At 39.0% G+C, this 112,088-nt stretch carries 138 protein-coding genes, 1 tRNA gene, 2 pseudogenes and 1 riboswitch (2 of these 142 only partly in view); of the genes and pseudogenes, 78 read left to right on the top strand and 63 right to left on the bottom strand.

What is annotated here, in order from left to right; genetic code table 11:
• Positions 1-608: the 5' portion of a flagellar basal body P-ring formation chaperone FlgA gene (gene flgA, locus LG402_RS12725; protein ID WP_166539684.1), read on the bottom strand. 49 nt of this gene lie to the left of the window's left edge; the window shows 608 of its 657 coding nt (coding positions 1-608); its start codon is at positions 606-608; the stop codon falls past the left edge of the window.
• A 209-nt stretch (positions 609-817) separates the two neighbouring features.
• On the opposite strand from flgA, the gene flgB reads away from it, so the two are divergent.
• The 11 genes from flgB to flgL all read left to right on the top strand — a co-directional run bounded on the left by flgB (position 818) and on the right by flgL (position 11,003).
• Positions 818-1,228: a flagellar basal body rod protein FlgB gene (gene flgB / locus LG402_RS12720; RefSeq protein WP_006533174.1), complete on the top strand. Its 411-nt coding sequence runs from the start codon at positions 818-820 to the stop codon at positions 1,226-1,228.
• Between the two features lie 10 nt (positions 1,229-1,238).
• Complete coding sequence (gene flgC, locus LG402_RS12715; protein ID WP_023581815.1) at positions 1,239-1,643, top strand: flagellar basal body rod protein FlgC; 405 nt, start codon at positions 1,239-1,241, stop codon at positions 1,641-1,643.
• Positions 1,644-1,655: 12 nt separating this feature from the next.
• A complete protein-coding gene (locus tag LG402_RS12710) occupies positions 1,656-2,486 on the top strand; it encodes a flagellar hook assembly protein FlgD (protein WP_109407818.1) in 831 nt (276 codons plus the stop codon).
• A 27-nt stretch (positions 2,487-2,513) separates the two neighbouring features.
• The gene (flgE, locus tag LG402_RS12705; protein ID WP_227335691.1) at positions 2,514-3,764 is read left to right on the top strand and encodes a flagellar hook protein FlgE; all 1,251 of its coding nucleotides are present in this window, start codon (positions 2,514-2,516) and stop codon (positions 3,762-3,764) included.
• A gap of 21 nt (positions 3,765-3,785) precedes the next feature.
• Entirely contained in the window at positions 3,786-4,541 is a 756-nt protein-coding gene (locus LG402_RS12700; protein WP_227335690.1) for a flagellar basal body rod protein FlgF, read from the top strand.
• Between the two features lie 19 nt (positions 4,542-4,560).
• Positions 4,561-5,343 (top strand): flagellar basal-body rod protein FlgG, encoded by a 783-nt coding sequence (flgG, locus tag LG402_RS12695; RefSeq protein WP_072068525.1) that lies wholly within the window; start codon positions 4,561-4,563, stop codon positions 5,341-5,343.
• Positions 5,344-5,406: 63 nt separating this feature from the next.
• On the top strand, positions 5,407-6,150 hold the full coding sequence (locus LG402_RS12690) for a flagellar basal body L-ring protein FlgH (RefSeq protein ID WP_166539687.1): 744 nt from the start codon (positions 5,407-5,409) through the stop codon (positions 6,148-6,150).
• 14 nt (positions 6,151-6,164) lie between these two features.
• On the top strand, positions 6,165-7,271 hold the full coding sequence (locus LG402_RS12685) for a flagellar basal body P-ring protein FlgI (RefSeq protein ID WP_109407815.1): 1,107 nt from the start codon (positions 6,165-6,167) through the stop codon (positions 7,269-7,271).
• Positions 7,271-8,257, top strand: a complete 987-nt coding sequence (gene flgJ, locus LG402_RS12680) for a flagellar assembly peptidoglycan hydrolase FlgJ (RefSeq protein ID WP_227335689.1) — start codon at positions 7,271-7,273, stop codon at positions 8,255-8,257. The genes LG402_RS12685 and flgJ overlap by 1 nt, the downstream gene beginning before the upstream one ends.
• Before the next feature lie 117 nt (positions 8,258-8,374).
• Positions 8,375-10,027 carry a flagellar hook-associated protein FlgK gene (flgK, locus tag LG402_RS12675; protein WP_166539688.1) on the top strand — a complete coding sequence of 551 codons (1,653 nt, stop codon included), beginning with the start codon at positions 8,375-8,377 and terminating at the stop codon, positions 10,025-10,027.
• A 31-nt stretch (positions 10,028-10,058) separates the two neighbouring features.
• The gene (flgL, locus tag LG402_RS12670; protein ID WP_166539689.1) at positions 10,059-11,003 is read left to right on the top strand and encodes a flagellar hook-associated protein FlgL; all 945 of its coding nucleotides are present in this window, start codon (positions 10,059-10,061) and stop codon (positions 11,001-11,003) included.
• An 86-nt stretch (positions 11,004-11,089) separates the two neighbouring features.
• Here flgL and LG402_RS12665 read toward each other — a convergent pair whose 3' ends face one another.
• The 15 genes and pseudogenes from LG402_RS12665 to fliF all read right to left on the bottom strand — a co-directional run bounded on the left by LG402_RS12665 (position 11,090) and on the right by fliF (position 23,036).
• Positions 11,090-11,581: a GNAT family N-acetyltransferase gene (locus tag LG402_RS12665; protein ID WP_227335688.1), complete on the bottom strand. Its 492-nt coding sequence runs from the start codon at positions 11,579-11,581 to the stop codon at positions 11,090-11,092.
• Positions 11,569-11,836 (bottom strand): annotated as a pseudogene (locus tag LG402_RS12660) (DUF1778 domain-containing protein). The gene LG402_RS12665 and the pseudogene LG402_RS12660 overlap by 13 nt, the downstream one beginning before the upstream one ends.
• A 123-nt stretch (positions 11,837-11,959) precedes the next feature.
• Positions 11,960-12,742, bottom strand: a complete 783-nt coding sequence (gene fliR, locus LG402_RS12655; protein ID WP_109407809.1) for a flagellar biosynthetic protein FliR — start codon at positions 12,740-12,742, stop codon at positions 11,960-11,962.
• 5 nt (positions 12,743-12,747) lie between these two features.
• Complete coding sequence (fliQ, locus tag LG402_RS12650; protein WP_072068516.1) at positions 12,748-13,017, bottom strand: flagellar biosynthesis protein FliQ; 270 nt, start codon at positions 13,015-13,017, stop codon at positions 12,748-12,750.
• 14 nt (positions 13,018-13,031) lie between these two features.
• Positions 13,032-13,802, bottom strand: coding sequence for a flagellar type III secretion system pore protein FliP (fliP, locus tag LG402_RS12645; protein WP_072068515.1), 771 nt, complete (start codon positions 13,800-13,802; stop codon positions 13,032-13,034).
• Entirely contained in the window at positions 13,802-14,248 is a 447-nt protein-coding gene (fliO, locus tag LG402_RS12640; protein ID WP_227335687.1) for a flagellar biosynthetic protein FliO, read from the bottom strand. The genes fliP and fliO overlap by 1 nt, the downstream gene beginning before the upstream one ends.
• Before the next feature lie 3 nt (positions 14,249-14,251).
• Complete coding sequence (gene fliN / locus LG402_RS12635) at positions 14,252-14,662, bottom strand: flagellar motor switch protein FliN (protein WP_006533153.1); 411 nt, start codon at positions 14,660-14,662, stop codon at positions 14,252-14,254.
• Positions 14,655-15,683, bottom strand: a complete 1,029-nt coding sequence (fliM, locus tag LG402_RS12630; RefSeq protein WP_088495228.1) for a flagellar motor switch protein FliM — start codon at positions 15,681-15,683, stop codon at positions 14,655-14,657. Before fliM ends, fliN begins: the two co-directional genes overlap by 8 nt.
• Positions 15,684-15,688: 5 nt before the next feature.
• Positions 15,689-16,171 carry a flagellar basal body-associated protein FliL gene (fliL, locus tag LG402_RS12625; RefSeq protein ID WP_006533151.1) on the bottom strand — a complete coding sequence of 161 codons (483 nt, stop codon included), beginning with the start codon at positions 16,169-16,171 and terminating at the stop codon, positions 15,689-15,691.
• Between the two features lie 177 nt (positions 16,172-16,348).
• Positions 16,349-17,752: a flagellar hook-length control protein FliK gene (locus tag LG402_RS12620; RefSeq protein WP_227335686.1), complete on the bottom strand. Its 1,404-nt coding sequence runs from the start codon at positions 17,750-17,752 to the stop codon at positions 16,349-16,351.
• A complete protein-coding gene (gene fliJ / locus LG402_RS12615) occupies positions 17,752-18,198 on the bottom strand; it encodes a flagellar export protein FliJ (protein ID WP_006533149.1) in 447 nt (148 codons plus the stop codon). The genes LG402_RS12620 and fliJ overlap by 1 nt, the downstream gene beginning before the upstream one ends.
• Positions 18,199-18,234: 36 nt before the next feature.
• Entirely contained in the window at positions 18,235-19,602 is a 1,368-nt protein-coding gene (gene fliI, locus LG402_RS12610) for a flagellar protein export ATPase FliI (RefSeq protein WP_166539691.1), read from the bottom strand.
• The gene (fliH, locus tag LG402_RS12605) at positions 19,602-20,321 is read right to left on the bottom strand and encodes a flagellar assembly protein FliH (RefSeq protein WP_109407805.1); all 720 of its coding nucleotides are present in this window, start codon (positions 20,319-20,321) and stop codon (positions 19,602-19,604) included. Before fliH ends, fliI begins: the two co-directional genes overlap by 1 nt.
• Positions 20,314-21,312, bottom strand: coding sequence for a flagellar motor switch protein FliG (gene fliG, locus LG402_RS12600; RefSeq protein ID WP_109407804.1), 999 nt, complete (start codon positions 21,310-21,312; stop codon positions 20,314-20,316). The genes fliH and fliG overlap by 8 nt, the downstream gene beginning before the upstream one ends.
• Positions 21,309-23,036 (bottom strand): flagellar basal-body MS-ring/collar protein FliF, encoded by a 1,728-nt coding sequence (gene fliF, locus LG402_RS12595; protein WP_227335685.1) that lies wholly within the window; start codon positions 23,034-23,036, stop codon positions 21,309-21,311. The genes fliG and fliF overlap by 4 nt, the downstream gene beginning before the upstream one ends.
• A 276-nt stretch (positions 23,037-23,312) precedes the next feature.
• Here fliF and fliE point away from each other — a divergent pair, with 276 nt between their 5' ends.
• The gene (gene fliE, locus LG402_RS12590) at positions 23,313-23,624 is read left to right on the top strand and encodes a flagellar hook-basal body complex protein FliE (protein WP_004248328.1); all 312 of its coding nucleotides are present in this window, start codon (positions 23,313-23,315) and stop codon (positions 23,622-23,624) included.
• A 5-nt stretch (positions 23,625-23,629) separates the two neighbouring features.
• Here the strand turns inward: fliE and LG402_RS12585 are convergent, their stop codons facing one another.
• The 23 genes and pseudogenes from LG402_RS12585 to LG402_RS12475 form a co-directional block, all read right to left on the bottom strand.
• Positions 23,630-24,931: an Arm DNA-binding domain-containing protein gene (locus LG402_RS12585; protein ID WP_227335684.1), complete on the bottom strand. Its 1,302-nt coding sequence runs from the start codon at positions 24,929-24,931 to the stop codon at positions 23,630-23,632.
• A gap of 4 nt (positions 24,932-24,935) precedes the next feature.
• Positions 24,936-25,172, bottom strand: a complete 237-nt coding sequence (xisR, locus tag LG402_RS12580; protein ID WP_123822292.1) for an excisionase family protein — start codon at positions 25,170-25,172, stop codon at positions 24,936-24,938.
• A 203-nt stretch (positions 25,173-25,375) separates the two neighbouring features.
• Positions 25,376-25,582 carry a DUF4060 family protein gene (locus LG402_RS12575; protein WP_103004601.1) on the bottom strand — a complete coding sequence of 69 codons (207 nt, stop codon included), beginning with the start codon at positions 25,580-25,582 and terminating at the stop codon, positions 25,376-25,378.
• Positions 25,583-25,589: 7 nt separating this feature from the next.
• Positions 25,590-26,135, bottom strand: coding sequence for a phage N-6-adenine-methyltransferase (locus tag LG402_RS12570; protein ID WP_227335683.1), 546 nt, complete (start codon positions 26,133-26,135; stop codon positions 25,590-25,592).
• A complete protein-coding gene (locus LG402_RS12565; protein ID WP_227335682.1) occupies positions 26,125-26,421 on the bottom strand; it encodes a DUF2591 domain-containing protein in 297 nt (98 codons plus the stop codon). The genes LG402_RS12570 and LG402_RS12565 overlap by 11 nt, the downstream gene beginning before the upstream one ends.
• 3 nt (positions 26,422-26,424) lie before the next feature.
• Positions 26,425-26,601, bottom strand: coding sequence for a hypothetical protein (locus tag LG402_RS12560; protein WP_004916560.1), 177 nt, complete (start codon positions 26,599-26,601; stop codon positions 26,425-26,427).
• Positions 26,602-26,764: 163 nt separating this feature from the next.
• Positions 26,765-26,917: a hypothetical protein gene (locus LG402_RS12555; RefSeq protein ID WP_227335681.1), complete on the bottom strand. Its 153-nt coding sequence runs from the start codon at positions 26,915-26,917 to the stop codon at positions 26,765-26,767.
• The gene (locus LG402_RS12550) at positions 26,917-27,258 is read right to left on the bottom strand and encodes a hypothetical protein (protein WP_227335680.1); all 342 of its coding nucleotides are present in this window, start codon (positions 27,256-27,258) and stop codon (positions 26,917-26,919) included. The genes LG402_RS12555 and LG402_RS12550 overlap by 1 nt, the downstream gene beginning before the upstream one ends.
• Complete coding sequence (locus LG402_RS12545) at positions 27,255-27,542, bottom strand: ClpX C4-type zinc finger protein (RefSeq protein ID WP_227335679.1); 288 nt, start codon at positions 27,540-27,542, stop codon at positions 27,255-27,257. The genes LG402_RS12550 and LG402_RS12545 overlap by 4 nt, the downstream gene beginning before the upstream one ends.
• A gap of 48 nt (positions 27,543-27,590) precedes the next feature.
• Positions 27,591-27,884, bottom strand: coding sequence for a hypothetical protein (locus tag LG402_RS12540; RefSeq protein WP_227335678.1), 294 nt, complete (start codon positions 27,882-27,884; stop codon positions 27,591-27,593).
• 93 nt (positions 27,885-27,977) lie between these two features.
• The gene (locus LG402_RS12535; protein WP_227335677.1) at positions 27,978-28,853 is read right to left on the bottom strand and encodes a RecT family recombinase; all 876 of its coding nucleotides are present in this window, start codon (positions 28,851-28,853) and stop codon (positions 27,978-27,980) included.
• A 1-nt stretch (position 28,854) separates the two neighbouring features.
• On the bottom strand, positions 28,855-29,667 hold the full coding sequence (locus tag LG402_RS12530) for a PD-(D/E)XK nuclease-like domain-containing protein (RefSeq protein WP_227335676.1): 813 nt from the start codon (positions 29,665-29,667) through the stop codon (positions 28,855-28,857).
• Entirely contained in the window at positions 29,664-29,885 is a 222-nt protein-coding gene (locus LG402_RS12525) for a hypothetical protein (RefSeq protein WP_227335675.1), read from the bottom strand. Before LG402_RS12525 ends, LG402_RS12530 begins: the two co-directional genes overlap by 4 nt.
• A gap of 15 nt (positions 29,886-29,900) precedes the next feature.
• Positions 29,901-30,077, bottom strand: coding sequence for a hypothetical protein (locus tag LG402_RS12520; RefSeq protein WP_227335674.1), 177 nt, complete (start codon positions 30,075-30,077; stop codon positions 29,901-29,903).
• A 201-nt stretch (positions 30,078-30,278) separates the two neighbouring features.
• Positions 30,279-31,280 (bottom strand): annotated as a pseudogene (locus LG402_RS12515) (cell envelope biogenesis protein TolA).
• Positions 31,281-31,296: 16 nt separating this feature from the next.
• A complete protein-coding gene (locus tag LG402_RS12510) occupies positions 31,297-31,497 on the bottom strand; it encodes a hypothetical protein (protein ID WP_227335673.1) in 201 nt (66 codons plus the stop codon).
• A gap of 81 nt (positions 31,498-31,578) precedes the next feature.
• Positions 31,579-31,836, bottom strand: a complete 258-nt coding sequence (locus LG402_RS12505) for a hypothetical protein (protein WP_227335672.1) — start codon at positions 31,834-31,836, stop codon at positions 31,579-31,581.
• Between the two features lie 43 nt (positions 31,837-31,879).
• Positions 31,880-32,188, bottom strand: coding sequence for a hypothetical protein (locus tag LG402_RS12500; protein ID WP_227335671.1), 309 nt, complete (start codon positions 32,186-32,188; stop codon positions 31,880-31,882).
• 29 nt (positions 32,189-32,217) lie between these two features.
• A complete protein-coding gene (locus tag LG402_RS12495) occupies positions 32,218-32,490 on the bottom strand; it encodes a hypothetical protein (RefSeq protein ID WP_227335670.1) in 273 nt (90 codons plus the stop codon).
• Positions 32,491-32,549: 59 nt separating this feature from the next.
• The gene (locus LG402_RS12490; RefSeq protein ID WP_227335669.1) at positions 32,550-32,726 is read right to left on the bottom strand and encodes a hypothetical protein; all 177 of its coding nucleotides are present in this window, start codon (positions 32,724-32,726) and stop codon (positions 32,550-32,552) included.
• A 2-nt stretch (positions 32,727-32,728) separates the two neighbouring features.
• Positions 32,729-33,052, bottom strand: a complete 324-nt coding sequence (locus LG402_RS12485; RefSeq protein WP_227335668.1) for a hypothetical protein — start codon at positions 33,050-33,052, stop codon at positions 32,729-32,731.
• A gap of 425 nt (positions 33,053-33,477) precedes the next feature.
• Positions 33,478-33,888, bottom strand: coding sequence for a hypothetical protein (locus LG402_RS12480; protein ID WP_227335667.1), 411 nt, complete (start codon positions 33,886-33,888; stop codon positions 33,478-33,480).
• 179 nt (positions 33,889-34,067) lie between these two features.
• On the bottom strand, positions 34,068-34,793 hold the full coding sequence (locus LG402_RS12475; RefSeq protein WP_123822531.1) for an XRE family transcriptional regulator: 726 nt from the start codon (positions 34,791-34,793) through the stop codon (positions 34,068-34,070).
• 104 nt (positions 34,794-34,897) lie between these two features.
• Between LG402_RS12475 and LG402_RS12470 the strand changes: the two genes are divergently transcribed.
• The 36 genes from LG402_RS12470 to LG402_RS12295 all read left to right on the top strand — a co-directional run bounded on the left by LG402_RS12470 (position 34,898) and on the right by LG402_RS12295 (position 56,963).
• The gene (locus LG402_RS12470) at positions 34,898-35,125 is read left to right on the top strand and encodes a transcriptional regulator (RefSeq protein ID WP_036907955.1); all 228 of its coding nucleotides are present in this window, start codon (positions 34,898-34,900) and stop codon (positions 35,123-35,125) included.
• 142 nt (positions 35,126-35,267) lie between these two features.
• Positions 35,268-35,648, top strand: coding sequence for a hypothetical protein (locus LG402_RS12465; RefSeq protein ID WP_099659429.1), 381 nt, complete (start codon positions 35,268-35,270; stop codon positions 35,646-35,648).
• A gap of 91 nt (positions 35,649-35,739) precedes the next feature.
• Positions 35,740-35,916: a hypothetical protein gene (locus LG402_RS12460; protein WP_164484703.1), complete on the top strand. Its 177-nt coding sequence runs from the start codon at positions 35,740-35,742 to the stop codon at positions 35,914-35,916.
• Positions 35,909-37,393, top strand: a complete 1,485-nt coding sequence (locus LG402_RS22360; RefSeq protein ID WP_227335666.1) for a replication protein — start codon at positions 35,909-35,911, stop codon at positions 37,391-37,393. The genes LG402_RS12460 and LG402_RS22360 overlap by 8 nt, the downstream gene beginning before the upstream one ends.
• Positions 37,393-38,769: a replicative DNA helicase gene (locus tag LG402_RS12450; RefSeq protein ID WP_227335665.1), complete on the top strand. Its 1,377-nt coding sequence runs from the start codon at positions 37,393-37,395 to the stop codon at positions 38,767-38,769. Before LG402_RS22360 ends, LG402_RS12450 begins: the two co-directional genes overlap by 1 nt.
• A 19-nt stretch (positions 38,770-38,788) precedes the next feature.
• Entirely contained in the window at positions 38,789-39,124 is a 336-nt protein-coding gene (locus tag LG402_RS12445; protein WP_227335664.1) for a hypothetical protein, read from the top strand.
• A gap of 13 nt (positions 39,125-39,137) precedes the next feature.
• Positions 39,138-39,368 (top strand): phage protein, encoded by a 231-nt coding sequence (locus LG402_RS12440; RefSeq protein ID WP_004247730.1) that lies wholly within the window; start codon positions 39,138-39,140, stop codon positions 39,366-39,368.
• Positions 39,365-39,592 carry a hypothetical protein gene (locus tag LG402_RS12435; RefSeq protein ID WP_139152538.1) on the top strand — a complete coding sequence of 76 codons (228 nt, stop codon included), beginning with the start codon at positions 39,365-39,367 and terminating at the stop codon, positions 39,590-39,592. The genes LG402_RS12440 and LG402_RS12435 overlap by 4 nt, the downstream gene beginning before the upstream one ends.
• On the top strand, positions 39,589-39,777 hold the full coding sequence (locus LG402_RS12430) for a Lar family restriction alleviation protein (protein ID WP_227335663.1): 189 nt from the start codon (positions 39,589-39,591) through the stop codon (positions 39,775-39,777). Before LG402_RS12435 ends, LG402_RS12430 begins: the two co-directional genes overlap by 4 nt.
• Positions 39,770-40,024 carry a hypothetical protein gene (locus tag LG402_RS12425; RefSeq protein WP_227335662.1) on the top strand — a complete coding sequence of 85 codons (255 nt, stop codon included), beginning with the start codon at positions 39,770-39,772 and terminating at the stop codon, positions 40,022-40,024. The genes LG402_RS12430 and LG402_RS12425 overlap by 8 nt, the downstream gene beginning before the upstream one ends.
• Before the next feature lie 13 nt (positions 40,025-40,037).
• On the top strand, positions 40,038-40,487 hold the full coding sequence (locus tag LG402_RS12420; RefSeq protein WP_227335661.1) for a hypothetical protein: 450 nt from the start codon (positions 40,038-40,040) through the stop codon (positions 40,485-40,487).
• Positions 40,480-40,686: a hypothetical protein gene (locus tag LG402_RS12415; RefSeq protein WP_066747538.1), complete on the top strand. Its 207-nt coding sequence runs from the start codon at positions 40,480-40,482 to the stop codon at positions 40,684-40,686. Before LG402_RS12420 ends, LG402_RS12415 begins: the two co-directional genes overlap by 8 nt.
• A 29-nt stretch (positions 40,687-40,715) precedes the next feature.
• Positions 40,716-41,132: a hypothetical protein gene (locus LG402_RS12410; protein ID WP_227335660.1), complete on the top strand. Its 417-nt coding sequence runs from the start codon at positions 40,716-40,718 to the stop codon at positions 41,130-41,132.
• A gap of 92 nt (positions 41,133-41,224) precedes the next feature.
• Positions 41,225-41,845: a recombination protein NinG gene (locus tag LG402_RS12405; protein WP_227335659.1), complete on the top strand. Its 621-nt coding sequence runs from the start codon at positions 41,225-41,227 to the stop codon at positions 41,843-41,845.
• Positions 41,845-42,060: a hypothetical protein gene (locus LG402_RS12400; protein ID WP_227335658.1), complete on the top strand. Its 216-nt coding sequence runs from the start codon at positions 41,845-41,847 to the stop codon at positions 42,058-42,060. Before LG402_RS12405 ends, LG402_RS12400 begins: the two co-directional genes overlap by 1 nt.
• Entirely contained in the window at positions 42,057-42,812 is a 756-nt protein-coding gene (locus tag LG402_RS12395; RefSeq protein ID WP_227335657.1) for an antitermination protein, read from the top strand. Before LG402_RS12400 ends, LG402_RS12395 begins: the two co-directional genes overlap by 4 nt.
• A gap of 456 nt (positions 42,813-43,268) precedes the next feature.
• The gene (locus tag LG402_RS12390) at positions 43,269-43,574 is read left to right on the top strand and encodes a phage holin family protein (protein WP_049199107.1); all 306 of its coding nucleotides are present in this window, start codon (positions 43,269-43,271) and stop codon (positions 43,572-43,574) included.
• The gene (locus LG402_RS12385; protein ID WP_227335656.1) at positions 43,571-43,963 is read left to right on the top strand and encodes a M15 family metallopeptidase; all 393 of its coding nucleotides are present in this window, start codon (positions 43,571-43,573) and stop codon (positions 43,961-43,963) included. The genes LG402_RS12390 and LG402_RS12385 overlap by 4 nt, the downstream gene beginning before the upstream one ends.
• Positions 43,960-44,412 carry a lysis protein gene (locus LG402_RS12380; RefSeq protein WP_227335654.1) on the top strand — a complete coding sequence of 151 codons (453 nt, stop codon included), beginning with the start codon at positions 43,960-43,962 and terminating at the stop codon, positions 44,410-44,412. The genes LG402_RS12385 and LG402_RS12380 overlap by 4 nt, the downstream gene beginning before the upstream one ends.
• Before the next feature lie 454 nt (positions 44,413-44,866).
• Positions 44,867-45,553, top strand: a complete 687-nt coding sequence (locus LG402_RS12375; protein ID WP_227336962.1) for a Rha family transcriptional regulator — start codon at positions 44,867-44,869, stop codon at positions 45,551-45,553.
• Positions 45,554-45,646: 93 nt separating this feature from the next.
• On the top strand, positions 45,647-45,820 hold the full coding sequence (locus tag LG402_RS12370) for a hypothetical protein (protein WP_227335653.1): 174 nt from the start codon (positions 45,647-45,649) through the stop codon (positions 45,818-45,820).
• 13 nt (positions 45,821-45,833) lie between these two features.
• Entirely contained in the window at positions 45,834-46,076 is a 243-nt protein-coding gene (locus LG402_RS12365) for a hypothetical protein (protein ID WP_227335651.1), read from the top strand.
• A 2-nt stretch (positions 46,077-46,078) separates the two neighbouring features.
• The gene (locus LG402_RS12360) at positions 46,079-46,264 is read left to right on the top strand and encodes a hypothetical protein (RefSeq protein ID WP_063073743.1); all 186 of its coding nucleotides are present in this window, start codon (positions 46,079-46,081) and stop codon (positions 46,262-46,264) included.
• 16 nt (positions 46,265-46,280) lie between these two features.
• Entirely contained in the window at positions 46,281-46,871 is a 591-nt protein-coding gene (locus LG402_RS12355) for a terminase small subunit (protein WP_198623119.1), read from the top strand.
• 1 nt (position 46,872) lies between these two features.
• Entirely contained in the window at positions 46,873-48,372 is a 1,500-nt protein-coding gene (locus LG402_RS12350; RefSeq protein WP_227335649.1) for a terminase, read from the top strand.
• Positions 48,373-48,383: 11 nt separating this feature from the next.
• A complete protein-coding gene (locus LG402_RS12345; RefSeq protein WP_227335647.1) occupies positions 48,384-49,829 on the top strand; it encodes an anti-CBASS protein Acb1 family protein in 1,446 nt (481 codons plus the stop codon).
• The gene (locus LG402_RS12340; protein ID WP_227335645.1) at positions 49,783-50,769 is read left to right on the top strand and encodes a phage minor head protein; all 987 of its coding nucleotides are present in this window, start codon (positions 49,783-49,785) and stop codon (positions 50,767-50,769) included. Before LG402_RS12345 ends, LG402_RS12340 begins: the two co-directional genes overlap by 47 nt.
• Positions 50,770-50,793: 24 nt before the next feature.
• Complete coding sequence (locus LG402_RS12335) at positions 50,794-52,197, top strand: DUF2213 domain-containing protein (protein WP_227335643.1); 1,404 nt, start codon at positions 50,794-50,796, stop codon at positions 52,195-52,197.
• Between the two features lie 6 nt (positions 52,198-52,203).
• The gene (locus LG402_RS12330) at positions 52,204-52,641 is read left to right on the top strand and encodes a hypothetical protein (protein ID WP_108943577.1); all 438 of its coding nucleotides are present in this window, start codon (positions 52,204-52,206) and stop codon (positions 52,639-52,641) included.
• Between the two features lie 10 nt (positions 52,642-52,651).
• Positions 52,652-53,716, top strand: a complete 1,065-nt coding sequence (locus LG402_RS12325) for a major capsid protein (RefSeq protein WP_227336961.1) — start codon at positions 52,652-52,654, stop codon at positions 53,714-53,716.
• Positions 53,717-53,726: 10 nt separating this feature from the next.
• Positions 53,727-53,960 carry a hypothetical protein gene (locus LG402_RS12320; RefSeq protein ID WP_227335641.1) on the top strand — a complete coding sequence of 78 codons (234 nt, stop codon included), beginning with the start codon at positions 53,727-53,729 and terminating at the stop codon, positions 53,958-53,960.
• A 367-nt stretch (positions 53,961-54,327) separates the two neighbouring features.
• On the top strand, positions 54,328-54,666 hold the full coding sequence (locus tag LG402_RS12315) for a hypothetical protein (protein ID WP_227335640.1): 339 nt from the start codon (positions 54,328-54,330) through the stop codon (positions 54,664-54,666).
• A 1-nt stretch (position 54,667) separates the two neighbouring features.
• On the top strand, positions 54,668-55,036 hold the full coding sequence (locus LG402_RS12310) for an HK97 gp10 family phage protein (RefSeq protein ID WP_227335638.1): 369 nt from the start codon (positions 54,668-54,670) through the stop codon (positions 55,034-55,036).
• On the top strand, positions 55,033-55,401 hold the full coding sequence (locus LG402_RS12305; protein WP_227335636.1) for a hypothetical protein: 369 nt from the start codon (positions 55,033-55,035) through the stop codon (positions 55,399-55,401). Before LG402_RS12310 ends, LG402_RS12305 begins: the two co-directional genes overlap by 4 nt.
• Positions 55,402-55,465: 64 nt before the next feature.
• Positions 55,466-56,221, top strand: coding sequence for an Ig-like domain-containing protein (locus tag LG402_RS12300; protein WP_227335634.1), 756 nt, complete (start codon positions 55,466-55,468; stop codon positions 56,219-56,221).
• Between the two features lie 49 nt (positions 56,222-56,270).
• Positions 56,271-56,963 carry a DUF6246 family protein gene (locus tag LG402_RS12295; protein WP_227335626.1) on the top strand — a complete coding sequence of 231 codons (693 nt, stop codon included), beginning with the start codon at positions 56,271-56,273 and terminating at the stop codon, positions 56,961-56,963.
• Between the two features lie 46 nt (positions 56,964-57,009).
• Here the strand turns inward: LG402_RS12295 and LG402_RS12290 are convergent, their stop codons facing one another.
• The gene (locus LG402_RS12290) at positions 57,010-57,777 is read right to left on the bottom strand and encodes a LexA family transcriptional regulator (protein ID WP_227335624.1); all 768 of its coding nucleotides are present in this window, start codon (positions 57,775-57,777) and stop codon (positions 57,010-57,012) included.
• Between the two features lie 102 nt (positions 57,778-57,879).
• On the opposite strand from LG402_RS12290, the gene LG402_RS12285 reads away from it, so the two are divergent.
• The 6 genes from LG402_RS12285 to LG402_RS12260 all read left to right on the top strand — a co-directional run bounded on the left by LG402_RS12285 (position 57,880) and on the right by LG402_RS12260 (position 64,259).
• Positions 57,880-58,050 carry a hypothetical protein gene (locus LG402_RS12285; protein WP_017827422.1) on the top strand — a complete coding sequence of 57 codons (171 nt, stop codon included), beginning with the start codon at positions 57,880-57,882 and terminating at the stop codon, positions 58,048-58,050.
• A gap of 74 nt (positions 58,051-58,124) precedes the next feature.
• Positions 58,125-58,754: an ORF6N domain-containing protein gene (locus LG402_RS12280; protein WP_413685594.1), complete on the top strand. Its 630-nt coding sequence runs from the start codon at positions 58,125-58,127 to the stop codon at positions 58,752-58,754.
• On the top strand, positions 58,729-59,634 hold the full coding sequence (locus LG402_RS12275) for a Rha family transcriptional regulator (RefSeq protein ID WP_227335622.1): 906 nt from the start codon (positions 58,729-58,731) through the stop codon (positions 59,632-59,634). Before LG402_RS12280 ends, LG402_RS12275 begins: the two co-directional genes overlap by 26 nt.
• A 123-nt stretch (positions 59,635-59,757) precedes the next feature.
• Positions 59,758-60,609 (top strand): hypothetical protein, encoded by an 852-nt coding sequence (locus tag LG402_RS12270; RefSeq protein WP_227335620.1) that lies wholly within the window; start codon positions 59,758-59,760, stop codon positions 60,607-60,609.
• Positions 60,610-60,677: 68 nt separating this feature from the next.
• Entirely contained in the window at positions 60,678-64,049 is a 3,372-nt protein-coding gene (locus tag LG402_RS12265) for a tape measure protein (RefSeq protein WP_227335618.1), read from the top strand.
• A 15-nt stretch (positions 64,050-64,064) separates the two neighbouring features.
• Positions 64,065-64,259: a hypothetical protein gene (locus tag LG402_RS12260; protein WP_227335616.1), complete on the top strand. Its 195-nt coding sequence runs from the start codon at positions 64,065-64,067 to the stop codon at positions 64,257-64,259.
• Here the strand turns inward: LG402_RS12260 and LG402_RS12255 are convergent.
• On the bottom strand, positions 64,228-64,506 hold the full coding sequence (locus LG402_RS12255) for a hypothetical protein (RefSeq protein WP_227335614.1): 279 nt from the start codon (positions 64,504-64,506) through the stop codon (positions 64,228-64,230). The genes LG402_RS12260 and LG402_RS12255 overlap by 32 nt on opposite strands.
• 146 nt (positions 64,507-64,652) lie before the next feature.
• On the opposite strand from LG402_RS12255, the gene LG402_RS12250 reads away from it, so the two are divergent.
• The 6 genes from LG402_RS12250 to LG402_RS12225 are packed head-to-tail and all read left to right on the top strand — an operon-like array spanning position 64,653 to position 72,012.
• Complete coding sequence (locus tag LG402_RS12250; protein WP_227335605.1) at positions 64,653-64,982, top strand: phage tail protein; 330 nt, start codon at positions 64,653-64,655, stop codon at positions 64,980-64,982.
• Positions 64,979-65,677: a phage minor tail protein L gene (locus LG402_RS12245; RefSeq protein ID WP_227335603.1), complete on the top strand. Its 699-nt coding sequence runs from the start codon at positions 64,979-64,981 to the stop codon at positions 65,675-65,677. The genes LG402_RS12250 and LG402_RS12245 overlap by 4 nt, the downstream gene beginning before the upstream one ends.
• Before the next feature lie 3 nt (positions 65,678-65,680).
• Positions 65,681-66,400: a C40 family peptidase gene (locus LG402_RS12240; protein WP_227335594.1), complete on the top strand. Its 720-nt coding sequence runs from the start codon at positions 65,681-65,683 to the stop codon at positions 66,398-66,400.
• Positions 66,337-66,903, top strand: coding sequence for a MoaD/ThiS family protein (locus LG402_RS12235; RefSeq protein WP_227335592.1), 567 nt, complete (start codon positions 66,337-66,339; stop codon positions 66,901-66,903). Before LG402_RS12240 ends, LG402_RS12235 begins: the two co-directional genes overlap by 64 nt.
• On the top strand, positions 66,903-70,625 hold the full coding sequence (locus tag LG402_RS12230; RefSeq protein WP_227335590.1) for a host specificity protein J: 3,723 nt from the start codon (positions 66,903-66,905) through the stop codon (positions 70,623-70,625). Before LG402_RS12235 ends, LG402_RS12230 begins: the two co-directional genes overlap by 1 nt.
• 4 nt (positions 70,626-70,629) lie before the next feature.
• On the top strand, positions 70,630-72,012 hold the full coding sequence (locus LG402_RS12225) for a hypothetical protein (RefSeq protein WP_227335588.1): 1,383 nt from the start codon (positions 70,630-70,632) through the stop codon (positions 72,010-72,012).
• Positions 72,013-72,016: 4 nt separating this feature from the next.
• On the opposite strand, the gene LG402_RS12220 is transcribed toward LG402_RS12225, so the two are convergent.
• The 4 genes from LG402_RS12220 to LG402_RS12205 all read right to left on the bottom strand — a co-directional run bounded on the left by LG402_RS12220 (position 72,017) and on the right by LG402_RS12205 (position 75,643).
• Positions 72,017-72,247 carry a DNA polymerase III subunit theta gene (locus tag LG402_RS12220; protein ID WP_227335586.1) on the bottom strand — a complete coding sequence of 77 codons (231 nt, stop codon included), beginning with the start codon at positions 72,245-72,247 and terminating at the stop codon, positions 72,017-72,019.
• Between the two features lie 670 nt (positions 72,248-72,917).
• The gene (locus tag LG402_RS12215) at positions 72,918-73,544 is read right to left on the bottom strand and encodes a hypothetical protein (RefSeq protein WP_166539693.1); all 627 of its coding nucleotides are present in this window, start codon (positions 73,542-73,544) and stop codon (positions 72,918-72,920) included.
• Between the two features lie 164 nt (positions 73,545-73,708).
• Entirely contained in the window at positions 73,709-74,935 is a 1,227-nt protein-coding gene (locus tag LG402_RS12210; protein WP_227335584.1) for a hypothetical protein, read from the bottom strand.
• Positions 74,936-74,992: 57 nt separating this feature from the next.
• Positions 74,993-75,643: a hypothetical protein gene (locus tag LG402_RS12205; protein ID WP_227335583.1), complete on the bottom strand. Its 651-nt coding sequence runs from the start codon at positions 75,641-75,643 to the stop codon at positions 74,993-74,995.
• A gap of 249 nt (positions 75,644-75,892) precedes the next feature.
• On the opposite strand from LG402_RS12205, the gene LG402_RS12200 reads away from it, so the two are divergent.
• Positions 75,893-76,063: a DUF2933 domain-containing protein gene (locus LG402_RS12200; RefSeq protein WP_166539695.1), complete on the top strand. Its 171-nt coding sequence runs from the start codon at positions 75,893-75,895 to the stop codon at positions 76,061-76,063.
• Between the two features lie 70 nt (positions 76,064-76,133).
• Here the strand turns inward: LG402_RS12200 and LG402_RS12195 are convergent, their stop codons facing one another.
• Complete coding sequence (locus LG402_RS12195) at positions 76,134-76,505, bottom strand: DUF4440 domain-containing protein (protein ID WP_227335581.1); 372 nt, start codon at positions 76,503-76,505, stop codon at positions 76,134-76,136.
• Positions 76,506-76,658: 153 nt separating this feature from the next.
• On the opposite strand from LG402_RS12195, the gene LG402_RS12190 reads away from it, so the two are divergent.
• The 5 genes from LG402_RS12190 to LG402_RS12170 all read left to right on the top strand — a co-directional run bounded on the left by LG402_RS12190 (position 76,659) and on the right by LG402_RS12170 (position 79,707).
• Positions 76,659-76,997: a GlpM family protein gene (locus tag LG402_RS12190; RefSeq protein ID WP_208105127.1), complete on the top strand. Its 339-nt coding sequence runs from the start codon at positions 76,659-76,661 to the stop codon at positions 76,995-76,997.
• A gap of 54 nt (positions 76,998-77,051) precedes the next feature.
• The gene (locus LG402_RS12185) at positions 77,052-77,282 is read left to right on the top strand and encodes a DUF6500 family protein (protein ID WP_166539698.1); all 231 of its coding nucleotides are present in this window, start codon (positions 77,052-77,054) and stop codon (positions 77,280-77,282) included.
• A 104-nt stretch (positions 77,283-77,386) separates the two neighbouring features.
• The gene (locus tag LG402_RS12180) at positions 77,387-77,602 is read left to right on the top strand and encodes a hypothetical protein (protein WP_006533140.1); all 216 of its coding nucleotides are present in this window, start codon (positions 77,387-77,389) and stop codon (positions 77,600-77,602) included.
• A 351-nt stretch (positions 77,603-77,953) separates the two neighbouring features.
• Positions 77,954-79,087 (top strand): hypothetical protein, encoded by a 1,134-nt coding sequence (locus LG402_RS12175; RefSeq protein ID WP_227335579.1) that lies wholly within the window; start codon positions 77,954-77,956, stop codon positions 79,085-79,087.
• 164 nt (positions 79,088-79,251) lie between these two features.
• Entirely contained in the window at positions 79,252-79,707 is a 456-nt protein-coding gene (locus tag LG402_RS12170) for a GNAT family N-acetyltransferase (protein WP_227335578.1), read from the top strand.
• A 153-nt stretch (positions 79,708-79,860) separates the two neighbouring features.
• Here LG402_RS12170 and fliT read toward each other — a convergent pair whose 3' ends face one another.
• Genes fliT through fliD form a run of 3 tightly spaced genes read right to left on the bottom strand, consistent with a single transcriptional unit; the run spans position 79,861 to position 82,081 of the window.
• Positions 79,861-80,214: a flagellar protein FliT gene (gene fliT / locus LG402_RS12165; protein ID WP_166539701.1), complete on the bottom strand. Its 354-nt coding sequence runs from the start codon at positions 80,212-80,214 to the stop codon at positions 79,861-79,863.
• A gap of 18 nt (positions 80,215-80,232) precedes the next feature.
• The gene (gene fliS, locus LG402_RS12160) at positions 80,233-80,631 is read right to left on the bottom strand and encodes a flagellar export chaperone FliS (protein WP_023581844.1); all 399 of its coding nucleotides are present in this window, start codon (positions 80,629-80,631) and stop codon (positions 80,233-80,235) included.
• A gap of 19 nt (positions 80,632-80,650) precedes the next feature.
• Positions 80,651-82,081 carry a flagellar filament capping protein FliD gene (gene fliD, locus LG402_RS12155; RefSeq protein WP_166539702.1) on the bottom strand — a complete coding sequence of 477 codons (1,431 nt, stop codon included), beginning with the start codon at positions 82,079-82,081 and terminating at the stop codon, positions 80,651-80,653.
• A 386-nt stretch (positions 82,082-82,467) separates the two neighbouring features.
• Between fliD and LG402_RS12150 the strand changes: the two genes are divergently transcribed.
• The 4 genes from LG402_RS12150 (at position 82,468) to fliZ (ending at position 86,786) form a co-directional block, all read left to right on the top strand.
• On the top strand, positions 82,468-83,604 hold the full coding sequence (locus LG402_RS12150; protein ID WP_227335576.1) for a FliC/FljB family flagellin: 1,137 nt from the start codon (positions 82,468-82,470) through the stop codon (positions 83,602-83,604).
• A gap of 318 nt (positions 83,605-83,922) precedes the next feature.
• Positions 83,923-85,032, top strand: a complete 1,110-nt coding sequence (locus LG402_RS12145; RefSeq protein ID WP_227335574.1) for a FliC/FljB family flagellin — start codon at positions 83,923-83,925, stop codon at positions 85,030-85,032.
• 442 nt (positions 85,033-85,474) lie between these two features.
• Entirely contained in the window at positions 85,475-86,197 is a 723-nt protein-coding gene (locus tag LG402_RS12140; RefSeq protein WP_036912728.1) for an RNA polymerase sigma factor FliA, read from the top strand.
• 58 nt (positions 86,198-86,255) lie between these two features.
• Positions 86,256-86,786 (top strand): flagella biosynthesis regulatory protein FliZ, encoded by a 531-nt coding sequence (gene fliZ / locus LG402_RS12135; protein WP_006533125.1) that lies wholly within the window; start codon positions 86,256-86,258, stop codon positions 86,784-86,786.
• Between the two features lie 466 nt (positions 86,787-87,252).
• Here the strand turns inward: fliZ and putA are convergent, their stop codons facing one another.
• A complete protein-coding gene (putA, locus tag LG402_RS12130) occupies positions 87,253-91,215 on the bottom strand; it encodes a trifunctional transcriptional regulator/proline dehydrogenase/L-glutamate gamma-semialdehyde dehydrogenase (RefSeq protein ID WP_227335572.1) in 3,963 nt (1,320 codons plus the stop codon).
• 467 nt (positions 91,216-91,682) lie between these two features.
• Here putA and putP point away from each other — a divergent pair, with 467 nt between their 5' ends.
• Complete coding sequence (gene putP, locus LG402_RS12125) at positions 91,683-93,167, top strand: sodium/proline symporter PutP (RefSeq protein ID WP_109407791.1); 1,485 nt, start codon at positions 91,683-91,685, stop codon at positions 93,165-93,167.
• A 114-nt stretch (positions 93,168-93,281) separates the two neighbouring features.
• Here the strand turns inward: putP and LG402_RS12120 are convergent, their stop codons facing one another.
• The 3 genes from LG402_RS12120 to LG402_RS12110 all read right to left on the bottom strand — a co-directional run bounded on the left by LG402_RS12120 (position 93,282) and on the right by LG402_RS12110 (position 96,602).
• Complete coding sequence (locus LG402_RS12120) at positions 93,282-94,112, bottom strand: hypothetical protein (protein ID WP_227335571.1); 831 nt, start codon at positions 94,110-94,112, stop codon at positions 93,282-93,284.
• A gap of 602 nt (positions 94,113-94,714) precedes the next feature.
• Positions 94,715-95,545 (bottom strand): hypothetical protein, encoded by an 831-nt coding sequence (locus LG402_RS12115; protein WP_166540595.1) that lies wholly within the window; start codon positions 95,543-95,545, stop codon positions 94,715-94,717.
• Positions 95,546-95,765: 220 nt separating this feature from the next.
• Positions 95,766-96,602, bottom strand: coding sequence for a hypothetical protein (locus LG402_RS12110; RefSeq protein ID WP_166540594.1), 837 nt, complete (start codon positions 96,600-96,602; stop codon positions 95,766-95,768).
• Positions 96,603-96,919: 317 nt separating this feature from the next.
• Here LG402_RS12110 and LG402_RS12105 point away from each other — a divergent pair, with 317 nt between their 5' ends.
• Positions 96,920-97,363 (top strand): DUF6386 family protein, encoded by a 444-nt coding sequence (locus LG402_RS12105; RefSeq protein ID WP_227335568.1) that lies wholly within the window; start codon positions 96,920-96,922, stop codon positions 97,361-97,363.
• Between the two features lie 410 nt (positions 97,364-97,773).
• Here the strand turns inward: LG402_RS12105 and LG402_RS12100 are convergent, their stop codons facing one another.
• The 5 genes from LG402_RS12100 to LG402_RS12080 all read right to left on the bottom strand — a co-directional run bounded on the left by LG402_RS12100 (position 97,774) and on the right by LG402_RS12080 (position 101,289).
• The gene (locus LG402_RS12100; protein WP_227335558.1) at positions 97,774-98,853 is read right to left on the bottom strand and encodes a hypothetical protein; all 1,080 of its coding nucleotides are present in this window, start codon (positions 98,851-98,853) and stop codon (positions 97,774-97,776) included.
• Positions 98,850-99,836 (bottom strand): tyrosine-type recombinase/integrase, encoded by a 987-nt coding sequence (locus tag LG402_RS12095; RefSeq protein ID WP_227335556.1) that lies wholly within the window; start codon positions 99,834-99,836, stop codon positions 98,850-98,852. The genes LG402_RS12100 and LG402_RS12095 overlap by 4 nt, the downstream gene beginning before the upstream one ends.
• Positions 99,823-100,263, bottom strand: a complete 441-nt coding sequence (locus tag LG402_RS12090) for a hypothetical protein (RefSeq protein WP_109407784.1) — start codon at positions 100,261-100,263, stop codon at positions 99,823-99,825. Before LG402_RS12090 ends, LG402_RS12095 begins: the two co-directional genes overlap by 14 nt.
• A 14-nt stretch (positions 100,264-100,277) precedes the next feature.
• Entirely contained in the window at positions 100,278-100,502 is a 225-nt protein-coding gene (locus LG402_RS12085; protein ID WP_227336959.1) for a phage repressor protein CI, read from the bottom strand.
• A 711-nt stretch (positions 100,503-101,213) separates the two neighbouring features.
• Positions 101,214-101,289 (bottom strand) — tRNA-Lys (locus LG402_RS12080).
• Between the two features lie 258 nt (positions 101,290-101,547).
• On the opposite strand from LG402_RS12080, the gene cycA reads away from it, so the two are divergent.
• The 3 genes from cycA (at position 101,548) to LG402_RS12065 (ending at position 104,715) form a co-directional block, all read left to right on the top strand.
• The gene (cycA, locus tag LG402_RS12075) at positions 101,548-102,960 is read left to right on the top strand and encodes a D-serine/D-alanine/glycine transporter (protein ID WP_109407760.1); all 1,413 of its coding nucleotides are present in this window, start codon (positions 101,548-101,550) and stop codon (positions 102,958-102,960) included.
• Between the two features lie 306 nt (positions 102,961-103,266).
• Complete coding sequence (locus LG402_RS12070) at positions 103,267-103,701, top strand: universal stress protein (protein WP_109407759.1); 435 nt, start codon at positions 103,267-103,269, stop codon at positions 103,699-103,701.
• Between the two features lie 195 nt (positions 103,702-103,896).
• The gene (locus tag LG402_RS12065; RefSeq protein ID WP_227335554.1) at positions 103,897-104,715 is read left to right on the top strand and encodes an MBL fold metallo-hydrolase; all 819 of its coding nucleotides are present in this window, start codon (positions 103,897-103,899) and stop codon (positions 104,713-104,715) included.
• 189 nt (positions 104,716-104,904) lie between these two features.
• Here LG402_RS12065 and LG402_RS12060 read toward each other — a convergent pair whose 3' ends face one another.
• A complete protein-coding gene (locus LG402_RS12060; protein ID WP_109407757.1) occupies positions 104,905-105,351 on the bottom strand; it encodes a universal stress protein in 447 nt (148 codons plus the stop codon).
• 237 nt (positions 105,352-105,588) lie between these two features.
• Here LG402_RS12060 and psiE point away from each other — a divergent pair, with 237 nt between their 5' ends.
• Positions 105,589-106,002: a phosphate-starvation-inducible protein PsiE gene (gene psiE / locus LG402_RS12055; protein ID WP_072068485.1), complete on the top strand. Its 414-nt coding sequence runs from the start codon at positions 105,589-105,591 to the stop codon at positions 106,000-106,002.
• A gap of 135 nt (positions 106,003-106,137) precedes the next feature.
• Positions 106,138-106,953: a 23S rRNA (guanine(745)-N(1))-methyltransferase gene (rlmA, locus tag LG402_RS12050; RefSeq protein WP_166540588.1), complete on the top strand. Its 816-nt coding sequence runs from the start codon at positions 106,138-106,140 to the stop codon at positions 106,951-106,953.
• A 94-nt stretch (positions 106,954-107,047) separates the two neighbouring features.
• Here rlmA and mntP read toward each other — a convergent pair whose 3' ends face one another.
• From mntP to pabB, 4 genes are all read right to left on the bottom strand, one after another.
• A complete protein-coding gene (mntP, locus tag LG402_RS12045; protein WP_109407755.1) occupies positions 107,048-107,635 on the bottom strand; it encodes a manganese efflux pump MntP in 588 nt (195 codons plus the stop codon).
• Between the two features lie 85 nt (positions 107,636-107,720).
• A riboswitch (yybP-ykoY riboswitch) is annotated at positions 107,721-107,834 on the bottom strand.
• A gap of 499 nt (positions 107,835-108,333) precedes the next feature.
• Positions 108,334-109,695, bottom strand: coding sequence for an L-serine ammonia-lyase (locus LG402_RS12040; RefSeq protein ID WP_166540587.1), 1,362 nt, complete (start codon positions 109,693-109,695; stop codon positions 108,334-108,336).
• Positions 109,696-109,880: 185 nt separating this feature from the next.
• Positions 109,881-110,444 (bottom strand): CoA pyrophosphatase, encoded by a 564-nt coding sequence (locus tag LG402_RS12035; protein ID WP_166540586.1) that lies wholly within the window; start codon positions 110,442-110,444, stop codon positions 109,881-109,883.
• On the bottom strand, positions 110,431-111,816 hold the full coding sequence (gene pabB / locus LG402_RS12030; protein ID WP_210813937.1) for an aminodeoxychorismate synthase component 1: 1,386 nt from the start codon (positions 111,814-111,816) through the stop codon (positions 110,431-110,433). The genes LG402_RS12035 and pabB overlap by 14 nt, the downstream gene beginning before the upstream one ends.
• 112 nt (positions 111,817-111,928) lie before the next feature.
• Between pabB and LG402_RS12025 the strand changes: the two genes are divergently transcribed.
• A protein-coding gene (locus LG402_RS12025) for a YoaH family protein (RefSeq protein WP_072068479.1) crosses the window boundary here: on the top strand, positions 111,929-112,088 show its 5' portion. Its footprint extends 23 nt past the window's final position; only the first 160 of its 183 coding nucleotides appear in the window; it begins with the start codon at positions 111,929-111,931; its stop codon lies beyond the right edge, outside the window.

Genomic DNA, 112,088 nt, shown 5'->3' with positions numbered 1-112,088 from the left:
ATTTGGCCTGATTTTACTCTTACTCGGATCGTTTCATTGGCCACGGCGTTGTTTACTGCTTTACCTTCATAACGGATCTGAAAGTGAGGGCCTTGTGCAAAAACTGTTACTGTTTGACCCGCCAGTATTGCCCAAGGGCGACGAACCATGGTTGATGTTAAGGGTTTTCCTGCGGATATTTGTCGCATTGCGATCGCATTTTTAATTAATGCTGGATCACGCAATACATCATAGGGTTGTTTTTCTAACTCGCCGGTTGTCATGCTGACAGCCGATGTTTCAATGATGTCATCACGATTAATATCTTTTTTCGCGATTAAGTATTCACCATTAACGCTAACATCAACTTGAATAAAACGACGTTGTTTATCACATTGAATGGGAATCGAAAGACGTCCCCAATTGCGAGATCCAGCGTGGCGTTGGATCTCTTGTGTTTGACACACAGGCCATTTCTCTTCAGGTGTTAAAACTGTCACTGTCACTTTATCGCCTTGCTGATGAAGCGCGACAAAGAAGTCTTGTAGTTCTTCAGGGAGTGATTTAGCAATACTCACATTCACCATAAAGAAAAAAGAAAACAGACCGATAAGAGTTTTAACTAACATAGTTTGTATCACCTTACAGAGTTGATGCTAATTGTGCATTTGTACTTATTTAGCCAGCACAGTGTACATCGTCTTTACACGCCTTAAACGCATAAATAGCAATCCAATTTACGCCTATTCCTCCAATCATCTTTTTTTTGAGCGTTTATTCTGTCAACTGAAATTGTTTTATCAGCTGAGGTAAGTGGCTTAGCCACCAAGGATAGAAGATGCTCGATAAATTAGAAAATACGTTTCATTTTCAACAAGAAGCGCTCTCAATACGCAATAAACGCCAAGAAATTCTCGCTGCGAATATCGCTAACGCAGATACCCCAGGCTTTCAGGCTCGTGATATTGATTTTGCTTCTGAATTGAAAAAAACCATTGAAAACGGACGCACGGGGAGTCATGGCATGCAATTAGCGATGACATCAGAGCGCCATATTCCAATCAAACCCGGTTACCGCTTAGAGGCAGACTTACTCTATCGCGTGCCTCATCAAACTGCGATGGATGGTAATACCGTGGATATGGACATGGAACGTAGTAATTTTGCTGACAATAGCCTTAAGTATCAGGCTGATGTGACATTTATTAATTCGCAAGTTAAAAGCATGATGGCTGTATTGCAACAGTAAGGTAAAGAGCATGTCTTTATTTAGTATTTTCGATATTTCAAGTTCAGCACTTTCAGCGCAATCACAACGTTTAAACGTGAGTGCCAGCAATATGGCAAACGCTGACAGTGTTGCGGGGCCAGATGGCGACCCTTATCGTGCAAAGCAGGTTGTTTTTCAAGTAAATGCACCAGCCGGCCAAGAAATTGGTGGCGTGCGTGTCACTGAGGTGGTGGATGATCCAGCCCCATTTCGTATGGAATATCAGCCAGGGCATCCTTTTGCCGATGAAAAAGGGTATGTACGTATGCCGAATGTTGATGTCGTAGGGGAAATGATTAATACCATCTCCGCTTCTCGTAGCTATCAAGCTAACGTTGAAGTCATGAACACGGCAAAATCACTGATGCAAAAAACACTGATGATAGGTCAATAGGGAGAATAAATTGTGGGTATTTCCTCCTCAATGAATGAACCTTATGATAATACCATTATCGGGGATGCACCTTCTTCATACCATACGAAAAAAAGTGGTAGTGATGATATTAAAGGGAATTTCCTGACACTTCTCATCACTCAGATGAAAAATCAAGACCCAACAAACCCAATGCAAAATAATGAGTTAACGTCTCAGTTGGCTCAAATTTCGACCGTTGAAGGTATCGAAACACTGAATAAAACAGTAAATAACATTGTTGGGCAAATTGATCAAAGTCAGGCGTTGCGAGCATCTTCCTTAGTTGGCCGTGGTGTCATGGTCTCTGGGAATAAAATTGTTGTCTTTCAGCCAACCGACGGTAAAGGTGAGACTGAAAAACCTGGTGACGGGGATGACACAATTCCAACACCTGATACTCAAAATGAGAAAACGCGCCAGCAAATGGGAACGTATAAATCAGAAAGTACTGACCCAACTGCGCCTAGCGACGAACACCTTTTTTCAACACCTTTTGGTTTTGAATTACTCAGTCCAACTGATTCTCTTACGATAAACATCACCAATGCGAGTGGTGTGACCGTTCGTACGATCAATATGGACAAAAAGATGCTACCGGATGTTTATAACTTCTCTTGGGATTGTACGGATGAAGATGATAATCCTGTTCCACCGGGAAGTTATAAATTTACCGTTAACGCCACGCTTAATGATGCTCAGGTCCCTGTTAAGACACTGAATTATGCGCTGGTGAATAGTGTGTCCATGGTGGATGGTGGTGCCCGCCTTGATGTTGGCTTAGGTAATACCGTTTCATTGGATGAAATTCGTCAGGTTCTTTAACTAACACATATTCAACTTGGAGGGCGCATGTCCTTTTCACAAGCAGTAAGTGGTTTAAACGCAGCAGCCGCTAACTTAGATACTATCGGTAACAATATTTCTAACTCCGCAACCTACGGTTTTAAAGGTGCAAACGTTTCTTTTGCAGACGTTTTTGCCGGTTCTGGTGCAGGTCTGGGTGTTAAAGTTGCAGGTATTAGCCAAAACTTTAAAGACGGTAGTATCACTACCACTAACCGTCCAACAGACGTAGCGATTTCTGGCGGTGGTTTTTTCCGTATTGAAGATCAAAACGGTGGTGTTTTCTACTCACGTAACGGTGAATTTGGTAAAGATAAAAATGGTTTCCTGACCAATATGCAAGGTATGCGTGTAACAGGTTATCCAGTACAAAACGTTGCAGGTAAAAACGTAGTACAAAAAGGAGCAACACCAACACCTATCGTTATTCCTACCGATATGATGAACGCCAGCGCAACCAATAAAATTGATATGGCGGTTAACCTGAATTCAGGTGAAGAGAAACCCGCTAAAGCGCCATTTGATTCTAAAGATGGTGATACTTATAACTTTAGTACTAACGTTACCACTTACGATAGCTTAGGTAACGAACATAACCTGAACTTATTCTTTGTAAAAACAAATGACAATAAATGGAAAGTTTATGGGCAAGATACATCCACTAAGGATACAGCTGGTGCACCATCGGCACATCAGGAATTAGGAACGTTAGACTATTCAACAGGTGGTGTTTTAAATAGCTTTACACCTGCTGCTGTGACTCCTCCAGCAACACCAGGCTTTGCTATTGCTTCTTTAAATGGTTCTGCTCCAAGCACGATCACACTGGATTTCAGTGGCAGTACTCAGCAAAAAGTTTCTGAATCAAGTGTATCTAAATTAGCGCAAAACGGTTATCAAGCGGGTGAATTCACCAACTTCCGTATTGAGCAAGATGGCTCAATCATGGCGACCTACTCAAACCAACAAAGCCAAGTTGTTGGTCAAATCGCATTAGCTAACTTTGCAAACGCAGGTGGTTTGAGCTCACAAGGCGACAATATGTGGTCTGAAACTAACGGTTCAGGTTCACCAATTGTCGGTGTTGCAGGCTCTGGTGTATTCGGCAAATTAACTAACAACGCATTAGAAGCATCTAACGTTGATATGAGCCAAGAGTTAGTCAACATGATCGTTGCTCAACGTAACTATCAATCAAACGCACAAACCATCAAGACTCAGGATCAGATCCTGCAGACTCTGGTTAGCTTGCGCTAATAACGCCGGAAATAATCTGTTATGGATCATGTGATTTATACCGCGATGGGCGGCGCCAGACACTCGATGGAAAATCAAGCTGTCGTGGCGAACAACTTAGCAAACGCATCAACGCCTGGATTCAAAGCGCAGCTTAGTGCAATGCGAGCCGTACCTGTCAATGGCGATACCTTACCAACTCGTACATTAACGGTAGCCTCAACGCCAGGTAGCGATCAGAGTCAAGGAACGATGAACTATACCGGCAGATCAATGGACGTTGCATTAAGTGATAACGGCTATTTGGCTGTTCAGCTTGATGATGGCACTGAAGCTTATACCCGAAACGGAAACATCCAACGTAATGCAGATGGCATGTTGATGGTACAAGGACGTTTGTTAATGGGGGATAACGGTGCGATTGAAGTACCTCCTCAGGCAAATGTCAGTATTGCCAATAACGGTATTGTGACTGCGCATGTCCCCACTGATCCACCAAAAATGTTGGGTCAGATTGGTCGTTTAAAAATGGTAAAACCAGAGCAAAACGACTTGGTGCGTGGTGATGATGGATTATTCCATTTATCACCGAAAGACACTGCGCGTGCTGGTGAGGAATTACCTGCGGATGATAGCGTGAAGGTGTTAGCTGGTGTGTTAGAAGGCAGTAATGTTAATCCAGCAGAAGCCATGGTCGATATGATAGCAAACGCACGACGTTTCGAAATGCAAATGAAGGTTATTCATAGCGCTGACGATAATGCGCAACGAGCTAACCAATTGCTATCACTGAGTTAAATAGTGTAAGGGGAAAACCATGATCCGTTCTTTATGGATTGCTAAAACTGGGTTGGATGCACAACAGACAAACATGGATGTGATTTCCAACAACCTCGCGAACGTCAGCACCAATGGCTTTAAACGTCAACGTGCGGTTTTCGAAGATTTACTGTATCAAACAATTCGTCAGCCGGGTGCAATGACATCAGAACAGACGAATGCACCTTCAGGTTTACAAATTGGTACGGGTGTTCGTCCGGTTGCGACCGAACGTTTACATAGCCAAGGTAACTTAGCGCCAACAAACGGAACACGTGATGTGGCGATTAAAGGACAGGGTTTTTTCCATGTTCAGTTACCTGATGGCACAGACGCTTATACCCGTGATGGCGCATTCCAAATGGACCAAAATGGTCAATTGGTCACTACCAGTGGTTTCCAAGTCGTACCAGCCATTATTTTGCCTGATACTGCGAAGAAAGTGATGATTGGTCGTGATGGTACAGTCAGTGTTGAAATGGAAGGTGATCCAGCGCCACAACAAGTGGGTCAATTGACACTAACTACCTTTATTAATGACAGCGGATTAGAAAGTGTGGGTGAAAACTTGTATTTAGAGACCGCAAGTTCTGGCGCACCAACTGAAAATGCCCCCGGTATCAATGGCGCAGGTTTGTTGTATCAGGGATATGTTGAAACCTCTAACGTTAACGTAGCTGAAGAGTTGGTCAATATGATCCAGACTCAACGTGCTTATGAAATTAACAGTAAAGCGATTTCAACATCTGATCAGATGTTACAGAAACTAACGCAACTCTAATTTCGTTTGTTCATTAGCCTGACAGGATTTCCTGTCAGGCGTATTACTAAAAGAGTATCGAAGATGGATACAAAGGTCATTACTGACAATTCTGGGGCAAGAAAGCTTAGTGTCAGATGGCGTCGTCATCAACGTTTAGGTACCGCCCTGTTGGTACTGACACTGTCGGGATGCGCATATATACCCAAAAAACCGTTAGTAGAAGGCAACACAACGGCGGTTCCAACGGCACCAACAGCACCTGCACCTAATGGCTCTATTTTTCAGTCAGCTCAGCCTGTTTATTTTGGCTATCAACCACTATTTGAAGATAGACGCCCTCGAAATATCGGTGACACGTTGACTATTACATTGCAAGAGAATGTGAGTGCAAGCAAAAACTCATCTGCGAATGCCAGCCGTAATGGTAAAGCAGGATTCCTTGCTGCGATTACGCCAGGATTTTTGGAAGGGGTATTTGGTAATAAACGTACCGATATGAGTATGGAAGGAAATAGTGACTTTGGCGGTAAAGGTGGCGCAAACGCGAACAATACCTTTAAAGGCACCATTACTGTGACCGTCGATCAACTTCTCGCCAATGGAAACCTGCACGTTATTGGTGAAAAGCAAATTGCTATCAATCAAGGTACTGAATTTATTCGTTTTTCAGGTGTTGTGAATCCAAGAACTATCAGTGGTGCCAATACCGTAAATTCAACCCAAGTTGCTGATGCTCGAATTGAATATATCGGAGACGGTTATATCAATGAAGCACAATCTATGGGATGGCTACAACGCTTCTTCTTAAATGTATCACCTTTTTAATGAGTAGGGTCCAGATGAAAAAAATAGCGATGAGCCTTTTCTTTATCGTGATGACATGTGTCGGTTTTTCCGCCCATGCCGAACGGATCAGAGATCTCACCTCTGTTGAAGGGGTAAGAGAAAATGCGCTGATTGGTTATGGTTTAGTGGTGGGATTAGATGGAACGGGTGACCAAACAATGCAAACCCCGTTTACCACACAAAGTCTGAATAACATGCTCTCACAATTGGGGATCACCGTACCACCCGGCACCAATATGCAATTGAAAAACGTTGCTGCGGTGATGGTAACAGCAAAATTACCGCCTTTTGGTCGTACTGGGCAATCAATCGACGTCGTTGTTTCATCATTAGGTAATGCAAAAAGCTTACGTGGTGGTACGTTGCTGATGACGCCACTCAAAGGTGTTGATAATCAGGTTTATGCTTTGGCTCAAGGTAATATTGTGGTTGGGGGAGCTGGTGCATCCGCAGGCGGTAATAGCGTTAAAGTTAACCAATTAGCGGGTGGACGTATTAGTAGCGGAGCGATTATTGAGCGCGAACTACCATCACAATTTGGTCAAACTGGTTTGTTGAACTTGCAACTGAATGAAGAAAACTTCACGTTGGCACAACATATCTCTGATACCGTTAATAAATTAAGAGGTGTGGGTACCGCTATTCCTTTAGATGCTCGTACAGTTCAACTACGTGTTCCTATTGGTAAAAGTGAACAAGTCCGTTTCTTGGCTGAAGTTCAAAATCTCGAAATTAAACGAGTTATTGCCGATGCAAAAGTGATCATTAATGCAAGAACGGGTTCTGTTGTTATGAATCGTGATGTGACATTAGGAAGCTGTGCGATTGCACAAGGCAACCTTTCTGTCACGGTTGATAGTCAAGTGAATGTAAGTCAGCCTAATACTCCATTTGCGGGTGGTAGCACTGTTGTAACACGTAATACGAGTGTGAATATGAGTGAACAAGGTGGCTCATTACAGCAAGTGAATGCAAGCGCAAGCCTAAACGAAGTGATCCGTACATTAAATGCATTAGGTGCAACACCGACTGATTTAATGTCGATATTGCAGGCAATGGAAAGCGCGGGTTGCTTACGTGCGAGATTGGAGATTATCTGATGAAAGATTTATCTCTGCTTTCTTCAATGCCGACGATGTCAGCGCCGGCATATGACAGTAATGCATTGAATAAACTTAAATATCAGGTCGGGCAAAATGCTGATCAACAAGGACTGCGCCAAGTGGCGCAGCAACTTGAAGGTGTTTTTGTTCAAATGATGTTAAAGAGCATGCGCGATGCAATACCTCAAGAGAGCATGTTTAATTCAGAAAGTACCAAAATGTACACCTCACTTTATGATCAACAAATCGCTCAAGACTTATCGCAAAAAGGCTTGGGCTTTGCTGACATGATAGAAAAACAGCTTTCTGCAAAAGTTACGATGGACCCGAGCGAAATGGCGGGAAAAACGCCAATGCCATTAGATGGCAGTGATATTTTTCAATCCATGCCAACGCAAGCCTTGGGACAAATGTATCGTGCAGTGCAGCCTTACCAAAATGCAATTGAAAGTACGATTGGCAAGCTTAAAGGGTTATCTGAAAGCAGTGCTTCTTTTGCATCTAAACTGTTAGGGCCTGCTAAACAAGCAACAGAAGGCACCGGTGTACACCATCTTTTAGTTGTTGCTCAAGCGGCGCTCGAATCAGGTTGGGGTAAGCGTGAAATTCTAACGGGTGAAGGTAAACCAAGTTATAACCTATTTGGTATTAAAGCAGGAAATAGTTGGAAAGGGCCTGTCACAAACATTATGACAACCGAAGTGATTGACGGTAAGTCAATTAAAATGCGTGATAATTTCCGCGTTTATGGCTCTTATGTTGAAGCCATTCAAGATTATCTCCGATTGATTACTGAAAGTCCTCGTTACGCAAAAGTGCCTCAAGCTCAAACCCCAGAACAAGCCGCTTATCGCATCCAAGAAGCGGGTTATGCCACCGATCCAGGTTATGCGAAAAAACTGGTTTCAATCATTGGTCAATTAAAAGGAAGCGGTGAGCAAGTTGCTAAAACTTATACTCACGATTTAAGCGATCTATTTTAATGCTTTCCCCTCAAGTTTAGAGGGGAAGTACCGATAATAAAGACCAGAGCATTCATTCCAACTTGCCAGCTATGCTCCGTGCATACGGGTGATGACTAAACGTAAAAGGATAGACAAATGTCCAACAGTTTAATTAATACAGCGATGAGCGGACTTAATGCGGCACAAGCTGCGATGAGCACTGTGAGTAATAACATCGCTAACCAAAATGTAAAATGGTACAACCGTCAAATGACTGTTTTTAATGAAAACAGCGGCACAATGACCGGTAATGGTTATATCGGTAATGGTGTTAATGTTAGCCGTATTCATCGTGAGTATAACGAATTCCTTGCCGGTCAAATGAACCGTGCAATGTCAAAACAAAGCGCACTTAATAGTTATACCCAAAATATCTCACAAATTAATGATTTGTTAGCAGATAAAGGGAATGATGTTTCGAGTGCGATTGACGAATTTTTTACCAGCTTACCAAACGTAACCAATAACGCAGAAGACAACCCTGCGCGTACAACGGTAATTGGTAAAGCGGAAGCAATGGTGAATATGTTTGCTAAAGCAGACCAATCATTGCGTGATCTAGAAAAAGATATTAATAGTCAGGTGACAAACACCTCTAAAAATATCAATGAATATACAAAACAGATCGCAAAACTAAATAACGAAATTAGTCGTTCTAAAGGCTTCAATGGCGCTGATCCTAACGACTTATTAGACCAACGTGATCGTTTAATTCAAGAGCTAAATACACTGGTTGATGTTCAAGTAACTCAACAGGATGGTGGTTTTGTTAACGTCACATTTGCTAATGGTTTGCCATTAGTATCTGGTACTCGCTCTTATGAAGTATCTGCTATCCCATCAAGTAAAAATAGCGAACGCCTTGTTATTGGTTATAGCAATGGCATTGATGAAGTTCGTGAAGTGGATGCAAAACGTATTAAAGGTGGTGAACTTGGCGGTGCTTATCGTAGCCGTGAAGAAGTGTTAGATCCAAGCCGTAACCAATTAAATCAATTAGCATTAGTGTTGGGTGATCAATTTAATAAACAACACGAACAAGGTTTTGATTTAGAAGGTAAAAAAGGTGAGAAATTCTTCGACCTTGGTGGCGCTCATGTTATGCCTAATGGTAAGAACAAAGGTGATGCCTCCTTTAATGTGGAATATACCGATACCAAAGCAGTGAAAGCGGCTGATTATACTGTTAAATATGACGGTAGTAAGTGGGATGTTACGGTAGAGCCGGGCGGTCGTAAAGTTGATGCTAAAGTAAGCGCAACGGGCGAATTAGAATTCGAAGGCATGAGTATCAAAATCAATGGTACAGCACAAAAAGACGATTCTATTATTGTTCAATCTGTAGGTAATGTGATTGCAGATATGAAAGTTGCGGTAACTGATCCAAGTAAAATTGCTGCTGCAGGTTCGTTAAATGCAGATGGTGAAACTGCACCAAGTGATAACGAAAACATGAAAAAATTGTTTGAGTTACCTGATGAAAAAGTTATTGATGGCAAAACAACAATTGCTGGTGGCTATGGTTCACTGATCAGTATGGTTGGTAACAAAGTGAATACGGCACAAGTTGACTTCGATGCTCAGGTTTCTATCACTAAAAGTATTATAGAACAACAACAGTCTGTTTCTGGTGTGAACTTGGACGAAGAGTACGGTGAGATGTATCGCATTCAAGAATACTACATGGCAAATGCAAAAGTTATTCAAACTGCAAACAGTATGTTTGATGCGATTATGCAAGTTTTCTAAGTAACCCTTCATCAGAATAAGGAATATCACTGTGCGTTTAAGTTCAAATCAAATTTTTAGCCAGCGAGTGGACAATATTACCAGTTCACAAAGTAAATGGATGACGGAAGGCAATAAAATCTCCAGCGGTCGTCGTGTTGAAAAACCATCAGATGATCCAATGGCAGCTTCCCAAGCGGTTATGGTGAAACAATCTGAATCTCGTAACCAACAGTATGCGACTGCTCGTGGATTTGCAAAAAACAGCATGTCTTTGCAAATGAGCTTAGCCAGTCAAATGGTTAATATCACAACGAAGATCCAAGAGACTCTGGTTGCCGCGGGTAATGATGCAACATTAAGCGATGAAGACCGTTCATCTTTGGCTGATCAATTACAAGGTTTAAAAGATCAATTAGTGGGTATTGGCAATACAAAAGATGGTGTTGGCCGTTATATCTTTGCAGGTTTCCAATCAGATAAACCACCTTTTGTCGCTGATGCAACAGGCAAAATCACCTATCAAGGTGGTGATAAGCAAATTACCCAAAAAGTAGATAGTAATATTGAAATGGTCACTAACTTCACTGGGATTGAAACATTACAATCTTCAGGGAGTAAAGGAACAGCGCCTGATATTTTTGAAGCATTAGATGGTGCTATTACTGCATTACGTGAACCGTTAACAGGTAAACCACAAGCTGATCGTGATGCAGCATTAGAAAAAATTGATGCAGCGAACCGCGTTAACCGTGCAACCTTAAATAATATTTCAAGTGTAGAAGCAAAATTAGGTTTACAACTTCAAGAAATTGATAATCTAGATGATTTAGGTGCGGATACATCGTTAAGAAATGCAAAACGTTTAAGCGAATTACGCGATTTAGACTGGACTCAAGCAATTTCTGATTATTACCAAGAAGAGTCTGTATTACAGGCTTCTTATAAAGTCTTTAACGACATGAAAGACATGTCGATGTTCAAGATGTATCGCTAATTATTTTAGTTTTGTTTTAAGACATTTTGATATCACCCCTGGTATTTATTTATCAGGGGATTTTTTTATTTATTAAAAGCAATAAACTATATTTTCTTTTTTAATGCTAAGAATAAGATTTTATCTTGAGTCGAAGAAGCTTTGAAACCATGATGAAGGTAAAAATGTTTTGCGTTTTCAGTTAAAGCATGAACCATAATCGCTCTAACACCAATGTTTTCAGCTACATGATGACAACGCAAAACAGCATCTCTTAACAAATCGGCACCAAGATCTTTTCCATGAAAAGTTTTATCAACAGCAAGTCTAGCTAAAATGATCACGGGTATTGGGTCTGGCATATTGTGGCGAATATGACTAATTGCTTCAGTATGGTTAACACTACCTGTTGCTAAAGAATAGTATCCAACAATACGTTTTTTATTTTTTTCACAGACCACAAATGTACGTGATGCACCTAAAAAGTGGTTTTTTAAACCTCTTTGTTTTATCCAGTAATCTAATACATTTTCACTACTATAAAAATCAACCACTTCATGTGAATTTGATAACGGCTCAGGTGCTGTTACTTTTCCCATAATGGTTTTCTTATTAATAACTTTTCAAGAGCAGGGTCAATATCAACCGGCGCATCAATTATTTCTATAAATTCCACATATTGAGCATCATTTAAATTAAAGGTTCTACGGTCTAAAATGACGTCTTCAGCAGCTTGGCATGCTGTCTCAAGAATAAAGTCAGTACGAGATTTATGGAGAATTTCAGCAGCAGTATCAAATAAGTGCGCGTTGTGATTCTTTAGCGCGAATATTGAGTTGTACGTCAGCTTTCATATCACGCCTCCTTGTATAGCAATTGATATACATTGATTGTGGAATAAACAAACAATATTAGCTACAAAAAAGCAGATAAATTTTAATTTGAGGACTGCGATTAAAAATAAGTCGATTTAAATCTCAAGAAACCAGCTGATGTAATATCAAAGTGATGCGATTAAACGTATCGCTAAAGACGCGCTCTGTAAATACAGGCAATGCAGGCATAATCATTGATAATGCTAACATACCAATAGTCAGCGTAAGAGGGAAACCCACCACAAAGACAGAAAGCTGTGGTGTCATACGGTTTAGAATACCTAATGAAAGGTTGAGCACTAAAAGTAGGGTGATTAATGGCATGGCTAGCATCATACCGTTAATAAAGATTGTACCACCACTTTGAACTAAAGTGAGAATGGCTGAAGAGTTAAAAGTTTGATTTCCAATAGGAACCACATAGAATGTATCAACTAATATTGATATTAACCATAAATGCCCATCAAAGACTAAAAATAGCAATATCGTTAACATATTAAAAATACGTGCCAAAATAGGCATGTTAGGGCCACCAGATGGATCGACGAAGGTGGCGAATGAAAGCCCCATCTGTAAACCAATCACTTCACCAGCATGACGAACAGACGCAAAGGCTAATTGCATTGATAACCCTAAAATCGTGCCAATCAAAATTTGTTGTAATAATACCCAAAAGGCAATAATCGAGAATAGAGGCACATTACTTTGTGGTAAACCAGGTGCGACTAATGCGGTTATCAAAAAGGCGAGCGTAATACGGAATTTTTTTGGTGTCTGTTTTTCACTAAATAGCGGTGCAGTACTAAACAGTGCAAGAATACGCACAAATGGCCAGAAAAAATCACTAATGTAGCCGTTAAGCATTTCACTGGTCAGTGTTATCATTGCTATTAACCAATCATCCCTGGAATGCCTGTAAATAAGTTATGCATATAATCGATAAGCAAACTTAACATCCACGGGCCAGCCACTAAAATAGCCGCTAATACCGCAAGAATTTTAGGAATAAACGATAATGTCATTTCGTTTATCTGTGTTGCTGCTTGAAGCATACTGATCACAAGACCGGTCACAAGCGCTGACAATAAAAGAGGGCCTGCGAGTGATAAAGCGATTTTCATCGCTTCTGTGCCCAGTGCTAAGACGGATTCTGGTGTCATGGATTACCTCAGCGCTAATTAAAAAAGCTTTGTGCAAGTGAGCCCAGTATTAATTGCCAACCATCAACTAAAACAAAAAGCATAAGTTTAAAAGGCAATGAGACTGTTGCAGGGGGCACCATCATCATACCGAGCGCCATTAATACACTAGCAACGACTAAGTCGATGATAAGAAAAGGAATGAAAATCATAAAACCAATTTGAAATGCGGTTTTTAGCTCACTGGTGATATAGGCAGGAACTAGAATACGCATAGGTACACTTTCGCGTGTTTCAAATGCTGGGGCATCTGCAAGGCGTGCAAATAGAGCTAAATCTGTTTCGCGCGTTTGTTGCATCATAAATTCACGCAGGGGTTTTGAACCATTGTCTAACGCTTGTTCAAAGGAGATTTTATCTTCACTAAAAGGCATATAGGCATCTTGATAAATTCTATCAAAAACCGGTGCCATAATGAAAAAGGTCATAAACAACGCTAGACCAAGAACAACTTGGTTCGGTGGTGCTGATGGTGTTCCTAATGCATTACGTAATAATCCTAGTACGATGATAATCCGTGTAAAACTGGTCATCATCAGCAAAACAGCAGGAATAAAGCCTAATGCTGTAATGAAGATTAAGGTTTGTACTGGCAGTGACCAACTTTGACCACCTCCCGGTAATGATTGTGTAATAACACTCGGAAACTGAGCAAACGCACTGGTTGGGAACAAGACTAAAACCAGTACACTAGCGAAGAGACGCCAACGCGTTAATGCGTTAAAAAAAGTGACACACTGATGCATTATGAGTTGCCTTTATCTCGCTTTAGCGTTTTTTGTAATATTTGAGTAAACAATGGCGATGTAGCTGATGTTGTCGCTTCCTGCGAGGCTTTTTCAGGGATAGGTAACTTATGCAATAGATTTATTTGCGATGATGTTACCCCTAATACAAGCCATTCCTGTTCAATTTCAACAACAACTACACGTTCTTTTGCACCTAATGAACAACTTGCTTTGACGCTCAGTTGTGCTGTTGTTCCTTTAAATGAACCACGGGTAAAGCCAAAACGGCGAAATAACCACATAGCAACAATAATAAGAACGATAATGCCCGCAAGCGCCGTGCTAACTTGAGCAAGGCTTTGACCTACAGGCAATGGTTGTGTAGGCGTTTGAACTGTTTGTGTTGTAGCGGGCGCGGTAGTATTTACCGCACCTTGGCTGGAAAAGGAAGGAAGCTGTTCCATAAATTAACGGCTCAGACGACGCATACGTTCTGATGGCGTAATAATATCGGTAATACGAATACCGTATTTATCAGAAACAACAACAACTTCGCCTTGAGCAATTAAATAGCCATTGATAAGAATATCAAGGGGCTCACCAGCTAAACCATCCAGTGAAACGACAGAACCTTGAGACAGGCTGAGTAATTTTTTAATGGTCATTTTGGTGCGGCCTAACTCTACCGTTAATTTGACAGGAATATCCATGATCAAATTAATATCGGATAGATGATTAAGCGTATCGTCTTCAGGTAAAAGATGTTCAAATAAATCGGAACTATTATCCTGGCTTTTCCCAGTTTGCTGTTCCATTGCATCAGCCCACATATCCTCAGCCGATTGTGAATTATCAGTTGGGCGATTTGCATCACTCATTGGTTTGTTCCTCATCCAGAGCGTTTAAAACAGGGTTAATTAGGTGTTCAACACGAAGGGCATATTGCCCATTTACTGTACCGTATTGGCTTGTTAATACGGGCACACCATCAACATGTGCAATCAATCTTTCTGGTTTATCAATAGGGATAACATCCCCTTCTTTAAGTGTCAGCACTTTTGATAAACGCAGTGGGATGTCAGTAAAGTTTGCGACCAGTTCAAGTTCTGAATGCTGAACCTGGTTGACTAAACTATCTAACCAAACCCCATCTTCTTGACGAACATTTTCAATTGGTGGGTTGATCAGTCGTTCACGTAACGGTTCAATCATGGCAAATGGAATACAAATGCTAAATTCCCCGACCATCGAACCGATCTCTACCTGAAAAGGTGTCGTAACAACAATGTCATTCGGTGATGAGGTGATATTGGTAAATTTTACCTGCATCTCAGAACGAACATATTCAACTTGAATTTTGAAAATGGAATCCCAAGCATCACGGTAGGCATCAAGTGCCAATTTCAACATTTTGTTGATGATCCGTTGCTCTGTGTTGGTAAATTCACGTCCTTCCACAGGGATTGGAAAACGGCCATCACCACCAAACAGGTTATCTACCGCGATATAAACCAGATTCGGTTCAAAGGTAAATAACGCGGTTCCTCGTAATGGTTTTAAATGCACCAAGTTAAGATTCGTTGGTACAGGTAAATTACGAGCAAAGTCGTGATAAGGGTGGATTTTAACGCCACCAACAGTAATATCAGGGCTCCGACGGAGCATGTTAAACAGCCCCATGCGGAATTGACGCGCAAAGCGTTCGTTAATGATTTCTAACGACTGTAAACGTTCCCGAACCACACGACGTTGCGTGTTGGGGTCATAAGGCTGAATATCCGGTTCATTCGGATCCTTCGCTATCGCAGGTTCCCTGTTCGCGCTTTTGGCGTCGTCACCTGATGTGTCATCATTCAGCAGAGCATCAATCTCTGCCTGTGAAAGGATATTATCGCTCATAATGATTATCGCAGAATAAACGTGGTAAACAGTACATCGGAGAGGATCTGTTCAGATTCTCCCGGTACGAGAGTCGGTCTCAGCGTTTCTTTTACATCCGTCATTAGCTGGAGTTTTCCATTGTCTGTCGCAAGCTTGTTAGCTTGTTGACGAGAAAGCAGTAATAACAAGCGGCTACGAACTTCAGGTAAATAATCATGTAGACGCTTACGAGTGTCTTCATTATGCAATCTTAGTGTGATCCCTATGTAGAGCACTCTGTCTAAGTGTTCTTCGTCATCAATTAGATTTACCGTAAAGGGCTCTAATGACATAAAAACGGGTGCTGGTATAACTTTTTGCTGACTAGTGCCCGCTGAACCTGATTTAGCATGCTTCAATGCCCACCAACTATATCCACCGAATGCCGCTGCAATAATGGCGATCACCAATAATACGATGATCAGAATTAAGCTATAGCTTTTACGTTCATTGCTGTAATTAGACATGGACAGTTAAATTCCTGTTTTGTAGTGGATACGTGTTCACTGTTGTGGACTTCCATATCCATCTAAATCAACCTTAATTATCCCGCTATTTCTGTTTTTTAATGGCAGAAACAGATAGGGAAAAAACCATTAACTCTTACGTTTATTGACATAGTGTGTCCTCCCAATACATTTGTATTAGGCAAAAATATCAACACCACCACGAGCAGATGCTAATTCTTGAGGCGTAAGGGTTATCTTTTGTAGTGCCGGTTCAGAGGCTAATTGCATTGAATTACCCTCTCTTCCTTGATGATTATCGGCACCATCTCCACTAAATTGAGAGGAATCTGACATATTTTGTTGTTGCCAACTGTCATTAGTGTCGCTAGACACCTGACTTTGCGTGAGCTGGATCCCATTTTCAGAGAGGGCTTGACGCAATTGATGCATGGCATTTTCTAATACAGAACGAACTTGACCACTTTGTGACGCAAGGTGTAACTGTGCTTGCCCATCTTCTATTTTCATGCGGATATGCAATGAACCTAGCTCTTCAGGGTGTAAACGTAACTCAGCTTTCTGTAAACCATTACGACTAAACATGACAATTTGCTGGTTAAGTTGTTGTTGCCACTCAGGGGTGCCCACTTGTGCATTTAAAACCTGTGTTGCCATTGGTGAAAATTGCATTTGTGGTTGTGTTGATGAGTGAGCATGGCCCGTAATGCCTTGTGAAGAAAAAGAAGGTGAGTTAGTGAGTGTGTTGTGAAGGTCGCTTTCTGCAACACGGTTACCTGCCGCCATTTGCTGCGCAACATTGTCTGCTAATTTTGCATTTACAGCTTGTTTATCGCCATTTAGCAATGCATTCACTTTTTCTGCTGTTGGCGTTAAAAGTGTTGCGATGCTATCGACTTTTTTCGCAGAAGGTTTTTCTGCTTGATTAGCACCAACAAGTGTACTTTGTGTTGCTAATGTCGCTGTCTCTGGGCGTAGCTGGGTTAGCAGTGACTTTTCATCTGATTTCGATAGATTGAGCTTGTCGGTAAGGTTGAAGTCCGACATATCGCTATCTTTTGAAATAGAGCGTGCTAATGAGGCTAAACCTTCACCACGTTTAACTGATTGAGGCTGTTGTAATGCTTGAGTCAGTTGTTCTGAGGGAAGGGTAAGTCGTTTTAATCCCGGTAGTCCTGCTAACTGAACAGGAAGCTCTGCGGCAAGTTCTTCAGCTGATATTAATGATGAGGCGGTTCTATTTTCAACAATCGCTGCAAATTGTTCATTATCAGGCAAAGTAAGAGTCAATTGAGATTTCTCAAGAGATGGCTCTTCTATCACATTGGGTTCTGTGGTGACAGACGCAAGATGACTACCGTCTTCTTTTATTTTGTCTTCATCAGAGTGTGAATGTGCTTTATTCTCTTTGGTTGAATGGTTTGTGATATTGGCTGTCTTTTTATCACTCTGTGCATTTTGGGGTTGAGAACCCAAAAGCTGAGCGAAAGTCGGGGCATTATCACCGGGCTGACTATTTGAAGCGGATGTCGTTCCCGGAGAGGCTGCAGCGACATCCATGGTCAGAAGCGTTATCTCCATCAAGTTGTTCTCCGTAAAGTACTACGCTGTGCGTACTCGTCCATTTGTTTCTGTTCAATACGATCGAGATGTCGCTTACGGCTATCTTCGGCACGTTGCTCCAAAGTCTCAAATGCATTGAGTCGTTGCTGTTTTTCTCGCCATTGTTCAGTTGCAAGATCGAGTTGCGCCTGCCAATGTTGAAGTTGTTGCTTATGTTGTTCGATAGTCAATTCGAGCGTTTTGAGAAATTGTTGGTAGTTTTGCCACGATGCTGACGACATCCCCCCTAAATTCAACGTTTCGTTTAGACGTACACGGTATTCATCCTGATACCCAATCAACATATTGAGTTGCTGTTCCATTTGTTGATGACTCTGCCGGACCTGAGCCAGTTGAATAGCGGCTTGTTCAGCCGCTGTCTGTGCCAGTTCTCTCAGTGTCACTAAAGGTGACTGCTCCCGCATTGGAACCCTCTTTACTTTCTCTGATTATGTTCAGAATTAGTTTACTGTGATCAGTTGATTAAGTTGCTCACATGCACTTTGATAACTGCATTGCTCTTGGATATCTTGTTGTAAGAACTTCGCGAGAGACGGATAAAGAGCAATTGCTTTATCCAGCATTGGATCACTACCCGCGGCATAAGCGCCCACATTAATTAAGTCTCGGTTACGTTGATAACTTGATAAGAGCTGTTTAAACACCTGTACACGACGGTAATGTGTCTTATCAATTAACGATGTCATTGCTCGGCTAATAGATGCTTCAATATCAATAGCAGGGTAGTGCCCTGATTCAGCAAGTGAGCGAGAAAGCACAATATGGCCATCTAAAATGGCGCGCGCTGAGTCTGCAATTGGATCTTGCTGGTCATCACCTTCCGTTAAAACGGTATAGAAAGCCGTGATAGAACCACCACCATCAACGCCATTACCTGCACGTTCGACCAATGCAGGTAATTTAGCAAAGACAGAAGGTGGATAGCCTTTGGTTGCTGGTGGTTCACCAACAGCCAGAGCAATTTCACGTTGTGCCATACTGTAACGGGTAAGTGAGTCCATAATTAACAGGACATGTTTACCTCTATCGCGAAAATCTTCAGCAATACGTGTGGCATAAGAAGCACCTTGCATACGAAGCAGTGGTGATACGTCAGCTGGTGCGGCAACAACAACAGAACGAGCTAGGCCTTCAGTACCAAGGATATTCTCGATAAAGTCTTTAACTTCACGACCACGTTCACCGATTAAGCCAACAACAATGACATCCGCTTGAGTAAAACGAGCCATCATGCCTAATAGCACACTTTTACCCACACCTGAGCCTGCAAAAAGCCCCATACGCTGACCGCGACCAACCGTTAATAATGCATTAATTGCACGTACACCTACATCAAGAACATCTGTAATCGGTGTTCTTTGTAATGGGTTGATCGGTGGCGTAATGAGTGGGGCACGATAACCTGTATCCGGTGGTGGTAAACCATCTAAAGGGTAACCAGAACCATCTAAAACACGTCCTAATAACGCATCACCTAGTGGTAATTGGCGACCTTCATTTTCACCTCCAGGTGTGGCTTGGGCATAAACACGAGCCCCAGGAGTTAATCCCTCGACATCCTGTAAAGGCATTAACAACATCTGGCTACCATTGAACCCAACGACTTCACTTTCAACTTCTTCAACCGTTTTGCCAATGGTACGTTCGATTAAACACGTAGAGCCAAGAGGCATAACTAGCCCCTTAGCTTCCATGACTAAACCTGTTGCTCTGGTTAAACGGCCATATTGACGCACACGTGGAATTTTATTTAAACGTGCTTCTGCTTCACTGAGTTTTTCTAACCAACGCCCCAATCTTGCTGTCATTACAACGCCTCCGGTGCAGCAAGACGGCAAAGCTCATGCCAACGAGTTGCAATCGTGGCATCAAGATCGCCATCATTTGTTACAACACGGCATCCACCCACATGAATACTGTTATCGGCAACCACTTTCCAACCATGAGCAGAAAGGGAATCACCCAGCTCTTTTTCAATTTGTGGAATATGTCTTGGATTCACTCGTAACTGTGGATTGCTTGAGAACATTTGTTCTTGTTGCAACATTAAGGTTATTTGTGCAAGCAATGCAGAACCATCGCAGACAGCAGGTTGACCCAGAACTTCTTTGGCTGCTGTAAGGGCAATTTGCATTAAGCGTGATGCAATCACACTGTCTAGTCCATTCAGTGAATGTCTAAATTCAGCTAATAACCCTTGCCACTCATTAATTAATGGTGATTGTTGAGCAATGCCTTGGCGAATACCTTCTTCAATACCTGATTGTAATCCAGCCTGATAGCCTTCCTGATAACCCTGGTTTTTCCCTGCCTCAAAGCCTTCAGCATGGCCCAATTTCTGGGCCTTGTCTTTCATGTCATCAAGCATATTAATTTGCTCAAGAACTTTCTGTTGCTGAACAACTTCTTTTTCCTGTTTTTCGACTTCCTTTTCGTCTTCTGTCGTTTCCTCGACAGTTAATGCCCAATCAGTGAGTTCTTTGGGAACCCAAGGCTTCCAGTTAGTATCAGTATGTTTATCAGACATAGGTATCGTCTCCTCCATGAAGAACAACCTCTCCAGTCTCTGCTAATTTGCGTACCACAAGCAGAATTGCTTTCTGCTCTGCTTCCACTTGAGACATACGAACAGGGCCGCGAGAATTCAAATCATCACGCATGATTTCAGCAGCACGTTGCGACATATTGTTGAGGAAGTGATCGCGCAGCTCTTGTTCGCATCCTTTCAATGCCACAACCAAGGAGTCGGATTCCACTTCCTGTAGAATGCGCTGGATAGAACGGTTGTCGATATCGATAAGGTTTTCGAACAGGAACATTTCGTCGATAATCTTTTGTGCCAATTCGCCGTCGTAATCGCGTACCGCAGTAATAACATTCTCTTCCTGCTGGCTTTTCATCAGGTTGATAATTTCAGCAGCAGTACGAACACCACCCATTTTGCTGCGTTTGAGGTTTTGACCATCAAGCAGGTTATTCAGTACTTCAGTTAACTCTGCTAATGCTGACGGCTGAACACCACCAAATGTTGCGATACGTAACATCACGTCATTACGTAATTTCTCATCAAACAGGGCAAGAATATCTGCCGCTTGACCCCGTTTGAGGTGAACCAAGATGGTTGCGATAATCTGCGGATGTTCGTCGCGGATAATATCGGCAGCCATTTGTGGCTCCATAAAGTTAAGCGTCTCGATACCTGTTGTTGTTTCACGGGTTTCAGAGATCTCATCTAACAGATTATTTGCACGTTCTTCACCCAGTGCTTTGACCAGAACAGAGCGCAAGTAATCGTTCGCATTCACATTCAACGCTGCATATTGAACAGCGTCTTCTTCAAAGCTTGCCATAACATCAATCAATTGCTGATTTGAGATATGGCGCATTGATGACATTGCAATACTCAGCTGTTGAACTTCGCGCGTACTTAGATGTTTAAATACTTCCGCCGCCCGGTCTTCACCGAGTGTTAGTAACATAACGGCGCTTTTTTCGGTTCCAGTTAAGTTATTACTCATTGCTCTTTACTCATCCATTCACGAATTACCATTGCAACGACACGAGGATCTTTCTCTGCCATTTCACGGATACGTTGGCTTTGCAATTCGGCACTGACACGTTTACGTGCTTGTTTACGTCTTGCTTCGTCATCTAATTCTGTTTCATCAACATCATCTTTAACTTGTAGCTTCGTTTTCAGCACGGCTTTCTGTGCGGCAATTTCAGCTTCACGGCGTTTTTCAAGCTGTGGTTTCACCAGTTTGCGCCATAAGATCCATGCGATGATGACAAGTAATAACCAGCGACCTAAATCTAATGCTTTCGCAAGAATTTCTGGGTTTTCCCATACAGGAATAGTAATTACTTTCTCTTCAATATCATTGAACTGCGAGTTCACGACACTTAATGAGTCACCACGTTCTTGGGAATAGCCCATCGCTTCACGAACAAGTCCTTCAATTTGCTGAATTTGTTCATCAGTAAGCGGAATTTGTTTAGTTTCAACAACAGGCTCTTCGCCTTCAGCCGCTTCTTTCGTATCTTCAATCGTTTTATAGTTCACGATGACAGCAACAGAAAGACGTTCGACATTACCCACAGGGCGTTTTATATGACGAATTCGGCGATCAACTTCATAGTTGGTTGTTTCATCTAAACGGCTATTACTGTTTGGATTACGCGTTAATGTACGATTAGTGCCCGTTGTATTGGCTTCATCTGTTTTCTCATCTTCTTGCGCTTTTGGTGTTTCAATTGGCGCTTGAGGTGGAGCAACAGGTTGATTAGACAATGCTCCTGGTACACCGCCCGCTAACATGCCACCATTTTGCTCACTTTGGCTCAATTGTTTTGAACGCACAGCTGCTTGATTAGGTGGCTGATTCGGCTTGTACTCTTCAGCGGTTTCTTCGGTATGAGAGAAATCAACTTGAGCAGTTACCTGAGCATGAACATTTCCACGACCCACGATTGGACCAAGTAATGTTTCAATACGTTGTTGGTAGCGGCTTTCTAGCTCTTGAACATATTTTAGTTGAATAGAGTTAAGGTCACGACCTAACGCATCAGGTTGTGTCAATAATTTTCCACTTTGGTCAACGATGGTCACACTGCTATCAGGCATCCCTGCAACACTGCTTGCAACGATATGCACGATGGCATTAATTTGACCTTCATCCAGCGCTCTACCCTGTAAAAGACCCACCGTAACGGATGCAGAAGGGGATTTCTGTTCACGAACAAAAAGAGATGGTTTTGGTAGTGCTAAATGAACACGAGCATTTTGTACAGGACCTAATGTCTCGATAGTGCGAGCAAGCTCACCTTCAAGTGCACGTTGATAGTTAATCTGTTCACTAAATTGGCTGATCCCGAACTTTTCTTTATCTAACAGTTCAAAACCGGCAGCACCGCCTTTAGGAAGTCCCGCTTGCGCGAGTTTCAGGCGTAATTCATGAACCTGATTGTCAGGCACCATGATCGCTGCGCCATTTTGTGACAAGCGATAAGGTACGTTCATTTGTGTTAACTGTGTGACAATTTCGCCACCGTCTTTATCGCTAAGATTACTATAAAGCACCTTATAATCAGGGCTTTGTAACCATAAAAATGCAGCAACAAAAATGGCAATTGCCGCCGAACCCGCAATAATTAGCGGAATTTTCGGATCGGCTTTTATCCGGTTAATAATGGCGTTAAAACCTTTTTTCTGGTTCACAACGTCGGTTTTTTCGGCATTCATAGACAATCCTTGCCTTGTAGTTCGGGATGAATACTAAAAGCGTGGCGTAACAAAACAGACTCCCCTTACGCAAATAAATAAACCTACTCTCAGGTGTCTCATTATTGGCCTTTTGCGTTTCATTTAATGGCGTAATTAGCCCTTAACTTTTGCGTCAATTACTCGCTTTGGAATGAAGCCCCTGTGTTAGGGTATAACTCGGTAAGCGTGTTGGTTCACTTCCTTACTATGACATTGATTCAGTAATTGAATTAGATGATTAACGCAGAGGTTTATATGTCAATTCCAGCTATTGAAAGTGTTCTGGATAAAATGCAAATCCAGACTTTGCAAGCATCCAATATTGCAAAACCCCAGCCAGTACAAGCAGGGTTTGCTACTCAGCTTGTTCAAGCTGTGGGTAAAATTAATGAAACTCGAGTGAATGCAACCAACAAAGTGCAAGCGTTTACCTTAGGTACACCCGGTGTCGAATTAAACGATGTGATGGTAGATATGCAAAAATCCAGTATCTCATTACAAATGGGCGTACAAGTGCGTAATAAGTTGGTCGCCGCTTATCAAGAAATAATGTCGATGCAGGTGTGATAGGGTTAACTATTTGATATAAATCGAATGTTATCTTTATTGTGACTCGATGGGGACACATAGGGGACAGAATCATTCAATTTTTGGTTTAATAGCGATATTTGGTCTTGATCGTTCTCAGGCATCCAAGCGCCATAAACATCGTGTACCATTTTTGATGACGAGTGCCCCATCTGTGTTGCAATGAATGCAGGATTCGCTCCAGCAGATAACATCCAGCAAGCATAAGTGTGCCTTGTTTGATATGACTTTCTGTGCCTAACGCCAGACCTTCTAATTAATGATCTCCATATTTGCGAGAAGCCTCCTGGTGAATAAAATTTAGTAAGAACACCATTCACGCTAACAATGGATGGTTGGAAAACAAATGTGCATGAGTCAGTTCGATATTTATTAAACTCACGAGTTTTTACTTTAACGTCAATTGGCGCTGTCATCTTTGTATATAGAGACTGATCCTTTAAGCAGTTAAAGGCTGGCTCTAATAAGCTAATTATCCTATCGGTGCTCGCACCTGTTTTCGGGTATGAAAAATCGGAAGGACCACAAACATTCCTTCTGACCATTATTGTCTTTTTAACTAGATCTATATCCTCCCATGCTAATCCTGTTAGCTCACCCGGTCTTAGTCCTGTATATACAGATAGAATGAGCATGTTTCTAGATTGATTATTCTGACATGCTAGCAACAATCTCTTGAATTCATCTTCAGTCAGAGGATCAGGAATAGGCTTTTCTTTTTTCAGATAGCCACAGTCAACAGTAATATCATCGTTAATATATTTGTTTCTATAAGCAAATCTAAATAATGATAAAAGCATGCGCATATAGTTATTTACAGTAGCAACGCTTCTACCGTCATCTCGTGTTGGTCTATATTTGTTAGGTAACTGATGATCTGTAAGTAGCTTATTTCTAATTCTTAGCAAATCAGCAGGGGTATATGTTGAAATACTTTTCTTACAACTAACAAATTGCATTAGTGAGCGAGAAATAGAGTCATAGCGACGCAGTGTACTTGTTGCTATCTCTGTTTTCTTCAGCTCCATATACAAATCAACAAGCTCTATGAAGTTAATATCTTTTGAATATGAAGAGCTTCTCTTGTCATCTGGAAACTCATCATCAAAAACAAACGTTCCCATTTTTATCTTATAAACAATAGAAGCCCTATACTCACCAGCAATCTTTCTATTTTTCGCTGTATCTGGCATAGCTAGCCATTTCCTGATCCTCTTTCCTTTGTAAACGAAATTTATCCTGAGAGAGCCATTATGCAACTCCACTCCAGTCGGATATTTGATCATTACATCACCTCGGTTGTTTCTTTTTTTGTCTCTCAATCCATGCGTTGATAGCCTGATGATTGTACATGCATTCTGAGTTTGGCTTTGGTTCTCCTTCTGGCGATACGTGAATATACTCCCTACCAATTGCCCACGAGCTTTCCCTGGCTCGCTTTATTGTTCCCGGTTTCATTCCTGTGATAGCAACTAAAAGCGGTTCTGTCACCCATTTATTTGGCATCAACTGAGTTAAGTTATCCATCTTTCTCTTCCTTTTGTAATTTCCGTAGGTAATACGATAGGACCATCTTGTCCTGATAGTTCATGTTATTTAGCGGTGAAACTTTGGTGTGTATTTATCGAGGATTTGAGTGGTTAGTTTGTCGTTGGGTATTCCGTGGCTTCTGAGTTCGATTAAGCATTCCTTTGCTATTTGCCTTCGTGCGTTTTCCATTGCCTGTGCGTTCATAATCTTTGCCTTTTATTACGCAAAGTGACCATATATGATTTACGACAGTTTTCTATTTCGACGGGATAGATGTTCTTTCCTATCTTTATTTTGTGACTAACGATTATTCCAGTTCTATTATATTTCTTTTTATGGGCTTCCAGTGCCTCATTAATAGCAATCCTTTCTATGGGCGTGACTTCACCGCGAATTATTAATCTCATAATTCACCTATGCTATTTTCAATTCATTTAATATTTTATTACCGATATTAATTAACTCGTCTCTATCGATAGTGTTAATTATCTTTCGTGGTTTGATATATGGTCGCCATATTAAAAACATTGAGCCTTTATTGTTTCCATTGACGGGTTTGTTTGTTCCTGCATTAATAAAAGATATTCTTCCTCCTGTAATTAATCTCACCTCATCAACTGTTTCCAATGCAGAATTAAACCAACCAACAGAAGTATCGGCAGGAATTAACATCACAACAGGTTGCAATTGCTTTTTACATTGTTCGGCGGCTTTATTAATCCATGGTTGAATATCTGAATATGGCGGATTCACCCAAATAGCACCATAACTTTCCCAATCGCAATTTAACGAGTTGTCTTTTTCGGTGAGGTAATGAGAACAGAGTGCATTATTTTTATCGGCGGCGGCATCTAAATAGAAACCGAATTCAGCGTCCAATGCTGTGAATAAAGGTAGTGGAGTTTGCCATCTATCACGCAGTTCCTTTGGTGTATGGCTACCTCCGTAGTCAGCCTTCATTCTCCGCATCCTTCATCATCAGGAATACTTCCATAGCGCCACGGTATAAGCTTTCATGCTCAACATTACCAACTGAGCCATGACAGCACATCCATCCACCTGAGCTTTTAATCATGGATATTTCATTCTCAATAATAATCGGCATGGCGTCTTCTGGATTATGGCAATAGTCAGTTCGATAAAACGAATTAAACATATCTTTGTCTTTTAGTGATTCCTCGCCATATAATTTAATAAAAACATTTTTATTAATCTCGAAATCAGATAGTTCGGTGTATTTATTCATTGATTAATCCTTAACAGTTATTTTGTAATTACCTGCGTGTGATTTCTTACCGTACGCAGTTTTTCCGTCACCAGTAGCAACAGCTAACGCATTAACATCTGGCTTATTACTGATAATTGTTTTTGCTGCTTCAAGAGCAAATAAATACTCATTATCTTTACATTCAATTGTTATTTTCACGAATCACCTCCCCACAAACAACATCAACATTCCTCACTGACATTAAATATTCAGCACGTTTATTGCATTCCAATTGCGTGTATATATCTTCCGTTACAGGTACAGCAGAACCCTGTATTAGCATGAGCAATACATATCCGATTATTTGCATGGTTATTTAGCTTTATTCGACTTGGTTGTTTTTTATTGATGCTTGATTTAATTTATCAGCCTTTTCTTGTGCGTCTACAATTGAAATAAATCCTTTTTCAATCATATTTCCATTTAATAAAATAACTGGTTTGCCGTTAATTAGTTCGGCTTTATATTTATTCATCACTCCCAATCTTCTTTAATTAATTGCTTGCCTTTATCGGTTAATTCAAGGGTTCGACCAGTATCAATACCATAGCCTAGGTCACCTAAAAACTCGCAAGCATCTTCGCCAGCCGACATAAATAAATGGTCGCTATTTGCGTATTGCTGGAAAACTAAAATTAGATGTTTAATTGCTTGGTCGCGTTCTTTTTTTAGAGCATTAAAAGCTGCTCTATATCCAGCTTCAAATGCCATACGCCTAACGCCAATTAAATGACTATCAGGTGGCGCTACTGATGGACTATATCCGTGAGACTTCTTAAACCAGACTTCAAATGCTTCTTCTAATATATCCATCACTCCACCTTTCTATATCCAGCTTTATAGATTCGGCTTGCATAGTTGCGTGCAATACTAATATCTGCACAGCAAAGTACCGTCATAATTTCAGGTGCCATGGCATCAATTTCCTTTTCAGCCACTTCATTGCGTTTTTTATCAGCAAGTTGTTTTGATAAATCAGCGCATTCAAAGCAGATATTGACATTGCCTGCCACAACTAGCTTTGATACCCCAGCATCTTTACCGCAAGCAGAGCATATATTTCTCGCTTTGGGTTGAAATTGTTTTTGTAGCTCAATCATATTCATTCCTCTTCATTGCATCCCTGCGAGTTAAATTAAGCCGTCCTGCTATATTTGTATTTTTAATAATTCAATGATTTGACGAATGCCTTCGTTAAGTTCAACGCCTTCTCCTTTGCAATAATCGAAAATCATATCTTTCATTTTGTATTCGTTAATTTTATTTGAATCTAAAAAAGGAGACACGCGAACCTCGAATAGCATAGCTAGAGTGTTTTTCTCTACTTCCGCTTGGTCATCTCTACTCATGGCGTTCCACTGGCTCTCGGTAACACTTAGCGAAACTCCGTTCACTTCATTGCCGCATTCATCGTATGCGGTTAATTTCATCTTTTTTGTCATATCTATCTCCTGTTTGCATCCTTGCACTGAGTAATGGTTATATCCTTTGGTTAAACTGGTAGGGTGTATTTCATCCTTGAAATTAAAAATCCATTAAATAACACCCATTAATTCATCTTTGCGAATTTGATAAACATCAGTCGCCCTTGAGAGTAGATCAGGCTCATTGGCTAGCCCTTTACCTGCATATCTGTAAAGCTTATCGAGCTCATCAGTTGTTTTTGCACTGCTTGCCGCATTAGTAAAGTCAGATAACAACTCATCTGGCGTGCGTTTATCGGCTGGCTTTTCGAATTCATCATTATTTTGTGGCTTGTTGTTAATCAGATTATTAAGGGACTTCTTTGTTGTTTTTGGCGTTATATCTCTTGCCGTTCTAGGCTCTGAATCAAATTCGTCAGGAGTGTAAACTCCGAGGATAACTTCGGGGCAATAAAGTCGAGCCCAATACTTAACTGCTAGATAGGCAATCTGTTGCTTTGGCGCTGTTTTCCATAGCGGTGAATTTCTGGTGGTGATATCAATCATATAGAGTGGCTCACCCCACGTGATCTCATTCTCACCATAAAGAATAGCCCCAACCTGAACAAATAAACCGGTTTCGTCAGACTTGTCTTTTGTTCCCGTTATTCGCTCCCAATCACCGCCATATCGGTAATGAAATCGACCATTAACAGCTTTTGAACTTGTAACAACAGCGTTGACTAGCTGAGCCTCGTAGCCGAGCACGCCATTAACTAAGTGGGTCTTTTGAGCTACCGCATATGGATTCATTCGCCATTGAGCTGCCTGCAGCGCCACAGCTAAACAATCCGCTGGCTTGCCTGCTAAATGCCTCGGAACAGTAGCAACACCTTGAGACATAATCTCTGCAAATGCCTGAAGCTTTTGTAATCCTGATGGGCTGAATATTGCGGTTGATGTGTCAGACTCATGTTCTGTATTGATAGTTGTTATTTCTTGAGACATATTAATCCCTCCGTTTAGCCCACGCAGGGCGTGATATGGGTTCTATGCCGCCCCAGTCATCATTGATACGGCACTCATGAAAAGTATGTAAATTTTGTTTGAATAAACTAAACCCGACATCAACGTCCTCAGAATCTAACTCAAAGACGTGAACTGGATATCTTCCACAATCAATTGTTTCGCTTACAGCAAGAAAGAGGAAAATTGGTGACTCACCAAAATGTTGCAAATAACCTTCCTGATACATTGCATGCTGAACGTGATAGCGAAACTCTTCGATGTGACGATCAAATCGACTCATATCGGCTACTTTTTTTACATCGATAATTACTGGCTGATTTGATAAAAACTTGTCTGGTCTAATCCTGCATAATTCTTCCGTGTCTGCATCTTCCCAGTAAATTGACGCCTCGCTATAACCGTCAGCCTCAAGAAAATACCTTGCCGCGTGGTGGGCGAGGACACTATCACGCATTATTTTCAGCTTCCGATGCTGTTCGTAATCCATTACGGTCTTCCCTGAATCATCACATTCTTTTAGAAAGTCCTTTTCTTCCTGCTTACCATCCTTCGTCCTTCTGTTAAATTCAGGAGCCTCGATGAACCTATTTAAAAATTCATCTGGCTCTAAAAGTAAGCAGTGAAGGGCGGTACCCATATCTAAAGCCTTCAACTTTTCCGTGTCTAATGGTGCATTTTTCTTCCATTTATAAAATGCAGGACTTCTTGCCATATCGTCCAACTGAGACTTACTGATCCCTAATCCATGGTGATAGTCCTCATTTGAAATGTCGTAATATATTCCGGCTTTCACGACATCCTCCTGCGTTCCTGATAGTTCTTTAACTCCTTGTAAAGACCATCAATTGTCATATCGAAAACGCTGTCACTCCATTGACTGGTAATATCCTTTGGTAATCCATCAACCACGTTAAATGCGACATTACTTAACTCAGCGTCCCTTGCATCAATCCATGATGCTTCTTCTTGTCTTCGCTCTTCCATTGCATCAAGTTCATAATAAGGATTCATCGAGCGTCACCTCCATTAAATAAATGCACACTCCTTGCGCGCATTAATTTCGTTTTGAATTAGGCGAGTTTTTTCTTTACTGATCCCAATTTTCCATTCGAAAACTAAATCATTTAATTGGTCGTCAGTCATTTCAGACTCTCGCAATAGTGCGAATATCTGATGTTTTACATGTTTCTGTTTTGCGTTCATGTTGTACTCCGTATGCTTTTCTTAATGTTTCATTTGCTTCGCTCCATCCATCCTCATCCTTGAGAAAACGTGCAATTCCAGCTTGCGATTGAGCTAAACAAAGTTTGTATTTATCAATATTCATGCTTACCTCTGGATGTGCGAAATCTGCGCTAATCTTGCGATAGCGATAGGGTGGTTATCTGGTGTTGGTGCGGTGGGTTAGTAGTGAATTTTTACGTTTGACACTAAGTTTTTAGCGATAGCGATAATGCAATTCTTGGCGCACTCTTCTGGAATGCCAGCATCAATTAAATCTTGCATGGCTTTATTGTTAACTGTTTTCTAATGCTCCTTATCAGCCTGACGTTTAGCTTCTTCCTGACGCTTACGTTCTTCTTCTGCTAATCGCGCTTGTTCTGCTTCCTGTGCTTTCTTACGCTCAGCCTCGATAGCTAATTGCTTCTCACGTTCAGCTCGTTCCTGAGCCTCTTTAGCATCACGTTCTGCCTTTTCCTTGGCTTCTTTTACTGCTTGCCCTGCACGTTGAATTGCTTCCTGCTTTTCACGCTCTGCACGTTCAGCGGCTTCTTTTGCTTCACGCTCACGCTTAGCTGATGCTTCAATTTCTTGCTGTGCTTTCCGTTCAGCTTCTAACCTTGCTTGCTCTACTGCTTGTTTCTTCAGCTCTTCTTCGTGAGCAATACGTTGGCGTTCTGCTTCGGCTTTATCCTCTTCTAAATCACGATCGAACTTCTCATTCATGAGCAGGGCTATTTCATGGTCTGACTCGATACGCTCAGCAAGTGCCTTATCGAATACTGCATTCATTTCTAGCGCCTCTTCGTGCCACGCTAACATTTGCTGTTCTGCTTTTATTCTATCTTGCTCAGCCTCCCACTCGGTTAATGGCTGTCGAACTTTATCGCGCAATGCATCAAAACGCTCTCGTACAGTTCGGCGATTAGCATCGATTAGCTTTGGTATTTCTTTTAACTCTGCCACCAAGTCTTTACCGAGCCCATCAAGGTAAGTTTTTGATTGAGCGACTTTATAAGCCAGCGAAGCAATTTCCTTGCGACCTTTAGCAGTGCTAACATCGTGAATAAAAGAGTTAACTTCTTGCTCTACTTTACGGATGATATCTTCGACGCTGTCTGATGATTTAAATACTTCAAGCGCCGTCGATTTTTCAATTACGACTAATTCATTTGCCATTTCCAATTTTCCTTATGTGCGTTTAGAAGTTTTTGGCGTGATATTCTTCGAGCAACTTGGCGATATCAGATTCTTTAAATGAACCACCATGTTCACCGTTGGGCTCTTCTATCCAAAGCTGGCCATCTCCAAACTGTGAAATAGTCATCTTACCGATAGTTACGGCTTGAACTGGTTTGTTGTTATTTGCAATTGGATTACTTTCTGATTCTGTGAATTCCATAATTAATTCCTTATGTGCGTACTCCTCACTATTAATAGCGATATGAGTGATTAAGTGGTGGGTTACTGCTGACCGAGGGCTTTACGGTTTACCTAGAGCTTTCGCGATTGCTAATTTTGCTGCTTTGTACTCTGGAAGATAGTCGTCCTTTTCCTTGCTATAAAATAATTCCACTTGTGCCACAAGCGTTATTAATGACTCAAGGAGTTCAGGCGCGGCAGATATTAAGTAAGCATTTGACATGGCTTCTAACACCTGACTTTCTTCATTTACAGTATGAGCCAGCACGGCAACCATCGTTGTTCTATCACCTACAACAGGACAGCCATTAGGACCCATCGTTGCGAGCCTCCACGGTGCTGGAGTACCTTTAAATCCCATATCACCCCCTAGCCTTTAACATTGCATCTGCCATGCGGTAGTAGGTCTCAGCTTTATCCTTGAAAATGACGTCAATGTCATCCTGTGACCAATATCCGCTATCCATGCACCCTGATGCCCAATCACCTTGCATACATTTAGCAGCGAAATAGTCTCGCAACGTCATACCTGAACCGCCACAATCAGAGCTAACCCAACAGTCCTTACCTGAATCTAAAAATCCAGACTGAGGAAATGCATAACCACCAGTTTCTTTTTTCTCTGGCATCTTTCCCAGTAAGTCATCAATATAATCTTCCTTATCTGTCATACCCCCTCCGTTATTAACTAAATACGATGCTATTTTGTTTCGCATTTCACGCCACAGAAAGGGCAGAATGAGAACATAACAGGGAAATCCTGCTTTGTTAGGCGGGCTTTCGGCGTGCCGTCCTTTTTGATTTCTTGATAACTGGCGTTGTATTCAATGAAATAATTAACTGACATGACGCCGCCAGACATAAATAATCCTGATTGTTTCCAGCCAGAAGACTGTAGGCTTGCACCTTCTGGTAGTTTTGCTTTAATGCGACTTTCCATGTCATCACCTAATTTTGTAAAGCAATCACACATATCTCTATCTCCTATCTATTAATCAACTCACCACAGCCCACAGAATGGACTGTAATTAGTTAACTCATTACGAACCACTCACGAGCATGACGACGTGCCATAAGTGCCAGCTCTAACCAAGCCTTGCGTAACTCAGGATATTCTTTATCCTCTTTAGCCCAAGACATGTACTTACGCTGAGACCGCTTGCAGTCGATTATTAATTCTTGCTGAAATGTCACATCTAAACCTGCCATACCTAAACCCTCGCCGTAACCCCGAACTCACTGCTCGGCTGTTTTGTTTTAACTCCTGAAAATACTGCTACATTAGGTAAGCAACAGTTATCTCCACTTGGATAATGCTCTATTGGTTTGAGAGAGAGAACAGGGCGTTCTTTCTTCTCTTTCACTGAGTTAGCTTTAGAAATTTCTTCTTCTTTCAGTTTGTTAGCTCTGAAAGATGCATATCTAGCGTATTGACGAGCTTTATATGAATCACTGTTTACATGCTTAACTTCTACTTGTTTACGTTCGTCTGCTTTCTTAGGCGACGTTTTTAACGGTTGAATATAAGTTGTCATGTTGCCTCCTCTGAATAAGTTTTAGTGATTGGTGGTAGGTGCTGAACTCCTACTTGTGAACAATCCCAGCTACTTTACTGGTTGCCCACGCCTGCTAGCATTCAGCTGCTAATCAGCCTTAGCATTCACCAATCCCAAAACTCACTCAGTGAAATGTTGGACAAGATGTCATTGTCCGTACTGCTATATTTTTAAAGAGCATGGCTTGCTGATGTATCTTGCTTGCCTTTGATGAGTTATATTTAAAACTATAGTTGTTTTATTGTCAACAACCAAAGTTGTTTATATTGGTGTTTTTATATTACCTTGGTTTTATTTGGTTGTTTTTATTGGTAATTTATTTTCAAATAAATCTCAGATTGGAATGCAGATCACTTCTTTGGAGGGGAGAAGGTAAAAAAAAAGCCCTCGCTGGGAGGGCTGGATTATCTATGTTTTGTTAATTCTATAAGAGGCTTTAAGCTTTCTACTATCTGCTGTCTTGCATCATCTTCTAAAGTTGGTTTGTGATTTTTATCCCACTTAATCATTGATGCTGCAACACGAAACTCCTTATAAGCCACCACCAGTTTTTCTTTTTCCCTTTCTTTCATGTGGATAGAAAGAGTTAATATTTCATCTTCATTGACTAAAGAGCGTTGAATATAAAACCCTGATTCCAGATCCTTCTTTGCTTTAATAAGCCGTATATGTAGTTGGTCCGCAACTGAATTAAACTCTTTGCGCCGGTCGTTGCGTCTGTTCGAATAAACACCAATAAAGTATGATGCAATTATTGCAATGATTGATATAATTCTTTCAGTATTTGCAACAATCCACTTAACTATTTCATCCACTATCGAGGTTCCTATGCCTAACTTGGAAGTCAAAATCATTGAATTAGAAAAGGCAAATGCAGTATTACAAAGCCAGTATGGAAACCTATTGGCTATTTGCATTGGACTTATCGTAGTTATGTTTATAGCCATCTATCGGTTAAAATAAGATTATTAAAACGTGTCGTCAGGCCACTGTGTTAACCGTGGAACTTATATTTTATTGATTGGCTAACTAGCACTTTAGCGTGGATATAAAGGCCGCCAATGGCTTCTTCGTCCAAATACCAAGTCTCATACCTTGAGTTATCTGATATGACAGCTAGGCGCTTATGTTGCTTCTGTAATCTCTTTATGTATAGCTGGTTATCCAGAACGAATACATAAATCCCGTCACCGTCAAAAAAGTTAGTGGTTATATCTACGAATATCTGATCTCTAGGCTCAAATGTTTCTGACATAGAGTCACCTTTTACAGTGATCATCTTTATCGTATTTGAAGGTCTACCACCGAATAATCTTTTGGCTTCATCCGCTGAATACTCAATAGCCGTGATTGTCTCAATGAAATCATCGATAACCATCACTCCTGGGCCTGCGCTAGCTTGAATGTCTAGTATCTCAACCTTATAAGCATTACTAACACCAGATCCAGCCTCTGAATATGTAGCAGTATTTACATTACTTACTTCGGATGCATGGACAGCAGGCAGTGTTGGATCATCGCCATTACCAGACGACAGCCATTCAGGAGAGACTTTCAAAACCTTAGCTATTTCTATTAGCTTAGTTGAGTTTTGCGCGCTTCCAACCTCAATCTTTTGAATTGCGGCTTGGGATACACCAACAGCTTCGCCTAGTTCCTTTTGAGATAAGCCCGACAATCTTCGAGCCTTTTTTAATCGTTGTGCAAGAGTAGTTTTCATAGTCATAAATATACAACCACAGTTGTTGCCATTCAAACGAATATAGTTGTTGATTAAAAACAACTAAGGTTTTATTATACAAAAATAAACAACGGAGGTTTTTTATGAATGAAGCAATTAAAACCGCCATTGATATCGTAGGGACACAGAAAAAACTAGGTGAAGCGTGTGGCATTACACAGCAAGCAGTTTTTAAGTGGCTACATAACAAGGCAAAAGTATCACCTGAACACATCCCGTTAATTGTTAAAGCTACAAATGGTCAAGTTAAAGGAAAAGACATTCGCCCTGACTTACCACACTTATGGGATTTGGGTAATAAATACTGGTAACACAATCGCTCTTTAAAAATTCACGCCATGCCTTTTGACTTCAATCGGCAAATTATTATCAACAATCCGCTCATATGGAATGAGTCACGGATCATTACTGCTGTTCCCAATATGGGAAGTAATCTAAGAAGGAATTTAACAAATGGAATACGGAAACACATGCAAAACAGTTCGTGACAAACGAGCTATTGAATTTAGAACACGTCATTTAGTTAGTAACGCACTTCAAATATTACGGGATGGGGATCAGCGAGAAATTGCACAAGCCACATCACGCTCAGACTCAACTATCTCAAGAAGAATCCAATCTATTGATGGTGTATGCGAAATGCTTGCTACACGTCGCGTAGTTGGTTTTGTCAGGGAAGGAGAGAAGGTTATCAGAGAATCAGACTACAAACTCTATTTAGAAAATATGGCTGAACTATCGAGATTAAAACTTCAAGTTCATGCATATGAAAAAGCCTCAATTGCGGGAACAACTGAGGCCTTTAGAGAGGAACAATTGGGTCTGTTCTACTAACAAATACACTGTATCAATAACCAGTATTAAAGGAAAGCTGATTTTGAGTTTTCCTTTTGCTGATACAGCTTAGGAATAAGGGAATTATACCATGAAGAAGAAAGTTAATCATTGGTTTAATCGTCACGAAGTGCATAAAAACATCATGCGAGATAAGACGTTACGAGAAGTGACACCGTTAGGAAGTAAACGTCTAAAGGAAGCATTCGAAGATGCAAAATTGAGAAATGAGCATCGTGAGAAATTACTAGGAGGATCGCATGAGTAATGTTGCATATGCAGATTTTGGTAATCAACGACGGCAAGAGAGGCCTAACGTGGCAGATCTTGATAATGGCTATACCAGAATAGCGAATGAGCTATTAGATGCAATCATGCTTGCTGGGTTGACCAAGCACCAATTATTAATGGTTATGGCTGTGTGGAGAAAAACATACGGCTTTAATAAAAAAATGGATTGGGTTGGCAATGAACAACTTGAAAGCATGACAAAGATTGATAGCACCAAATGCTCCACCGCTAAAAATCAATTAGTTCGGATGAAAATCTTTATTCAGGAAGGTCGAAAAATTGGAATGAATAAGAATATTTCTGAATGGGAAACCGACATTGACCGAAACAGTAAAAGTTTTACCGAAACGGTAAAGAATAGCTTTACTAAAACGGTAAAAACCACTTTACCGAAACAGTCAAACACAAAAGACAATAATACAAAAGACAAAAGAAAAGATCCCACCATACCTCCCAAGGGAGGAAATCAAGGAGGCTCTCTCCGTGAAGAATTAATTTCAATCCTAGAAGGAAAATTTGATTTCGATAAGGCAGATAAGCTTCATAATTCTGTTGAGCAAAAATTAGTTGAGTTGGGTTATATCTGCGAAAGAGAATTTAGAGTTAGCGACAGAGGGGATGGTAAAGCTGGTCGAGTTGATCTTCTGGTTTCCAATGGTGAAGGCGATTCTTGTGGCATTGAAATCGATAGGCTGAATGCTAGAGATAAATCCATTGTAAAACTAAAACAACTTTCTGATGGTTTCGTTTTGGTGAGAGAAGGGATCGTGTCTGAGAGATATGATTTCGATGGAATACCAGTGGTAAGCGCTCATCCTATGTCATCTTCAAGTGAAGGAATTTCTCGTGAAGAGATAATCAGGGAAGCAAGAGAAGCTCTAGATTTTTATAACAATATCACTGGCTCTCAATGCAGAGACTTTAAACCATTCATGACTCTCTTATCTCCAACCCAAAGCAGAGATAGATATCTGCTAAGTGATTTAATCACAGTTATTGAGTGGGTGGTGTCAACATGGAAGCGACGTAATAACTCAATAGCAAAACCAACCAATATCTGCCGAGTTAACCGCTTCGATGGCTATCTGTCAGATGCGATCAAGTGGAAAAACCGAGACGGTATCAATCCTGTCGATTGTCCTCATGAAGAATTAATCAAAATCTGGAACAAATACGTTCCTGAAAGAGCCATTGATTTTCATGAGTGGACATCACGCAGACCTGCTTACAAAGATTTGGAGGCTGTCTGGAATGGCAAAACTAACAAAGGGCAATGGCGTGAAGTAAAACACATGGACACCTGCTTCAAGCTGATATCTCAATCAAGTTTATTCACTGGCTTACAAGACAAGGGATGGTTAACTCTTGACTGGATCTTAACGCCGACAAGATGGTCGCAAACCTACGAACAAGCCAAGCGCGAATATACCGAACGGAAAAAAGGGATTGTTTAATGGAAAATAAATTCACGGATTATTATTCAGAGCAGGCTGTCATTGGTGGAATACTGATTGCTACATCTGAAACCGAAGAGATTGCCATATCAGCGATTGAAAGTTTAGTTGCTGATGATTTCACATCATCGGCTCACAAGGCTATTTTTAAAGCTATGCAAAGCCTCGTTAGAAATGGCTCTAAGGTTGATTTGGTTTTACTGAATGGAGAGCTTGAACAGCAAGGAAACTCAGTAATTACTGGCGGGTTTGGCTATCTTGCTGAATGCACGAAAAACACATCAAGCATTCAAATGTTGCCCGGTTATGTTCAAAAGATTAAGGATCTAACCACAGCACGCAAAACACTAGCTGTTCTCAATGAAGGTATTGCGAAGATTAGCTCATCAAACGTTAGCGACCTTGTTGATGTTGTCGGTGAGGTTCAGTCCACAATCTCATCAATGGACACAGGTAGTGTTGTTGAAACACAGCACATTATGGACGGTGTCAATGAGTCGATAAATATTCTTGAGTCGATGATCAATGGTGATATCTGGAAATATAAAACTCAGTTTGGCTTACCTGATATCGATAAAGCATTTGGGGGATTTAACAATACTGACTTGATTGTTATTGGTGGACGTCCAGGTATGGGTAAAACCATGTTCAGTACAGCAATTTCAAAAGCAATTGGATTGAAGCAAAAGAAACCCGTTGTTTTTTATAGCCTTGAAATGCCGTCATGGCAGATATCAGAACGAATTTCATTTCATCATGCAGGGGTTAACAAGCAAGACTTGCTCGGGGATGATAAATCGAAAATAAACATGGATGAGGCTTGGGCTAAGTTATCTCATGCACTTGCTGACATTCAGGAATCACCGATTTATATCAATGACCGACCATCAATGAGCATTCATGAAATACGTGCTGACGCTAGAAAGATGCACAAAAAAACGGGTGGTTTAGGTGTCATTATCGTTGACTACTTGCAGAAAATGAAAATGACCAACCCTGAAAATATGAATCAGTCAGTAGGTGAGATTGCAACAGGGTTAAAAAACCTCGCGAAAGGGCTTAAGTGCCCCGTAGTCGCACTGGCGCAGTTAAACCGTAACTTAGAGCAACGCACCAATAAGCGCCCCGTTAATGCTGATTTGAGAGAGTCTGGCGTTATTGAGCAGGAAGCGGACGTTATCTTCATGATTTATCGTGATGAGAAATATCATCCCGACACCAACCTGAAAGGTATCACTGAGGTTATTTGCACAAAATCACGTCACGCACCCGGTGCAGAAAAAACATATTACTTCACTAACGCTAGAGGTGGTTTAGATCAGGCAGTGTTGAGCAATATAAACAACGACTACGCAGATGAAGAAATTGAGTGTTAACACGCAAGAGGATTTTTAGATGAATATTAAACAATTGCAACAACAGATCCATCAGCAAAACAAAGATGCAGGATGGTGGGATAATCCACGCGAAAAAGGAACGTTACTATGCCTAATTCATTCTGAAATTAGCGAGGCAATGGAAGGTGAGAGAAAGGATTTAATGGACGATCACTTACCACATCGGAAAATGGCTGAAGTCGAACTTGCTGATGCTGTTATTCGTATTTTGGATTATGCAGAAGCCTTTGGTTATGACATTGAGGGTGCAATAACTGAAAAGCTCGAATACAACAAACATAGAGCAGATCATCAGCGTGAAAACCGTATCAAGAAGGGCGGGAAAAAATTCTAACAGGAGGCATCTAATGCAGGGAACTAATAGAGTCAAATGTAGTGAAAGATTGCCCGTTATCGGTGAACCGGTTCTAGCATTTTTAGACGGAACACCATTGGTTTTATTTTTAAATCGGGTCAATCTTAATGATGAAATAACATTATCTCTTCAGTGGGAAGCTACTTATTTACCTAACAAGCCCATCCCATTCTTTGATGTCGAATACTGGATGCCTATACCACCAATGCCAGAGGGTGAATGATGGAATCACCACTTGCACGAATGATTAAGCAACAGGTGTTCGATGCCAACGTCGACAGGCTTGTATCGCTCAACGATGAGCAATGGGATTTCATACTGAATGACCAAGATAAACGCGCATGGTCTGGCGGTAATTACTACGGCCACGATTATGACGAATGGGAAATCTACATTGCCTACGATATCAAATATGTGAAAACAGGATTACGGGAGCCATTGTTATGAACGAGCTCAAGAAATGCCCGTTTTGTGGATGTGACCGGATTTTTGTCGGCACGTATGATTATGAAGAATTTGACGACAAAACATACTACAAGGCAGAGTGTAATTCATGCGAAGCGGAGACGGGATTTAAGGATAGCAAACAGGAAGCCATAACAGCATGGAACAGGAGAGTTAACGGTGAATAAGTTAAAAAAATGCCCTTTGTGTGGCAGTGAAGTTAAATGGTGTGGCGAGAATGAGCCAGACCCAGAAGATAACCACCTTTGTGATCATATCGAATGTACTAATGCTGATTGTGGCGCTGATTTCTCTTTTACCCACAATAACGACATTTGCCCAGATAATTCTGATGACATGACACCAGAAGAATTAATGCAGATAGACCGTGATTATTCAGCGCAAAGGTTTAATAGTAGAGCTAACAGTGAGTGATACGGAGGTATAATTGACAAATGATATCTGTCTCCATAAATCCAACCTCAATGGCATTTTCAAAACCCTCTCAGAAGTAACAGAAAACGGTAAGCGGTACCGAATCAAAATCACCGAATGGCGTGAACTCAGAACAATACCAATGAACAAAACATGGCGAATGTGGGTAGAAACCACAGGCGACTGGCTACGTGCGCGTGGCGTTGTCATTGATATTAAAAATGGTGCTGGTGAAGTCGTTCTATCAAAACCAATCACTAACGAAGAAACGCATGAGTATTTTGTCGGTCACTGGTTGGGTCGTGATGAAAACGGAGAGCGCGAGAAAACTAGCAGGATGGATAAAGCGAGGATGCTCATCATGATGGAGAAACACGAAGCATGGTGCATTGAAAAAGGCATTCCAATCATCATCCCAAACGACAGCGAATACATGAAACTTAAGGATAAACAAAATGAGTAAATACGACAGACCATGCAAAGGCGTAACAATCGATGTATATGACGTTTTAAAAGCGTTTGAGGTAACTAACCCAGCATTACAGCATTTAATTAAAAAAGCTCTCTGCGCAGGATTGAGAGGGCATAAAGACAAAGAGCAAGATTTATGTGAAGTGCTGGCATCGGCAAAGCGGGCTATTGAGTTGGAGGCTGAGAAATGACTGAAGAACAATACAGGACTTATGCGCGAGTGATAGTTGTTGGTCGTGAGTTTATCTCATTTAATCACAACACCATTTCATCTGTAACAGGATTAACACCCGCAAGGGTTGGAGCGATTCTAAGAAAGTTACTTGCATTCCAGTGTGTAGAGCATGTCGAAACAAAGAGCCGTAAACGCACTCGCCCAATCAATAACTACGCAGTAACAGACGATGCAATCACTCGACTGAGAAGTCAGTTTGAAAAAGAGCGATTGGCTAATCTCCCACTCTTCCCAAAAGCAAAGAAAGTTGAAGCAAAGAAGCCTAGAAAAGTGCTGAATGATTTTATGTGTGGGTTGTCATTTGTCGATAAAGCCAACGTCTCAGGTATGGGTAATCCGATGTTGATGAAAATAGACTCGTTACTCAAAGGAGTACGCAATGAACTGCATGTCATGCAATAGACCGTTAACAGATGAAGAAATTTATGTGTGTACCCGGTGTGCCGATGAATACGCTCATTTGGAAGCGATGGAAATAGTGAAGGGGGACAAAATTGGCGAAGGTAAAATCGCCGAAACTCAAAACCTGTAAAGTCTGTAGCACTGATTTCACTCCTTACCTATCTACCCAAAAAGTTTGTTCCACATCTTGTGCAATAAAATTCGCGTCAAATGAAATTAAACGGACCGAAGAAAAGGACCGTAAAAAACGCTTATCTGAGGAAAGAAAGTTATTGCGGATCCGAAAGGAAAAGCTAAAGACAAAATCAGACTGGAACAAAGAGGCTCAGGCAGCAGTAAATAAATACATATTTTGGCGTGACTATGGTCATCCATGTATTGCTTGTGGTGGGTCCTTAAATTATGGGGTAAGAGGTGGGTCCGTAGATGCTAGTCATTACAGGTCCAGAGGTTCGGCAAGTCATTTAAGATTTAATCTACTCAATATTCATGCTGGCTGTGTTCACTGCAATAGGGACCTGTCAGGAAATCTCATCCCGTATCGCATTAATCTCATCAATAAAATCGGCGAAGAGCGAGTAACTCGTTTAGAGCACGATAACACGGTCCGTAAATTCGACATCGAATATCTCAAGCGAATGAAATCTATATTCACACGTAGGGCCCGTTGGTATGAGAAAAGGCGAAAGGACCAATATTCGGAGGTGGCTTAATGTTCACTGACTTAATCGCAGCTATTGAAGAATGCAGGTTTAGGGCATTAACAGGGCGCACTGGTGATAAAACAAAGCGCTATTTATCAGTTATTCAATTAAATAACGGATTCATGAAAGTCGTTGAAACTGTACAGGCAAAGAGATGTGGTAACCGGATTATGTACTCAGTCGGTTGCGATAGATATCACACAGTATTACCGGAGGCGAGATGAACCTAGAAAGCGCTGTTAAATATCACTTCGCCAAAACAACATCAATATCAGATGCGCCTAGCTCAACATCGCCAGATAGATTAACCGGTACTGATGTCATGGGTGCCTTTGGATATTGTCAAAGTAAAGAGTCATTCGGCTTTTCTGCGTTCTCGGGAAAGATGGAGATAAGCCAGAATGACAAAGTGAAAGCGATACAACTTTTAACTCGGCATGCATTGAATCATTGCGACAAGGTTCCAGCCTTACGCAAGCTCGATATGAATGTTAAGCGAAAGGTAATGCAAATACTCGCAAAATTCGCTTATGCAGATTATTGCAGATCGGCATCAAGTGTTACTGAGTGCGTAAAGTGCAATGGATCAGGTTTTAAGGTAAGGGCGATTAAGGTTAAAAAAGTCTTTGGTAAAGAAGTTAGCATTATTAATGACACCGAGTCATGCGCTTGTGATAAGTGTAATGGTAAAGGTTATGTTTCTTGTGCGTGTAATGACTGCAAAGGGCGTGGCATGGCAATAGACAAGGAAACGTTAAGGTTAACTGGTGAAGCTGTCAGTATGCCTTGTAAGCGTTGTTCTGGTCGTGGTTACGAGCGAATACCTGCATCAAAGGCTTTTCAGGCTGTGTCTCATTTAGGGATTACGATTGATCAATGGAAGCGTTCAGTTAGTAAATTTTATGAGTCATTGGCGGTTGAATGTGAAAAAGGAGAAAGTAACGCAGATTACATACTAAAAAAGGTAACAAATTAAAAACGAATACTTCTAACGAATGAATTGACTTTTGCACTTTTCTGTGTAAATATCGCTCTAACGATGGGTTATTGCCATTTCGTTAACGTTAAAAGAATCCAAGACCTCGCTTCGGCGGGGTTTTTTGTTACCGAAACAGTGCCCCTCATAACCTCTACGCAGAATGGAGAAATCTGGTTTGCGATACGTTTGGGTCTTTCTATTTTAATTCCCCCGAATTCGAGGGAATAAGTTTTTGATATTTATCCAGAGTGCTTATTTGCATTGTGGTAATCCAACCATCCGGAATTTCCGGATAGTTCACATATTCGGTTATTCCGAACAACTCATTCAGAAGATCGCTTAGGCGGTCTTTTTTCGTATATGCCGACCACAGAATCAATCACAACACCTCACATTCACACAAGAGCTGTGAGTCGGCGTTCTATTAACTAATTCCTCCAGAAAGGAGGCGGTATGACACGAATGGACGAGAAAGACAAATTCAGTGCCACCGCATGGGGTGTCATATTCGCTATATCCCTATACGGCGGATTGGCTAGGTATATTATCGACAATAAACGTAATGGTTATCGGTGGAGCTGGGTAGGAGCAATTATGCAAATGTTCGTATCTGGCTTTGCTGGAATGATGGGAGGTCTTATATCAATAGAGCTTAACGCCTCATTCTACTACACGTTATTTACTGCTGGCTTATGTGGTTCCGCTGGCTCTTTAGCATTGGATTTCTTCTGGGATAAGTTTACAGGGGGTAAGAAGTGAGTAATTTTAGATTAAGTAAACGTAGTGAAGAAAACCTCCGTGGCGTTCATCCTGATTTGGTTAAAGTGGTACATCGAGCATTAGAAATTACTGATATTGATTTTATGGTGATTGAAGGTAAGCGCAACGAAGCCAGACAGCGACAATTAGTTGCAAGTGGCAAAAGCCAAACGATGAATAGTCGTCACTTAACTGGTCACGCTGTTGATTGTGCTCCGCTGGTAAATAATCAGATCCCTTGGAACGATTGGTCATACTTTAAAAAAGTAGCTGATGCCATGATGCAAGCGGCGAAAGAGCTAGGTGTTGATATCGAATGGGGCGGTAACTGGAAAACATTTAAAGATGGCCCTCACTTCCAATTAACCCATAAGACATATCCCGCATGAATACGCTAACTAAGGCATTAGCTGGACTACTGGCAATATCTGCATTCTGGCTATGGTGGGTAATAGATGACTACGACAAATTAAGCAAAGATTACAACACAGCAACCAATCAGTTATCACAACAAGTCGACATCAACAAAGACTATCAAGTCCGTATCACTCGATTAAATCAACTCGATATTCGTCACTCACAGGAGTTAGCCAGTGCAAAGAATGAAATCAACACTCTTCGTGATGCTGTTAACTCTGGCAATAAGCGGGTGTACGTCAAAGCCAAGTGTCCAACAGTCACCAAGAATTCCACCGAAAGCGGAAGCGATGAAGCCACCGCACGACTTAACAAGGCAGTTGAACAAGATTATCTACGTCTCAGAGAAATGATAGTCGAGAACGAACAGCAAACTTTGTATTTGCAGGATTACATTAACACTGAATGCCTCGCTCAATAGCGGGGCTTTTTAATGGAGAAATATCATGGCAGTAGAAGGTTCAGATAACCCAACTCAATTCCGTGAAGAGCTGGATAAAAGCATTCCAAAAGAATAAAAAAAGCCCAGCATGGGTGCATGGGCAAACTAACAGGATATTAATCAAAGTATAGTGATAATTACTTAGTATAGCTTAAGTAAATATATATATCAGCAATTAGATAAGTCGTTTATCCATTAAGGAGGTCGATCCCTATCTTGACTGCTAGGAACAGACTAGAAGCGACCTGATTAACGTAGTGATACGTGATGATGGTTGCGAACTCTACGTATTTCACTCTGTGCATTCACCGCGCAATTAAAAACACTCACAGAACCTTACAGAAAGTCGAACCTGAGAAAAACCGTTAATGGTGTTTTCTGTGGGGCGGTTATTTCTGGTGAACAGGTTCGCTTTTCTATAAGGAAATACACCATGCCTTTAGTGGAAATTAAAAAGTTTGATTTGTTAGCTAGCTCTTCTGCAATCGCCGATGGAGTTAAAAAGAAACACAAAACAGTAATTCAACTTGTTCGTCACTATGTCGATGACCTTAATGAATTTGGAAGGGTAGCATTTGAAATGCGATCCTTTGATACCGATGGTGGACGACAGAAACAACAGGTGGCGTTACTTAATGAGCAGCAGGCAACGTTATTAATTACATATATGCGTAATAATGATGTTGTTAGGGCATTCAAGAAAAGGCTTGTTTCTGAATTCTTTAAAATGCGATCGGCTTTGGCTGCTAAGAAATTAGATAGAAACACATCAAGATTGGAATATAAGCCAATGACTGATGCAGTTAAAAAGTCGAGAGAAGAGCAAGGCAAAACTATTTCACCTCATCACTTCAGTAACGAGGCAGACTTAATTAATCGCATTGTTCTTGGCATGACATCTGCTAAGTTTCGTGTTCATAACGAAATAGGAAAGAAAGAACCTATTCGTGATTACCTAACTCCAGAGCAAATACATTGCGTAACCGAATTGCAAAGAGCCAACACAGTGTTTATCTCAATGGGATGGGACTTTGAGCAACGAAAGGATGAATTAACTAAGTTGTTCAATAAAAACCATAAGCAACCATTACTTGATGAGATGCATAGATTAGCAGCGTAAAATTGCGCTTTGCTTATAAATCAATAAATTACCGATGCACTAAAAGTTGCATCACATGAATAGGCCCTAGTGGCCTTTTTTATTAGGTGGGATATGAAAACAGGAAGAATGGTAACAACCATAAAAATGAAGTGGTGGGTGCCTTATTATGTTGAATGCTTAAATTTGTTCTCTTTAGTATTTCTCGTTGAGCCTAACCCATCCATTGTTAGTAAATTCATTGTTAAACATGGCGTGACTATTAATACACGGTTTGAGGAAATTTAAAGGATACCTATTTATGAATGATGATTTAAAGTCAGGTCTAATCGAGTTTCTAACCATTTTTACTGTAGCGATCTTGCTTTGTTTTGCGCTCATCTTTGGAGTGATGTATGGCGTTAATTCATATCAGTGCAATCAGTATCAGGGTATCACTGGTATTGAGACAAAAATGGGTGGATTTGAGTGCTATGTAAACACTGGGAAAGCATATATTCCATATGATGAATACAAATTAAGGTCAGCAACCCACAGAGAGTAATCATGTCAGAAAAATATCACGTAATAGCAACTAAGAAAGACGGCACAACCTACGAAGGCATGATGACCACTAAAGAACCTCGTGTGACTAATGGGTTAATTGGCATCGCATCACTTGATGGCTCATGGGTATACATATCACCTGATGAAATTAGTGATATTAAATATGTGCCAGTAGTTGAACAGTAAATATTAAGGAAAGGGTATGGCTCAAAATAAACCAACGCTCACAGATGAGCAGAAAGTTCTTTTTGATGCCCTAACAAAGTTACAACAGAAATTCGTGTTAGGCATCTTGAAAGGACTCAATCAAATAGATGCTTACAAGCAAGCTGGCTATAAGGCAAAGAGCGATGATTCAGCTCGTGCGTCTGCATCTGAAATCTTAACAAATCTTAACGTTAAGTCGTTCTTAGATGCAATGAATGAGGTAGCCATTTCTAATGCGATTATGAGTCGTGAGGAGGCGTTAGAGAGACTTTCTTCTATCGGACGTAGTTCAGTATCAGAAATGGTTGAATTCAGTGAGCATAAGATGGGAACGGATGACGACGGTAATCCAGTTATTCAATCTGTGTGGAGATTTAAAGATTCTGCTCTACAAGACCCTAAAGCACTAGCGGCAATATCTGAACTCACGGCAAGTAAAGATGGAATCAAACTAAAGCTTCATGATCCGAAAGCAGCGATTAAACAATTAGCTGATATGCAGGGTTGGGAGCCACCGAAGAAAATTGAACATTCAGTAGATGAGCAGATGGCAGAGTTGCTGAGAGAGATATCATCGGAGTCATAATATGGCTGCAAAAAATCAGCAATTTGAAATATTAAAAAAGAATTTAAAGGATAGGTTTTGGCGTTTAAATAATCTCTATTTCATTACTGATAAAAAAGGTAAGAAAGTAAAATTTAGAATGACGCCTGAGCAGTTTGAGTACTTTAATGGTATGCATACACGTAATATCATTTTAAAAGCTCGTCAGCTAGGTTTCACAACACTTGTTTGTATAGTTCAATTAGATGCAGCTTTGTTTGAATCAGCAAAATGCGCATTGATTGCCCACACTTTAAATGACGCCAAGCGATTATTTAGAGAGAAGGTTAAATACGCATATGACAATTTACCTGCAGTAATTCGAAGGGCGAACCCTGCAAAGAATGACTCTGTTGGTGAGCTGGTATTCAGTAATGGCGGCTCACTTTATGTAAGTACCTCTTTTCGTGGTGGGACGCTACGCTATTTGCATATCTCTGAATTCGGCAAGATATGTGCCAAATATCCAGATAAAGCACGTGAAATTGTCACTGGTGCTTTTGAGGCGGTATCAAGCGATTGTTTCACGACCATTGAAAGCACTGCGGAAGGTAGAGCAGGTTATTTCTTCGATTACTGTCAATCTGCTGAGAAGGCTCAAATTCAGAGTAAGGCTCTCTCTAACCTAGACTGGAAATTCTTTTTCTTCTCATGGTGGAAGAATCCAGAGTATGCCATTAACCCTGTTGAGCAATTGCCGCAAAGGCTAGTTGATTACTTCGATGAGATATCAAGTAAACACGGCGTTCAATTAAACGAGCGTCAGAAAGCATGGTATTACGCAAAAGAAAAAACACTCGGCGACGATATGAAACGGGAATACCCGTCAATACCGTCTGAGGCATTCCAGCAATCGGTTGAAGGCGCTTATTACGCTAAGCAATTCCGATTTCTCTACGAAAATAAACGCATTGGCACACTTCCTGATAACTCGCATCTACCTGTTCACACGTACTGGGATATTGGTGTGGGTGACTCAACATCAATCTGGTTTATCCGTGAGGTTGGTGAAGAGTTCCACGTCATTGATCACTACTCAAGCAGCGGTGAGGGTCTACGGCATTACATGAAAGTACTGAAAGACAAATGCTACACATATGCAAGTCACAATGGCCCTCATGATATTGATAACCGCGAGTTTGGCTCTGATGCGAAATCACGTAGAGAACTGGCTAGAGAGGGTTACGAAATTGACGGTGAGAACTATTCAATGCGATTTGAAGTAGTGCCGAAACTTTCCATTGATGAGGGTATTGAAGCGGTTCGTGAAATCTTACCGCTTTGCGTGTTCGATGAGCATAAATGTGGTGAAGGAATCGCACACCTTGAGGGGTATCGCAAAGAGTGGGATGACAAACGAGGGTGCTGGAAAGATAAGCCACTTCACGATTATACGTCACATGATGCTGACGGATTTAGGTATTTTGCAGTGAGCAGAAGAAACAAGAAGGCTCATGTTGGCATGTTAGTTCGCAAACGTTAATGAGGGCGATAATGGAAGAGAATCAACAAAAGCTGTCATTAGCGGTTAATAACGCTATCAAGGCAGTTGCTAGGGCAAGAATGGATTATGCTTCTGGCGGTATTGGTATCAATAACACAAAGCGACCAAGAATATGGAATGAATTTGGTTACCCAGAGAATTTAACATTCGATGATTTTTATAATGCATACGATAGGAATGCGTTAGGTGGGGCTGCGATAGATCGATATATCTCTGGGTGTTGGATTGATATTCCAGAACTATTCGAGGGAGATGAGGAGGCTGATAAGGATGGTTCTACAGAATGGGACAATCATTTAAATAAACTACTCAAAAGGCATTGGGAACAAATCAAAGAAGCGGACAAGCGTAATTTAATTGGTCGTTATTCTGCGTTAATCATTCAAATAAGAGATAATAAACAATGGAATGAGCCTGTTGATATCAGTGTTGTTAAGCGCTTAAAAGAAAAGTCTATAGTCAGATTCATCCCGGTATGGGAGGCGCAACTTGACCCGAAGAATTGGTATGAAGACCCATCTGATGAGTGGTATGGATATCCTTCAATGTACGCATTTACTGAAATTCCAGTTAGCACTGATAGTGATGGCTCACCCAATAGAATTATTGATATACATCCAGATAGGGTAATTATTTTTGCCGAAGGTTCGGCTGACGGGAAACTAACATCTGGATCGCCATTGTTGCGTAAAGGCTACAACAAGCTACTAGATGCAGAAAAAGTATCTGGCGGTAGTGCTGAGGGATTCTTAAAAAATGCCAGTAGACAGCTTAATTATTCGTTCAGTAAAGACACTGATTTTCAGAGGTTAGCTGAAGCGTTAGGCACAGATATGAGTGGGCTTGCTGATGCACTGGATGAGCAAGTAAGGCGGTTAAATAAGAGTATAGATGCTTCAGTTATGATGCAAGAAGGAACTGCAGGCGTACTCTCTGTTACGCCAGCAGACCCAGAGCCAACTTGGCGCACTATTCTTGCCGAATTTGCCGCCTCTATTAATATGCCAGTTAAGGTGCTTATCGGACAGATTACAGGCGAGCGAGCATCAACCGAGGATATGAAAGACTGGGCCAAAACATGCATGTCTCGTCGCAGGGGATTCTTAACTTCCGTTATTGAAAGTTTAGTCTCTCGATTATGGTCAATTGGCGTTATCGAACCAAGGGAAGAAATAACAGTTAGTTGGTCTGATTTACTCGCACCAAGCCAGTCTGAAAAGCTAGATAATATGAGTAAAGCTGCTGATGTTGCACAAAAAACACAGGCATCATTTGGTTATTCAGTGTTGATGGAAAATGAAATTAGGGCATTAGGCGAATATCCGACATTAAAAGAGTTCGATAACACCGCTTCGCCAGAAGAAGGTAAAAAAGGAGATCCATTAATTGATGATGAAGAATCAAAAGATAGGGTCACCGATAATACCAAGGAATAAGGCTGACCCAACGCAATCAGGTCGGCAAGTTAGAAAGATGTTTCGTGATATCGAAAGCCGATATTACGAACTCAAGAAAGCGCTCAAGCAACTCTTCGACCTGTCATTTACTGGCAGGGAACGAAATCAGAACTCACTGTACAGCTATATTCTAGCTAAAAACGCACAGAATGAACCTGATTCACTTATCAGGGTTAATGCTGGCGTTTACTCTTATGATCTAGCTGAGAGACCTGCGGAATATGCTAAGTTTCTTGAAAGGCTGCAATCACTACTTGATGATTATCTTCTCGAAGGTGGTGATGATCGATTGTGGGCATTTGGGTATGTATCTGATGAGTATGAGCGCGGAACACTGAATGCTTATACTAACTTAGCCGCTCAATCCGAAGTATATGCATCACAAACCACTCTGACTTACCTGATGTCACAACCGGCATACCAGAACCAGATAGCATCAGCATTCATTTCCACTTATAGCGATTGGAAAGGTATTTCCGATGCCGCTAGAGCAGACCTGTCGAATATCATTGGCACATCGATAGCAAGAGGGGTTAATCCGAGAGAAACGTCAAGGATAATCAGCAAGCGATTAGATGTATCAATGTCCAACGCAAAACGCATAGCTCAGACGGAACAGGTAGGAGCGTTGCGCCGTGCAAACTGGAATGAAACGTTATGGGCTAGCGAATCTCTGGGGTTAAAAACAGGATTGTTATGGCTATCAGCACTAAAGCCCACTACAAGAAGCTGGCATGCAGCGCGACACGGGAGGATCTATACCGTTGAAGAGGTTGAGGCGTTTTATGCCGAAGGTGGAAATAGATTTAACTGCTACTGCGCGACACAACCGGTATTGCTAAATGACGACGGGACCATTTACAACAAAGGAATTATCGACCGTTTAATTACTGAGCGGAAGAGCTGGTCAACAGACTAAAATTCACAATCAAGAGGCCACTACATGAGTCTTTCTAGTATTCATGTTAAGTCGCTGGCTATCAACTCCTCCAATATCTCAACTGAAACCATTGATGGTGACGAGCATATCGTCATTCGCGGCGTTGTGCCGGTGGTTGATGACGTTGTGATGAATGGGGGGCTATATCCGGCCAGCGAAATTAACAAAAGCTTTCAGTCGATGGAGGGGAAACAGTGCCCGTATGGACACCCAAAAATCGGCACAGATTACGTATCGGCTGACACGCCGAGAGCGGTAAACCAGTTTCACATCGGCGCATGGGCTGAAAATGTCCGCAAAGATGGTGAAAGAGTCGTCATGGACGTGAAGGTTAATCGCCGTTTCGCGGATGCCACCGAAAAAGGCAAAGAGTTCCTTGCTCGTGTGGATGACATCATTGCCGGTAACAGCACAGACCCGATCCACGTCTCCACCGGATTGCTGCTACAGCGTGAGCAGAACAAGGGCAAGTCAAAAGGCAAGCCCTATACATGGGTCGCCAGAAACATGCACTTTGACCACATCGCCATTCTTCCGGCGAGTGAACCAGGTGCGGCCACGCCGGAGGACGGTGTCGGGATGTTCGTCAACGCTGACGGGCAGAAATGCGATATCGAAAATGTCAGCCTGGTTGATGCGGCGAACTGCATGAAAGAAGGCATTATCAGCAAGGTAAAATTCTTCTTCACCAACGGCTCAAGCTTCTCTTTCGAGGATATCTATAAAGCACTGCGCGATGCCCTGAGAGAGAAATCATCAGGTGATGACTGGCCTTACCCGGAAACAGTCTGGCCCGACAAATTCATTTACTACAAAACCGGCAAAACCTACCAGCAAAAATACCTCATTGACGACAACGGCGAAGCTGATCTTGTCGGTGAGCCCATTGAAGTTGTGCGCAAGCCAACAGAGTACGAAGTAAAAACCAATAAGGAAAACGACCCGATGAAACAACTCATCACAAACGCGCTGAAGGCAAAAGGCATCGACACAGACGGAAAATCCGATGCTGAGCTGATGGATGCGTACAACCAGATGATTGCCAATGAATCAAAAGGCGAAGAAACGCCGGAAGAGAAAGCGGCGCGTGAGAAAGCAGAGAAAGAGGCCAAAGACAAGGCCACTAACACAGATGACGTCACCGCAGCAGTGAATGCCGCACTCAAGCCGCTCACTGATGAAATCAGCGCACTTAAAAGCCAGTTAAACGCAAACGCTGACAAAGAAAAATCAGCCATGCGTGAAGCAGTTAAGGCCAAATTTGGCTTCACGGAAACAGCCGTGAATGCGCTGGACGGCGACCCGCTGAAAGAACTGTACGCACAGTGTGCGCCGGTTCAGGGGCTGAATGGTTCATTCCATTCTCAGCAGAACTCTTCCACCTCAGTATCAGAAATGCCGGAGTAAAACGAAATGGCGAACAAAACAAAACGTGTGATTCATGCGGGAGGTATTTTCCCTAACCCGCTGTTAAATCGTGAAGGCGAGGCGTTAGCAGACATTAAGCCAGGCACGGTAGGCTTTTTCGATGGCGGCAAGTTCAAAGCCTCAGTAGATGGTAAAGAGTCGGCGATCCTGTACGTGGCAAACATGGATTATCTGCGCTGCAAAGGTGTAGATGACGACCTGAAGGCCGGTGATTGGGTGGTGGCAATCCAGCCATTGCAGGGATTATTCCTGAACGTCCGCGCTGCTGCCGGTACGTACAAAAAAGGCCAGCCGGTGATTGTTGCCAACGGCCAGGTCACAGCGGCCACCGCTGCGGAAGGTGAAGTTGTATTCGCCTATGTCGAAGAAGATTCAGCACTGACCGCTAAGGCGGGTGAGCTGGTTCGCGTTGTGTTCAAGTAAGGAGAACCGAATGTTTTATTATTCAAAAGCAAAGGCAACCGAAACGGGAAACCTTGAAGCAAACCAAGCGCAATTCGGTGCGCTAAGCTTAGAGCGTAACTCATCTGCTCAGGCTGTGGCTGATTTCATTTCTCGTGCTCGCAATGTGCCTGCTTTAGATGCTACCAATGCGATAGATGACATTAAACGTCTGTACAAAGCATATGACCAGACTGTGTTAGCTGAATTCCAGCCAAACACTGAGTTCACATTGTTAAACGACCTCATGGGCCTATCTCGTTCAGTTCGTATTGATGAGTCGGTCTATGAATATGCGCGTAAAGGTGGCGGTGGCGTAGCTCATACGTCAATGAGCGGTCAGGTTGGTGCGTTACTTGAGGCTAGCGCTTATAGCTTTGATGGAACTATGGTGCCAATTCATGACACGGGGTTCAAGTTCACATGGCGTGATCCGATTTTCGGTAAGGGATCTGCACTGGCATCATTGGCTGACGCTCAAAAAGATTCTGTTGATACCGTTCGTCGTAAGTACCTAGATTTTATCTGGAATGGTTTCCGCGATGCTGCGGGTAACTTCATTGCGTTTGATGGAAAAACCTTTAAGGGTTTGCGTAGTGATGAACGTGTTGCTCAAGTGGTATTGAGTGTCAATTTTGCAACAGAGCAAGACGGCAAAAAAATCCGCACTGAAATCATCAAACTGCGTGATGTGCTGAAATTGCAAAACCTGCAATATGGAGAGCAAACTTGGTACGTCTCAGGCGAAATTCTGTCTAATTGGGAAAGCGTATATTTCGACGTTAACCAGACACGCACCATTCTTGAGGAAATCAAGAAAATCACTGGCATCAAAGACATTAAGGAAGATTACGAACTGAAAGGTAACGAAGTTCTGATTGTTCCTCTTAGTGCTGGTGTTATTGCTCCTATCGTTGGTCAGGCGTTTGGTACTGTTGCTGATCCGCGCCAGTTTTATAACTCTGACTACGTATGGCGCACATGGGGTGCGGCTGGTCTGATGGTTAAGCAAGACATCAGCAATCATTTCTCAGTTGTTCATGCGAAAGGTAATTAAGGGGGGGTTTATGGCACTGGTAAAAGTAGTTTCAAATAACTTCTTCGCTGGTGCCGGCTTTCTAAAGGTAGAAGCCGGTAGCCAAATGACAATGTCAGATGAATGCGCGAAAGAGAGGGAAAAGGCTGGTTTGGTTGAAATTCTCTCATCGGGTGATGTTGAAGTAGCATCACCTAGTAACGATAATTCTGAACAGCCCGAACAGCCCGAACAGGCAAAAGCGAAACAAAGCGGTAAAAAATAATGCAGATAACTCTTGATGACGTAAAGCCGATGATTACGGAACTCGGGTTTACATTGCCTGACTCTGTGCTGTCGCTGTTACTGAGTCAGGTTAATGCAAAGTCCGGATGTCTCGAAGCCAACTACGACGAAACCACGCAGAAGTTACTGCTGATTTACACCGTTGTGCGGTTGGCATCGCTATCTGGCGCACGAAAGATATCATCACAGAGCGCTCCTAACGGGGCGTCTCGTTCTTTCGCATATGATTCTTCCGGTACTGATTATCTACTGAACCAGATCCGCGCATGGGACAGTGCAGGATGCCTTGCTGACTTGCCATTATCTAGTAAAACGGTAGGCTTTTTTCGGGTGATTGGAGGTGTTCAATGAGTTCAGTTGCAAATTGGGCGTATACCTCGTGGGCTACTTTATGGAAAGCAAAGAAAGACAAAAACAGTAAGCCGGTATTCTCCGAGCCGGTTCATTTTCTTTGTGGTTATGGTAGTGAGCTTAAATCTGGAAAGTTGGATATTGGTTCTGAAATCACCATCAAGTTAGTTTTCTGGACTGAGTATGCCGATGCAAAGAAAGGTGACTTTATCGCTATCGGCACGCACTCAGGTGATCAGCTATCTGCCGGTGCTGATGAAATCAAATTCATCAAACGTGATGAAGACCTATTCGAGCATATTGCGGATGACTACACTCTGATAACGGCGGTGTGATATGGCAGCAAGAGTAAGAGGGATTTCTCAGGCTAACGCAAACCTTAGGGCGCTTGTTGGTGACATACAAGGCAAGAGAGTTATGAGAGCTATTCAGTCTGCTTTGCTGATTGGTGGCGCTCAGGCGGCTATATACACACCTATTGACACATCAACGCTTATCAACTCTCAATTCAGGGAAGTCACTGTTAACGGTACTCGCGTTACTGGTCGTGTTGGATATACAGCAAACTATGCGGTTTATGTTCATGATCCTAGAATAAAGCAAAACTTTAGACGCTCAAGCGCTCGTAAAGAGTTCTTATCTCGTGGGTTTGAAGATGAACGCAGGGCCATTGATGACGCAGTGAGACGGGAGCTTCAAATATGATACATGAGAAGTTTGAGCGCTACTTAAACAGAGGTAATTTACTCGATGGTTTCATTGTTCAAAGGTTTGCGTGGGACGAAGAAGAAGATACAAGACACCAGCAATATGCAGTTATTCAACCGGATGATAGTAGCGGTAGGTTTGCTGATTTAGGTGCTGATGATTTCGTGGCACTTGTTCTTGTATCTGCATGGAAAGACCCTGAGCCAACAGTGATAAGAGCTAATGAAATTCTAAATTACGTTGCTAACAACTCGTTAGATTGCGAACTCAATTCAATCTACAACCTAGGTGGTCTGCCAAGACCCATACCGACAGAAGAAGGTCGGTTCATCCTTAGGCTTTCTTTCCGCTGCACATCTTAAATTAAATACATCTCAATAGGTCGCTTATGCGGCCTTTTTTATTTGCAAATAAAGAGGTTATAACATGGCACAATGCCCTGATGATAAAGGCCTAGTGATGGGTAACGCAGGTATTCTGCGCATTGCAAAAGGCTGTTCAAATCAATCACCATCTCAGATTCAATTTTTGCGACTAGGTGCATTAACAAGTAAATCGACAGACTTCGGTATGGAAACTGTCACGTCCAATGCCGATGATACAAAAGGCTTAGCAGAATCTATTGTCACTGGCGCTGACGTAACTATCAGTTTCGATGGTGAATTAAAGAAAGCTGGTGTTGCTGGTTCAACTTCCGCTTTCGACATTGCTAAAGAAATTCTTGATGAAGTTAAAGCTGGTCGTCAGCCTTCATATTGGGTTCAGCTCGACATGAAAGGCGACGGTAGTGATGTTATTCAGGGGTATATGACCTTCACATCATGGTCAATGGAGTTTCCAACAAAAGAAATTTCCACTTATTCAGGTGAACTAAAAGTTGCTGATGCAGAAACGGTTGAATGGCTACAAGAAGAAATCGTTGTTGAAAGCATTGCTGTTGAGCCATCCTCCCTGTCTGTAAAAGTGGGTGAAACTAAGACATTTACTGTCAAGTTCACGCCAACCGATGCGACGAACAAAAACTACACTGCTGTAAGCGATAAGACAAACTTTGCAACAGTTACCCAGCTTGTGAATGTGGTTACTGTGCGTGGTGTTGCTGAAGGTACTGCAAACATCACGGTCACATCCGAAGATGGTAGCAAGACGGCCAAATGCGTGGCCACTGTTACCGCTGCTTAATATTACAAAGGGTGCTTTCGAGTGCCCTTGATAATATTCAGGAGGGATTATGACGCCTATTTTAGAAATCGGTGAGATGGTTATCTCTACTGATAAAAAGGATTTCTTATTTAGACCATCGTTCATCAATATGACAAGAATCGGAGAGCCTAAACAGATCGTGAGTGTATATGGTCAATTAAATGGTACCGAGGCACAAGATTTAATCACTCGCGCCGTAATGAATTACAGGGTTATCCCTGAGTGGATAATAAAAGCCATTAGCAAGCCAATATACGGACGCAATATCCTACAAACTGCAATGATAGTGATGCAGGCGTGCTGCGATGATGATTGTTCAGAAATCATTGGCGAGTGGAAATCAGGTAAGCGCGGCATTGTCTATAAAAACGGCAAGATGCCAATCGCTGACATTATCGTTATTTCCAGAGAACTATTTACTCACGGAATTATCGGTAAAGCGAAGATCCGTAAACTTCAACGCAATGAAGGCAAAAATGAATTCTCAGATGAGTTTATGGCAATTGACTATATTAGCTCTGCTCGTGCGCACTTTGGTATGAATCGAGAGGAAGCCGAACAATTAACCATGACTGAATTTCAGATGATGCTCAAAGCTAAATACCCTGATGAGAAAGGCTTCACTAAAGAAGAATATGACAACATCATGAAACAAGATGATAAGCGTAATGATGATCTGATCAGTGGTAAACGCCGATTGGTGAGTAGGAAGAGAAAGTAAACAAGGGCATCCGTGCCCTTTGTTCTGGTAAACTTACTGTTTTATGTCATTTTCGACTAATTAGTATATCTAGTTTAGACTTTATATTACTTAGCTCAGATATTATTTCGCTTTTTTCATCTGACTTGATAGTGATATTAGTAATTAAACTATCTCTGGATGAAAGAAGATCATACTCTAAATGTATTGCAATACCCATAACATGCATGTGCTCAGAATCGTATGGTTCAGTAGGATATTTGGCGTTAAAAGGCCTAAGATACCATTTATCCTGATCTTTTATTATTTGCCTACACAACTGAACTCCACTCTTGTCATTAAAAATAAATGCAATATCTCCATTTTGCGGATTCAGTGATGGATCAAATACAACAATCACGCCATCAGGCAGACTTACTCCTGACATTGACTCCATTGAATCACCCTTCATTTTAATAGCGATCGAGTCTGCGCTAGCTTTTGGTGGTGCTAGTATCGTTGTGTTAGACACTCCAGAGATAGAGTTGTCTTTAAGTAGATCTGTAATGTCATAATCAAAATATTCCATTACTGGCATTTCATAGGTGGTAACTGATTTTCTTATTCCAGAAATATCAGGCTCATCACCAATCCCTTTAGCTAACCATTCTCTTGATGTACCAAGAGCGGCGGCTAAGTTAGTTAGAACTTTATCTCTAGGTTTTGAATCACCAGCCTCATAGGCCGCTATTTGCCTCCTGACAACACCAACAGCATCAGCGAGTTGAGATTGAGTTAGGTTAGCCGCCATTCTTGCAAGGCTTATGCGATTACTAAAGCCATTTTCAATTTTCATATGTGAACTCTTTAAAATTCATATTGACACAATGTGAGTCATGATATATAACTAATACTACATCATGAAGATGTGATATTGAAATACTTCATAGGAGATAAAATGGAAAAGAAAAACAGAATTATGCCATACCCATTTCGAATGAAGCCAGATATGAGGCAATGGATTGATAATGTTGCGGAGAATAGACGGCGCTCTACTCAAGTTCAGCTTGAATATATTTTAGAGGTATTTAGAGAGAAGGTGGAAAATGGTGAACTTGAGATGCCGTAAAAAAGAAGAAACCCCAATTGTTCGAGCAATTGAGGTTTCATTATCAAATATACTCTTGGGCGAGAATAAGTGACATGACTAATTTAGCAAATATTAACGACATGAGCAATTCAGTTAAATCAATCCCAGCAATTATGCATAACGGAATACCTGTAGTTACGACTGAACTGTTAGCTGAGTTATATGATACTAAAAGTAACAACATAAAAGTAAACCACTCCCGTAATGCAGGTCGCTTTATTGAGGGTAAGCATTACTTCAAAGTTATTGGAAATGCTCTAAAAAATTTGCGAGTTACTTTAAGTAACCTACAAATTTCACCAAAAGCGAGAAGTTTAATTCTGTGGACAGAAAGAGGTGCGGCTCGCCATGCGAAAATGTTAGACACAGACAAAGCATGGGATGTGTTCGAATTAATGGAAGATCACTATTTCAACAAAGGGAAGAATGAAGTTGTTGTTAACACGCGCCCAATAACCCAAAGGGGAAAAGACGCTCACAACATTAATGCTCTATTTAATCATTACGATGTTTTTTATTCAGCATGGAGGTCAGAAATATATCCAATGCTAAGACAACTTGAATCACCACTTGCTGGAAAACTGGTTGATAGATTTCAAGATGGTTATGCGTTTCTGATGAATTTAAGGAGAGATATTAACGGGAGATTACAAGACGGTGAGTTACCAAGAATATGCAGGTAAAAACAGAAAAGCCAACAGGTGCAAACTGCTGGCTAATCCCAAACAAAACCAAGAAGGAAATGTTTCAATGAACGAATTAACTTTAGCATCACATGAAACAAATGTCACTATGTCAAGTCGTGAGATTGCGGAATTAACAGGCAAAGAAGTAAAGAATGTTCATGTAGATATTTGGAATATGGTAGGTCAACTATATGAAGTCTCAAAAGATGGTTGTGATTTCAACCATGTTAAAAATCAAACCATTACCATAAATAACGGTATTGCTGTAACGTTTGATTCTCGTGGTTATGTATCTAAGTTTGATTTAGACCGCTACCATTCTGAAATTTTAGTGACTGGTTATGATGTAAAACGTCGTGCTGCAGTAATTAAGCGCTGGTATGACTTAGAGTCAGGGAAAGCAACACCAATTGTTGCACTTAATGATCCTGAATTCTTGCGTTCTGCTTTATTAAATTACACTGAAAAAGTATTAGCTCTTGAATCTTCAAATAAAGAACTAACAAATAAAGTTGAGTGTATGTCTAACTTATTTAAAGAAGGCATGACTCCGACTCAATTTTGTAAAATGCTTAACGGTGTAAATACTCAACAAGTTCAAATGTGGTTAGCTGAACGCAACTGGTTATATAACGAAAGTAAGTCAGGTAAAAATATTCGCTGGCGTGTCGCTTCATACGCTCGTGATAAGTACATGACAGAAAACCAGAGTGAAATTAATCCACACGGTCACGAGCCTTTCATTAAGTATCAACCTGTTTTATTAAAGAAAGGAGCTAAGCGTCTTTATGATCTCTATCTTGCTGGCGAACTACCAATGAAAAAGAACTGGGATGGATTATTTACTCATGACAAGGAATTCAAAGAAGTAGCTTAAACACCCAAGCCAAGGACGGCTTGCTTGAGATCACATATCACGCCTCTTAACTGAGGCTTTTTGCTTTCTTTTGCATCACCATCTATATAACATAAGAACAAATTAACTAACGAGGATGGTGTTGTGAACTTAAATCATATTGGTGGGATATTGTTGGTAACTTTGTTATCAGGATGTACCACACAACCTGCGACAACTACTAATAAGCAGGTTGATAAATTCATATATGACATTGATGATAAATTTAATATTAACGAGCAAGATAAAAAATATTTTGTTCCTAAAAAGCAAGCTCATATATTAGAAACTGTTGAGGAGATTAAAAATGCAAACTGCTCTTATTATATGAATGCTACTGGCATCATTGATATACCAATTGATAATGTAAAAGTAACACCATCTTCATTTAAAAAAGGATTATTATTTGATAATAGTTATACAGAGTGCTCACTTAGACAAGACTATATAAATAAAGATTTTTTCAAAATAGAGATGTCTGAGAGAACTCTAGTAAATGGAGTAAAGGTTACGATTAGACATAGCTCAGACGATGGAACTTTTATAGTAGGAAGTGGGGTTGGGTATGGAGATCATAAAACATGGGTGGGTCATTGCAGCAAAGACGCCATGACAGACAATGTCAGCTGTGTAGCTTCTCATGGTAATTTCATGATTATGAAGATTGGAAATGAATACACATCAGCAATTATTGGTGATATGTATCCAGGAGAGAAAAGCTATATTAGAATTGACGGTGAAAAACCACACTCATCTATTATAGTTAATCAAGTTAACTATTTTGATAATTTAGAAACTAAAAAAATAATGAAAGAAATGGAGAGTCATAGCTTAAGGAATAAAGCAGTAACTCAATATATTAGTTGGCCTGAAAGAAGAAAAGTCAATGAAGATATAGATATTTCATATATAAACGTGGTTAAAAAAGTCTTAGACACAGTTTATGATAATTTTTAGATAACCACTCATACCAAACACAATAACCCTGCCAATCGGCGGGGTTTTTTATTTTAAGGAGCCGATAAATGGCAAATGTAGGCGAAATCGTTTATCAAGTTCAAATGGATGTTCGGCAATTGCTTACATCGCAACAGCAGTTAGAGCAACGCCTTAATCGTATGGATAGTAGTTTTAATCGAACGTCTCATTCGGTAAATAACACAGAGCGTTCAATGCAGTCTCTATCCAAAGTTGCGGCTGCTCTGACTGGTTATTTGTCGGCTTCAATGGTTGCTAGTTATTCAGAGGCATGGACTGAATTAAACAACAAGCTATCCAACTCAGTTCGTGCAAGTGAGTCACTGATTGATGTCACACAGCGAGTATTTGATATTTCTCAAGCAACGCGTTCTAGCCTCGATGCCACAGCAACACTTTACGCACGACTTGAGCGAGGAACGAGAGAATACAATACATCAGCGGCAGACTTAGCAAAATTAACATCCATCATCAACCAAGGTTTTATCGTCTCAGGTGCTACTGCGCAGGAAGCAGAAAACGCCATTATTCAGCTATCACAAGGTATTGCTTCTGGTGTTCTTCGTGGTGAAGAATTTAACTCAGTATCGGAGCAAGGTAGTCGCTTGATGGTTGCATTGGCTGATTCGTTGGGTGTCAGCATTGGTCAGCTTCGTAAAATGGCGGCAGAAGGCAAGCTAACCACTGATGTTGTTGTGAAAGGATTACTCTCCCAAGGTGATGCGATTGGCAAGGAGTTCGCTAAAACAACTCGAACAATGTCACAGGCATTTCAAGAGGCAGGGAACAACTTAACCAAGTTTCTCGGTGAAAATACAACAATAAAGACATCTATTAACGTATTCAGTGATGCTGTAATTACTGCAAGTAAGAGTCTCGATGAAATGGTTTTAGCGGTTAGTCTAGTTGCCTCCGTTGTTGGCGGTAGATACATTGCCGCAATGGGGTTGGCTATCAAAGCTAAAATGCAATCAGCAGTTGCAGCAAGGCAAGAAGCGATAGCAAACCTTCAAGCTGCTAGAGTAGCTGAACACAATGCAATAATGACGGCAAGAAAGACCGCTTTAGATTTAGCAGCAGCCAGAGCGTTAGTTGAGAAAGCGAAAACCGAATTTGCGGCCGCAAGAGGAACAAACGCAGAAGCAACCGCGCTGGCAAATTTAATTGCCGTTAGATCTGCCGCAACAACCGCGGCGATAAATCATAAGCAAGCAACGCAAGCGCAGACAGCAGCAATGGCTAACTCAGCCGCAGTAGCAAGAGCCGCTTCTGTATCTATCGGTTTAGCTAATAAAGCTCTAGGTTTTGTTGGTGGCCCAGCAGGTATAGCAATGGCTGCGGGTGCTGCGATCATGTATTTCTACCAGCAGGCAAAAGAAGCAAGAGATGATGCGGTAAAGCTGGCTGAGGGAGTGGATAAGCTAACTGAAGAAATGAAAAAAATGACGAGGGTGCAGAAAAAAGCCGAAATGGCTGAATTAAGGAAAGCGCTACCTGAGTTAAGTAACCAAGCCCTTATCACTAGAGTAGCAATGAAACAAGCTGCTGAGAAGGTGCGTGAATTAGAGGCGGATCTAGCATTAGCGGCTGTTGGAACAAGTAAATACACATCACTTTCCAATCAACTTGCAGATGCTGAAGATGATTTAGCCACAGCAACCAATAAAGCAACTGAAGCATCAAATAATTACAGTCGTACAAAACACACCATATCTTTTATTCAAGCCGATCTTAATGGTGAGTTAAAAGAAGGGATTGATTTACTAAAAAGAGAAACTTCTGTTATACCAACCGCTGCAAAAGGATGGGCTTCTTATGGATTTTCCATAGAAAGAGCAACTAAAGCTAAACAGGCATTTAGTTTGCTTCGCCCTGAATTGGATTATGGAGGAAAGGAGGGGGAACAACTATTAAAGCAGATGGAGCGCAGAGTTGAATTATCTAAATTAGAAGGTGAGGAAAGAGCCAGATTGCAAGCTCAATATGCTGCCGAGGATTCTGGTGTTGTAGATAAAGATGCCATTGAAAACCTGAAATCCTTAGCAGCTCAAGAGTATGAAAATACTCAAGCAAAAAAAGAAGGAATTAAAACAGCAAAAGAGGCGGCTAGTGCAGCATTAAAAGAAGCCACTGAAGCTGAAAAGCTGAAACAGAAGATCGCTGATGTAGCCAATGCGACAAAAGTTGCTGAATTGGAAACGAAAGGACTTGCTCGCGAAGCCGCCATTCTTGAAGCCGTTCAAAAACTTGGCAGTAAAGCAACGAAAGCGCAGATTGCAGAAATAACAGAGTTAGCAGGAAAGGAGTTTGATTTAAAGCAGAAAATCCAAGATAGGAAAGATGCTTTCTCTCAAAATCCAGAAGCAAAGGCAAACCAAGAATATAAGTTATCTCTTGAGCAGCTTGAAAGGCAACTTCAAGGTAATTTGGTTACCGAAGAGATTTATCATAGAAGAAGACTTGAATTAGCTGGTGAGTATTCTAAAAAAATAGCCGAGGCTAATGCGAACAAAACTGTATCTCCTCAAGATGATCTCAAAGGGAAAGCAGACCCTATTCAAGCATTGGCTAACGAGCACGCTCAGAAACTTGCGCTTATAAAGGAGTATGAAAACCAAAAGGTTTTAACTGAGCAGCAAAGCTTAGAGTTAATGAATGCCGCCAACACTCAATACGAGCAAGACCGCATGAATGCTCAATGGGATATATGGCGTAATCAGAGTCAAGCAAATCAATTCTTAGCTGATGGACTAGATGCATTAGGACAACGTTCCGCTAACGTGATTACAGGGCTATTAACGGGCACTCAATCACTTAACGATGCTTTCCGCAATGTCGCATTAACCATCGTAGACCAAGCCGTTGGCGCTCTGGTTCAAATGGGTATGCAACAGGTTAAGAATATGATTATGGGTGAGAGTATGGCGGCAGCAACTACAGCGTCAACACTTGCTCAAGCGGTGGCTGCTCAATCAGCGTGGGCACCAGCGGCATTAAGCGCGTCGATAGCGACATTAGGGGCGGCAGTAGCAACGGGAACATCATCATATACCGCAGCAATGGCGGCAAGTAAAACAATGGGTCTTGCTGGTGCTAGATATAACGGTGGTCCTGTAAATGCTGGCTCTATGTATCGCGTTGGTGAAAACGGCAAGCCAGAAATATTCAAAGCATCCAACGGTAATCAGTACATGATACCGGGTGATAATGGTCGAGTTATCAGTAATCGACAAATGGGTAAAGGTGGCAACGGTGTCAGCATGGGTGATATGCACTTCACATTCCAAGTTCAGGCACCAAATGGCATTACACAAAAGGAAGCACAACAGATACAGCAGATGGTGAGAGGTACGGTTTATGACGTACTTGGCACTGAAATGCGTAGCGGTGGTGCTTTGGAAAAATCAAGAAGTTGGTAATTAAGAGAGGTAGTTATGAGTAATCAAAATTTAGAAGCATTAGTTAGTACATTGTCAGCTCAAGTTGTAAAGCAAGAGCATCAAATAGCAGAGTTACAAAAACAGCTCGCTAGTATGCAATTAACGAGCTGTGATTTTCAAATAAAAAATAATGAGATTTTTATCAAAGAGACAGTAATTAACGAACCTTTACTGTGTTCATTAATCTAATCATTGCTTCTTTTTCAGTTTGTATAAATTCCTTAGAAAACTGTTCATCATCTGTATCATATAGATTGATTATGTTTTCAATAGCATCTCTATTTAATGCTCCAGTAGCAATTAAAGCGGAAAATATAGAGCCTAGCATTTCTAATCTAATGGCTTGAATTTTATCATTATTACTTAGTGCGGCGACAGCAGCTCTTAGCTCATTAACTGATTTTGATAGATCTTTTACAGAAAATGATTCTGACATTTTTAAATCCTCACACCGAAGTAAGTCAGCCATTCCTTCGGCAAGTTTCTCTGGGCTGAATATATAAAATAACCTAATGGATATTTATTAATATCCTGATATTTGATCAGGCGGCTTTGTGTCGCCTTTTTTTATTGGAGTAACCAATGGAAGAGTTTAAATGGCGACCTGAAACAGCTTATCAGGTGGGTAATGAGCCTAAAGTGAAAGTAGCCAAATTTGGTAACGGTTACGAACAACGAGTTAAAGACGGGATCAACAACCAATTAAAGACCTATCAACTTTCATTTATTAAACATGCTGACATAGGTAAGCAGATTGATGAGTTTCTTAAGGCTCGTGGTGCGGTTGAGTCATTCTTGTGGCTAACCAGTGATGATAATTCTAAGCGTAAGTTTGTTTGCCGAGGCTGGCAGGTAGCACCAAGAACATCAGTATGGCAGATAGATTGCACATTTGAGGAGGTTGTTGCATGAGAGATATACCTCAAGAGATGCGCATAGACGTTACAGACCTGCAGCAAAATGCAATGTTAGATCTGTATGAGGTCGATTTAAGCCGTTTTGGTGGTGATGTTTACCGGTTTCATGACGGCATGAATGGCTTATTAAAACCTATTATCTGGCAAGGATTGCGCTATGAACCTTATCCAGTTCAGGTTACAGGTTTTAGCGTAACAGCACAGGGTGCGTCAGATAGGCCAAAAATGACATTTGCCAACTTTGATGGAATGCTGACTGCTATTAATAACGACTACGATGATGCGCTAGGTGCCATTGTTACTCGCCGTCAGGTTTTGGAGCAATATCTTGATGTTGTTAATTTTCCCAACGGAAACCCACAAGCAGATCCAACCAGAGAAGTCGTTCAGAAGTATGTTATTGAGCAACGGGAAAGCTCAGATTCAGACTTTGTGACGTACATATTAGCGCTTCCAACAGAAACAGATAACGCCCTAATACCTAGGCGAGTTATTCAAGCTGACATTTGCTCATGGCGATACCGAGGATTTGATTGTGGTTATGATGGGCCACCTGTTGCAGATGAAAAAGACCAACCAACAACTGATCCCGTTAAAGATAAGTGCTCTCATAAATACAGTGGGTGCAAACTCAGATTTAAATCAGTCATGCCATTTGGCGGGTATTTAGGCTCAAACAAATTAGGTTAACTCATGATTGAGAAAGACATTATCGCTCACGCGAAAGCAGAAGGAGCGAGGGAGTCGTGCGGTTTAATTTCTGGCGATAGGTATTTCCCTTGCAGAAATATACATCCAGATCCGCAAAACTATTTTGAAATTAACCCAGACGACTGGATGACAGCAGAGTGTTATTCAGACGTCAAAGCTATTGTTCATAGTCACCCTGACGGAAAGCCTTTCTTGAGTTCTGGCGATAGAGTAATGCAAAAGAAAACTGGCATTCCTTGGTGGCTGGTATGTGATGGTGTGATCCATAAATTCAGACCAATAGCGCCACTATTAGGTAGAGAGTTTAAACATGGTGAGCAGGATTGTTACTCCATTATACGCGATGCCTATCACCTTTCAGGTATTCAGTTAGATGACTTTATTCGCCCTGATGAATGGTGGTACACAGAACAAAATCTCTATCTTGATAACACCGTTAAGCAGGGCTTTTATCAAGTTGATGAAGCTCAAGAAGGCGACATGATATTGATTTGTTTAGGCACCTCAAAACCTTGCCATGCCGCTTTGTACTTAGGAAATCAAGAGATATTGCATCACAGGCCAGACAGATTGAGTAAGCGAGATACTTACGGTGGTTACTGGTTTAAATACACGCACAGCATCTGGAGACATAAACAATGGTCAAATTACAGCTTGCAGGCTATTTGCGCCGATTTGGACGCCGGTTCGAGCTTGAGGTAAGCAATGCCGGTGAAGCCTTGCGCTGTCTTTGCTATCAAATTGATGGGCTGAAAAAAGAGATTAATCAAGGGCAGTTTCGTGTTCGTATCGCAGGTAACGATATGACCGAGGATAGTATTTCCACGGGATTAAGTACGCCATTAAATGAAGGTGATGTTATTACGATCGTCCCCATAGTTGGTGGTGCTAAATCTGGTGGTTGGCTAGGCATTATTGGTGGAGCGGCGTTAATTGGTGCATCTTTTTTAATACCGGGTGGATTTTTAGCAACAATGACATCGACGGCATTATTTGCTGCTGGTGTTGGAGTGGCCGCAGCGGGATTGGCAACGATGTTAACCAAAACACCTCCGGCACCGAGCATAGAGGGGCGAAATTCAGAAAGTAACCAATATTTCAGCTCGTTATCAAATAGAGTCGGGCAAGGCTATCCGGTTCCTATCTGTTATGGCGAGATGGTTGTGGGTTCAAATGTAATATCACAAGGTTTGGAGACTGTTTAATGGGTAAAGGTGGCGGTGGAGGAAGCACTCCGAGGTTGCTCGATGACAACTTAAAAAACAAACAATTTCTTAATGTCATCGATTTAGTTTCAGAAGGGCCAATAGAAGGCCCTGTAGGTGGTATGTCAGGTTTTCTATTGAATGGCACTCCTGTTGTAGATGCGGATGGTAATCCAAATATTCATGGTGTTGAGGTTCAGTGGCGAGCAGGAACGCAAACGCAAGAACCATTAGATGACTTTCCTTTTGTAGAAAAAGAAATTACTGTCAATGTAGAGGTAAAAAAAAGCACACCAATCTTACGTACCATCTCAGATCAGGAAACTGACCGCGTTAGATTCACTTTGGGTGTTTCTGCTCTTGTTAGTCAAGATGACAAGGGAAATCAGTACGATGCTGCGGCAGAAATGCTTATTGAGGTTAATGATGGCTCTGGTTGGATGCATGCGGAAAAGGTAACAATAGGGCCAGGTAAAATAAGCGGTCAATATCTTGAGTCTCATATCATCGATGCGCCTAAAAAGAAACCTTTCCAAATTAGAGTTTCACGATTAACAGATGATAGTAAAAGTGATCTACTGAAAAACGGAACGGTATGGGCAAGCTACACAGAAATAACTGACGCTAAATTTTCTTACCCTAATTCTGCTGTCGTAGGGATGAAAATCGATAAATCCCAATACGGCGACACACCCAATCGTACCTATCATATCAAGGGGATGATTATACAAGTCCCTGATAACTATGATCCGGAGTCTCGTACTTACACTGGCATCTGGACTGGTCGTTTCAAGCCCGCATGGACTAATAACCCTGCATGGGTTTTTTACGATTTAGTCACTAATGAACGATACGGTATAGGAGAGATGATCGGCTCGTTTGGCGTTGATAAATTCGCGCTATATGCCATTGCTCGTTACTGTGATGAATTGGTTGATGATGGGTTTGGCAACAAAGAGCCTCGCTTTACTTTTAATGCCTACATTACCTCTCAACGAAAAGCCAAAGAAGTGCTTGATGACTTAGCGTCTGTATTTCGCGGTATGCCTTTATGGGACGGACAGCAATTAACGTGCTTTCAAGATAGACCATCAGATCCAGTATGGACGTACACAAACTCAAATGTTATTGATGGAAAATTCAAATATACATCAACAGCGAAATCAGCCCGTCATAATGCTATCGAGGTGTCATGGATAAACCCGATCAACGGTTGGAGTGAGGAAAGAGAGTTCATTCAAGATGATGATCTCATTCAGCGATTCGGCGGTGTAAATGTTAAGAAAGTTACTGCTTTTGGTTGCACTAGTCGCGGACAGGCTCACAGAGTGGGTAAGTGGATATTACAGACAGAAAAGCTGGAGAAAGATAGCGTTACATTCTCAACAGGAAGAGAGGGGATTAACTGCATTTCTGGCGATATTATTGAAGTAGCAGACGATAGCTTTGCAGGAGTGAAGGTAGGAGGTCGGGTTTTATCAGTTAATGGTAGCACTATTACTGTTGATGCGCCTATAGATTGGAAATATGACGATAAAGGCACTTTCTCATTTTTAGGGGCATCAGGTGGGTTCGAGAAAGTAGATATTCAATCTATTGATGGTGACGCTGTTACTTTGCGGGAGATCCCGAATGGATTGAAACAGTATGGTGTATTTTCCATTTCCAAAAGCACATTAACTACAAGATTATTTCGTGTAATTTCCATTGCTGAGGATAATGAAGGAAATTACCTATACAACTGCATTCAGCATGAACCGCAAAAGGAAAGCATTGTTGATAATGGTGTTGATTTTACTGGGAACCCGCCAACACAGAATGTTATTCGCATTCCTAATATAGAGCGTCTTTCTATTGCTTACGTTGACGATAGCTCACAAGTGCAAGCTAGAGCCATGTGGGTAACAACAACCATTAATAGAAACATCTCATTTAATGTCGCTCTTTATAAAGACGGAAAGGTTGTATCTACTGGAAGCACAACAGATCTTGAATACTACTTCAATGGGCTTGAATCTGGAGATTATCTTGTTGGTGTGCGAGGTAAAGATGCTAATGGAATGCTTGGAAACGAATCAAAAGTACAAATGGTTATTGGTACGCCTAGCGCGCCAAGTTCAATAGCTGTTGAGTCTGGTTTTTTTGAAATAAAACTGATCCCTCATATCGCCGCGCCGCACACTTTAAATACTGAGTTTGAGTTCTGGTTTTCTGGTGAAAACAGAATAGATAATATCAATGAAATAGAGTCAAAAGCTGATTTCCTAGGTAGAGCTAAATTCTGGACTAAAGGGCAGTTAAAGGCAGGTCATGATTACTGGTTTTATGTACGAAGCATCAATGAATATGGGAAGTCTCATTTCGTGGAAGCGAAGGGACAGGCTGATGACAACACGGAAGCCATTCTCGATGAGTTAGACGGTCACTTCATGACAACTGATGCTGGTAAGCAGCTCAGTGAGCGATTGGATTGGAATGCTGAGACAGCGATTATTCTTAGTAACGCCGACTCTCAACTATCACGCAGTTTATTGGTGAAACACGGTCAATCACAAGCGGGTATTCGCGAGCTATGGCAAGTTCGCGCAACAGATAACGAAGCATGGGCACAGGAGGTTAAAGAAATTTACTCCGCTGTTGGTGGTAACACGTCTGCAATTAAAGAGACTCAAACGTCAATTACCAAACTAGATGAGGCTTTTGGTCAGCGATTTACTGAAATCCGCACGGAAATGGATAAGGCTCAGGCCGATATCATTTCAAACTCTACCGCCATCTCTAACACGAACAAGGCATTTGCTGAAAATAAAACGCAAGTTCAGGCCAAATTTGATGAGCAGGAAGGTATGATTCAGGAGAAGATGCAAGCTACGTTTGAGCAATCTGGTGACGGTGTTGTCACTCACTCAATCAATATCACGATTGTTCATAACGGCACTAAATACAATGCAGCAGGTCAGGTCATTAGTGCTCAAGTTAAGAATGGGAAGCTTGAAAGTTTTATAGGCTATAACGCTAATAACTTTGCTTGGTATAACCCAGTAAACGGCAAGATGGAATTATTTATGTATGCCAAAAATGGACAATTCTTTATTAAAGAAGCGTTTTTAGATAAAGCTAATGTTCGTGAAATGGTGTTATCTGAAGCTATTAAATCCAAAGATTACGAGACGGGTAAAAACGGATTTAATATTGATGCCACCACTGGTAATGCTGAATTTAATAATGCGACATTTCGAGGAACTATCGATGGTGCGGATGGAAACTTCACAGGAACAGTTTACGCAGAAAGGCTAATCGGTGATGTATCAACTGGCTATGTCATGAAAGGGAGCTCTAACTCCTCAACTCTTGGCTCAGTAGATCAGGTAGAAACATCTACTACAATCATTTATGCAGGGGGTATGCCGTATGATGTCCTCCTTAATATTCCATTCATATTAGTCAAACACAGCTCCAGCGATCTTAGGAGCGGAGGAATTTATGTCACCGTGGACGGAGATAGAACAACGCTCGATTTCGCCATAAGCGGTAGCACTGAGAATAGACGGGATGGGTTGTCTACATCAGGTCAATTCTCTACCACCATTCCGGCGGGAAAGGTTGACACCATTATCTCTATTACAGGTTATACAAGCGGGAGTGGCAGAACTGAGGTTCGACTGACTGATTGTCTTATAGTTGCAAATAAGAAAAATTCATCCTCATTTAAGGAAAAATAATCCCATGATATACACAACAGGCACTGTTAACACAGTGTCAGGGTCTGCTATTGTCAAAGGCGCTGGCACTAAATTTAAAAATAATAATCCAGCCATTAATATCGGAATGACTATTTTAATTAAATCGGGAACAACAAATATTCCGTATATGATTAAATCCGTTAATTCCGACACTGAATTGGTATTAGCACAACCGGCATTAGCCACAGCAACTAACACCACATTCTCAATTCATGTTACTGAGCCAGATAATAATAGTGATGCAGCTAGAACAATGGTCGCTATAAATAGTTACGTTGAGTATTTTCTCGATGCAATGAACACATGGATGACTCAAACGGGCCAAACAAAAATTGAGATGCCAAACGGCGAGGTTGTCACGCTTGATAGCATTAAAAAGATGCAGGGGGATATTAGTAATAAAGCTGATTTATCTAGCGCTAACTCTCAACGATTTAATGGGCAGATAATTTCTTATAAAGGAATTTATGTTTCTAATTATAATAATATTAAAACCTATTTTGGCATGCTGAGCCCAACAGATGTAGATCCATTTAGTTTTTATTGTAGCTACAATGATATCGGATATGTCATTCAATTACCAAAAAAACGAAATGGCACAATAATGTTAACGGGTGATCATGGCGTTGGTAGTTACGTTTCATTTACTGAATCAAATGCAAACAATACAGATTGGCCGTTCAATGAGGTGGGTGGATTTAAACTCAATAGCCCAGCGACTAGTAATGTGTACCAGGGGGTTTTGTGTTGGTCAAGAGGTGGTCGATTCAGATTAGCGGGAAGAACATCGGACTCAAGCGGAACCCCGTCAGGATTCAGTGAATTTTATTCTAACTCTAATACAATAACAGACCCCCAAGGCTTCATCAAAAAAGCCTCTCCAATTATCGACATCAATCCCGATGGCACATTCACAACTAACGACGAATCCGAAGGCGCTACGGTTACTCGAGTAGCTCAGGGTGAATATCTCATTGAAGGCGTTTTAGGCTTTAACTCAGATGCGGGTTGGGGTGGTGTTGATGGCGGTATTGAAATTCCACTCGATGTTAATAAACAACCACTGATATGGGTTAACTCTAAAGTTAACAAAGATGGCTCGATTCTCGTTAAAACGTATCACCGCACTCACCCTAATGCACCTAAATTCGCCCGTAATGATATTGATGGTTACAAAGACGGCGACCCAATTGATATCCCTGATGGTCGTTTCATTTCCGTTCGTGTACAGATGCCTGAGCAATCCATCTATAACGTGAGAATGCGTGAGATGGAAGAAGCGCAGAAAGCGGAAGAGGAACGTAGACAAAAAGAAGAGGAGATGAAAGAGCAATACGGGCTGGGTGAAAATGATGTATTGCTATAATTAATTATTCTGTCTTCAAATACTGCACCGATTTTCCATCCGGCAACTTCTTACTTCTCTCACGATAAAACGCTAAACGCTCATTAAAATACTCGCGCAAATGTGCTGGTTGTTGTCGTTCAACTTCGGACGAAACAACTGGCATATTGAGTCGTTCTTTATATGCGACACCTGAAGCAGCTAAATCGACATTCACTTTGTCTTTTTCTTCTTGAGATAAGTTTGCGATGTTCATAACAGATCCGGTTGGTGGTTTTTGGAGAGTATAGCAGGAAGGTTGTAGGTGGGGACGTATAGGGGGCAAAAAATTACCGCAAACTTTCTCGAACTCACTCATGCTTGAGAAAATAATTTGCGGTAATCGTCTGCTAATCTTGAACTAACTCGAACTTTTTAGATTTGCGATATCTGTACTCCCATATAATGTCGATGCAGGTGTAGTACCTTATCATTTGATAAAGGTGGCTTTTCTTTTATATAGCTATAAAGAAGCACCTAATCAAAACAGAATGGGGCATCTCGCTCAACGTCATTGAATGGATGATATAAGCTTTGAATGTAATTAAATATTCGAATACTTATACTATTGTCTGTTATTTATGGTGATGAGTGCCCCGATTTGTGCACAAAGGATAAACACATCATTTTATTGATGTGCGTTTTTGCACATCTATACGAAAGCCACTCACTCTTTTATCTCTTCTTAGTATTAAAAACGGATAAAAGCGATTATCAAATAAGTGACTTAACCCATTATTTTATAAAACAGCAATAATATGAATAATATTAGATATGGCTGGTTTAATAAGAACTAGCCATATTTTTTATATTTAATAAAAAATACATACTAGATTTTCTCTTAGAGTAAGCACAATCCTTTCCATTCGATTTTTAAAGTTTTAGCTTTAATCAGTTTCTAATGATGCATTACATTGTTTTCTGATCTCTTTGATATTTCTTGATAAATCGTCAATGTATATTTCAGGATAAAAGAAGTAACTCACGGAAATATCATAATTTCCTTCCTCATTTTTCTTGTATTGAATTTTCTGATCTTGGTTTATGATATCTCTAGAACTAAAATAAGAACGTTGAATATTATTTGCATCATAAGTAAGAAATCCACCATCGCTGGTAGTAACTACTTTTTTATATTGGCTATATTGAGAATCAAGACTTTTGATAATATTATTATCTTTAACTTTGAATTTATTTAAATCATTTGTTTCATAGGAGTAGACAACGCCATACAATCCTGTGAACTTTAATTCTTTGAATTTTTTATAAAAATAAACCTTATAATTTCCTTCTTTTTTTCCATCAATAATTTCATCAAAGGTTATTGCTGTCATTGGACAGGTTGAGGGATATTTATCGATAGGTTTTATTACAAAATTTGTTGTCTTCTGAAAATCATTAAATGACATTCCCCATGTTAATCCCAATGGAGCTGGCTCGTTATAAATAGCGTTTTCTGCACAGGCACCAAAACTAATTAACGTCATATAGCCTATAATCATTTTCTTTTTCATAATTATCTCATATTTATTGGTATCCATGCTTTGAGCATAGATATAGAAAAATAACATCGATTAATTATCTGTTAGTACAGGTTACTATCACCCAATACACCTTATATTCTTATTTTGAAATGTATTTACGGTATATTGGGTAAGAAACTCCATAGATACATAGATTATTGGGGATAATCCGACAGCTTTAATAAATCCTGTTCAAGGCAGTCCGCACGAGACTTTTGATTGTAATCGAGATCTGCTCCAGTTTTCCCGTATAACTGTTTTTTTGAAATATAATATTCCATATCAAATAGGTACGGATTATCGCGCCATTCCTTATAATCTTTACCTGATTCATAACTTTTCCACACTGATGGACTAACTTTTTTTAACTGGTCAAAAGGTGGAGCCTTAATTAATTTCTGGATATCTGCTGGTAATGTAGCTTGCTTTTCTGAAGGTAGAGCTCCTAACCGCCATAACGCCAGAAAACTTCCTTGTCGTACTGCTGTAATAAGATATTGCATTTTCTGTGCGGGGTCACGGGTTAAATCGGCTAGATATACACCAGCTAATGGGGCGTTACCTTTAGCGAGAGCTTGCTGATACAGTTTTATTCGTTCATCAACAGAAAATACCAATTTATGATCATTGTGCGTAGCCGCTTGATAACAGTAGGCTGGACCATAGTCATTAGCGAGTGCTTTGTTTAGCCAAAAAGTACGAGTTTCTGGATCATGATTGCTGGCATACCATAAATTTTTAAATCCATAGCGCGTGATATAACTACTTTTTGCCAGAAAAAGCTGAGCAGCAGGATTATTTTTATTGGCTTCTTCCTTCGCCAGTGCTAATTCCCGTTCATAATTTTCCTGATTAATCTCAGGCTCAGGTTTGGGGAGAGTGATCACTTGAGCATCAGGTGGCATAACACCAGAATTACTGATTTTTTCTACGTTTATTATCTTGAGAGATAGATGTAGAGGTAAAATAAATATATGATCGCCAGTAAATTTTTCATCAGACTGTGGCTCTGGCGGTGAGCGAAGAATGGAAGTGTATGGTTCGCCTTTTTTCACTTCACGGAGTACACCCACTCCGTTTACCCCCAGAGAACAGTTCGGAATTATAATACTATCTTTATTTTCTTCATTATATTTTATAAGAATTGCTTTTTTTTCAATGTATCGTTTATTACCAATCCCATAAAAAAACAGGTAATCAGAAGTATCATTTTTTGCTTTCTGAATATAAAAGGATGGTACCTGTGTTTCTGTAGAGATGTAAGTACCGACGAGGGAAGGGCAGGATAAGTATGATTGATGAGTACAACCTGTCAGGCTGATAATACCTGCCAACGCCGCTAGTGAAAATAATAAGTGTTTTTTAAATTTCCAGTTATACATAGTGATATCCTTAAATAAAAATACTTATAAATGAACCTAACGATAATAACTTGAAGTTCAGGGGGCACTAAGCAGAATAATATAAAGTGGTGCTACTAAAATAAGACTTATCGCTTGAAATGGCATTACTGCAATTGTTTTCAATGTATCTGATGGCGTTAAATGTTTGGAATAATAATTAACGTTAACAAAAATAGGCTTAGGTAAGGAATATTTTTCTAATAATTCATCTTTATTAGATAAATTAACCATCTCTCCATTAGCATAAAATTTGCCAATAATAAAAAATCTATTTTGATAATTAGGTATCTGATTTTTAATCATTTCCTCATCGCTATTAGACTGATAGTTGCTGCTATAAAAATGATAAATACTGGCAAGTTCATCGAGTTCATCTATAGTGAAATCTTTAGGATCTAAATAAATCATATAGCTACCGTTAACAATACTCCCTGTTATTCCTAGGCTAGCGCTAAAATAAATCACTTTTTGATTATATTTAGATGTGGCAAATTTTTTCAATGCAGTAATAGCCTCACCTTTAAAATGATAATTAGTAGAATCACTAAGGATATATAAATTATCATTTTCAATAAGTGCTGATTTAACCTTAATGATATCTCCACTTTTGTTGCTATCAATTTTTGTATATGAAGAACAGGCAGTAAGAAATAAAACCATCAATAGTATTTTAAAAAATATTTTCATTGAAACCTCCATGTTAAATAAGTTTTTAAATCTTATTAGTGACTTATAGCAAACAATACTTAAATATAATTAAAGTATAGCAGGGGATGAATAAAGTTGAATTTTATAAAGAGAGTTATTGTGAAGAAGTTCAAATTAAGGTGCGGAAAGGTAATTGACAAACATACGGATTAAATAACAAATCCATACTAGACCTTCCTCTTAGAGTAAGGCCTATCATCTTTTTAAACGTGATTTAAGGAGATGATTATGTGGGAACTTCTAAGAGATAATTGGTTTATTTTGATGTTATTACTTTGCCCGTTAATGCATCTCTTTATGCATAAACATCATCATGGTGAAAACAGTTCACATGATTGCTGTAAGAATAAAAAAGAAACAACGGCACCAGAAAAAAAGAAAACACATTTAGATGCTTAAGAATGCGACTTTATATTGCTTTTGAGCTAAATAATGAGATTTAGCTCAACCAAATTTCTTGAGATGTGTATTATCCCTCCGATTTTGCTGTGCCTTGATGAAACCGTAGTTGCCAATCATCGTGAGAGTTTTTTATCCAAATAGATGAGCGATAAGTTTGTTTTATTTTTTTGTTATCTTCTAATTGATAACTGACATAAGTTAACAACACTACATCATCACTTAGTTGTGAAGCTTGATAGTTTTCTGAATAAATCTCTATATTGCTATTGTCGCTTGTAAGGCTGTTAATTGTGTCTGTTTTATTAACGCAAATACCAGAGCGACAAAATTCCATAAACTCATTATGTAAAAGTTGGATAAGTACGTCTGTATTTTTTCGATGGGTACTTTTGTGAAGTGTTTTTTCTTGTTGGATTAGTTTTTTATAAAGTTCGGTCATATTTATCTTTGTTTTATGGTTAGATACATAGCATAGTGGGTTTTATCATAAAAAGTATCATACTATTTTAAACCACAAAAAATAAAATCAGCTCACATACAAATATGAATAGGTATGATAGTACTAAGATTTCTATAACTTGATGAAAAAATAATGGGTTTACTGGTTAAGGCACTGATAGGTGCGTTTGTCGTGGTGTTAATCGCTGTTTTATCGAAATCTCGCCATTACTATATTGCGGGATTGGTTCCGCTATTTCCCACTTTTGCGCTTATTGCACACTATATTGTGGGTTCTGAACGCTCTATTGAAGCGTTACGCACCACCATTATTTTTAGCCTATGGGCAGTTATTCCTTATATGGTTTATCTAATTTCACTCTATGTGATGATTAACTATGTCAAATTATTTACGGCACTAGTTACGGCAGTGATTTGCTGGGTTATTGCTGCTTGGTTACTTATTCAATTATGGAACAAATTTCATGGATAGGGTCTTTGCTCTATCCTATTTATTGGCATGTTGAAAAATAAAAATAGAGAGAATATGAGAAAATTACTACAACAAAAAATAATTCAAATATGTAATGATAAGATTTCAGCCAAAGGAGAGGGCGTGGGATTATCCTTTTATGCTTTTTTTGCAAATAAAAATGACAACCCTGAATTATTAATGGAAGCCGCAACATGGTGGATAATAACGCATAAACTGGATCACTTTGAAAAAGCAGTAAAAATAAAAAAATTAGTGCAATCAGAAATGGAATATCACGCCTGATTTTTCTACAATACGGTTCATTTTTTTATAAAACAATTTTATTAAACTAAAAATTATTGATTATTATCACATTAAAGCGAGTCATAAACCGCTATGGTAATTACATGATTAATAACGTAAACGGTGATGATATGGAATATTGGTTTATTGCGTATAAAGTGCGTTCCAGAAATGGTGATACCTACGCCGGACATAAAATTGTAGAAACAGAAAGTGGGATCACACCCCATATTGCGTTAGATAAAGCATGTCAGGAAGTTGCTGAAGGGGCACAAGCTGATATTCCTGCGGTGAGAGTAGTTGCTTTTAATCGTTTATAAGATATTCTACCTAATAGAAAATCCTGCATTTATTTAATGTGGGATTTTTTTTATTTAAATTTTAAATTTGGTTATTTAATGTTCTTTTTATAAGCTGATTTACTAATAGAAATAATAAAAAATAAAGAATTCATTTATATTATTTAATTACATTGATCTGATAGAGTTTTTTCATTTCTTTTACTTAAATAAAATTCAATTATGTGATCTCGACTCTGCTAATTCATTTTTTATAATTGAACAAAAAAAGGCTTATAGGTAATGTGCTGGTGGGCTAAGGAATAGCTCAATACAAGGAAATAAAAATCATTATTTTGATTTTTTAGTCATTATTAAAAGGAAATTTACACTATGACAGTATTAACCGTTTATTTATGTGGTACCAGCTCTAACTCATTTGATAATAATAATCCTACCTTTTGGCAAGGGGAGTTAGTTGCCACTTTAGCGCAAAATAACCAAGGACGAGAGTTCGCACAGTGGTTTATTGTTGATGGCCCAGGTAGTGGTAATCTACAAGAGGATGATTTATGGGTTGAAAGCCCTAATTACTCTGATATTAAAGGTTCGCTATTTGGTAGTGGTTGGGAAGAAAACGTCAACCATGCGCTTTGCTTAATGAAAGGTAACTTTGATTGGCAACGTGAAAAATTGACAGAAGAGCAGTATAACCAACTAAAAAAAGCGGGCATTCCTATTGATGATGTTAAGGTAACAGGCTCTTTTTTATGGCGTAAATATGACTATGGCGATCGCCATGTCACTCAACAGCAACTCCAACAACAAATTATTCGTATCTTCCGTAAAGATGGCATTATTCCAACACAAGTTAACCTCGTGGGCTGGAGTCGTGGTGGTATTACTTGCCATATGCTAGCAAATGCGATGTTGGCAGATCCTCAATTAAAAGATATTCCAGTAAATATTTTTGCGATCGACCCTGTTCCTGGCCCTCTGAATTTCCAACCTGAAAAAGTCACCTTGGGTAAAAACGTCAAAGAATATGTTGGATTTTATGCAAAAGATGAACGTTCAAAAGGATTTACTTGTGTGATCCCAACAGTTACATCTGAGACTAAAATGCATATTTTCCCTATTTCAGGGCGTCACGCTACATTAGTAGGTAATGCGTCTATTGATGGTAGTGAAGGTGAAAATGCACTATATGCACCGGGTTTAGTGGTTCGCCATTTTGCAGAAGTTTGTTTAACCCGTTGGGGCTGTGATTTAGCCAATAAATTAGCTTTAACGGATGCACAAATTACGGGCTATCACACCGATATTGCTAATGATGCAGATAAATATACAGCAATGCGTCGTAAAACCTATTCTATCCATGAAAGCACAGGTAAAGATGAACGTAAGGTTTCACTAGGTAAAGAGGGTAAAGCATTCTCTGAGATCGTTGGCGTACAATATAATCCATCAGCAGGTTTAACTGCAGATTATTTATCAGATAAGCAACTTTATGACGTGATTAAATAAATTATTATTTATCAAGTTACTATGAGCTAATATGTCGCCTACACTACGTGGGCGATTTCTATTTCACTCTTTATATTAAACAAAACGATAAAATAAAGCTTTTTTCGATAATATTACATTATCATTGAGTGCTTTTTATTACTTTAAACCACGGGATAAAGCACATGAATTGGATTTTAAAATCATTTTCACAACTCACCACAGATGAGCTATATGCTATTTTGGCCTTAAGAAATCAGGTTTTTATTTGTGAACAGCAATGTGCTTATCAAGATCTGGATGGGATTGATCAAAATACATTGCACTTGTTTGCTAAAGAAGAAGATAGCCAGCAACTTATTGCTTATGCACGTCTGTTGCCTCAAGGCATCGCATTTAAAGAAGCCTCAATAGGGCGGGTGATTGTTGCTCAAAATCAGCGGGGAAGTGGTATTGCACATCAGTTAATAAAAGAGGCGATTGCAACTACGTGCCGTCAATTTAATACCCATACAATCAAAATAATGGCACAGGCATATTTAGTCTCATTTTATCAATCACATGGTTTTGTTATCGATTCAGAAACGTATCTTGAAGATAACATTCCACATATTGATATGGTGTTAGTACAATCTGTTTAATCGGTGTAATCAAAAAAATAAAAAAACAAAAGTAGAAAAGGGTAAACGTTGATTTTTACGTTACCGATAACAAATTAGGCTGAATAATAAGAGTGACTTTTTCTAAGTAAAGACGCCATTAGCTAATAAAACCGCTTTTGGCGCAGAGGAGAGTTATTTAAGATTGAGATCAGGATAATAACTATGTTCTGTAAACTGACCATAGCTATTTTGTACCCTCTGCTCTTGTTCAGTCTGTCTAATTAACACGCCGAGCTCATCTAGACGAGCCCGTAATAAATTTCGCGTCTCATTTTCGTTTTCTAAGATTTTCTTTAGCATATCTGTGAGGCGTTGTTGTAGTCTCAGCTCACCGTCAGCCGGTTTTATCATCTTAGTGATACTTTCAACGCTTTTTAAATAATCCATTTCCATTTCTATCAGCTTGTCCCATTGCTGATCTTTGGCAAGCGTTAACATTTGCTCACTTGATTTTAAAACCTGCTCGTAAGCCGCCATAATATCCATATTGTTGTCCACTCTAATTTAATAAGAATTAATCTGTGTGCCGATTTGTTGCCAAGCATCAGAAATTTCAGTTAAGAGCTTGATGACTTCATGAATTTTTTCTGGGTTATTTTTTAAGTTAGCATCGAGTAGCTGATTAACCATATAGTCATAAAGGAGCTCCAGATTCTCTGCAAGCTCGCCCCCTTTCTCTTTATCCAGACCTTGTTTTAATCCGTTACCAATAATATTAATGGCTTTAGAAATATTTTCGCCTTTACCGGCAATATTTCCTTGTTCCATTAATATTAATGCACGGCGAAGGGCGCTAAGCGCCCCATTAAATAGGATCTGGATCAGCTGGTAAGGCGTGGCATTTAAAATCTCGCTTTCAACGTCGATTTGAGCATACATTTTACTGGCTGATTGTTGATACATAGTGTCCTACTTTTAAAAATTACATTAATAAACGGCCGATTGAAGCACTGGAGTTAGTCATGGAGTTAACCATTTTATCTAACTGTTGGAACTGGTTTTTATAACGTTCCATCGTGGCTGCAATATTACGTTCCGTGTTTTTAATTTGGCTATCGAGTGTTTTCTTGCGTTTTTTCACGCCATCAGTGGCAACATCTAAAGTACCATCATTAGATTGCAGGGTTTTTTTCAGGTAATTATAGGTTTGAGTACCAAAACCGGTTTCTTTACCATCACCCATAAAAAACTCTTTCACGTTAGCCGGTTTTTCTTTTAACGCTTCATCCAGTTTTTTGCTATCGATATCTAAAGAGCCATCAACCTTAAATTTAATCCCCATTTTATTTAGGGTATCCATATCTGAGGTGCCTTGTGAGCTTGTAACAAAGCTTTTTAGCTCAGACATAATCATACGGCTGGTACTATCACCGAGTAATACACCATTATCTTTAGATGCCGCTTCACCTTTCTCTACTTGAGTATATTTAGTCAGAGATTTATAGGTGCTGTTTAACTCATTATAAGCGTCTGTCCAAGCTTGGATCGCTTTTTTCATTGGCTCAATATCACGAGCAACATTGATAATTTCAGGTTTATCAACACCATCTTTATTGTTATCAGTGGTTTTTTTAAGATTTAAAACAATCCCTTCTGGGGCATCTTTAATCTCATTAGTCTGACGTTCAATATCGATCCCATTAACTGTTAACTTAGCGTTTTTAGCATCAACGATTTGTCGCATACCTGAAGTATGGGAAGCATCATCTTTTGCGGTCGAATTTGACAAAAATTGATTTAATTTATCGTCACCTTCAACCGTGATGGTCATTTCAGATTTAGTTCCTTCTTTCCGTGAAGTGAGAACTAAATAATTAGTATTATCATCGGCTTTAACAATAGTAGCCGAAACGTTGCCTTCTTTTTTATTGATTGCATCACGTAATTCAAGAATGGAAGTTTGTTTATCTTCTAATTCAATACGCAATGGTTTTTCTTCACCTGGTTGAGTAATAACAAGTGTACGTTTATTACCCTCACCTAAGGTTTCGCCTAAAGTTTCTTTCACATCAGAGACTTTAGTTGATTTCAGTGTTTGAGCTTGTGCTAACTGAGTAATAGAAACGGTGTAGTTGCCCACACTGGCCTTACCATCCGTCGTCACTTTAAAAGCATCAAACTCATCGTCTACTTTGGTTGCCACTATCTTGTCGAATTTTTTTAAATCTTCAGAGGCTTTTTGTAACTTATCAAGTTGGCTACGGATTTTACCGTAAGCGGTAATTTGCGCTTCGTAGCTTTTCATCTGTTTATCTAGGGGTTCAAGACGTTTATTTTCCGCCGCCTCTAATTGTGCCAATGTTTGGCTAAGAGGCATCCCTGAGCCCACGCCTAATGAAGCAATACCAGCCATACCGGTCTCCTTTCTGTGTTCGTAAAATAATCCTCAAAAACCGTTATCGGTAGAATCGGCGAAAAGTTTACGTCTATTTGGTATTTTTGATGAGTGAAACAGGCTGCCATATAGAAGCCTTTTATTGCCATTGGTGACCAATGTCGAATTTAGAAGGGAAAAAAAGGGCTGAGACGAAAATTGATAAAAAATGAATAAAAAAATAATAAATTAATTTCTTTGTTTATCATTGACTTGATATTAATTCTATAAAAAAACGCAGAAATATTTGTAGGAAAAGTTAAAGGTTGTATGTGGGGTGCCGATAAACTTGTTGCCGGTGATTAACACCGAAAATGAATAGGCAAACTTTTATTTTATCGACTTGATTTTAAAGGAATCTAGCTATGGCACAAGTCATTAATACCAACTATCTATCTCTGGTAACTCAAAACAACCTGAACAAATCTCAGGGAGCTTTAGGAAGTGCAATCGAGCGTCTGTCTTCTGGTCTGCGTATCAACAGCGCTAAAGACGATGCAGCGGGTCAAGCGATTGCTAACCGTTTCACTTCAAACGTAAATGGTTTAACTCAAGCAGCACGTAATGCGAACGATGGTATCTCTATCGCTCAAACGACTGAAGGCGCTCTGAACGAAATCAACAACAACTTACAACGTATCCGTGAGTTAACCGTTCAAGCTAAAAACGGTTCTAACTCAGAATCAGATATCAAATCAATCCAAGAAGAAGTTGGTGAGCGTTTAAAAGAGATCGACCGTATTTCTGAACAAACTCAATTCAACGGCGTTAAAGTACTGAGCGGCGAAAAAGAAAAAATGACCGTTCACGTTGGTACTAACGACAAAGAAAAAATTGAATTTGACCTGAAAAAAGTTGATAGCAATGAATTGAAATTAAAAGATTTCTCAGTTGGTGCGGAAGGTTTAAATGCACAAAAAGTTAAAGCTTCTGATATCACTGATGGTAAATCTTTAAAAATTGATGCTAATGCAGTGAAAATTGCAGCTGTGGCAGAAGATTTAACAGCAACACCACCTGTAGTTGGTAAAGCAGAGCAAACACTTCAAGGTGCTGAGTTGAAAAAAATTGGTGACGATTATTTCGTTACTGGTAAGTTAGATGGCAAAGATGTTAAGTTTAAAGCTGAGGTAGGCCCAGCTAATGCTACAACAGGTGAAGTTGCAGTAACTGTTAAAACAGAAGCCTTTGATTTAAAAGCAGCACAAGAAGCGGGTAAAGAGCAAAATACTGATGCTTTAACTAAATTAGATGAAGCTATCAACACTGTTGACGGTATGCGTTCTTCTTTAGGTGCGATTCAAAACCGTTTTGAATCTACTATCAACAACCTGAACAACACTGTTAACAACTTATCTGCTGCACGTAGCCGTATCTTAGATGCTGACTATGCAACAGAAGTTTCTAATATGAGCCGTGGTCAAATCCTGCAACAAGCTGGTACTTCAGTACTTGCTCAAGCAAACCAAGTACCACAAACTGTTCTGTCTCTGTTACGTTAATTCGTACACTGACACAAAAGATACCTTTCTATATCCAAAAGGTCCTCGCAAGAGGGCCTTTTTTTGTTATTTTGTGTTTTATATTTAAACCCACTCTTTTTTAGTTTTTATTTTTCTCTCAATTTAATTCTCTTTTCTTTTAACTCAATAAGTTCTTAAAAATTAACTGACTGGCTTTTATTGCTATTTTCGCGACGCCAAAAATCGTAAAACCCTCGAAATTGATGACGATAGTGTTTAGGCAACGTTATTACAGTGACGTAATAACAAACCTATTCATGAAAAAAATATTTTAAAATCAAGTCGAAGGAATATTGTATGGCACAAGTTATTAATACCAATTACCTGTCTTTAGTGACCCAAAATAATTTAAATAAATCCCAAGGCGCTTTAGGCACAGCCATTGAACGTTTATCTTCCGGTATGCGTATCAATAGCGCAAAAGATGATGCGGCAGGTCAAGCGATTGCTAACCGTTTTACTGCAAATATTAACGGCTTAACTCAAGCATCTCGTAATGCTAATGACGGTATTTCTGTTGCTCAAACTACAGAAGGGGCATTAAACGAAATTAATACCAATTTACAACGTGTTCGTGAATTAACTGTTCAAGCTAAAAATGGTACTAATTCAAATTCAGATATTAGCTCTATTCAAAATGAAGTCACTGAACGTTTAGCTGAAATTAATCGTATCTCTGAACAAACTCAATTTAATGGTGTAAAAGTATTGAGTGGTGATACAGAAATGAGCATTCAAGTCGGTACTAACGATAAAGAAGCGATTAAATTTAAATTAGATAAAATTGATAATGATGTTTTAGGTGTTGGAAACGATAAGTTATATACCGAAGCAACCGTTAAGAAAGGGGAAAAGAAAGCAAGTGCTACTGATGCTGTTCTTGCTGACTTAGGTGTTACTGGTGGTACCACACTGAAAAGTGGTTTAACCGTTAAGAAATACGAAGAAGACGGCAAAGTTATTGCTGGTAAATTCGTTGCAACTGAAGGCGGTCAAGATTACTTAGTAACAGCTTCTGACTTTGAAGCTGATAGCACTACTACTACTCAAATCAACTTAAAAACGACTTCAGCTGTTAATAGTAATAAATTTACTGCCAGCATTGGTGTTGATGTAAAAACATTAACCGTCAATGATGATGCGCTAGAAACATTAGATTCTGCCATTAATAAAGTTGATGAGGCACGTTCTAAATTAGGTGCGGTACAAAACCGTTTTCAATCGACTATTAATAATTTAAATAATACTGTGAATAATTTATCTGCTTCACGTAGCCGTATTTTAGATACAGATTATTCAACTGAAGTATCCAATATGAGCAAAGGCCAAATTCTGCAACAAGCGGGTACAGCTGTGCTTGCTCAGGCAAATCAAGTTCCACAATCTGTTCTTTCTCTATTACGTTAATCCCATTTTTAAATAATCCTCAAATTATACCCACTGCAAGATTTTGTAGTGGGTATTTTTTCATCAAAACAATCGTTTTTTTAATTAATCATTTATGAGTATTTCAACTCGCTAATTAGACGCTAAAATCTCACAAAATAAAATACTATGATTTATATGTTATTTTTTTATGAACAGAATGCATATTCAATGCGTCGATTTCTTTTAATGAGATAAATTATCAATTTAATTAACGGTTTTTCTAAGGATTAGCTGCAGGTGTTTTAAGGTAAAGTAGTTCTCGTAATGCAATGACAAATTAATTTATCAATGAAAACCCGATTTTTGCTGAAAATTTGGCATAGGTGAAAAAGAGGCGCTTTTGTTTCACTGTTCAGCCGATTGCTAAATTTATTTCGCCAGATAATGGTTTCCGGTCTTTTATCCAAAGGTGTCTTTTGTTGTGAGTGATTTGTATACCGCCGAAGGCGTGATGGACAAAAATAGCCTCTGGGAGCGATATGTCCCGTTGGTTCGCCATGAAGCATTACGATTACAGGTCAAGTTACCTGCGAGTGTTGAATTGGATGATCTTTTGCAAGCGGGTGGGATTGGGTTATTAAACGCCGTTGAGCGTTATGACTCAATGCAAGGTGCTGCCTTTACCACTTACGCTGTTCAACGTATCCGTGGCTCTATGTTAGATGAGCTACGTAGTCGAGATTGGGCGCCACGCAGTGTGCGTCGCAATGCAAGAGAAGTTACACATTCTATTCATCAATTAGAGCAGGATCTAGGACGACCCCCATTAGAACAGGAAGTTGCTGATCATTTGCAGATTGAGTTAGCAGAATACCGGCAGATCCTATTGGATACGAATAACAGCCAATTGTTCTCTTATGACGAATGGCATGAAATTTACGGTGAAAGCTGTGAACCGTCTCAAGACGAAGATCATGATGACAATCCATTACAGATGTTATTAGAAAGTGATATTCGCCAAAGAGTCATAGACGCGATAGAATTGCTTCCCGAAAGGGAAAAAATGGTTCTTACCCTGTATTATCAGGAAGAACTTAATTTGAAAGAAATAGGCGCAGTGCTTAATGTCGGGGAATCCCGCGTGAGCCAGCTACACAGCCAAGCCATAAAAAGGCTGCGAGCACGCTTAAACCCAGAGAAATAGAAGTTTTGCTTATTTTTGTTTTTGTTTATTAAGACTACAACACAGGGCTTTATCTCTTATGTCTGTTTCAACACAAAAGAAACGGCCGCTAAGCCGTTACATTAAAGACTATAAACACAGCCAGACTCATTGTCTACATTGCCACAAGGCGCTTGATCGGATCTCTCTCGTATTCAATCGCCAAGTTATCAATAAAGAAGCCATTTCTGAAATGACGGATTTAATTGATGATGAAACGTGGGAAACGTTACAAGAGAAATTTTCTGCGCTATGCCGTTTTTGTAGTGAGATTTACTGTAATAGTGAAACTGACTACTTTGACATTATGTCTTTTAAGCAGTATTTGTTTGAACAAACGGAGATGAGCCACAGTACTGTTCGTGAGTATGTGGTTCGTTTACGTCGGCTCGATGAATTACTGACTTCAACTAATTTTCCTCGTCAAGAATTTACGACAGAGAAAATTCAGTCAGACCTGAGTAAAAAGCTCACTCCCTCTGCATTTAGTAACTACAATATTGCGCTACGTAAGTACGAGCAATATCTCGATTGGTGTCAAGAGCCACCATCGATGAATAGCAGTCACTAATTGCGCTCAAGAGAGACCTTAAAAGGAGTAGCCTAGCCTGCTCCTTTTTCTTTTGACCTAATTCAAATGTCCTTTCTGTTTTTTCTTACTTAATCTCTCGTTGTTTTTCTATTTATTTATCAATGATTAAATACAATATTTTATTTATGGTATGCCATTAATATGGCATTAGCATGGCAATTAATAAGTAAAAAAAACGCCCCGAAGGGCGTAACTTTTAAGGTATACATAACGATATAATTCAATCAACTTCTAGGTTTTGGTTGACTTGGTGATAAGTATATTTACTAATTCAATAGTCGGCGATGGATAAATATAAAAAGAGTGAGAATAGTCACAGCATTAAGATAAATATCTATCTTGGCTATTTTTTATAACCATTAGATTAATAAAAGAAAAAACCACCTTTAATCAAAAAATTCTTAAAGGTGGTCTCAAAATAAAAAGAGAAAAAGAGGAGAGCTAATTAACTAATGGTCATTAAACTTGCGTTACCACCTGCGGCCGCGGTATTAATGCTTAATGCTCTTTCATGTAATAAACGCTCTAACAACAAGCCCGTTTCACCTCGTGAAAATCCTTGAACAGAAATTATTGCCCCTTTGCGTTGAGCAATTTTCTGGCAAGTTTCACGTAATTGATCACCATCACCATGATAAATAACCGCATTTATTTTCAGTGATTCATCATTCCAGTTTTCAGTCAATGTAATGGCTTTTCTAACAATATCAGGTAATTCACGGTATGTTTTTTGTGAGAATGCACTATTGACGATAATGGCATGACAACCCGAGGCGAGAACACCTGCTATTTGGGTTAACACATCTTGCTCATTATCTGAAATGCAAAGCACATTACCGCAAGGAACTAATTGGTAAGTATTACGTTCGCCAGTAGGACCAGGCAATACACGTAATGTTCCTGCTTGGGATGCAAGAGCATATTTTTCTAAGGCTTCATAGTGTGATTTATCTGCTTTGTTTGATAACCATTCCATATACTTATGGTAAGTTTGTAAATTACGCATAGAAGTATCAAGTGGGAATGTCTCATCTTGACGTGCTAGTGTTTGTGTTGCGGCATTTTCAGGGCGTTTAGATAATAAGCGATACAGATAAACAGGGCCGCCTGCTTTCGGGCCTGTACCGGATAAACCTTCACCACCAAAAGGCTGAACACCGACAACCGCACCAACCATATTACGATTTACGTATAAATTCCCGACTTTGGCATTTGAGGCAACATAAGCGATAGTCTCATCAATACGCGTATGAACGCCCATTGTTAAACCATAACCTGTTGCATTAATTTCTTCGAGTAATGCAGGCAAATCTTGGCTTGCATAACGCACAACATGTAATACAGGGCCAAAAATCTCTCTTTTTAGAGAACTGACTTTATCTAGTTCAATTAGAGTCGGTTGAACAAAGGTACTGTTATTTTCAATTTGTTTTGGCAGGTTATTGTGTGAAGCTTGATAAATATCGTAACCCGCTGTACGCATAACTTGAATATGTTTCTCAATACCTATTTTAGCTTCTTTATCAATAACAGGGCCAATATCGGTGGATAATAAACTCGGATCACCTATTACCGCTTGTGCCATTGCTCCTTTAAGCATCTCAATGGTGTGATCGGCCACTTCTTCTTGAATACATAAAAGACGTAACGCAGAACAGCGTTGACCAGCACTATCATAAGCTGAAGCCATAACATCTGTAACAACTTGTTCGGTTAATGCAGAAGAATCCACAATCATGGCATTTAAACCACCAGTTTCTGCAATTAAAGGAACAGGGTGACCTTCGCTATCTAATCGACCAGCTAAGGTCTTTTGTAAAATATGAGCAACATCTGTCGAGCCTGTAAACATCACACCACGAACACGTTCATCAGCCACTAAACGTGCGCCAATGGTTTCGCCTTGACCCGGTAACAGCTGTAATGCAAAGCGAGGAACACCTGCTTGATGGAAGAGTTCAACTGCTTTTGATGCAATTAAAGGCGTTTGCTCCGCCGGTTTAGCAAGTACGGTATTACCTGCGGCTAACGCTGCAGCGATCTGTCCGCTGAATATAGCTAATGGGAAGTTCCATGGGCTGATACAAACCACAGGCCCTAAAGGACGATGTGTATTGTTATCAAAATCTTGTGCAACTTGCGCTGCATAGTAATAGAGAAAATCAATCGCTTCTCGTACTTCTGCAATAGCATTGCTATAAGTTTTGCCCGCTTCGCGCACTAAAATTCCCATTAATGGACCCATTTGTTGTTCCATTAATTCCGCAGTGCGAACTAAGAAAGAGGCTCTTTGTGTAGGAGGTGTTGCAAACCATATTTCTCCATTTTCTTGAGCAACCGTTAAAGCAAAATCTACCTCGGCTTCAGTGGTTTCTCTTACTGTACCGACTGTATCAGTATGATTTGCTGGGTTTAGAACAGATTGAGGATCTTGTATTTTTTCTGAAGAATTAAACGTATCACCTAACAACGGTTCACAATGTCTATTTTCAGTGGCCGAGGTTAATAATGCACTAGAGAGTGATGCCAAACGGTGTTCATTTGACATATCAATACCTGGTGAATTTTTACGTTCATCACCATAAAGCTGATGAGGAAGTGGAATTTTAGGGTGTGAAAGCCCAACTTGCCCCTCAGCCTGTGCTATTTTATTGACTTCTTTGACCGGATCAGCGACCAACTCATCAAGGGAAATAGTGGTATCCGCGATGCGGTTTACAAATGAGGTGTTGGCACCATTTTCAAGTAAACGGCGCACTAAATAGGCAAGTAATGTTTCATGAGTTCCTACTGGTGCATAAATGCGACAAGGACGACCTAACTTTCCGTCTGCTATTTTTCCTACAACTTGTGCATAAAGAGGCTCGCCCATGCCATGTAAACATTGGAATTCATATTGTCCGGGGTAATAGTTTTGTCCTGCCAAATGATAAATTGCGGAAAGGGTGTGCGCGTTATGTGTTGCAAATTGAGGATAAATAAAATTAGGTGATGCAAGTAGTTTCTTTGCACAAGCCAAATAGGAAACATCGGTATACACTTTACGAGTATAAACAGGGTAATCCTCAAGACCATCAATTTGAGCGCGTTTTACTTCGCTATCCCAATATGCGCCTTTTACTAAGCGGACCATTAAGCGACGACGGCTTCTGCGAGCTAAATCGATGACATAATCAATCACTAATGGGCAACGCTTTTGGTAGGCTTGAATAACAAAACCAATCCCATTCCAACCCGCTAATTCAGGTTCAAAACAGAGCTTTTCAAGAAGGTCGAGTGAAATCTCAAGTCTATCCGCTTCTTCTGCATCAATATTAATACCGATATCATATTGCTTTGCTTGTAATGTTAATGAGAGCAGGCGAGGGTAAAGCTCTGACATAACACGTTCATATTGTGCACGACTGTAGCGAGGATGTAATGCTGAAAGCTTGATTGATATTCCTGGGCCTTCATAAATACCTCTGCCATTAGACGCTTTACCAATGGCGTGGATAGCTTGCTGATAGGAAACTAAGTAATCTTGTGCGTCTTTTTCCGTTAGTGCAGCTTCACCTAACATGTCATAAGAATAGCTAAAGCCTTTCTCTTCAAGCTTACGTGCATTCGCTAGTGCTTGAGAAATAGTCTCACCTGTAACGAATTGCTCCCCCATTAAACGCATGGCCATATCAACGCCTTTACGCACTAATGGCTCACCACTTTTAGTCAAGATGCGATTTAAAGAGTTAGAGAGTTTTTCTTCATTATGTGTAGAAACTAATTTACCCGTGAATAATAAGCCCCATGTTGCTGCATTTACAAACATCGATTGGCTTTGTCCTAAGTGTGAGCGCCAATTACCATGACTAATTTTGTCACGAATAAGAGCATCACGTGTGGCTTTATCTGGAATACGCAGTAACGCTTCCGCTAAACACATTAAAGCCACACCTTCTTGCGAAGAAAGTGAAAATTCTTGTAATAAGCCTTGTACAAGTCCTGAACGTCCAATGCCATTTTTTTGTTTACGTAATTTTTCGGCAATGGAATAGGCTAATTTATGCGTTGCTTGGGCTTCATTTTCAGGTAATGTCGCTTGCTGCAACAGCATAGGAACAGCCTGTATCTCAGGTGTGCGATATGCAGAGGTAATGGCAGAGCGTAAAACAGATTGCGGGTGAATATGTTCAGCAAACTCTAAAAAAGGCTGATAATGGGCTATTGGTGTTTCAGTATCTCCTTCAAGATCTTGCTCAGCAAATGTTGTATTAACAATATTCACCTGATCATTTTCAATTTGTTCAAGATAATTGAAGATAGCTTGTTTAATTAACCAATGCGATGTTCTATCTAATTTTTGTGCAGCCTCTTTTAATCTATTGCGGGTATCTTCATCAAGTCTAACACCCATTGTTGTGCTACTCATGCAGTGCTCCTCATATTCTATTTCTCATTCACAAGTACTGTTACCCGTTATTTTTATTAATATCATTCATGTTGCAACTTTGTGCAACATTGTTAACAATTTATTTATAAATAATGTGAAAGTGGTCAGGTTTTATGAGTGATTAAAAATAAATCACTTTGTATCTTTTAATATGTCCATATAAATCAGTTAATTATATTTATTTTATTGATGTTTATATTTATAATGTTGTTCAAATTAAGACAAATAGTGTGAAGTGATAAACAAAAATTAAACATTTAAACGTTAATTTCTTGTTAAATGCAGTTAACTTATTCTAGGATTGATGTGAATGTTTTATCTGTTGCTGTAAGAAATTATTTTAATTAAAAACTGAAAAGATCATTAATGCGCAACGAAGTGCAACGTTCCTGTACAAGTCAGAAGCATATCGATGATCGAAAACAGATTTATGGAGAACTGCAATTATGGCCTTAACTTCGCCAATGCTAATTACATTTACGATCTATATTCTGGGTATGCTTTTTATTGGCTATCTAGCTTATCGCTCAACAAAAAACTTTGATGACTATATTTTAGGGGGGCGACGGCTAGGCAGTGTAGTGACTGCGCTTTCAGCGGGTGCTTCAGATATGAGTGGATGGCTATTAATGGGATTACCTGGTGTAGTTTTTTTCGCTGGTATTTCTGAAAGTTGGATAGCTATTGGGCTCTGTTTAGGTGCATGGCTAAACTGGCGTTTAGTTGCAGGGCGTTTACGTTTGCAAACTGAAAAAAATAATAATGCATTAACGTTGCCTGATTATTTGACATCTCGCTTTGATGATAAAAGCAAAATGCTACGTATCATTTCAGCATTAGTTATTCTTACCTTTTTTACTATCTATTGTGCGTCTGGTGTGGTTGCTGGTGGAATGCTATTTGAATCAACCTTCCATATTCCTTATCACGAAGCAATGATTTATGGTGCGCTTGCAACAATTGCCTATACTTTTTTAGGTGGCTTTCTTGCTGTAAGCTGGACTGACACTGTTCAGGCAACACTCATGATTTTTGCTCTGATCCTAACACCGATTATTGTGATTTTCTCCATTGGTGGCATTGATACTTCTATTGCAATTATTAAAGCTAAAGATCCGTCTTATCTTGATATGTTTAAAGGTCTTGATTTTATCGCCATTATCTCTTTATTGGCGTGGGGATTAGGTTACTTTGGGCAACCTCATATCTTAGCCCGTTTTATGGCCGCAGATTCAAATCAAACAATTCGTAAAGCACGTCGTATCGGTATGACGTGGATGATCCTTTGTTTGGGTGGCACAGTTGCGGTTGGGTTCTTTGGTATTGCTTATTTTGAAATGAATCCGGCACAAGCAGGGGCTGTAACGGCGAAAAATGAACGTATTTTTATGGAATTGGCTTCATTGCTCTTTAATCCGTGGATTGCAGGTATTCTGCTGTCTGCAATTCTGGCTGCGGTAATGAGTACATTAAGCTGTCAATTATTAGTCTGTGCAAGTGCGTTAACAGAAGACTTATACAAGCCTTTCATCCGTAAAAGTGCAAGTCAAAAAGAGCTGGTTTGGGTAGGGCGTGGCATGGTGTTATTAGTTGCTATTATAGCGATTTTCTTAGCTCGTGATCCTAATAATAAAGTTCTCGATTTAGTAAGTAACGCATGGGCAGGATTTGGTGCCGCTTTTGGCCCTGTTATTCTTATCTCTGTGATGTGGAAGCGTATGACACGTAATGGTGCTTTTGCAGGGATGTTGATTGGTGCTTTAACTGTATTGGTGTGGATGCAATATAAATGGTTCGGGTTATATGAAATTATTCCTGGCTTCATTTTTGCCTCTATCGCGATTGTTGTTATTAGTTTAATGGGCAAAGAACCAAGTAAAGCAAATCAACAACGCTTTGATGAAGCAGAATCACTATACCGTAATACATAATCGTTAAGATACTTAATATAGAGTTTGGAAGTAAAGGTCACGGAGCTAAATAAAGTGACCTTTATTTTTTGATAACAGGGCACATTTAAAAGGAAGTTAATAAAAGCTAACTTATTAATAATATTCAAATTTATAATATACTGTAGCTGTACTGGTATCGATTAATTTGTCACGTTGTTTAATGGTACTAACCATATCCCACATCACACAATTATTATATTTATCCCATTCTTTACATGTTTTATCATACTCCCGAACATCATCGTATAAGCTCGTATATATCTGTATATGTTGTAATATTTTTCCATCTTCGCCATAACGGAATTCTGACATGACATCATTATTATTATTTATTGTTTTTAATAAGCGGCCTTGTTCATCATAATGATAATGAAAGACATTTCCTTTATTATTAGAATTAGAGTCAATAATTGTTGATAATACAATTTTATTATCTTGGTATGAAAATTGACTTCTATCTATACCCATTAATGAACCATCATTGTCATAAAAATAAGATGTTTTTCCTATTAACTGATTTTGCTTGTTTTTATTATAAAATTCACTGAGGTAGAGAGTATGAGTTCGATGGCGGTTTTTTAATTGGTATATCTGTTTTATATTATCAGGTGATGGCGTTCTTAATAGGTTAGTCTCAATATTTTCATGGATATATTCTTGTGTAGAGAAACTGTATTTAGTGAGAAAGCCACATTCATCAAATTCAGTTTCACCTTGAAATGCTTTTAATCGACCTTTCTCAGGTAACTTGCTGGTGATGTTAATTGACTTTACTGGGCCATATGTAAAGTTAATTGTAATGAATGCATTATTAGCGATATTTATCTGTTTTTGTGATTCATCACAAGAGGTCTGTATCGCAAAAGCAGAGGGGCTAATAAAAAGAGAGCAGAGAAAAAAAATAAGAATTAATGGTAATTTCATGTAATGAGCCATCTTAAATTTTTATTAAAGGAAACCACGCTACAGAGCATATCATCATTAATTTACCTAAGTAATTTTACATAAATTATTTTTTAATGAAAGTATCATAGAAGAGTATTTAGTATGTGAAGAAAAATATAGAATAAATATATTAAAATAAATCTATTTTTGATGATGTTAAATTTTTTCACTCAAAAAAATGAGTTTCAATCTAAATATGATTATTGATAAATGATTTATCATATAAAGGATTGCATCATTACTATCAATTTATTTTTACCAAGTTACTCTTGTTTAAAACATTTTATGGAATTGTTAATTGTAATCTAAAAAATAATTGAGTAGCTTTACAATTAATTGATTTGTAATAAGCCGTTCTATTTTATGGTTTTTTTTATTTTTTTGTAGGTAAAATGTTAAATAAAATAATGAGCAATATTTTTGGTAAATTTGGATAAATAAAACAATACACAGCTAATGTAATAAGTTATCAAAAAAAGAGTATCGATATAAGTAACAGCGATTTTACTGCATAAAAAGCGTTTTTTTAACAATATAAGATCCTCAAATTGAGATTTCTTTATCCAAAAAAAAACAATAAGTTATTCATAATATTCATATTCATGGTAAACAGTGGCAGTGCTAGTGTCGATTAATTTATCATCTTTTCTTACTTCGCTTACCATATCCCAGATTAAGCAATTATTATATTTATCCCATTCTCGACAGGTGTTGTCATATTCTCTTATATCATCATATAGACTGGTAAATATTTGCATTTGACGTAAAATTTTACCGTCATTTCCATAGTGATATTCTAAGGTAATCTCATTATTATCAATCGCTTTTAAAAGACGTCCTTGCTTATCGTAGTGATACTGAATTGAGTTACCTTTATTTTCAGCAGTAGATCCAACAATAGTTTCCGCCACAATTTTATTATCTTTGTAAACAAGCTTAGTAAAATCAGTCCCCATCAGGGACCCATCATCATCATAGAAATAAGATGTTTTATCTATCAACTGATTTTGATTATTCTTTCCATAAAATTCAACCAGATAGAGAGTGTTTGATCTATGACGATTTTTTATTTGATATTTATACTTTAGGTTGTAAGGCGTTGACATTCTTAAAAGATTAGTTTCAATGTGTTCATGAATATACTCTTGTGTAGAAAAATCATATTTAGTCAAAATTCCACATTCATCAAATTGAGCTTCTCCCTGAAAAGCTTTGAATCGTCCTTTTTCTGGTAATTTACTGGTCGTTGTGATTTTTTTTATTGGTCCATAGTTAAAATCGAGCGTAATAAACATATTGTTGGCTTTGTTGACCTGTTTTTGTGATTGACCACAAGAGAGGGGCGTAGCAAATGCAGGTAATGTAATAAAAAGTGTGTATAGAGAAAAAATAAAGAGTAATGGTAATTTCATGTAATGGGTCATCTTAATTTTATTAAAAGAGAACATGCTATAAGAACATATTCATCATTAATTGATTTAAGTAGTTTTACACAAATTGTTTTTTAATGAAAGTATCACTCAATTTAATTGTAGATAAATAATAGAGAAGAAAATATAAAAACCAGTCTATTTTTGATAGTCTGATTTTTATATTAATAGTTTATTCTAGGAATAATAAAGTATCTTTATATTATTCGTAGTAAGTAAATTCGTTATGTAGCACAGCTTTACTGTAATTAATCATTTCATCATCAAATTTTATAGTGCTTTCGAGTTGCTCTTTTGTACAGTTATCAAATTTATCCCATTCAAGGCAGGTAGAGATAAAAGCTTTATCTTCGCCATTCATTCCTTTTATATAGTTTGCTTGTTTGATAACTTTCCCTTGATCGTCATATTGGTACTCAACGTTTATTTTTTCATCTTCTGTGACTAAACGTAGCCTTCCTTGTGGATCATAAGCATATTCGGTTGTAAAAACCTCTTCAGAAGAGGTTGATGAATGTGCGATCTCTTTAACGATACGTCCTTCTTTATAGTCGAATTGGCTAGTGAGTGTATCTATCAATTCTCCATCATTAGCATAGTATTGAGTGATCTTCTTATTGAGTCGATTTTGCTGATCTTTACTATAGTTTTCCTGCATATATATAGAATGTGAACCATAGGAATTTTTTAGTTGGAATTGATACCGAATAACTAAAGGATTATCAGGGGTTGTTCTTATCAAATTAGTTTCTATGCTACCTTCAATGTATTCCTGCATTGATGTGCTATCTTTTAGTAAGTTTCCACATTCATCAAGCTGAATTTCTCCTTTGAGCGCTTTAAAACGACCATCATTTGGCAACGTACTTGTCATCGTGACTGATTTCACCGGGCCATTAAAGGAACTGAGTAACATAATTGTAGTATTGGAAATATTTGTTTGTTTTTCAGCATCAGTGCATTGTGTTGAAGCCGCGATCGCAGAAAATGAAGAAAATGCATATAGTGAAAGAGAGAGAAGGAATAATTGTGATTTCATAAGTCCGTCCATGTATATACTTGTCATACTTTAAGCTACAGCGTTGTTGCTTGCGTTCATTCGTACTAGCCACATACTGATGTATGCTCCTAGCGGCTTATTCACTTGTCGCCTAGCTGTAACTTGAATTACTTAGAGTATCTGTTTGTATATATTCAAGTTGTTGCAAATATTTAGAGTATAAGTAGTGCATAAAATAGAAGTCTAGTATAGGGAATTGGTTTACTAAATAGTATAGATAAAATCTTATATGATTAACCGACATATAAAGGGAATGATATATGTTGTACGATCAAAACTGTTTTTGGAGCATTAAGATGTCAAACGTATTTTCTTTTATGACTGATACTGCAACGCTGGCCGTTTTTGATTTACAAGCGATCCAACATCGAAAATCAGATACAGCAGATTGGTGGAGCATACCTGATGATGAGTTAGATGAAATGAATAAAGGTAATATTGCCTTTATTGATATAGGAAATGATGGTTTTTACACAATTAATCTATGCGACAACATTGAAGATGCGGATGTGAAGGTAAATATAAATTGTCCATCAGGTGAAATTTTTATTGGTGCAGGAGAGGATACAACTGGCGGTGATTTAGAGCCTGATGATCCTGAATATCGCTCTGGAAAGATTATTTTTTTGCCAACCGGTAATTATGAGATTTCAGTAAAAAAGAAAGATGATAATTTATTAATCGCTTTCAAGAAAAGTAAAATAGGGACAAACTTACTCAACAGTGTATTTTATATTTAATAAATGTAGTTGACGATAATTAACCAATAATAATTTAGTGATTAGTTAAATTTTAAATAAGGTTTTAGTGAGTTACTTTTAATCACACCTCCTTATTAGATAAATATCTTATCTCTCTCCTCCATTTTTCAAAAAATAACTAATTAATCTTTCAGCTAAGTTATATTCAAATGTGATCTTGAATTTAATATAAAAAGCACACTAGAAAATAGTACTTTTGTCGTTAATTTCTTTCAGATACAAAAAAGCCACTTATTTCTAAGTGGCCTATCTGCCTGATTTCTCAGCGTAAAATTGGTGGGTCGTGGGGGGTTCGAACCCCCGACTAATTGATTAAGAGTAGTATTTATACCACTGTAAAATCAATAAGTTATAAACTTTTCAATAAGTTAGAAAACGATAAAACATGATTATTCATGGTTGTTCTGGTTTTCTGTCGCCACTTTGTCGCCATTCATATAAACTAATTTATCTAGACTTGGAATGAATTTATTAGCATCTATTTGAGGGTAAAGAATAAGGAGGAAATCTGTTATAAATTCACATAAGGAAATAATGGAAGAATCTATATAATCAATCAAATTTTTTATTTTTTTATTTTCATCTTCAATATCTCCAACTATTTTATGACTATATTCTCCATTTTCTATTATATTATAAATCATATTATTTTTAGTTTCATTATCTGTATTATCTGTTATTTTTACTTTTTTTATCATATCATTATAATAACCCCGTTTTTCTTTTAAATCATTAGAGTTATACTTTTTAAATTTTAAATTTATTGTGGGAATTGAATCTGTAAGAATATTATTAATAGTAACTACCGCAATGAAAATTTCTTCTGAATATACTTTTATTTTTTTATTGGCTATACTATTGTAGGTTTTTATTTTATCTTTTTTTAGTATAGATTTGAGATTTACTATTTCTTGAATTTTTTTCTCTATCTTCTCTAAATACATAGTGTTGACTTTCATTTCAAAGTTATTATCTTTTAAATATCCTTTTGCATACAAGTCATATGCACTAACAGAAAATATAAAATCTTTATTTGTATAATTATTTAATTCATCTATTATATTTTTTTTAATAGTATGATAAATATCAACTTTATTTTTTTTCTCAGTGACTTCTATTTGTTTAGCTGTTTGAATTGAGCGATGTGTACTAACAACAAATGCGCCTAATATTGGTGATAAAGCTAAAATACCTAGTGAAAACTTATGTATGTTTAAAAAATTATTAAATCCAATGGCATCCCATTTAAATGGATAATCCCAACCCAAAAGGAAAATAAAACATAAACTCGAATATAAAGGAAATAGGATAGCAAACCAAAAAAGGCCTTGCTTGTGTAAACTATTCTCATTTAGGGTAAACTTATTGAAAAGATATTTTTTAAAAGGACGAAGTTTTTCTTTATTTTTAGGTACGATAAATAAACATAAAAATAGAAAGACACAAAAAATGTAGATTAAAATAGTCATATCTTCAACTTCACCAAAGGATTAAACATCAGCGCATCATTTAAATGCTCTGGGGCGAAATGCGAATATCGCATAGTCATTTTAATATCGGTATGACCTAATATCCGCTGTAAAACTAAAATATTACCGCCTGACATCATAAAATATGAGGCAAAAGTATGTCGTAAAACATGCGATGATTGCCTATGGGGTAATTCAATATTGGCTCGTATTATTGCTGAACAAAAAGCAGAATAGCAGGGCGTAAATAATTGACCTCTACGTTTCGGAATTTCATTAAACAACTCTTCTGATATAGGTACAGTTCTATTACGTTTACCTTTTGTTTTGGTAAATGTAATATTGTAAGGAGTAACTTGTGAACTGGTTAAACCTTCAGCTTCTGACCAACGCGCTCCAGTAGAAAGCGCAATCTTGACAATAATAGATAAGTCTTTCGCTTTGCTTTTATCGCATTCTTCTAGCAGTTGGATAATCTGTTCATCAGAAAGAAACGCCATTTCTGATCCATCAGTACGAAATGAGCGAACATTCTTTAATGGATTATCATCTTTCCATTCACCCAATCGATGCAACTCATTAAACATAGCGCGAAAATAGGCTAGTTCAAGGTTTGTTGTTCTTGGAGCAACGGACTTGATCCTATCGGCACGAGTAATCTTTCCACTTAATCGTTTTTCACGATAAACAGAAAATAACTTAGCATTAAACTCAGTTGCTAAAGGTTCGCCCATTGCTTGGCAACCGAATAACATCATTTGTTTTCGGCTTTCACCATCAGCTAATGTAATACCATGAGCACGAAACCAGATTTCAACCAACTCAGACAATAAACATTTATCTTCTGTTTGTTCAAGAACGTAACGTTCAAATGAAATAGCTTCACCTTTTGTGGTGAATACTTTTCTAATTCGTTTACCTGTTCGACCGTTAGGGTAGCTCTCAACTTGCCAACGAGCATCTGGTTGTTTAGTTATCAACATAAGAGAAAATCTCTCCGCAATTTTCAACTAATTTCTGGTACATAGAATCATATAAGAGATATTCTTCTTTTAATCTGCTTTTATTAGAATTATCCTTTAAGTATAGATCCATAGCACTTGCTATACCGTTAACTTGAGCGATTGATGTAGTACCTAAATATATAGGATTGTTACTGTCTATTTTGTTTGCTAATGATCCATATTTATCTTTGAGATCTTCGAGTTTGTTAGGGTAATAATTTTTATACCATGTATGGTAATAGTTATATTCTCTAGGTTTATCATCGGAATCCATACCAAAAAGAAAAATATCGTTCATCAATGAATATGAATCTCTAAAAGCTTCTTTTGCAATATCACATTCACTCATTTTTGCAGATACATTTAGAGATAATAACAATCCGATTGTTAATGCTAGATATTTCATCATTAATACCTTTCTTACTGATTTTCAATAATAGTAATTACTCGACCGTGAATTTTTATATCAGAAATTTCACAATCAAAAGCCATTCCAATATCTGAAACTCTAACGCGTTGCATAGGCATTCTAGTCAGTTCTCTAATACTATTTTTTCCATCAATTTCGATGAGCCATTTTCCATCGAAAACATCGTTATATTTTTTATCAATAATGAAGTAACTATTTCCATCTTGGATAGATATTGGCTCTGATAGTAAAAGCGATTGTTATCGAGTAGCATCGAATAAAACCTAATATGGGATTTTGCCTTATGCATCCTAATATTACAATCAACATAAACACGCCTTATCTTACAATCGACGCGTTCAGCACATTCTAGATCAACCATTCGCGACATGATCGCAGAGGGATGTTTACCTGTGCGCACTAAGTCAACAAATTGTTACTATCCTTGTTCGTCAATATATCCATTTCTACGTTATTTAATGGATCTCATCGAGAGCGTGCAACTGCGCGCACATAATCCCACGAAATAAAATCATTTATGATGTAAAACGCACAAATCCGCACCCGTCTGCATAATTTGGATCTAAAAATTATTTCAGTTTGAATTTTTTACAAAACATATTGCGAGAGTGTGTGGTGATTGGATTCTTTGCGTAGGCGTCAAACAGAAATGATTAAGAAAATTTATTTTTGAGATGCTTGGTTAACATAGAGTGGATGTGAATGGATTATCTGGCTTTATTATTTTTAATGGTTTTTTATTCTATTTGTTTTTTATTAATTATTAAATTTATTACGACTAATTATTTTTAAATAAAATCGACAACTTTCGGCTTTCGGAAGGGAGAGATAAAAACTTGTGCGATATTTTTGCGACACTCAGCTATAAAAACAAAAAAGCCACTTATTTCTAAGTGGCCTATCTGCCTGATTTCTCAGCGTAAAATTGGTGGGTCGTGGGGGGTTCGAACCCCCGACCAATTGATTAAGAGTCAACTGCTCTACCGACTGAGCTAACAACCCGATGCGCAGATTATTCTCTTCTCAAAAGCGATGGTCAAGCCCTTATTTTAATTTTTTTCAAATGGATAAAATATCACCAAATAAATTAAAGAAAGGATCTTATCTGGTTATCAAAGCATCATTCATTTTACTAAAAGTGATCTTTTCATTACTTACACTGAGATTTGTGTCACAATAATTTCGCAAACATATTGCCACGTCAAAAAATAAAATAGTGGCAAAACAACATCAAAAATATGAACACATTTCAGGTATGGTATGGAAGAGCAAACAGAAATTTCTCCTCCCGCTAGAGTGAAAAATGCCACTCTACAACGCGGGCTAACAAATCGTCATATTCAATTAATTGCTATTGGTGGAGCTATTGGTACTGGTCTATTTATGGGCTCAGGGAAAACCATTTCATTAGCTGGGCCATCAATTATTTTTGTCTATATGATAATCGGCTTTGTCCTGTTCTTTGTTATGAGAGCTATGGGAGAGTTGTTATTATCAAATTTAGAATATAAATCATTTAGTGATTTTGCTGGTGATTTATTAGGGCCTTGGGCAGGCTTTTTTGTCGGTTGGACTTATTGGTTTTGTTGGGTTATTACAGGCATTGCTGATATTGTCGCCATAACGTCTTATATTAGTTATTGGGCACCTAATTTCCCTGAATGGGGAACATCGTTTATTTGTGTGCTGACACTGCTTATTTTGAACTTAGCGACAGTAAAACTGTTTGGGGAAATGGAATTTTGGTTCTCCATGATAAAAATAACAGCTATTGTTTCTTTGATTATTGTGGGGATTGTTCTTATCAGTATTGGATTTGAATCTCCTGCGGGACATACAGCGGCATTAGAGAATATCTGGAATGATGGGGGAATGTTCCCTAAAGGGCTAAGTGGTTTTTTTGCGGGCTTCCAAATCGCTATTTTTGCTTTTGTCGGCATAGAATTAGTAGGAACCGCTGCGGCTGAAACACGTAATCCGGAAAAATCGTTGCCAAAAGCGATTAATGCGATTCCCATTCGTATTATTACTTTTTACGTTTTGGCTTTAGCAATTATTATGTCGGTGACACCATGGCGTTCAATTTTGGCTGATAAAAGCCCATTTGTTGAGCTATTTGTCATGATAGGAATACCCGCAGCTGCAAGTTTAGTAAACTTTGTCGTATTAACGGCAGCCGCGTCTTCTGCTAATAGTGGTATATTTTCCACAAGCCGTATGTTATTCGGTTTATCAAAAGAGGGCGAAGCACCAAAGCAGTTTAGCCAATTATCTAAACGAGCTGTACCTGCCAATGGACTGTTATTCACCAGTTTATGTTTATCATGTGGAATTGTATTAATTTACTTTATTCCCGATGTTATGCATGTATTTACCTTGGTAACAACAGTGTCGGCGTTATTATTTATGTTTATTTGGAGTATGATTTTATGCTCTTATTTAGCGTATCGTAAAAAACGTCCACAGTTGCATGAGAAATCTATTTATAAAATGCCATTAGGTATTTTGATGTCATGGCTATGTCTTGCTTTTTTTGCCTTTATGACAGTATTATTGGCTTTTGAACATGATACTCGCCAAGCGTTAAGTGTGACACCATTGTGGTTTATTGCACTAGCAATAGGCTATCAATATGTTAAAAAGAACAAACAAAAAAAGAATGTTCAAAAATAAAGTATTCATCGCGTAATGAAAGAGAAAAGCCTTATTTAATTTAATAAGGCTTTTTTTTTGAATTTTTTATTACTGATAAAATAATTCATTTATAAAAAGACATAATCTAAAATAAAGATATTAGACTTATATATCCATAATCTCATTATAGGCTCAATTATTAATTTAATAAGTGTATGCTTTGTTATTTACTGAGTGAAAAATAGGCGTTATTTAGGTGTGATAAAATATTTTTAAAATATGTTAACTACATCCGGTAATTTTTTAAAAATACACTATCCTACAATTAAAATAAAAGGAGGCGGTATGTATAAGAATATTTTGGTTCCCATTGATATTGATGAAGATAACCTGATGAACAAAGCAATTCCGTTAGTGGAAGATATTGCAAAAAATGAAGATCCTTATGTTCATTTTTTGTATGTACTCCCAAAACTTCCACAATCTTCTTATTATCGACTTGTTATGAATGGTGATCAATTAGATCAAGGATGCTTAAAAACGTCAGCTGAGAAAGAGTTAAAAAAAATTATTGAACGGTTTGATTTACCTGAAGACAGAATGCAAACACATATTTGCATAGGAACACCACGAGATGCCATATTGCAGGTTGCAGATGAAGTAAACGCAGATTTAATCGTAATCGGCTCTCATAATCCCGAAGATGATTCTTATCATATTGGTTCAACAGCTGCTGATATTACACGCTACGCTAAACGCTCTGTTATGGTGGTGAGATAAGACTTAGCAGACTGTATAGTTGTATAAGAGTAACTGCAATTTATAATAATACCGCTGTTATATTTGATTTTAATATAACAGCGGTTGTGTAACGAGATAGTGAGGATCGCACAAATCAATGGTTTTTATATTTGGAACACTTCCTTTTTTTCATTACTATAAGCCATCTTCTAATAACGATAATCATCAAAACTAATGTTAACCATCACTGCATTACTAGAAAATAAATCAATCAATCCTGAGCTTAATCACTATCCTGGCTTATCATTATTATTAGAAGATGATGAGTGCCAAGCTAAAATACTTTTTGATACAGGAAAAGATCTTACCTTTATTTCAAATGCCAAAAAAATGGGAATTGATTTAACCACATTGAAAACAATTGTTGTCTCCCATGGGCATTATGATCATTTTGGTGGACTTACGCATTTACCAGTAGACTTTTTTCCCAATAAGCCACGAGTTATCGCTCATCCTCATCTATTTTCGGTTCGTTATTCAGCGCTTTTTTTAGGCAATAAAAATATTAAATTTAAACGATTAGCCCCTTTTTTTGATCGCAAAAAACTTGAAACACAATTTTCTTTTGAATTAACAGAAGTTCCTTTAACAATTGAGAAGAATTTCATTTATTCAGGACAGGTGACACAACGCCAAGTGAGTAAACGTTATGGTGTTATTATTCATCAATTAGGCGAAGAAGATGATTATGTTCTTGATGATAGCTTTCTTGTTTGGCAAGGAAAAAAAGGCTTAGTGATTATTACGGGCTGTAGTCACTCTGGTATTGAATCTATAGTTAAACATGCGAAAAAAATAACAGGTAATCATCAAATTCAAGCAATTGTGGGGGGATTACATTTGCGTTGTGCAACCCCATCAGCATTACAACGTGCTAAGAAAGCAATAGATAAAAATATCGATGTGTATGGATGCCATTGCACTGGCGTGTTAGGACGAAAATACCTTAATGCGAAAGATTTTAATGCAGGACAATCTTTATCTTTTGAGTAGAATTAATGTAAATATTGAACTGAAAAAAGACATGAAATTTTTGTTTTTTGGTCCGTATTCTAACAAGTTAATTCTTTGATATGAAAAAATTAATGTGCATTTAGTGCTATTTATAATCCGAAGGATGGCAGAATACTTTTGGCAATAAACAACCTAGCATTATTGCCAAAAGATAGGGGGCTAGTGATTTTATTTACGTATAACCATTACTGAACGTGACGTATTATTCACAATATAATCAGCAGTAGATCCTAGTAATATATTACGTTGATTACGCGAGCTTGAACCAATAATAATGGTATCTGCATCCACTTTTTCTGCTAATTCTAGAATATTATAATTAGGTGTGCCGATAACAGCATGGCACTGGTATTGCTCTTTAGGTAAGTTAAATTGTTGTTTTACACATTGTTCTAATTTTTCAGTTAGCAAAATTAGAGCTTGTTGCTTTTTCTCAACAACGGAAGTGCAATCACAATTAAGCCCATAAGCTTCTAAAGAGCGTAAATTAGGCATAACCGTAATAAAATGGAAATAATTTTCTGGTTTTGAGGCAAGGAAGTGAATATCAGCAATCATTCGTTGAATTCTGTTATCTTCTAATAAATCAATTGCAACAAGGTATTTGTTAGCCATAGTCTACCTTTTAAATAAATTAGCCCTTAAAAGTCAGTATAAGTAAATTAGCTTACAAGTTGAAATTTAAAAGCAAATATTGCGATTATTGCATCATTATTTTGGGTTTTTAAGCTCTAAAAGATAAAAAAATGGTGTTATGAACGAGTAAATCCTTTAAAATTTAGCCAATTGCCTAATAGCTATTTTTGTTCTTTTTACACATCCATGGAATGATCTCACTAGGTTATAGTTTATATGAGAAAATCAAGCGAAGACTTACTTAAATGTATTGCCACTATATTACAGTGGGTGCTTAATATTGGATTGCTTATTTTAGCAATTGTATTAGTTAGTTTTCTTATCAAAGAAACTTATGTAATTGCTTCATTATTATTTAATTTAGGTGCACAAGAGTCATCTTATCAATTACTAGAAGGTATTTTGATCTATTTTCTTTATTTTGAGTTTATTGCACTTATTGTTAAATATTTTTTATCTGGTGGGCATTTCCCGCTTAGATATTTTATCTATATCGGTATTACTGCAATTGTGCGTTTGATTATTGTTGAACACAAAGATTCTGTGGATACTTTAATCCAATCAGGCGCAATTTTACTGCTAGTTATCGCATTATTTATTGCTAATACTGAAAAGTTAAAACGGACTTAAAAATCGATAAATTATGTTTACTTAGTCACTGAGCATAAAAACAGTCTCAAAAATAAAAATAAGGTTTCCGCAAGATTGAGAGAGGTATGTTATTATCTCTCTCAATTTTATTAGGGGTTATACAAAAATATTACTATGTCCTATCAATGTCCATTATGTAATCAGGCACTTTCTCTTCGGGCTCACAGTTGGGTATGTGAAAATAATCATCAGTTTGATTGCGCGAAAGAAGGGTATGTAAATTTGCTGCCAGTGCAATTTAAACGCTCAAAAGAGCCGGGTGATAGCGCTGAAATGATAAATGCTCGCCGTGAGTTTTTAGATGCAGGTTTTTATCAGCCAATGAGAGATAAAGTAGCTGATTTACTACAAGCATTGTTGCCTATGGATAATAGCGTTGTATTGGATATTGGTTGCGGTGAAGGCTATTACACCCACCAGTTTTATCAAAATCTAAAATTACATAATCCTCAAGTGTATGGCTTAGATGTTTCTAAAGTTGCGATTAAATATGCAGCTAAACGTTATTCATCTATCCATTTTTGTGTGGCTTCAAGTCAGCGTTTACCTTTTTGTGATGCCTCTTTAAATGCTGTTATTCGTATTTATGCTCCTTGCAATAGTGGTGAATTAGCAAGAGTCATTGTAAATAATGGATATATTATTACGGTCACTCCTGCGCCTCGTCACCTATACCAGCTAAAAGCACTGATTTATTCAGAAGTACATCTTCATCCATTAAAAGAAGAACAATTTGATGGTTTCAATAAAGTGGCTGAGCATCAAGTTGCTTATATGATGAATTTAAACGGTAAGCAGGCATTTGATTTATTACAAATGACGCCGTTTGCATGGCGAGCAAGTGAAGAAGTGAAACAGTCATTAGCTGAAAGTGAATGTTTTGTATGTGAAACGGATTTTTTAATTCGAGTTTATCAACGTCATGTTTAATAACGAAAGCAATAAACAATTTATAATGTAAATAAAAAAGCTTAGGCATGATATTCAAACCTAAGCTTTTTATTGTGTTCTGTTAAATTGGTGATTATTTTGCGTACATAAATAATTCAAGATGTTCGAATACAATATTAAAGCCGATAGCAATTAATACGATCCCACCAATAATTTCTGCTTTTTTCCCAAGCACTGGGCCAATATAGCGCCCAATTAACATACCTAGTGTCGCCATGATCATCGTCATCATGCCAATGGTCATCGCAGTATGAACAATATTGACTTGAAGGAATGCTAAACCAACACCAATTGCCATTGCATCAAGGCTGGTGGCAATACCGGTTGCTATTAAAGAGAGCGATCCATGGCGTTGTGGCGCGGCTTCTTCGCAAGGACATTCATCACCACGTTTTACGCTTTGGTAAATCATACGACTACCAAGAACAAATAGTAATCCAAAAGCAACCCAGTGATCCCATTGAATAATATATTGGCTAGTATATAAACCTAATGCCCAACCAATAACGGGGGTGCTGGCTTCAATAATACCAAATATAAATCCAGTGCGGAGTGCTTCACGAAAACGAGGTTTATGTAATGTGGCACCTTTACAGACTGCAACAGCAAATGCGTCCATAGAAAGGGCAAGGGCAAGGATGATAGTAGCGTAGAAACTCATAATAAAGCCTCGGTTGGGGTATTTCCATATACACACAATTGACCCCCAACCAAAGAAGTACAATTATGTGTCTATGGTCTTGCCAACCGTATTACGGCATCTGCACCACGCTAAATAAAAATAAGCGAGTATGTTGATACAGACTTCTTAAAATAATTAAGTTTTATTTTAAGACAGGCTACTCCCCAATGACTTGATGCAGAAGATAACATATTATTTCTGAAAGGCAACATATTATTTATTATATTTCAAAGATGATATTGATAATAATTATCATTATTAACTTGGGCGATTTTAAATATATAAGGAACGTTTTTAAAATGTTAAAAAAATGATAACTTTCAATGTGATAAAATATTAACCATATAATAAACAATGGATTGTAATTATATTTATAATGAAAAATTAATTTTTTAAATTAAGAGGAATACACCTAAAAATAATAAGTTTAATTTTTTTAAATATTAAATGGATATTAAATAAGCCTATATTTAATGCGTCTATATTTAATCTTACGTTCTATATTTTATAAATATAGAAAAATAAAAAGTGGATTTTTTTAAAAAATATTTTTTATTTAATTATTAATCTTATGTTTTTCTTTAATTATCTATAGGTTAAGTGATCATTAAAAATAAAATTTCTAGTAATAAAAAAAGCCATTCAAAATGAATGGCTTTTAACTAAAACAAGGTTAATTAGTCACATTGTACTTTTATTGCTAAACCACCGCGTGATGTTTCGCGATATTTAGCATTCATGTCTTTACCTGTTTCATACATGGTTTCAATAACTTTATCGAGAGAAACTCGAGGTTCGCTGGTACGACGAATGGCCATACGTGCCGCATTAACTGCTTTAACCGAAGCAATGGCATTACGCTCGATGCATGGAACTTGTACTTGTCCTGCAACAGGGTCGCATGTTAAGCCGAGGTTATGTTCCATACCGATTTCAGCGGCAATACAGACTTGCTCTGGACTTCCACCTAATAATTCAGCAAGACCTGCTGCTGCCATTGAACAAGCTACACCAACTTCGCCTTGGCAACCTACTTCAGCACCTGAAATAGAAGCATTCATTTTGTAAAGAATACCAATTGCACCTGATGCTAAGAAATAGCGTAAGTAGATTTCTTGTGTCACAGGTTCGATACAACGATCGTAGTAAGCCAATACTGCTGGCACGATACCACATGCGCCATTAGTTGGTGCAGTTACAACACGTCCACCAGCTGCATTTTCTTCATTAACAGCCAGTGCAAACATGTTGATGAGATCAACAACTTTCATTGGATCGTTTGACAAGCTGTTGCTTGATGTTAATAAACGATTTAATGCAGCCGCACGGCGAGGTACACGTAATGGACCTGGCAATACGCCTTCTGTATTTAAACCATGTTCAATACATTCTTGCATTGTTTTATAAACATCAGCGAAATAGGCATTGATTTCAGCTTGAGTGTGCAGATCTAGCTCGTTTTTCATCATTAAGCTAGAAATGGATAAACCAGTTTCTTTGCAGTGCTTTAATAACTCTTCGGCGCTAGCATAAGGGTATGAAACAGGTTTACTATTAAGTGTTGATTTACCAAAGTTTTCTTCATCAACAATAAAACCACCACCAATAGAGTAGTAAGTTTTTCTATATACTTCTTTGTCGCCAGCAAAAGCATGAATAGTCATACCATTTTCATGCAATGAGAGGTTGTCATTACTGAAATGCATACTTTCTGCTGGGAAGTCGACAATTTTTAAGCCATTTGCTAATGATAGTTTGCCAGTTTCTTCAACGTTACGAATAAAGCTGGGAATGCTGTCAATATCGACAGTAGCAGGTGCGTTACCAGCTAAGCCCATAATAATTGCAATATCAGTGTGGTGACCTTTGCCTGTTAAAGACAAGGAGCCGTAAACATCAACAGCTACACGGGTGACAGACGCAATCAATTCCTGGTTGACTAAATCATCGACAAATTCTTTACCCGCTTTCATTGGCCCTACAGTATGAGAGCTAGAGGGTCCGATGCCCACTTTAAACATGTCAAAAACGCTAATCACGTCAGACTCCTTAATAATAAGAGAGAGGGTTAAAAAAGAATAAAATATAGTTATTTATAGTAAAGGGATCGTTTTTACGATTATATCGTCCCGTTAATGATGTAGTTTACAACATTTTTTTAAAATAGCTAAGTAGAGTTGTGAAGGCGATGATAAAAAGCACAAGCTGGACAGAAAATAACGCTTTAAGTGATATGTAAAGCAAGTTTATGTAAAATAGCCGCCGTTAATCCCCAGACAAGATGTCCATCATAAGGGTAAAAATAGATCCGATGATTTTCACCTGAACGGCGAAAATCGAGTGGTTGATAGTGTTGTGCATTGAGTACATGACTTAATGGCATTTCAAAGATAGAGGCGACTTCAGCTGGGTTTTGGCGTAAAGATAAACCTGCTGGGATCACGCCCACAATGGGAGTAACTAAATATCCACTTGAACTTTGCAATGGTGGTAATTGCCCAATCACCGAAACGGCATTGGGTGGAATAGCGACTTCTTCGTGAGCTTCTCTGAGCGCGGTTTCAATAAGATTATTATCTTCAGGATCTCGTTTGCCACCAGGTAAAGCGACTTGACCTGCATGCGAGCGTAATGTTGATGCGCGTTCCGTTAATAATATGGTTGGATTAGGTTTATTGATAATCGGCAGCAATACTGCTGCCGTTTTTTGAGCATGGAGTGGCTGATTTACCCTATCATCAGGTAATGTGAGTTGAAAACGATTGATAAAAGTATCAATGGGTGTCATCGATAGTAGACTCACTTAAAACAGTTAATATTTGCCCAAGTTTATCGAATGTTTCTTGGTACTCTTTTTCAGCAACACTATCAGCAACAATACCGCCGCCCGCCCAACAGTAAATCTTATTTTTTTCTGTCAATAAAGTACGGATGCTGATATTGGTATCCATTGTGCCACAAAAACTAATATAGCCGATGGCACCACAATATCCATGACGGCGATGTGGCTCTAATTCTTCAATGATTTCCATTGCTCGGATCTTAGGTGCGCCAGTGATTGAACCGCCGGGAAACGCAGCTCTTAATAAATCTGTTGCTGTTAGATGTGAGGGAAGTTGTGCTGTAATAGTACTGACTAAATGGTGTACTGCTGGAAAACGTTCAACAACAAACAGTTCTGGTACTTTAACGGAACCGGTAACGGCAACTTTTCCAATATCATTACGCATAAGATCAACAATCATTAAATTTTCTGCGCGATCTTTACGTGAGCTTTGGAGCAGTAACGCTTGTTCATCATCTTCTTCGGGGGTCACTTTGCGTGGCAGTGTTCCTTTTATCGGGCGTGTTTCTATTTTATTATCAGCTAAATGAATAAAACGCTCTGGTGAAACACTTAATACAAAATTATTGGGCAAACACATAAAAGATGAAAAAGGTGCTTTATTTGCTTGATTCAATGTTAAAAATGCAGCCCATTCACTACCAGTATAATTTGCACAAAAACGTTGAGCTAAATTAACTTGATAACAATCACCAGAAAGTAAGTATTGATGAATTTTAGCAATTTTTTCGTTGTATTCAGCATTGCTAATGTTCGATTGCCAGTCTGTGGTTAAGGTAAATGGAGTATCAATCAATGTGGGCGTTTGGTTTTCTAGCCACTGCAATCGCTCATCAATATTATCATAGCTAATTAAAGTGGCTTTTTTTAATTCATGATCGACAATTAATGCCCAATCATAAATTCCAATAGCCATATCTGCAAAATTGAGTTCATTTTTAGCGTTTTCAGGTAGTTTTTCAATACGACGGCCTAAGTCATAACTCCAAATACCTAAAGCCCCACCTAAGAACGGCAATGAATCATTGTATTCTGGATGAAAACTAAACTGTTCTAGTTCTTGTTGGATCAGTGTAAAAGGATCTTTTTTAGAGCGTCTGATCGCACCATTTTTTTCTTTAATTGTTGTGGTTTGTTTGCGTGTTTCTAAAGTTACAAGAGGATCAGAGACAATAATATCAAAACGGTTATGAGGATGTTCGGCAAAGCCAGAATGAAGTAAACTAGACCAAGGCAATGAAGCGATGGGAGAGAATACCCGTAGTGCTAGATCTGGGGTATAAATGAGCTCACGTTGTTGTAATTGCATATCCATCTTATGACCATGTAAACAAAGTATGTTGTATCATTCGCACAATGAATTGTAATCAAAAAGATTATATTCATGTAAATACAAAATAGAAGTTGATAAAGATAAGAGTAACATTATGTTTCTAGGAATGCCTACATTAACACACGAAGAACAACAAAAAGCAGTAGAAAAAATTCAATCTCTTATGGCTGAGGGAATGAGTAGTGGAGAGGCTATTCAGTTGGTTGCTCAAGAATTAAGAGAAAAGCACACAACGCGTGAATCGGTTTCTATCA

The organism is Proteus sp. NMG38-2, assembly GCF_020640995.1.
GTDB lineage: Bacteria > Pseudomonadota > Gammaproteobacteria > Enterobacterales > Enterobacteriaceae > Proteus.
Note: the sequence above shows the minus strand (reverse complement) of the source record. Positions and strands in the feature narration are given on the sequence as shown.

What these genes read in the sequence shown, in the direction of transcription:
- LG402_RS12230 (WP_227335590.1), top strand. Translation starts at nt 66,903, where the DNA reads ATGGGTAAAGGTGGCGGTGGAGGAAGCACTCCGAGGTTGCTCGATGAC.
- LG402_RS12685 (WP_109407815.1), top strand. Translation starts at nt 6,165, where the DNA reads ATGAAAAAAATAGCGATGAGCCTTTTCTTTATCGTGATGACATGTGTC.
- LG402_RS12060 (WP_109407757.1), bottom strand. Translation starts at nt 105,351, where the DNA reads ATGGCTAACAAATACCTTGTTGCAATTGATTTATTAGAAGATAACAGA.
- fliO (WP_227335687.1), bottom strand. Translation starts at nt 14,248, where the DNA reads ATGGAACAGCTTCCTTCCTTTTCCAGCCAAGGTGCGGTAAATACTACC.
- LG402_RS12095 (WP_227335556.1), bottom strand. Translation starts at nt 99,836, where the DNA reads ATGTTGATAACTAAACAACCAGATGCTCGTTGGCAAGTTGAGAGCTAC.
- flgK (WP_166539688.1), top strand. Translation starts at nt 8,375, where the DNA reads ATGTCCAACAGTTTAATTAATACAGCGATGAGCGGACTTAATGCGGCA.
- LG402_RS12380 (WP_227335654.1), top strand. Translation starts at nt 43,960, where the DNA reads ATGAATACGCTAACTAAGGCATTAGCTGGACTACTGGCAATATCTGCA.
- LG402_RS12325 (WP_227336961.1), top strand. Translation starts at nt 52,652, where the DNA reads ATGTTTTATTATTCAAAAGCAAAGGCAACCGAAACGGGAAACCTTGAA.
- fliQ (WP_072068516.1), bottom strand. Translation starts at nt 13,017, where the DNA reads ATGACACCAGAATCCGTCTTAGCACTGGGCACAGAAGCGATGAAAATC.
- LG402_RS12240 (WP_227335594.1), top strand. Translation starts at nt 65,681, where the DNA reads ATGATTGAGAAAGACATTATCGCTCACGCGAAAGCAGAAGGAGCGAGG.
- LG402_RS12210 (WP_227335584.1), bottom strand. Translation starts at nt 74,935, where the DNA reads ATGTATAACTGGAAATTTAAAAAACACTTATTATTTTCACTAGCGGCG.
- flgB (WP_006533174.1), top strand. Translation starts at nt 818, where the DNA reads ATGCTCGATAAATTAGAAAATACGTTTCATTTTCAACAAGAAGCGCTC.
- LG402_RS12315 (WP_227335640.1), top strand. Translation starts at nt 54,328, where the DNA reads ATGAGTTCAGTTGCAAATTGGGCGTATACCTCGTGGGCTACTTTATGG.
- LG402_RS22360 (WP_227335666.1), top strand. Translation starts at nt 35,909, where the DNA reads ATGAGTAATGTTGCATATGCAGATTTTGGTAATCAACGACGGCAAGAG.
- LG402_RS12205 (WP_227335583.1), bottom strand. Translation starts at nt 75,643, where the DNA reads ATGAAAATATTTTTTAAAATACTATTGATGGTTTTATTTCTTACTGCC.
- rlmA (WP_166540588.1), top strand. Translation starts at nt 106,138, where the DNA reads ATGTCCTATCAATGTCCATTATGTAATCAGGCACTTTCTCTTCGGGCT.
- LG402_RS12295 (WP_227335626.1), top strand. Translation starts at nt 56,271, where the DNA reads ATGACGCCTATTTTAGAAATCGGTGAGATGGTTATCTCTACTGATAAA.
- LG402_RS12575 (WP_103004601.1), bottom strand. Translation starts at nt 25,582, where the DNA reads ATGAGATTAATAATTCGCGGTGAAGTCACGCCCATAGAAAGGATTGCT.
- LG402_RS12505 (WP_227335672.1), bottom strand. Translation starts at nt 31,836, where the DNA reads ATGGGTCCTAATGGCTGTCCTGTTGTAGGTGATAGAACAACGATGGTT.
- LG402_RS12665 (WP_227335688.1), bottom strand. Translation starts at nt 11,581, where the DNA reads ATGGGAAAAGTAACAGCACCTGAGCCGTTATCAAATTCACATGAAGTG.
- fliT (WP_166539701.1), bottom strand. Translation starts at nt 80,214, where the DNA reads ATGGATATTATGGCGGCTTACGAGCAGGTTTTAAAATCAAGTGAGCAA.
- LG402_RS12525 (WP_227335675.1), bottom strand. Translation starts at nt 29,885, where the DNA reads ATGAATCCTTATTATGAACTTGATGCAATGGAAGAGCGAAGACAAGAA.
- fliS (WP_023581844.1), bottom strand. Translation starts at nt 80,631, where the DNA reads ATGTATCAACAATCAGCCAGTAAAATGTATGCTCAAATCGACGTTGAA.
- fliI (WP_166539691.1), bottom strand. Translation starts at nt 19,602, where the DNA reads ATGACAGCAAGATTGGGGCGTTGGTTAGAAAAACTCAGTGAAGCAGAA.
- LG402_RS12335 (WP_227335643.1), top strand. Translation starts at nt 50,794, where the DNA reads ATGAGTCTTTCTAGTATTCATGTTAAGTCGCTGGCTATCAACTCCTCC.
- LG402_RS12090 (WP_109407784.1), bottom strand. Translation starts at nt 100,263, where the DNA reads ATGAAATATCTAGCATTAACAATCGGATTGTTATTATCTCTAAATGTA.
- LG402_RS12065 (WP_227335554.1), top strand. Translation starts at nt 103,897, where the DNA reads ATGTTAACCATCACTGCATTACTAGAAAATAAATCAATCAATCCTGAG.
- LG402_RS12310 (WP_227335638.1), top strand. Translation starts at nt 54,668, where the DNA reads ATGGCAGCAAGAGTAAGAGGGATTTCTCAGGCTAACGCAAACCTTAGG.
- LG402_RS12145 (WP_227335574.1), top strand. Translation starts at nt 83,923, where the DNA reads ATGGCACAAGTTATTAATACCAATTACCTGTCTTTAGTGACCCAAAAT.
- mntP (WP_109407755.1), bottom strand. Translation starts at nt 107,635, where the DNA reads ATGAGTTTCTACGCTACTATCATCCTTGCCCTTGCCCTTTCTATGGAC.
- putA (WP_227335572.1), bottom strand. Translation starts at nt 91,215, where the DNA reads ATGAGTAGCACAACAATGGGTGTTAGACTTGATGAAGATACCCGCAAT.
- LG402_RS12320 (WP_227335641.1), top strand. Translation starts at nt 53,727, where the DNA reads ATGGCACTGGTAAAAGTAGTTTCAAATAACTTCTTCGCTGGTGCCGGC.
- LG402_RS12700 (WP_227335690.1), top strand. Translation starts at nt 3,786, where the DNA reads ATGGATCATGTGATTTATACCGCGATGGGCGGCGCCAGACACTCGATG.
- LG402_RS12430 (WP_227335663.1), top strand. Translation starts at nt 39,589, where the DNA reads ATGAACGAGCTCAAGAAATGCCCGTTTTGTGGATGTGACCGGATTTTT.
- LG402_RS12250 (WP_227335605.1), top strand. Translation starts at nt 64,653, where the DNA reads ATGGAAGAGTTTAAATGGCGACCTGAAACAGCTTATCAGGTGGGTAAT.
- LG402_RS12340 (WP_227335645.1), top strand. Translation starts at nt 49,783, where the DNA reads ATGATGAAGAATCAAAAGATAGGGTCACCGATAATACCAAGGAATAAG.
- LG402_RS12500 (WP_227335671.1), bottom strand. Translation starts at nt 32,188, where the DNA reads ATGACAGATAAGGAAGATTATATTGATGACTTACTGGGAAAGATGCCA.
- LG402_RS12470 (WP_036907955.1), top strand. Translation starts at nt 34,898, where the DNA reads ATGAATGAAGCAATTAAAACCGCCATTGATATCGTAGGGACACAGAAA.
- LG402_RS12445 (WP_227335664.1), top strand. Translation starts at nt 38,789, where the DNA reads ATGAATATTAAACAATTGCAACAACAGATCCATCAGCAAAACAAAGAT.
- LG402_RS12375 (WP_227336962.1), top strand. Translation starts at nt 44,867, where the DNA reads ATGCCTTTAGTGGAAATTAAAAAGTTTGATTTGTTAGCTAGCTCTTCT.
- LG402_RS12115 (WP_166540595.1), bottom strand. Translation starts at nt 95,545, where the DNA reads ATGAAATTACCATTACTCTTTATTTTTTCTCTATACACACTTTTTATT.
- LG402_RS12555 (WP_227335681.1), bottom strand. Translation starts at nt 26,917, where the DNA reads ATGAATAAATATAAAGCCGAACTAATTAACGGCAAACCAGTTATTTTA.
- LG402_RS12535 (WP_227335677.1), bottom strand. Translation starts at nt 28,853, where the DNA reads ATGTCTCAAGAAATAACAACTATCAATACAGAACATGAGTCTGACACA.
- LG402_RS12305 (WP_227335636.1), top strand. Translation starts at nt 55,033, where the DNA reads ATGATACATGAGAAGTTTGAGCGCTACTTAAACAGAGGTAATTTACTC.
- LG402_RS12100 (WP_227335558.1), bottom strand. Translation starts at nt 98,853, where the DNA reads ATGACTATTTTAATCTACATTTTTTGTGTCTTTCTATTTTTATGTTTA.
- xisR (WP_123822292.1), bottom strand. Translation starts at nt 25,172, where the DNA reads ATGGATAACTTAACTCAGTTGATGCCAAATAAATGGGTGACAGAACCG.
- LG402_RS12180 (WP_006533140.1), top strand. Translation starts at nt 77,387, where the DNA reads ATGATTAATAACGTAAACGGTGATGATATGGAATATTGGTTTATTGCG.
- fliZ (WP_006533125.1), top strand. Translation starts at nt 86,256, where the DNA reads ATGTCTGTTTCAACACAAAAGAAACGGCCGCTAAGCCGTTACATTAAA.
- LG402_RS12195 (WP_227335581.1), bottom strand. Translation starts at nt 76,505, where the DNA reads ATGACCGAACTTTATAAAAAACTAATCCAACAAGAAAAAACACTTCAC.
- LG402_RS12475 (WP_123822531.1), bottom strand. Translation starts at nt 34,793, where the DNA reads ATGAAAACTACTCTTGCACAACGATTAAAAAAGGCTCGAAGATTGTCG.
- fliE (WP_004248328.1), top strand. Translation starts at nt 23,313, where the DNA reads ATGTCAATTCCAGCTATTGAAAGTGTTCTGGATAAAATGCAAATCCAG.
- LG402_RS12485 (WP_227335668.1), bottom strand. Translation starts at nt 33,052, where the DNA reads ATGACAACTTATATTCAACCGTTAAAAACGTCGCCTAAGAAAGCAGAC.
- fliF (WP_227335685.1), bottom strand. Translation starts at nt 23,036, where the DNA reads ATGAATGCCGAAAAAACCGACGTTGTGAACCAGAAAAAAGGTTTTAAC.
- flgG (WP_072068525.1), top strand. Translation starts at nt 4,561, where the DNA reads ATGATCCGTTCTTTATGGATTGCTAAAACTGGGTTGGATGCACAACAG.
- LG402_RS12465 (WP_099659429.1), top strand. Translation starts at nt 35,268, where the DNA reads ATGGAATACGGAAACACATGCAAAACAGTTCGTGACAAACGAGCTATT.
- cycA (WP_109407760.1), top strand. Translation starts at nt 101,548, where the DNA reads ATGGAAGAGCAAACAGAAATTTCTCCTCCCGCTAGAGTGAAAAATGCC.
- LG402_RS12225 (WP_227335588.1), top strand. Translation starts at nt 70,630, where the DNA reads ATGATATACACAACAGGCACTGTTAACACAGTGTCAGGGTCTGCTATT.
- LG402_RS12290 (WP_227335624.1), bottom strand. Translation starts at nt 57,777, where the DNA reads ATGAAAATTGAAAATGGCTTTAGTAATCGCATAAGCCTTGCAAGAATG.
- LG402_RS12330 (WP_108943577.1), top strand. Translation starts at nt 52,204, where the DNA reads ATGGCGAACAAAACAAAACGTGTGATTCATGCGGGAGGTATTTTCCCT.
- LG402_RS12460 (WP_164484703.1), top strand. Translation starts at nt 35,740, where the DNA reads ATGAAGAAGAAAGTTAATCATTGGTTTAATCGTCACGAAGTGCATAAA.
- LG402_RS12260 (WP_227335616.1), top strand. Translation starts at nt 64,065, where the DNA reads ATGAGTAATCAAAATTTAGAAGCATTAGTTAGTACATTGTCAGCTCAA.
- fliL (WP_006533151.1), bottom strand. Translation starts at nt 16,171, where the DNA reads ATGTCTAATTACAGCAATGAACGTAAAAGCTATAGCTTAATTCTGATC.
- LG402_RS12190 (WP_208105127.1), top strand. Translation starts at nt 76,659, where the DNA reads ATGGGTTTACTGGTTAAGGCACTGATAGGTGCGTTTGTCGTGGTGTTA.
- LG402_RS12345 (WP_227335647.1), top strand. Translation starts at nt 48,384, where the DNA reads ATGGAAGAGAATCAACAAAAGCTGTCATTAGCGGTTAATAACGCTATC.
- LG402_RS12110 (WP_166540594.1), bottom strand. Translation starts at nt 96,602, where the DNA reads ATGAAATCACAATTATTCCTTCTCTCTCTTTCACTATATGCATTTTCT.
- LG402_RS12520 (WP_227335674.1), bottom strand. Translation starts at nt 30,077, where the DNA reads ATGAACGCAAAACAGAAACATGTAAAACATCAGATATTCGCACTATTG.
- fliH (WP_109407805.1), bottom strand. Translation starts at nt 20,321, where the DNA reads ATGTCTGATAAACATACTGATACTAACTGGAAGCCTTGGGTTCCCAAA.
- LG402_RS12035 (WP_166540586.1), bottom strand. Translation starts at nt 110,444, where the DNA reads ATGACACCCATTGATACTTTTATCAATCGTTTTCAACTCACATTACCT.
- fliR (WP_109407809.1), bottom strand. Translation starts at nt 12,742, where the DNA reads ATGATAACACTGACCAGTGAAATGCTTAACGGCTACATTAGTGATTTT.
- LG402_RS12620 (WP_227335686.1), bottom strand. Translation starts at nt 17,752, where the DNA reads ATGGAGATAACGCTTCTGACCATGGATGTCGCTGCAGCCTCTCCGGGA.
- LG402_RS12440 (WP_004247730.1), top strand. Translation starts at nt 39,138, where the DNA reads ATGCAGGGAACTAATAGAGTCAAATGTAGTGAAAGATTGCCCGTTATC.
- LG402_RS12070 (WP_109407759.1), top strand. Translation starts at nt 103,267, where the DNA reads ATGTATAAGAATATTTTGGTTCCCATTGATATTGATGAAGATAACCTG.
- flgE (WP_227335691.1), top strand. Translation starts at nt 2,514, where the DNA reads ATGTCCTTTTCACAAGCAGTAAGTGGTTTAAACGCAGCAGCCGCTAAC.
- LG402_RS12365 (WP_227335651.1), top strand. Translation starts at nt 45,834, where the DNA reads ATGAATGATGATTTAAAGTCAGGTCTAATCGAGTTTCTAACCATTTTT.
- fliP (WP_072068515.1), bottom strand. Translation starts at nt 13,802, where the DNA reads ATGCATCAGTGTGTCACTTTTTTTAACGCATTAACGCGTTGGCGTCTC.
- LG402_RS12150 (WP_227335576.1), top strand. Translation starts at nt 82,468, where the DNA reads ATGGCACAAGTCATTAATACCAACTATCTATCTCTGGTAACTCAAAAC.
- LG402_RS12265 (WP_227335618.1), top strand. Translation starts at nt 60,678, where the DNA reads ATGGCAAATGTAGGCGAAATCGTTTATCAAGTTCAAATGGATGTTCGG.
- LG402_RS12285 (WP_017827422.1), top strand. Translation starts at nt 57,880, where the DNA reads ATGGAAAAGAAAAACAGAATTATGCCATACCCATTTCGAATGAAGCCA.
- LG402_RS12570 (WP_227335683.1), bottom strand. Translation starts at nt 26,135, where the DNA reads ATGAAGGCTGACTACGGAGGTAGCCATACACCAAAGGAACTGCGTGAT.
- flgC (WP_023581815.1), top strand. Translation starts at nt 1,239, where the DNA reads ATGTCTTTATTTAGTATTTTCGATATTTCAAGTTCAGCACTTTCAGCG.
- LG402_RS12220 (WP_227335586.1), bottom strand. Translation starts at nt 72,247, where the DNA reads ATGAACATCGCAAACTTATCTCAAGAAGAAAAAGACAAAGTGAATGTC.
- LG402_RS12120 (WP_227335571.1), bottom strand. Translation starts at nt 94,112, where the DNA reads ATGAAATTACCATTAATTCTTATTTTTTTTCTCTGCTCTCTTTTTATT.
- LG402_RS12215 (WP_166539693.1), bottom strand. Translation starts at nt 73,544, where the DNA reads ATGAAAAAGAAAATGATTATAGGCTATATGACGTTAATTAGTTTTGGT.
- LG402_RS12300 (WP_227335634.1), top strand. Translation starts at nt 55,466, where the DNA reads ATGGCACAATGCCCTGATGATAAAGGCCTAGTGATGGGTAACGCAGGT.
- LG402_RS12450 (WP_227335665.1), top strand. Translation starts at nt 37,393, where the DNA reads ATGGAAAATAAATTCACGGATTATTATTCAGAGCAGGCTGTCATTGGT.
- LG402_RS12395 (WP_227335657.1), top strand. Translation starts at nt 42,057, where the DNA reads ATGAACCTAGAAAGCGCTGTTAAATATCACTTCGCCAAAACAACATCA.
- LG402_RS12280 (WP_413685594.1), top strand. Translation starts at nt 58,125, where the DNA reads ATGACTAATTTAGCAAATATTAACGACATGAGCAATTCAGTTAAATCA.
- LG402_RS12540 (WP_227335678.1), bottom strand. Translation starts at nt 27,884, where the DNA reads ATGACAAAAAAGATGAAATTAACCGCATACGATGAATGCGGCAATGAA.
- LG402_RS12175 (WP_227335579.1), top strand. Translation starts at nt 77,954, where the DNA reads ATGACAGTATTAACCGTTTATTTATGTGGTACCAGCTCTAACTCATTT.
- LG402_RS12390 (WP_049199107.1), top strand. Translation starts at nt 43,269, where the DNA reads ATGACACGAATGGACGAGAAAGACAAATTCAGTGCCACCGCATGGGGT.
- LG402_RS12565 (WP_227335682.1), bottom strand. Translation starts at nt 26,421, where the DNA reads ATGAATAAATACACCGAACTATCTGATTTCGAGATTAATAAAAATGTT.
- LG402_RS12435 (WP_139152538.1), top strand. Translation starts at nt 39,365, where the DNA reads ATGATGGAATCACCACTTGCACGAATGATTAAGCAACAGGTGTTCGAT.
- fliG (WP_109407804.1), bottom strand. Translation starts at nt 21,312, where the DNA reads ATGAGTAATAACTTAACTGGAACCGAAAAAAGCGCCGTTATGTTACTA.
- LG402_RS12400 (WP_227335658.1), top strand. Translation starts at nt 41,845, where the DNA reads ATGTTCACTGACTTAATCGCAGCTATTGAAGAATGCAGGTTTAGGGCA.
- LG402_RS12255 (WP_227335614.1), bottom strand. Translation starts at nt 64,506, where the DNA reads ATGTCAGAATCATTTTCTGTAAAAGATCTATCAAAATCAGTTAATGAG.
- LG402_RS12495 (WP_227335670.1), bottom strand. Translation starts at nt 32,490, where the DNA reads ATGTGTGATTGCTTTACAAAATTAGGTGATGACATGGAAAGTCGCATT.
- LG402_RS12415 (WP_066747538.1), top strand. Translation starts at nt 40,480, where the DNA reads ATGAGTAAATACGACAGACCATGCAAAGGCGTAACAATCGATGTATAT.
- LG402_RS12490 (WP_227335669.1), bottom strand. Translation starts at nt 32,726, where the DNA reads ATGGCAGGTTTAGATGTGACATTTCAGCAAGAATTAATAATCGACTGC.
- LG402_RS12690 (WP_166539687.1), top strand. Translation starts at nt 5,407, where the DNA reads ATGGATACAAAGGTCATTACTGACAATTCTGGGGCAAGAAAGCTTAGT.
- LG402_RS12370 (WP_227335653.1), top strand. Translation starts at nt 45,647, where the DNA reads ATGAAAACAGGAAGAATGGTAACAACCATAAAAATGAAGTGGTGGGTG.
- fliN (WP_006533153.1), bottom strand. Translation starts at nt 14,662, where the DNA reads ATGAGTGATGCAAATCGCCCAACTGATAATTCACAATCGGCTGAGGAT.
- LG402_RS12235 (WP_227335592.1), top strand. Translation starts at nt 66,337, where the DNA reads ATGGTCAAATTACAGCTTGCAGGCTATTTGCGCCGATTTGGACGCCGG.
- psiE (WP_072068485.1), top strand. Translation starts at nt 105,589, where the DNA reads ATGAGAAAATCAAGCGAAGACTTACTTAAATGTATTGCCACTATATTA.
- LG402_RS12585 (WP_227335684.1), bottom strand. Translation starts at nt 24,931, where the DNA reads ATGATCAAATATCCGACTGGAGTGGAGTTGCATAATGGCTCTCTCAGG.
- LG402_RS12245 (WP_227335603.1), top strand. Translation starts at nt 64,979, where the DNA reads ATGAGAGATATACCTCAAGAGATGCGCATAGACGTTACAGACCTGCAG.
- LG402_RS12545 (WP_227335679.1), bottom strand. Translation starts at nt 27,542, where the DNA reads ATGATTGAGCTACAAAAACAATTTCAACCCAAAGCGAGAAATATATGC.
- LG402_RS12105 (WP_227335568.1), top strand. Translation starts at nt 96,920, where the DNA reads ATGTCAAACGTATTTTCTTTTATGACTGATACTGCAACGCTGGCCGTT.
- LG402_RS12360 (WP_063073743.1), top strand. Translation starts at nt 46,079, where the DNA reads ATGTCAGAAAAATATCACGTAATAGCAACTAAGAAAGACGGCACAACC.
- LG402_RS12350 (WP_227335649.1), top strand. Translation starts at nt 46,873, where the DNA reads ATGGCTGCAAAAAATCAGCAATTTGAAATATTAAAAAAGAATTTAAAG.
- LG402_RS12185 (WP_166539698.1), top strand. Translation starts at nt 77,052, where the DNA reads ATGAGAAAATTACTACAACAAAAAATAATTCAAATATGTAATGATAAG.
- fliD (WP_166539702.1), bottom strand. Translation starts at nt 82,081, where the DNA reads ATGGCTGGTATTGCTTCATTAGGCGTGGGCTCAGGGATGCCTCTTAGC.
- LG402_RS12170 (WP_227335578.1), top strand. Translation starts at nt 79,252, where the DNA reads ATGAATTGGATTTTAAAATCATTTTCACAACTCACCACAGATGAGCTA.
- putP (WP_109407791.1), top strand. Translation starts at nt 91,683, where the DNA reads ATGGCCTTAACTTCGCCAATGCTAATTACATTTACGATCTATATTCTG.
- pabB (WP_210813937.1), bottom strand. Translation starts at nt 111,816, where the DNA reads ATGGATATGCAATTACAACAACGTGAGCTCATTTATACCCCAGATCTA.
- fliJ (WP_006533149.1), bottom strand. Translation starts at nt 18,198, where the DNA reads ATGCGGGAGCAGTCACCTTTAGTGACACTGAGAGAACTGGCACAGACA.
- fliM (WP_088495228.1), bottom strand. Translation starts at nt 15,683, where the DNA reads ATGAGCGATAATATCCTTTCACAGGCAGAGATTGATGCTCTGCTGAAT.
- LG402_RS12355 (WP_198623119.1), top strand. Translation starts at nt 46,281, where the DNA reads ATGGCTCAAAATAAACCAACGCTCACAGATGAGCAGAAAGTTCTTTTT.
- LG402_RS12510 (WP_227335673.1), bottom strand. Translation starts at nt 31,497, where the DNA reads ATGGAATTCACAGAATCAGAAAGTAATCCAATTGCAAATAACAACAAA.
- LG402_RS12200 (WP_166539695.1), top strand. Translation starts at nt 75,893, where the DNA reads ATGTGGGAACTTCTAAGAGATAATTGGTTTATTTTGATGTTATTACTT.
- flgJ (WP_227335689.1), top strand. Translation starts at nt 7,271, where the DNA reads ATGAAAGATTTATCTCTGCTTTCTTCAATGCCGACGATGTCAGCGCCG.